At 75.3% G+C, this 98,448-nt stretch carries 94 protein-coding genes and 1 rRNA gene; 51 read left to right on the top strand and 44 right to left on the bottom strand.

Annotation, left to right across the window (positions count from 1 at the left end; genetic code table 11):
* Positions 1–21: 21 nt before the first annotated feature.
* Positions 22–903, bottom strand: a complete 882-nt coding sequence (locus tag TEK04_RS14800; protein ID WP_336405117.1) for a haloalkane dehalogenase — start codon at positions 901–903, stop codon at positions 22–24.
* 98 nt (positions 904–1,001) lie between these two features.
* On the opposite strand from TEK04_RS14800, the gene TEK04_RS14795 reads away from it, so the two are divergent.
* Both TEK04_RS14795 and TEK04_RS14790 read left to right on the top strand, forming a co-directional pair.
* Complete coding sequence (locus TEK04_RS14795; protein WP_336405116.1) at positions 1,002–1,760, top strand: MerR family transcriptional regulator; 759 nt, start codon at positions 1,002–1,004, stop codon at positions 1,758–1,760.
* 69 nt (positions 1,761–1,829) lie between these two features.
* The gene (locus TEK04_RS14790; protein WP_336405115.1) at positions 1,830–2,156 is read left to right on the top strand and encodes a TfoX/Sxy family protein; all 327 of its coding nucleotides are present in this window, start codon (positions 1,830–1,832) and stop codon (positions 2,154–2,156) included.
* 51 nt (positions 2,157–2,207) lie between these two features.
* On the opposite strand, the gene TEK04_RS14785 is transcribed toward TEK04_RS14790, so the two are convergent.
* Entirely contained in the window at positions 2,208–5,264 is a 3,057-nt protein-coding gene (locus TEK04_RS14785) for a glycosyltransferase family 2 protein (RefSeq protein ID WP_336405114.1), read from the bottom strand.
* Positions 5,265–5,488: 224 nt separating this feature from the next.
* On the opposite strand from TEK04_RS14785, the gene TEK04_RS14780 reads away from it, so the two are divergent.
* Both TEK04_RS14780 and TEK04_RS14775 read left to right on the top strand, forming a co-directional pair.
* Positions 5,489–7,087, top strand: a complete 1,599-nt coding sequence (locus TEK04_RS14780) for a chitinase (RefSeq protein ID WP_336405113.1) — start codon at positions 5,489–5,491, stop codon at positions 7,085–7,087.
* Between the two features lie 17 nt (positions 7,088–7,104).
* Positions 7,105–8,202, top strand: a complete 1,098-nt coding sequence (locus TEK04_RS14775; RefSeq protein WP_336405112.1) for an FUSC family protein — start codon at positions 7,105–7,107, stop codon at positions 8,200–8,202.
* A gap of 66 nt (positions 8,203–8,268) precedes the next feature.
* Here the strand turns inward: TEK04_RS14775 and TEK04_RS14770 are convergent, their stop codons facing one another.
* Positions 8,269–9,075 carry a methyltransferase domain-containing protein gene (locus TEK04_RS14770; protein WP_336405111.1) on the bottom strand — a complete coding sequence of 269 codons (807 nt, stop codon included), beginning with the start codon at positions 9,073–9,075 and terminating at the stop codon, positions 8,269–8,271.
* A gap of 117 nt (positions 9,076–9,192) precedes the next feature.
* Here TEK04_RS14770 and TEK04_RS14765 point away from each other — a divergent pair, with 117 nt between their 5' ends.
* The gene (locus TEK04_RS14765; protein ID WP_336405110.1) at positions 9,193–10,422 is read left to right on the top strand and encodes an alanine racemase; all 1,230 of its coding nucleotides are present in this window, start codon (positions 9,193–9,195) and stop codon (positions 10,420–10,422) included.
* On the opposite strand, the gene TEK04_RS14760 is transcribed toward TEK04_RS14765, so the two are convergent.
* On the bottom strand, positions 10,392–11,948 hold the full coding sequence (locus TEK04_RS14760) for a glycerol-3-phosphate dehydrogenase/oxidase (RefSeq protein WP_336405120.1): 1,557 nt from the start codon (positions 11,946–11,948) through the stop codon (positions 10,392–10,394). The genes TEK04_RS14765 and TEK04_RS14760 overlap by 31 nt on opposite strands.
* A gap of 121 nt (positions 11,949–12,069) precedes the next feature.
* On the opposite strand from TEK04_RS14760, the gene TEK04_RS14755 reads away from it, so the two are divergent.
* Positions 12,070–13,758, top strand: a complete 1,689-nt coding sequence (locus tag TEK04_RS14755) for an FAD-binding oxidoreductase (protein WP_336405109.1) — start codon at positions 12,070–12,072, stop codon at positions 13,756–13,758.
* Between the two features lie 51 nt (positions 13,759–13,809).
* Positions 13,810–14,142, top strand: coding sequence for an STAS domain-containing protein (locus TEK04_RS14750; protein ID WP_336405108.1), 333 nt, complete (start codon positions 13,810–13,812; stop codon positions 14,140–14,142).
* 6 nt (positions 14,143–14,148) lie between these two features.
* On the opposite strand, the gene TEK04_RS14745 is transcribed toward TEK04_RS14750, so the two are convergent.
* Positions 14,149–15,378, bottom strand: a complete 1,230-nt coding sequence (locus tag TEK04_RS14745; RefSeq protein ID WP_336405107.1) for an MFS transporter — start codon at positions 15,376–15,378, stop codon at positions 14,149–14,151.
* A 93-nt stretch (positions 15,379–15,471) separates the two neighbouring features.
* Between TEK04_RS14745 and TEK04_RS14740 the strand changes: the two genes are divergently transcribed.
* Positions 15,472–16,386, top strand: coding sequence for a LysR family transcriptional regulator (locus tag TEK04_RS14740; protein ID WP_336405106.1), 915 nt, complete (start codon positions 15,472–15,474; stop codon positions 16,384–16,386).
* Positions 16,387–16,390: 4 nt separating this feature from the next.
* Here TEK04_RS14740 and TEK04_RS14735 read toward each other — a convergent pair whose 3' ends face one another.
* Complete coding sequence (locus TEK04_RS14735) at positions 16,391–17,293, bottom strand: LysR family transcriptional regulator (RefSeq protein ID WP_336405105.1); 903 nt, start codon at positions 17,291–17,293, stop codon at positions 16,391–16,393.
* A 72-nt stretch (positions 17,294–17,365) separates the two neighbouring features.
* Between TEK04_RS14735 and TEK04_RS14730 the strand changes: the two genes are divergently transcribed.
* The 3 genes from TEK04_RS14730 to TEK04_RS14720 all read left to right on the top strand — a co-directional run bounded on the left by TEK04_RS14730 (position 17,366) and on the right by TEK04_RS14720 (position 21,465).
* Positions 17,366–18,358 (top strand): EamA family transporter, encoded by a 993-nt coding sequence (locus TEK04_RS14730; protein WP_336405104.1) that lies wholly within the window; start codon positions 17,366–17,368, stop codon positions 18,356–18,358.
* 106 nt (positions 18,359–18,464) lie between these two features.
* Positions 18,465–19,667, top strand: coding sequence for an arginine deiminase (locus tag TEK04_RS14725; RefSeq protein ID WP_336405103.1), 1,203 nt, complete (start codon positions 18,465–18,467; stop codon positions 19,665–19,667).
* A 163-nt stretch (positions 19,668–19,830) separates the two neighbouring features.
* Entirely contained in the window at positions 19,831–21,465 is a 1,635-nt protein-coding gene (locus TEK04_RS14720; RefSeq protein ID WP_336405102.1) for a methyl-accepting chemotaxis protein, read from the top strand.
* 18 nt (positions 21,466–21,483) lie between these two features.
* Here TEK04_RS14720 and TEK04_RS14715 read toward each other — a convergent pair whose 3' ends face one another.
* Positions 21,484–22,692 (bottom strand): FAD-binding protein, encoded by a 1,209-nt coding sequence (locus TEK04_RS14715; protein ID WP_336405101.1) that lies wholly within the window; start codon positions 22,690–22,692, stop codon positions 21,484–21,486.
* Positions 22,693–22,779: 87 nt separating this feature from the next.
* Between TEK04_RS14715 and TEK04_RS14710 the strand changes: the two genes are divergently transcribed.
* From TEK04_RS14710 to TEK04_RS14700, 3 genes are all read left to right on the top strand, one after another.
* The gene (locus TEK04_RS14710) at positions 22,780–23,109 is read left to right on the top strand and encodes a DMT family transporter (protein ID WP_336405100.1); all 330 of its coding nucleotides are present in this window, start codon (positions 22,780–22,782) and stop codon (positions 23,107–23,109) included.
* Positions 23,106–23,684: a TetR/AcrR family transcriptional regulator gene (locus TEK04_RS14705; protein ID WP_336405099.1), complete on the top strand. Its 579-nt coding sequence runs from the start codon at positions 23,106–23,108 to the stop codon at positions 23,682–23,684. The genes TEK04_RS14710 and TEK04_RS14705 overlap by 4 nt, the downstream gene beginning before the upstream one ends.
* A gap of 90 nt (positions 23,685–23,774) precedes the next feature.
* The gene (locus TEK04_RS14700; RefSeq protein ID WP_336405098.1) at positions 23,775–24,491 is read left to right on the top strand and encodes a DUF4383 domain-containing protein; all 717 of its coding nucleotides are present in this window, start codon (positions 23,775–23,777) and stop codon (positions 24,489–24,491) included.
* Between the two features lie 84 nt (positions 24,492–24,575).
* Here TEK04_RS14700 and araA read toward each other — a convergent pair whose 3' ends face one another.
* From araA to chvE, 7 genes are all read right to left on the bottom strand, one after another.
* Positions 24,576–26,102, bottom strand: coding sequence for an L-arabinose isomerase (gene araA / locus TEK04_RS14695; RefSeq protein WP_336405097.1), 1,527 nt, complete (start codon positions 26,100–26,102; stop codon positions 24,576–24,578).
* A complete protein-coding gene (locus tag TEK04_RS14690) occupies positions 26,099–26,827 on the bottom strand; it encodes an L-ribulose-5-phosphate 4-epimerase (RefSeq protein WP_336405096.1) in 729 nt (242 codons plus the stop codon). The genes araA and TEK04_RS14690 overlap by 4 nt, the downstream gene beginning before the upstream one ends.
* Positions 26,811–28,577: a ribulokinase gene (gene araB, locus TEK04_RS14685; RefSeq protein WP_336405095.1), complete on the bottom strand. Its 1,767-nt coding sequence runs from the start codon at positions 28,575–28,577 to the stop codon at positions 26,811–26,813. Before araB ends, TEK04_RS14690 begins: the two co-directional genes overlap by 17 nt.
* Positions 28,578–28,679: 102 nt before the next feature.
* The gene (locus tag TEK04_RS14680; RefSeq protein ID WP_336405094.1) at positions 28,680–29,717 is read right to left on the bottom strand and encodes a LacI family DNA-binding transcriptional regulator; all 1,038 of its coding nucleotides are present in this window, start codon (positions 29,715–29,717) and stop codon (positions 28,680–28,682) included.
* Positions 29,718–29,742: 25 nt separating this feature from the next.
* Complete coding sequence (gene mmsB / locus TEK04_RS14675) at positions 29,743–31,008, bottom strand: multiple monosaccharide ABC transporter permease (RefSeq protein ID WP_336405093.1); 1,266 nt, start codon at positions 31,006–31,008, stop codon at positions 29,743–29,745.
* Complete coding sequence (mmsA, locus tag TEK04_RS14670; RefSeq protein WP_336405092.1) at positions 31,005–32,543, bottom strand: multiple monosaccharide ABC transporter ATP-binding protein; 1,539 nt, start codon at positions 32,541–32,543, stop codon at positions 31,005–31,007. The genes mmsB and mmsA overlap by 4 nt, the downstream gene beginning before the upstream one ends.
* Before the next feature lie 121 nt (positions 32,544–32,664).
* Positions 32,665–33,819 (bottom strand): multiple monosaccharide ABC transporter substrate-binding protein, encoded by a 1,155-nt coding sequence (gene chvE / locus TEK04_RS14665; protein ID WP_336405091.1) that lies wholly within the window; start codon positions 33,817–33,819, stop codon positions 32,665–32,667.
* 371 nt (positions 33,820–34,190) lie between these two features.
* Between chvE and TEK04_RS14660 the strand changes: the two genes are divergently transcribed.
* Positions 34,191–35,270 carry a GGDEF domain-containing protein gene (locus tag TEK04_RS14660; RefSeq protein ID WP_336405090.1) on the top strand — a complete coding sequence of 360 codons (1,080 nt, stop codon included), beginning with the start codon at positions 34,191–34,193 and terminating at the stop codon, positions 35,268–35,270.
* On the opposite strand, the gene TEK04_RS14655 is transcribed toward TEK04_RS14660, so the two are convergent.
* Positions 35,257–36,195: a DUF5926 family protein gene (locus TEK04_RS14655; protein ID WP_336405089.1), complete on the bottom strand. Its 939-nt coding sequence runs from the start codon at positions 36,193–36,195 to the stop codon at positions 35,257–35,259. The two genes, TEK04_RS14660 and TEK04_RS14655, sit on opposite strands and share 14 nt — an antisense overlap.
* Positions 36,196–36,245: 50 nt before the next feature.
* Between TEK04_RS14655 and TEK04_RS14650 the strand changes: the two genes are divergently transcribed.
* Both TEK04_RS14650 and TEK04_RS14645 read left to right on the top strand, forming a co-directional pair.
* Positions 36,246–37,433, top strand: coding sequence for a cytochrome P450 (locus tag TEK04_RS14650; protein ID WP_336405088.1), 1,188 nt, complete (start codon positions 36,246–36,248; stop codon positions 37,431–37,433).
* Between the two features lie 49 nt (positions 37,434–37,482).
* Complete coding sequence (locus TEK04_RS14645; protein ID WP_336405087.1) at positions 37,483–39,096, top strand: long-chain fatty acid--CoA ligase; 1,614 nt, start codon at positions 37,483–37,485, stop codon at positions 39,094–39,096.
* A gap of 19 nt (positions 39,097–39,115) precedes the next feature.
* Here the strand turns inward: TEK04_RS14645 and TEK04_RS14640 are convergent, their stop codons facing one another.
* Positions 39,116–39,445 carry a rhodanese-like domain-containing protein gene (locus tag TEK04_RS14640; protein ID WP_336405119.1) on the bottom strand — a complete coding sequence of 110 codons (330 nt, stop codon included), beginning with the start codon at positions 39,443–39,445 and terminating at the stop codon, positions 39,116–39,118.
* A gap of 33 nt (positions 39,446–39,478) precedes the next feature.
* On the opposite strand from TEK04_RS14640, the gene TEK04_RS14635 reads away from it, so the two are divergent.
* Genes TEK04_RS14635 through TEK04_RS14625 form a run of 3 tightly spaced genes read left to right on the top strand, consistent with a single transcriptional unit; the run spans position 39,479 to position 42,102 of the window.
* Positions 39,479–39,979 carry a PH domain-containing protein gene (locus tag TEK04_RS14635; protein WP_432277346.1) on the top strand — a complete coding sequence of 167 codons (501 nt, stop codon included), beginning with the start codon at positions 39,479–39,481 and terminating at the stop codon, positions 39,977–39,979.
* A 1-nt stretch (position 39,980) separates the two neighbouring features.
* The gene (locus TEK04_RS14630; protein ID WP_336405085.1) at positions 39,981–41,411 is read left to right on the top strand and encodes a PH domain-containing protein; all 1,431 of its coding nucleotides are present in this window, start codon (positions 39,981–39,983) and stop codon (positions 41,409–41,411) included.
* 55 nt (positions 41,412–41,466) lie between these two features.
* Positions 41,467–42,102, top strand: a complete 636-nt coding sequence (locus TEK04_RS14625; RefSeq protein ID WP_336405084.1) for a pentapeptide repeat-containing protein — start codon at positions 41,467–41,469, stop codon at positions 42,100–42,102.
* Between the two features lie 120 nt (positions 42,103–42,222).
* Here TEK04_RS14625 and TEK04_RS14620 read toward each other — a convergent pair whose 3' ends face one another.
* From TEK04_RS14620 to TEK04_RS14610, 3 genes are read right to left on the bottom strand one after another with little or no spacing between them, the layout of a single operon-like run.
* Positions 42,223–43,470, bottom strand: coding sequence for a glutamate mutase L (locus TEK04_RS14620; RefSeq protein ID WP_336405083.1), 1,248 nt, complete (start codon positions 43,468–43,470; stop codon positions 42,223–42,225).
* A 29-nt stretch (positions 43,471–43,499) separates the two neighbouring features.
* Positions 43,500–45,125: a solute symporter family protein gene (locus TEK04_RS14615; protein ID WP_336405082.1), complete on the bottom strand. Its 1,626-nt coding sequence runs from the start codon at positions 45,123–45,125 to the stop codon at positions 43,500–43,502.
* On the bottom strand, positions 45,122–45,478 hold the full coding sequence (locus TEK04_RS14610; protein ID WP_336405081.1) for a DUF485 domain-containing protein: 357 nt from the start codon (positions 45,476–45,478) through the stop codon (positions 45,122–45,124). Before TEK04_RS14610 ends, TEK04_RS14615 begins: the two co-directional genes overlap by 4 nt.
* 174 nt (positions 45,479–45,652) lie before the next feature.
* On the opposite strand from TEK04_RS14610, the gene TEK04_RS14605 reads away from it, so the two are divergent.
* The 9 genes from TEK04_RS14605 (at position 45,653) to TEK04_RS14565 (ending at position 55,465) form a co-directional block, all read left to right on the top strand.
* Positions 45,653–46,840 (top strand): Rieske 2Fe-2S domain-containing protein, encoded by a 1,188-nt coding sequence (locus TEK04_RS14605; RefSeq protein WP_336405080.1) that lies wholly within the window; start codon positions 45,653–45,655, stop codon positions 46,838–46,840.
* Positions 46,841–47,139: 299 nt separating this feature from the next.
* A complete protein-coding gene (locus tag TEK04_RS14600) occupies positions 47,140–47,832 on the top strand; it encodes an HAD-IA family hydrolase (RefSeq protein ID WP_336405079.1) in 693 nt (230 codons plus the stop codon).
* An 81-nt stretch (positions 47,833–47,913) separates the two neighbouring features.
* On the top strand, positions 47,914–49,101 hold the full coding sequence (locus tag TEK04_RS14595; protein WP_336405118.1) for a sensor histidine kinase: 1,188 nt from the start codon (positions 47,914–47,916) through the stop codon (positions 49,099–49,101).
* Positions 49,098–49,808 (top strand): response regulator, encoded by a 711-nt coding sequence (locus tag TEK04_RS14590; RefSeq protein ID WP_336405078.1) that lies wholly within the window; start codon positions 49,098–49,100, stop codon positions 49,806–49,808. The genes TEK04_RS14595 and TEK04_RS14590 overlap by 4 nt, the downstream gene beginning before the upstream one ends.
* A gap of 100 nt (positions 49,809–49,908) precedes the next feature.
* On the top strand, positions 49,909–50,913 hold the full coding sequence (locus TEK04_RS14585) for a hypothetical protein (RefSeq protein WP_336405077.1): 1,005 nt from the start codon (positions 49,909–49,911) through the stop codon (positions 50,911–50,913).
* 2 nt (positions 50,914–50,915) lie between these two features.
* A complete protein-coding gene (locus tag TEK04_RS14580; protein ID WP_336405076.1) occupies positions 50,916–52,487 on the top strand; it encodes an efflux RND transporter periplasmic adaptor subunit in 1,572 nt (523 codons plus the stop codon).
* Positions 52,484–53,200, top strand: coding sequence for an ABC transporter ATP-binding protein (locus TEK04_RS14575; protein ID WP_336405075.1), 717 nt, complete (start codon positions 52,484–52,486; stop codon positions 53,198–53,200). Before TEK04_RS14580 ends, TEK04_RS14575 begins: the two co-directional genes overlap by 4 nt.
* Before the next feature lie 59 nt (positions 53,201–53,259).
* The gene (locus TEK04_RS14570; protein ID WP_336405074.1) at positions 53,260–54,492 is read left to right on the top strand and encodes an ABC transporter permease; all 1,233 of its coding nucleotides are present in this window, start codon (positions 53,260–53,262) and stop codon (positions 54,490–54,492) included.
* A gap of 109 nt (positions 54,493–54,601) precedes the next feature.
* Positions 54,602–55,465, top strand: coding sequence for a helix-turn-helix transcriptional regulator (locus tag TEK04_RS14565; protein WP_336405073.1), 864 nt, complete (start codon positions 54,602–54,604; stop codon positions 55,463–55,465).
* 9 nt (positions 55,466–55,474) lie between these two features.
* Here the strand turns inward: TEK04_RS14565 and TEK04_RS14560 are convergent, their stop codons facing one another.
* The 11 genes from TEK04_RS14560 to TEK04_RS14510 form a co-directional block, all read right to left on the bottom strand.
* Positions 55,475–56,218 carry an ANTAR domain-containing protein gene (locus TEK04_RS14560; protein WP_336405072.1) on the bottom strand — a complete coding sequence of 248 codons (744 nt, stop codon included), beginning with the start codon at positions 56,216–56,218 and terminating at the stop codon, positions 55,475–55,477.
* Positions 56,218–56,985, bottom strand: a complete 768-nt coding sequence (locus TEK04_RS14555) for a GAF and ANTAR domain-containing protein (protein WP_336405071.1) — start codon at positions 56,983–56,985, stop codon at positions 56,218–56,220. Before TEK04_RS14555 ends, TEK04_RS14560 begins: the two co-directional genes overlap by 1 nt.
* Positions 56,982–57,515, bottom strand: a complete 534-nt coding sequence (locus TEK04_RS14550; RefSeq protein ID WP_336405070.1) for a GAF domain-containing protein — start codon at positions 57,513–57,515, stop codon at positions 56,982–56,984. Before TEK04_RS14550 ends, TEK04_RS14555 begins: the two co-directional genes overlap by 4 nt.
* Positions 57,512–57,976 (bottom strand): STAS domain-containing protein, encoded by a 465-nt coding sequence (locus TEK04_RS14545; protein ID WP_336405069.1) that lies wholly within the window; start codon positions 57,974–57,976, stop codon positions 57,512–57,514. The genes TEK04_RS14550 and TEK04_RS14545 overlap by 4 nt, the downstream gene beginning before the upstream one ends.
* Before the next feature lie 185 nt (positions 57,977–58,161).
* A complete protein-coding gene (locus TEK04_RS14540; protein ID WP_336405068.1) occupies positions 58,162–58,479 on the bottom strand; it encodes a hypothetical protein in 318 nt (105 codons plus the stop codon).
* A 38-nt stretch (positions 58,480–58,517) separates the two neighbouring features.
* Positions 58,518–59,567, bottom strand: coding sequence for a D-alanine--D-alanine ligase family protein (locus TEK04_RS14535; protein WP_336405067.1), 1,050 nt, complete (start codon positions 59,565–59,567; stop codon positions 58,518–58,520).
* Entirely contained in the window at positions 59,567–60,853 is a 1,287-nt protein-coding gene (locus TEK04_RS14530; RefSeq protein WP_336405066.1) for an ATP-grasp domain-containing protein, read from the bottom strand. Before TEK04_RS14530 ends, TEK04_RS14535 begins: the two co-directional genes overlap by 1 nt.
* 83 nt (positions 60,854–60,936) lie before the next feature.
* Positions 60,937–61,743: a TauD/TfdA dioxygenase family protein gene (locus TEK04_RS14525; RefSeq protein WP_336405065.1), complete on the bottom strand. Its 807-nt coding sequence runs from the start codon at positions 61,741–61,743 to the stop codon at positions 60,937–60,939.
* 75 nt (positions 61,744–61,818) lie between these two features.
* Positions 61,819–62,610 carry an O-methyltransferase gene (locus TEK04_RS14520; RefSeq protein WP_336405064.1) on the bottom strand — a complete coding sequence of 264 codons (792 nt, stop codon included), beginning with the start codon at positions 62,608–62,610 and terminating at the stop codon, positions 61,819–61,821.
* Positions 62,607–63,851: a sedoheptulose 7-phosphate cyclase gene (locus tag TEK04_RS14515; protein WP_336405063.1), complete on the bottom strand. Its 1,245-nt coding sequence runs from the start codon at positions 63,849–63,851 to the stop codon at positions 62,607–62,609. The genes TEK04_RS14520 and TEK04_RS14515 overlap by 4 nt, the downstream gene beginning before the upstream one ends.
* 11 nt (positions 63,852–63,862) lie before the next feature.
* The gene (locus TEK04_RS14510) at positions 63,863–64,522 is read right to left on the bottom strand and encodes an HAD-IA family hydrolase (protein ID WP_336405062.1); all 660 of its coding nucleotides are present in this window, start codon (positions 64,520–64,522) and stop codon (positions 63,863–63,865) included.
* A gap of 305 nt (positions 64,523–64,827) precedes the next feature.
* Here TEK04_RS14510 and TEK04_RS14505 point away from each other — a divergent pair, with 305 nt between their 5' ends.
* From TEK04_RS14505 to TEK04_RS14495, 3 genes are all read left to right on the top strand, one after another.
* Positions 64,828–66,417, top strand: coding sequence for a hypothetical protein (locus TEK04_RS14505; RefSeq protein WP_336405061.1), 1,590 nt, complete (start codon positions 64,828–64,830; stop codon positions 66,415–66,417).
* 643 nt (positions 66,418–67,060) lie between these two features.
* On the top strand, positions 67,061–67,828 hold the full coding sequence (locus TEK04_RS14500) for an ABC transporter ATP-binding protein (RefSeq protein WP_336405060.1): 768 nt from the start codon (positions 67,061–67,063) through the stop codon (positions 67,826–67,828).
* 11 nt (positions 67,829–67,839) lie between these two features.
* Positions 67,840–70,284 carry an FtsX-like permease family protein gene (locus tag TEK04_RS14495; RefSeq protein WP_336405059.1) on the top strand — a complete coding sequence of 815 codons (2,445 nt, stop codon included), beginning with the start codon at positions 67,840–67,842 and terminating at the stop codon, positions 70,282–70,284.
* 193 nt (positions 70,285–70,477) lie between these two features.
* Here the strand turns inward: TEK04_RS14495 and TEK04_RS14490 are convergent, their stop codons facing one another.
* Positions 70,478–72,052: a cation:proton antiporter domain-containing protein gene (locus tag TEK04_RS14490; protein WP_336405058.1), complete on the bottom strand. Its 1,575-nt coding sequence runs from the start codon at positions 72,050–72,052 to the stop codon at positions 70,478–70,480.
* 188 nt (positions 72,053–72,240) lie between these two features.
* On the opposite strand from TEK04_RS14490, the gene TEK04_RS14485 reads away from it, so the two are divergent.
* From TEK04_RS14485 to TEK04_RS14475, 3 genes are all read left to right on the top strand, one after another.
* On the top strand, positions 72,241–73,116 hold the full coding sequence (locus TEK04_RS14485) for a hypothetical protein (RefSeq protein ID WP_336405057.1): 876 nt from the start codon (positions 72,241–72,243) through the stop codon (positions 73,114–73,116).
* 38 nt (positions 73,117–73,154) lie between these two features.
* Positions 73,155–74,255, top strand: a complete 1,101-nt coding sequence (locus TEK04_RS14480) for an MBL fold metallo-hydrolase (RefSeq protein ID WP_336405056.1) — start codon at positions 73,155–73,157, stop codon at positions 74,253–74,255.
* Between the two features lie 124 nt (positions 74,256–74,379).
* Entirely contained in the window at positions 74,380–75,270 is an 891-nt protein-coding gene (locus TEK04_RS14475) for a YrzE family protein (protein WP_336405055.1), read from the top strand.
* A gap of 139 nt (positions 75,271–75,409) precedes the next feature.
* Here TEK04_RS14475 and TEK04_RS14470 read toward each other — a convergent pair whose 3' ends face one another.
* Together TEK04_RS14470 and TEK04_RS14465 are read right to left on the bottom strand one after the other, a co-directional pair.
* Positions 75,410–76,267 carry an Fpg/Nei family DNA glycosylase gene (locus tag TEK04_RS14470; protein ID WP_336405054.1) on the bottom strand — a complete coding sequence of 286 codons (858 nt, stop codon included), beginning with the start codon at positions 76,265–76,267 and terminating at the stop codon, positions 75,410–75,412.
* A gap of 54 nt (positions 76,268–76,321) precedes the next feature.
* Positions 76,322–77,296, bottom strand: coding sequence for an ABC transporter substrate-binding protein (locus TEK04_RS14465; protein WP_336405053.1), 975 nt, complete (start codon positions 77,294–77,296; stop codon positions 76,322–76,324).
* Between the two features lie 107 nt (positions 77,297–77,403).
* Here TEK04_RS14465 and TEK04_RS14460 point away from each other — a divergent pair, with 107 nt between their 5' ends.
* Together TEK04_RS14460 and TEK04_RS14455 are read left to right on the top strand one after the other, a co-directional pair.
* Positions 77,404–77,745 carry a PadR family transcriptional regulator gene (locus tag TEK04_RS14460; protein ID WP_336405052.1) on the top strand — a complete coding sequence of 114 codons (342 nt, stop codon included), beginning with the start codon at positions 77,404–77,406 and terminating at the stop codon, positions 77,743–77,745.
* The gene (locus TEK04_RS14455; protein ID WP_336405051.1) at positions 77,742–78,245 is read left to right on the top strand and encodes an HAAS signaling domain-containing protein; all 504 of its coding nucleotides are present in this window, start codon (positions 77,742–77,744) and stop codon (positions 78,243–78,245) included. Before TEK04_RS14460 ends, TEK04_RS14455 begins: the two co-directional genes overlap by 4 nt.
* Positions 78,246–78,273: 28 nt before the next feature.
* On the opposite strand, the gene TEK04_RS14450 is transcribed toward TEK04_RS14455, so the two are convergent.
* A complete protein-coding gene (locus tag TEK04_RS14450; protein WP_336405050.1) occupies positions 78,274–79,056 on the bottom strand; it encodes a TspO-related membrane protein in 783 nt (260 codons plus the stop codon).
* Between the two features lie 75 nt (positions 79,057–79,131).
* Between TEK04_RS14450 and TEK04_RS14445 the strand changes: the two genes are divergently transcribed.
* Together TEK04_RS14445 and TEK04_RS14440 are read left to right on the top strand one after the other, a co-directional pair.
* On the top strand, positions 79,132–79,581 hold the full coding sequence (locus tag TEK04_RS14445) for a MarR family winged helix-turn-helix transcriptional regulator (protein WP_336405049.1): 450 nt from the start codon (positions 79,132–79,134) through the stop codon (positions 79,579–79,581).
* Positions 79,582–79,621: 40 nt separating this feature from the next.
* Positions 79,622–80,248 (top strand): DedA family protein, encoded by a 627-nt coding sequence (locus TEK04_RS14440; RefSeq protein ID WP_336405048.1) that lies wholly within the window; start codon positions 79,622–79,624, stop codon positions 80,246–80,248.
* An 18-nt stretch (positions 80,249–80,266) separates the two neighbouring features.
* Here TEK04_RS14440 and TEK04_RS14435 read toward each other — a convergent pair whose 3' ends face one another.
* Positions 80,267–80,716, bottom strand: a complete 450-nt coding sequence (locus TEK04_RS14435; protein ID WP_336405047.1) for a DUF309 domain-containing protein — start codon at positions 80,714–80,716, stop codon at positions 80,267–80,269.
* A 174-nt stretch (positions 80,717–80,890) separates the two neighbouring features.
* Between TEK04_RS14435 and egtA the strand changes: the two genes are divergently transcribed.
* The 9 genes from egtA (at position 80,891) to egtE (ending at position 89,262) form a co-directional block, all read left to right on the top strand.
* Positions 80,891–82,141 (top strand): ergothioneine biosynthesis glutamate--cysteine ligase EgtA, encoded by a 1,251-nt coding sequence (egtA, locus tag TEK04_RS14430; RefSeq protein ID WP_336405046.1) that lies wholly within the window; start codon positions 80,891–80,893, stop codon positions 82,139–82,141.
* Positions 82,138–83,400: an ergothioneine biosynthesis protein EgtB gene (gene egtB, locus TEK04_RS14425; RefSeq protein ID WP_336405045.1), complete on the top strand. Its 1,263-nt coding sequence runs from the start codon at positions 82,138–82,140 to the stop codon at positions 83,398–83,400. Before egtA ends, egtB begins: the two co-directional genes overlap by 4 nt.
* Before the next feature lie 5 nt (positions 83,401–83,405).
* The gene (gene egtC / locus TEK04_RS14420) at positions 83,406–84,095 is read left to right on the top strand and encodes an ergothioneine biosynthesis protein EgtC (protein WP_336405044.1); all 690 of its coding nucleotides are present in this window, start codon (positions 83,406–83,408) and stop codon (positions 84,093–84,095) included.
* Entirely contained in the window at positions 84,092–85,060 is a 969-nt protein-coding gene (gene egtD / locus TEK04_RS14415; protein WP_336405043.1) for an L-histidine N(alpha)-methyltransferase, read from the top strand. The genes egtC and egtD overlap by 4 nt, the downstream gene beginning before the upstream one ends.
* Before the next feature lie 85 nt (positions 85,061–85,145).
* A complete protein-coding gene (locus TEK04_RS14410; protein ID WP_336405042.1) occupies positions 85,146–85,958 on the top strand; it encodes a DUF4397 domain-containing protein in 813 nt (270 codons plus the stop codon).
* 25 nt (positions 85,959–85,983) lie between these two features.
* Entirely contained in the window at positions 85,984–86,688 is a 705-nt protein-coding gene (locus TEK04_RS14405; RefSeq protein ID WP_336405041.1) for a class F sortase, read from the top strand.
* A gap of 37 nt (positions 86,689–86,725) precedes the next feature.
* Positions 86,726–87,316: an RNA polymerase sigma factor gene (locus tag TEK04_RS14400; RefSeq protein ID WP_336405040.1), complete on the top strand. Its 591-nt coding sequence runs from the start codon at positions 86,726–86,728 to the stop codon at positions 87,314–87,316.
* Positions 87,297–88,133 carry an anti-sigma factor gene (locus tag TEK04_RS14395; RefSeq protein ID WP_336405039.1) on the top strand — a complete coding sequence of 279 codons (837 nt, stop codon included), beginning with the start codon at positions 87,297–87,299 and terminating at the stop codon, positions 88,131–88,133. Before TEK04_RS14400 ends, TEK04_RS14395 begins: the two co-directional genes overlap by 20 nt.
* Before the next feature lie 22 nt (positions 88,134–88,155).
* The gene (gene egtE, locus TEK04_RS14390) at positions 88,156–89,262 is read left to right on the top strand and encodes an ergothioneine biosynthesis PLP-dependent enzyme EgtE (RefSeq protein WP_336405038.1); all 1,107 of its coding nucleotides are present in this window, start codon (positions 88,156–88,158) and stop codon (positions 89,260–89,262) included.
* 52 nt (positions 89,263–89,314) lie between these two features.
* Here egtE and alc read toward each other — a convergent pair whose 3' ends face one another.
* Genes alc through TEK04_RS14350 form a run of 8 tightly spaced genes read right to left on the bottom strand, consistent with a single transcriptional unit; the run spans position 89,315 to position 96,122 of the window.
* Positions 89,315–90,328, bottom strand: a complete 1,014-nt coding sequence (alc, locus tag TEK04_RS14385) for an allantoicase (RefSeq protein ID WP_336405037.1) — start codon at positions 90,326–90,328, stop codon at positions 89,315–89,317.
* Entirely contained in the window at positions 90,325–91,674 is a 1,350-nt protein-coding gene (gene allB, locus TEK04_RS14380) for an allantoinase AllB (protein ID WP_336405036.1), read from the bottom strand. The genes alc and allB overlap by 4 nt, the downstream gene beginning before the upstream one ends.
* Entirely contained in the window at positions 91,671–92,381 is a 711-nt protein-coding gene (locus TEK04_RS14375; protein WP_336405035.1) for an urease accessory protein UreD, read from the bottom strand. The genes allB and TEK04_RS14375 overlap by 4 nt, the downstream gene beginning before the upstream one ends.
* Positions 92,378–93,064 (bottom strand): urease accessory protein UreG, encoded by a 687-nt coding sequence (gene ureG, locus TEK04_RS14370; RefSeq protein WP_336405034.1) that lies wholly within the window; start codon positions 93,062–93,064, stop codon positions 92,378–92,380. The genes TEK04_RS14375 and ureG overlap by 4 nt, the downstream gene beginning before the upstream one ends.
* 31 nt (positions 93,065–93,095) lie before the next feature.
* Positions 93,096–93,791, bottom strand: coding sequence for an urease accessory protein UreF (locus TEK04_RS14365; protein WP_336405033.1), 696 nt, complete (start codon positions 93,789–93,791; stop codon positions 93,096–93,098).
* Between the two features lie 2 nt (positions 93,792–93,793).
* A complete protein-coding gene (locus TEK04_RS14360) occupies positions 93,794–95,515 on the bottom strand; it encodes an urease subunit alpha (RefSeq protein WP_336405032.1) in 1,722 nt (573 codons plus the stop codon).
* Entirely contained in the window at positions 95,515–95,823 is a 309-nt protein-coding gene (locus TEK04_RS14355; RefSeq protein ID WP_336405031.1) for an urease subunit beta, read from the bottom strand. Before TEK04_RS14355 ends, TEK04_RS14360 begins: the two co-directional genes overlap by 1 nt.
* On the bottom strand, positions 95,820–96,122 hold the full coding sequence (locus TEK04_RS14350) for an urease subunit gamma (RefSeq protein ID WP_336405030.1): 303 nt from the start codon (positions 96,120–96,122) through the stop codon (positions 95,820–95,822). The genes TEK04_RS14355 and TEK04_RS14350 overlap by 4 nt, the downstream gene beginning before the upstream one ends.
* A gap of 155 nt (positions 96,123–96,277) precedes the next feature.
* Here TEK04_RS14350 and TEK04_RS14345 point away from each other — a divergent pair, with 155 nt between their 5' ends.
* Genes TEK04_RS14345 through TEK04_RS14335 form a run of 3 tightly spaced genes read left to right on the top strand, consistent with a single transcriptional unit; the run spans position 96,278 to position 98,219 of the window.
* Positions 96,278–96,640 carry a GntR family transcriptional regulator gene (locus tag TEK04_RS14345; protein WP_336405029.1) on the top strand — a complete coding sequence of 121 codons (363 nt, stop codon included), beginning with the start codon at positions 96,278–96,280 and terminating at the stop codon, positions 96,638–96,640.
* Positions 96,637–97,527: an ABC transporter ATP-binding protein gene (locus TEK04_RS14340; RefSeq protein ID WP_336405028.1), complete on the top strand. Its 891-nt coding sequence runs from the start codon at positions 96,637–96,639 to the stop codon at positions 97,525–97,527. The genes TEK04_RS14345 and TEK04_RS14340 overlap by 4 nt, the downstream gene beginning before the upstream one ends.
* Positions 97,524–98,219 carry a hypothetical protein gene (locus TEK04_RS14335; RefSeq protein ID WP_336405027.1) on the top strand — a complete coding sequence of 232 codons (696 nt, stop codon included), beginning with the start codon at positions 97,524–97,526 and terminating at the stop codon, positions 98,217–98,219. The genes TEK04_RS14340 and TEK04_RS14335 overlap by 4 nt, the downstream gene beginning before the upstream one ends.
* 122 nt (positions 98,220–98,341) lie before the next feature.
* Here the strand turns inward: TEK04_RS14335 and rrf are convergent.
* Positions 98,342–98,448, bottom strand: a 5S ribosomal RNA gene (gene rrf, locus TEK04_RS14330); the annotation flags it as partial.

Raw genomic sequence — 98,448 nt, 5'->3', positions numbered from 1 at the left:
GGGGCGGGGGCAGGGGGCGGGTCAGGGAATCGTGCGGAGCCAGTCGGCGATCGCGGTGCCCAGCTCGTCGGGGCTGTCCTCGGGGACGAAGTGGTTGCCGGGCACCTGCACCTCGGTCAGGTTCGGCCAGCGGCGCACCAGGTTGCGCTGCCGGCCGACCAGGATCGAGCCGGGGTCGGCGTCGACGAACAGCTTGGGGACGTCGGAGCGGGCCAGCCACTCGCCGTAGGCGTCGACAGCGTCGTGCACGTCCGGCGGCACGTGCTCGATCGGGATGTTGCGCGGCCACTCCAGCGTCGGCCACCGGCTCTCGGGCGTCGGGTAGGGCGCCCGAGAGCGCTCGTGCGCCTCGGGGGTCAGCCCGTGCAGGGTGGAGGCGGGGAGGATCCGCTCGACGAACGTGTTGCGCTCGAGCACCAGCTCCTCGCCGCGGTCGGAGCGCATGCCCTGGAACACGCCCTTGGCCGCGCGCGGCCAGTCGGCCCACAGCAGCGGCGTCACGATGGTCTCGGTGAACGCGATGGCCCGGATCCGCTCCGGGTTCTTGCGGGCCCAGTCGAACCCGAGCGCGCCGCCCCAGTCGTGCAGCACCAGCGTGACCCGCTCCTTCGCCTGCACCTCGTCGAGCAGGTCGGCCAGGAATTCCGCGTGCGCGGAGAAGGAGTAGGTGCCCCGCTGCGGGTCGGGCAGCTTGTCCGACTCGCCCATGCCGATGAGGTCCGGCGCGATGCACCGGCCGAGCCCGGTCAGGTGCGGGATGACGTTGCGCCACAGGTAGGACGACGTCGGGTTGCCGTGCAGCAGCACGACCGGGTCACCCTCGCCGGTGTCGACGTAGGCCATCTCGTGCCCGCGGATGCGCACCCGCGAGCGGGGGAACCGGTCCTCCGGCGACACCGTCATGGCCCCAGCGTGGCCCCGCACCGAGAAGATCGCAGAAGACGCTTGACCCTGACGCGACGTCAGGCAGTTCCATCCACGTCGTCAGAGGAGGCAGAAGGATGAGCCACACGGTGGGGGAACTGGCCGCGATGGCCGGGGTCACGGTGCGCACGCTGCACCACTACGACCGGATCGGGTTGCTGACCCCGTCCGGCCGCACCTCGGCCGGGTACCGCGTCTACGAGCTGCCCGACGTGGACCGGCTGCAGCAGGTGCTGCTCCACCGCGGGCTCGGCTTCGGCCTCGAGGAGATCGGATCGCTGCTGGACGACCCGGACGTCGACGCGGGTGACCACCTGCGCCGGCAGCACCGACTGCTCACCGAGCAGCGGGACCGGACCGACCGGATGGTGGCGGCCGTCGAGAAGGAGATGGAGGCACTGGCCATGGGCAACCCCGTGACCCCGCAGGAGAAGCTCGAGGTGTTCGGCGACTGGCTGCCCGAGGAGTACGCCGACGAGGCCGAGCAGCGGTGGGGGGACACCGAGGCGTGGGCGCAGTCGCAGGCCCGTACCGGCAGCTACACCAAGGCCGACTGGCTGGCGATCAAGGCCGAGACCGACGACCTGGAGCGGCGGGTGGCCACGGCGCTGGCCGAGGGAGCCCCGGCCGACGGCGAGCGGGCGATGGACCTGGCCGAGGAGCACCGGCAGCAGATCAGCCGGCGGTTCTACGACTGTCCGCCGGAGATGCACGCCTGCCTGGGCCGGATGTACGTGGAGGAGGACCGGTTCACCGCGTACTACGAGGGCATCGCGCCCGGTCTCGCGGCGTTCCTGGCGACCGCCTGTCAGGCCAACGCCGCCCGCCGGGGGTGACCCGGCTCGGCGGTCCCGGCACGGGGACGCCCTCTTGCCCCCTCGGCGGGGGCCCGGCACGATGCCCGCGTGCCCCACGACGTGGACCTCGCCGACCGCGTGCGCGAGGCGCTGGCCGCCGTCCCCGACGTCACCGAGAAGCGGATGTTCGGCGGGCTCGCCTTCCTCGTCGGGGGCGCCATGGCGGTCGCGGTGAGCGGCAGCGGTGGGCTGATGGTGCGCTGCGACCCCGCCGTGGCCGACGATCTCGTCGCGCGCGACGGCGTCGCGCGGATGGTCATGCAGGGGCGGCAGCTGGCCGGGTGGGTCCTCGTCGACCCGGGGCTGCTGCCGACCGTGCCGGCCGTGGCGGAGTACGTGGCGACCGGCCGGACGGCGGCCCTGGCCGCCCGCTGAGGCGACGGCGGGCCCGCTCCCGGTGGGGAGCGGACCCGGCCAGCCGCACAGTCAGCCCAGAGCGGCGCGGGCGGCGCTCGGGGCCGGGGCCGGGGCCGGCAGGCCGAGGAAGAAGCCCTGACCCAGCCGCACCCCGCACGACTGCAGGGCGGCCAGCTCGGCTGCGGTCTCCACGCCGCTGGCGACGACCTCGCACTCCCGGGCCGCCGCGAAGGGCACGAGGGCGGCCAGCAGGGCGCGCCGCGCGGGGTCGTGCTCCAGGCCGGCCGTGGTCTCGCGGCCGAGCTTCAGGAACGCCGGCCGCTGCTGCTCGACCCGGCTGAAGCTGTCGTAGCCCACCAGCGGGTCCTCCAGCGCCACCCGCACGCCGAGGGGGACGTCGGCCGGGTCCAGGTCCCGCCCGCCGACCAGCCCGCCGGACTCCAGCACGACCGGGCTGGTGGCCCGCCCGACGATCGAGGCCAGCTCGCGGCGGGCGTCCCACATGCCGGCGGACACGTTGACCGAGACCCAGGCACCCGCCGGCAGGCCTGCGGCGGCGGCCAGCGACGCCCGCAGCATGGCGCCGTCGAGGTCGACGCCCAGCCCCCGGTCGCGGGCGGCGGCCAACCGCTCCTCGGGCGGCCGCCCGTCGGCGAACCGGCAGAGGGCCTCGTAGCCCACCGGTTCCTGGGTCGTCAGGTCGACCACCGGCTGGAAGACGGTGAAGAAGATGAAGTCGCGGAACGCGGCCACGACGGCGGCCTCGCCGTCCGGCTCGGCCGCGGTGACCGGACGCGGCGGCAGCGGCCGCTCCTCACCGCCCGGCACGGCGGACGCCACCGACGGCAGGCCGTAGTGCAGCACCGACGCCCAGTCGGGCACGGCGGTCGGCTCGACCACGCCGACCGCGCGGGTGGGTCGCGGCCGCCGGTCCGGCGCCGGGGCGGCGCCGACCCCGCGGGCCGGGGCGGTCGGGACCGGCCGGTACAGCCAGTCCCGCAGGTGCACCCACAGGTCGGTGGCGGTGTGGCCGAGCCCGACGAAGGCCACCATGGCGTAGGTCGCCAGCACCGCGTTCAGGGTCGCGAAGCCCAGGTTGACCCACTGGCCCAGCCGGACGTCGACCACGATCGTGGCCACGCACCAGGCGATGAGGGCCATCGGCGCGAGCAGGTACACGGCCCCGGCGGTCGTGCGGTCCCGCACCTTCGGGGTCCGCTTGAACGCGCTCTTCTCCCCGGTGATCAGCTGCAGCAGCGAGGCGAAGGTGCCCGACAGGTTCACCGGCAGCAGGATCAGGTTGAAGCCGTAGATGCGCAGCACGTCGGTGCGCCGGTAGCCGACCGAGCGCAGGTCGCCGGCCATCATCAGGAAGTAGGGCACCGACACCAGCAGCAGCAGCGGGTTGAGCAGCTCGTCGTTGAACGGGTAGAGCAGCATGCCGAGCAGGCAGATCGAGCTCCAGCAGATCGAGGCCATGTAGTTGACCCGCAGGAACAGCTCGCCGAACCGGTTGCGCTCGCCGCGGGCCCGCCGGGCGCGCACCTGCTGGCGCAGCTTGCTCAGGATGAGCAGCCCGCCGTTGGCCCACCGCTGGCGCTGGATGCACAACGAGCCGAAGTCCGGCGGGGTGGCCGAGTAGGCCAGCCGCTCGGGGTAGTTGACCAGCGACCAGCCGTGCACGCCGAGGTCGATGGTCGACTCGGTGTCCTCGATGACCGTGCGGTCCTGGATGTAGCGGCGGATCTCGAAGTCGCCGTCGAAGTCGACCTCGACGATGGCGTCGAGGGCCTTCTTCCGCAGGACGGCGTTGGCCCCGACCCAGAAGGTGGCGTCGTACTGGGTCATGCCCTGGTGGACGATGTGCTGCAGGTCGGTGGAGGCCCCCGAGATGCGCTCGAGGCGGGTGGCGGCCCCCGGGAACGAGCTGTAGGGCGTCTGCGCCACCGCGACCCGCGCGTGCGAGTTCTGGCTGAGCAGGTGCACCATGCGCGCGGCGTACTCGGGCAGCAGCATGCTGTCGGCGTCCAGGGTGAGCACGAAGTCGGGCTCGTCGACGACCAGGTCGGCGGCGCGGGCCGAGCAGGGCACGAGCGCCAGCCCCACCGGGGTGTCCACCTCCTGGTAGCTGCCGCCCATGAGGCCGATGTAGCTGTTGAGGTTCATCGCCTTGTTGGGCTCGTGCGACAGGGACCGGTACCGCTTGCGCTCGAAGCTGGTCACGCGGGCGGTGAAGGTCGACACCAGTCGGCGGTGGAGCTGGCGCAGCCGCTCGACCGGCAGCACGACCTCCTCCGCGGCGGCGTCGGCGAGCGCGGCGGCGACGGTGGCCAGGTCGCGGGCCAGCCCGCCGAGCACGTGGTCGACGAAGAACTGGTCGGTGTGGTCGAGCACGGGGTGCTCGGCGCCGAGCTCGGTGAGCCAGTCGACGGCGAAGGTGTAGTGCTCGGCCAGCGCCGACACGTCGGCGGTGGCCGACACCCGGCCCTCGGACAGCTCGCGCTCCAGCAGGGCCTGCGCGGCCTGGAAACGGCTGGCCGGCACGGCCAGCTGGGTCTCGATGACCTCGGGTTGGGCCCGGGCGTCGGCCAGCAGCCGGCGCGCGCGGGCCGTCGTCGGGCGCTGCGGGTCGTCCAGCAGCAGGACGACCTGCAGGCCGGGGTACTCCTGCAGCGCGGCCGACAGCAGCGTGGTGCGGATGGTCCGCTCGTCCTCCTGGTAGGAGGGCACCAGCACGGTCACCGGCGCCGCGGCCGGGGTGTCGAAGAAGGCGTCGAGCACCGCCCGGGAGGCACGCTGGTGGGCCCGGGCGCGGTAGAAGAAGCCGATGCGGGTGATCAGGTAGGCCATCGCCGAGGTGGCCAGACCGGTGACCATGAGCAGGTAGACCACGGCCTCGATGACCAACCGGGCGCTGTCGGCCTTGCCCTCGATGAACTGCTGCTCGACGGTGTAGGCGACGTACACCGCCCACGCCGAGACGGTGAGCACGATGGCCAGGCGCCCGATGGCCATCCGGCCCTCGGACACCTTCGCCGGCACGAGCGGATGCGGGGCGGTGCGGCGGTCACTGCCCCACTGGCGGCGGACCGCCGGCGGTCCGGGGTCCGGGTGCTGCTGGGTCACGGTGGTCTGCTCTCGTCGTCCGTCGCACGGGTCCGTGCCCGCGTCCTGCGCCGTCCATCGGCGCCGGGCGGCCCGGTGTTGAGCCGCACCCCCCGGGGGGATGAGGTCGGAGGACCGGTGCGGTCCCCCGGCTCCAGGGACGCCCCCGTCGTGCCGACACACCTGGGAGAGCAGGCCCTCCCCTGGGGAGCGGACACCCGAGCAGGACGAGACGGAGCACCCGCATGACCCCGAGCACCCCGCCGGTCGGAGACCAGGACGGCGACCTCGACGCCGACCTCGACGGCGACCAGCCCGTCGCCCGCCGGCTGTCGTGGTCCCGGCTGACCCTGCTCGTGGCGGCCGTGGGCTCGCTGACCGCCGCGGCCGTCGTCCAGGTCGACGACGTCCGGTCCCCCGAGGCTGTCCCGGCGCCCTCCTGGCACGTGCCCTACGTCGACGTCACCCTCACCCCGACCTTCCAGTTCCAGGACCCCGCGGCCAACCCGGCCCGGACCGTGGCGCTGGCCTTCGTCGTCGCCGACCCCGACGAGGACTGCGCGCCCAGCTGGGGCGGCTACTACTCCCTCGACGAGGCCGGGCAGGACCTCGACCTGGACCGGCGCATCACCCAGCTGCGGTCGGCCGGCGGCGACGTCGTGGTCAGCTTCGGCGGGCTCACCAACGACGAGCTGGCCGTCGCCTGCGCCGACGAGCAGGACCTCACCGACGCCTACCGCGACGTCGTCGAGCGCTACGACCTCTCCTCGGTCGACCTGGACGTCGAGGGCACCGCCGTGGCCGACCGGGCGGCCACCGAGCGCCGCGCCCGGGCGCTGGCCACGGTGCAGGCCGAGCGGCGCGCCGAGGACCGGCCGCTGTCGGTCTGGCTGACCCTGCCGGTGACCCCCGACGGCCTGACCGCCGACGCGGTCGACCTGGTCGGCGCCACACTGGACGGCGGGGTCGAGCTCACCGGGGTCAACGTCATGACCATGGACTACGGCGGCTCCAAGCCCGCCGGCACCGGCATGCTGGCCGCTGCGGAGGACGCGCTCACCGCGACCGCCGGGCAACTGGCCGACCTCCACGAGCGGCGCGGCGAGCCGCTCGGGGACGCCGCCCTGTGGGCCGGGCTGGGGGCCACGCCGATGATCGGCCAGAACGACGTCGACGGCGAGGTCTTCACCGTCGAGGACGCCGCCGGCCTGACCGCCTTCGCCCGCGACCGCGGCCTGGGCCGGCTGTCGATGTGGTCGATCAACCGCGACCAGCCCTGCGGCGCCAGCTTCACCGACGTCGCCGTGCACTCGAACACCTGCAGCGGCGTGGCGCAGGAGCCGTTGGCCTTCACCACGGCGTTCAACCGGATCGGCGCAGCCGGGGCGGCCCGCCCCGTCACCGAGGTGGTGCGCACCGACTCCCGCCAGCCCGTGGTCGACGACCCGGCGACGAGCCCGTACCCCGTGTGGCGCGCCGAGGCCCAGTACCCCGCCGGCTACAAGGTCGTCTGGCGTGGCCAGGTGTACGAGGCGCGCTGGTACGCCACCGGCGTCGACCCCACGACACCGGCGACGAGCAGCTCGCCCTCGCCGTGGTCGCTGCTGGGCGCGGTGGGCCCCGCCGAGGCCGCCCCCGAGCCGGTGCCCACCGTCACCGACGTCACCGACGCCTGGGACCCGACCACCCTGTACACGCGCGGGGCACGGGTGCTCTTCGAGGGCCTGCCCTACGAGGCGCGGTGGACGGTGCAGGCCACGTCACCGGGCGTGCTGTTCCCGATCGGGCCCGACGAGGCGTGGGCGCCGCTGTTCACCATCCCGGGGGAGCCCGCCGGCCGGTGAGGGGGCACCCTGCAGGGGTGAGGGAGCTCGTCGTCGTCCTGCGCCGGCCCTGGGTGCAACGGGGCATCCGGGCCTCGCTGGCCGCGGCCCTGGCCTGGCAGATCGCCCTGCTGCTGCCGGCCACGCTCTCGGACTACGCCTACTACGCGCCGCTGGGCGCCGTGATCGCGGTGCACCCGACGGTCGCCGACTCGGCGGGTGCGGCCTGGCGCACGGTGGCCGCGATGTTCCTGGGCTTCGGCCTGGCCGTCGTGGTGTACGAGCTGACCCGCGACGTGCCCAACGCGTTCACGATCGGGCTCATCGTCGCGCTGGCGATCGTGGTGGAGCAGTGGCGGTTGCTGCGCGAGCAGGCCAGCTGGGTGAGCTTCGCCGCCGTCCTCATGCTCACCATCGGCACCGACGACCCGGGCGCCTACGTGCTGCGCTACGGCGGGTTGACCCTGCTGGGCGCCGCGGTCGGCGTCGCGGTCACCACCGTCCTGTTCCCGCCGATGATGCTGTCGGTCGCCGTCGAGCGGATCGCGGCCACCCGCGGCCTGGTCGCGGCGCACCTGCTGGACATGGCCGACGCCGTCCGCAGCGGCACCGTGCCCGACCCCCAGGACTGGTCCCGGCGCGGGGAGCAGCTGGGCACCGCGCTGGACCGGATGCGCACCGCCGAGACCCAGGTCGAGCGGGCCCGGCGGGCCAACCCGCGGGCCGCCCGCTGGCAGGGGACGGCGCTGCGGGTGCGCGAGCAGTCCCGAGCGCTGGACCGCGTCGCCGTCCTCATCGACGACCTGACCGACCTGGTCGCGGAGTTCCAGCCGCACCGGCGCGGGCTGGACCGGGTGGACGACGGCACCGGGTGGGTGCTGGCCGACGCGCTCACCGGCCTGGCCGGGGTGGTGCGGATCCCCTACCACGACGGACCGGGGCACGACGCCCGCGACGACGCGATCGGCGCGGCGGTGGGTGCGCTGGACCGGCTGACCCAGCTGCTGCGCAGCTCCGCGGTGCCCGACGAGGAGGGCTTCTTCGCCCTGGGCGCGGTCACCGTCGGCGTCCGCCGCTCCCTGCGCGCCCTCGACGCCGAGGTCCGACCCGAGACGGTCCGTGCCCCGCACAGCTGAGCCGGCCGGTACCGGGCTCAGACGTGCGGGGCGCCCGTCGCAGGTGGTGATCGGCACCGACCCCGCTCAGCTTGAGGACGGGACCCGCGCGAGCAGCTCGCCGTGCAGCATGCCCAGCCAGCCGTCGTCGGCCGCGGCCCACCGCTGCCAGGCCGCCGCGACCTCGGCGAGGTCCTCCGCGGTGGCCACCCCGTACGCGACGGCCTGCTCGGCGAAGGCCGAGGCGGTGGCCCGGCCGGCCCACGAGTCGCCCCACCAGCGGCGCTCGGCGTCGGAGGCGTAGCAGTAGGTGGACGCCGACGCGGTCAGGTCGCGCAGCCCGGCGGCGTGCGCCCAGGCCCGCAGCCGGCGACCGGCGTCGGGCTCGGCGGTGTTGTGCCGGGCCACGCGGTGGTAGAGGTCCAGCCAGCGGGCCAGGCCGTCGTCGGCGGGGAACCAGGTGGTGGCGGCGTAGTCGACGTCCCGGACGGCGACCAGCCCGCCGGGCCGGCACACCCGGGCCATCTCGCGCAGCGCGGCGACCGGGTCGGTCAGGTGCTGCAGCACCTGGTGGGCGTGCACGACGTCGAACGAGTCGTCGGGCAGGTCCAGGGCGTAGACGTCGCCGACCGCGAACTCGACCGGCACGCCCTCGCGGTCGGCCACGGCGCGGGCCTCCCCCAGCGGCGCCTCGACCACGTCCAGGCCCAGCACCCGCCCCGGGGCCACCCGGCGGGCCAGGTCGACGGTGATCGTGCCCGGCCCGCACCCCACGTCGAGCACGTCGAGCCCGGCCCGCAGGTGCGGCAGCAGGTACCCGGCGGAGTTCCCCGCCGTGCGCCAGCGGTGGGACTGCAGGACGGCGTCGGCGTGCCCGTGCGTGTAGGTGTCCATGCCGGCATCGTGCGCCTCACGTTCCCACGATGTGAACCTGTGTCCCGACCAGTGGGACAGTTGCCCCGAGCAGGTGACCCGTGGTGCGCCGGCTCGCCCGCGTGCGACGATCCCGGCATGTCGCCCGCCACCCGGGCCGTCGTGGGCACCGACCGGCTCGCCGCCCTCCGCGCGGCCACGGCGGGGCTGCAGCCCCCCTTCGCCGTCGTCGACCTCGACGCCTTCGACGCCAACGCCGCGGCGCTGACCGCCCGCGCGGCCCCCGGCACCACCATCCGGCTGGCCAGCAAGTCGGTCCGCTGCCGGGCGCTGACCGACCGGGCGCTGGCCCGGCCCGGGTTCGCCGGGGTGCTGGCCCTCACGCTGCCCGAGGCCACGTGGCTCGCCGCCGACCCCTCCTCCGGCATCGACGACGTCGTCGTCGGCTACCCCAGCGTCGACACCACCGCGATCGCTGCCCTGGCCGCCGACCCGGCGCTGGCCGCGCGGGTGACGCTGATGGTCGACTCGGTCGAGTCCCTCGACGTCGTCGAGGCCGCCGCGGGCCGCTCCCCCGCCGCCCCGGTGAAGGTCTGCCTCGACCTGGACGCCGCGCTCGAGCTGCTGGGCGGGCGGGTGCACCTGGGCCCGCTGCGCTCCCCGGTGCGCACCCCCGCGCAGGCGGTGGCGCTGGCCCGCGCGGTGCTGGCCCGGCCGTGGCTGCACCTCGACGGGCTGATGGCCTACGAGGGCCAGATCGCCGGCACCGCCGACGCCGCCGGGCCCCGCCTGCGCCAGGCCGCCGTGCGGGCGATGCAGCGGGCCTCGGCCCGGGAGCTGGCCGAGCGCCGGGCCGCCGTGGTCGAGGCGGTGTCCGCGCTCGCCCCGCTGCGGTTCGTCAACGGCGGCGGCACCGGCTCGGTCGAGCAGACCTCCGCCGAACCCGCCGTCACCGAGGTGGCCGCCGGCTCGGGGCTCTACGCACCGGCGCTCTTCGACTCCTACCGCCGCTTCCGGGCGCGCCCGGCCGCGTACTTCGTGCAACCCGTGGTGCGCCGGCCCGCCGCCCGGGTGGTGACCGCACTCGGCGGGGGCTGGGTCGCCTCCGGGCCACCCGGACCCGACCGGCAACCGGTCGTGGCGTGGCCGCCCGGGCTCCGGTTCAGCCCGTGGGAGGGCGCCGGCGAGGCCCAGACCCCCCTGCTGGGCAGCCCGGCCGCGCAGGTGCGGCTGGGCCAGCACATCTGGTTCCGGCACGCCAAGGCCGGCGAGCTGTGCGAGCGGGTGGGCGAACTGCACCTCGTGGCCGGCGAGGACCTGGTCGGCGCGGTGCCCACCTACCGCGGCGAGGGGCGAGCGTTCCTCTGACCCGCACCCTCCCCCGGGTCCCTGCGTGGTGCGGCCTCCAGGGTCAGCGCGGCCTCGGCGGCCGGGACGGCGGCGGCGCGGTCGGCGGGCACCAGGCCGATCCGCGTGCGGCGGTCCAGCAGGTCGGCGACCGACCGGGCGCCCTCGGCCCGGACGGCGAACCGCAGCTCCCCCACGGTCTCCGGCCGGCCAGCGACCACCGGGTCGGCGCCCAGGGCGTGCACCTGCGGGGCCTCGGTGCCGTAGCGGGCGACCAGCCGCGGCGGGGCGTCGATGCGGTCGAGCACCCGGCGGGGGGCCGCGCCGACCAGCGGCAGCCGGGCGGTCACCGAGCGCCGCGCGCCCCGGCCCAGCACCCCGACCGCGGCGTCGACGGTCTCCTCGGCCATCGCCCGGTAGGTGGTGAGCTTGCCGCCGACCACGGTGAGCACGGACCCCGACCGGTGCAGCAGGTGCTTGCGCGACAGGTCGGCGGTGGCGTCGCCCGGCCCGGTCCCGGCCGCGGCCGGCAGCACGAGCGGGCGCAGGCCGGCGTAGGCGCCCACCACGTCGGCGCTGCTCAGCGGGTCGGCGAGCACCCGGTTCACCGTGGTCAGCAGCTGCTCGACCTCGGCCGGCGAGGGCTGCGGGTCGTCGTCGGGCACCGGGCCCCCGACCGGTTCGTCCGTGATGCCGAGGAACACCAGACCGGTGTCCTGCGGCAGCGCGAAGACGTACCGCGACCGCGACCCGGGCAGCGGCACGGTGAGCGCGGCGGCCGGGTGGCCCAGCCGCTCGGCCCGGACCACCAGGTGCGAGCCCCGCGACGGCACGAGCCGGATGCCGTCGTCCAGGGCGGCCGACCAGACACCCGCGGCGTTCACCACCACCCCGGCCTCCACCGCCACCCGCCGTCCCCCGACGTCCACGTGCACGGTGCGCCCGTCGACCCCCACCACCGAGGCCCCGGTGAGCACCGAGGCGCCGTACCCGGCCGCGGTGCGGGCCAGGGCGACCACCAGCCGCGCGTCGTCGGCGAGCTGGCCGTCCCAGAACGCGACCCCTCCGCCGCCGGGGGGTACCGCCGGCAGCCATGCGGCCACCTCCGCGGCCGACACCCGCCGCGCCCGCGGGAGCGACCCGCGGCCGCCGCGCACCGACGTCCGCACCCCGTCGCCGAGCACGCCGCCGAGGCCGGCGACGGCGGCGACGTCCCACCCGGCGACCGCCGGCACGCAGAACGGCAGCGGGCGCACCAGGTGCGGCGCCGTCACCCCCATGAGAACGGCGCGCTCGCGGGCCGACTCGCGGGCCAGGCCGATCTCCCCGTGGGCCAGGTAGCGCAGCCCGCCGTGCACCAGCTTCGAGGACCACCGGCTGGTGCCCGCGGCGAGGTCGGCGCGCTCGCACAGCAGCACCGACAAGCCGCGGGCCGCGGCGTCGAGGGCCACGCCCGCGCCGGTCACCCCGCCCCCGACCACGAGGACGTCGACGGCGGCGCCGAGCCGGTCGAGGTCGCGGTCGCGTCGCGCGGCGTCCAGCCGCATCCCGTCCACGGGGCCCACCCTGCCCCAGGCATGGGAGCCCATGCACCCGGCCACGGCGCCCATCACCAGGTGCACGGGCTCCCATGCCCGGGACGGAGGGACGCACGGGCAGACTGGGGCGGTGGCCGAGCAACCCGAACTCACCGTCCAGGGCTGGGGTCCCCCCGGCACCCGCGTGGCGCACGTGGCCGAGGGCGGCTCGCTCGAGCTGACCGCCGACGCGGCGCTCAAGCGGACGCTGCCCAAGCCCGCCCGCAAGCACCTGGCCCGCGAGCTGGGCTGGACCCCGCGGCACACCCCGCCGGTGCCGGTCGAGCAGATCGAGCTGCCCCCGGGCCGCTTGCCGGGGCCGGTCCGCGCGGAACTGGTCGCCCTGCTGGGGGTCGAGAACGTGCGCGACGACCGGGAGTCGCGGCTGCGGCGCACCGGCGGCAAGAGCTACCTGGACCTGGTGCGACGCCGCTCGGGCGACGCCTCCGACGCCCCCGACGCGGTGCTGACCCCGGCCGACACCGCGCAGACCGCGGCGCTGCTGGAGCTGTGCAGCCGGCACGGGGTGGTCGTGGTCCCGTTCGGCGGCGGCACCAGCGCCGTCGGCGGGCTGTCGGGCACCGACGTCGACGACCGCCCGGTCGTGGTGGTCGACCTGTCCCGGATGGCCGGGCTGGTGTCGGTCGACGTCCCCAGCTCGCTGGTCACCGCCGGACCGGGCATGCGCGGCCCGGCCCTGGAGGACGCCCTCGCCGAGCACGACCTCACGCTGGGCCACCTGCCGCAGAGCTGGGAGTTCGCCACCCTCGGCGGCTACGCGGCCACCCGCAGCGCCGGGCAGGCCTCCACCGGGGTGGGGCGGTTCGACGACCTGGTCGAGGGCCTGACCCTGGCCACCCCGACCGGGGTGCTGCAGCTGGGGCACGCCCCGGCGTCGGCCGCCGGCCCCGACCTGCTCGGCCTGGCGGTCGGTTCCGAGGGCACCCTCGGCGTCATCACCGAGGTCACCCTCCGGGTGCGACCCCGGCCGCGCACCGAGCAGTACGAGGGCTGGTCGTTCCGGAGCTGGGCGGCGGGCCTGGCCGCGCTGCAGCGGCTGGCCCGGCACGACCTGCTGCCCGACGTCGTGCGGCTCAGCGACCCCGACGAGACCCGGGCGAACCTGCTGCTCTCCGGCGGTGCGGGGGCCCGGGCGCTGCGCGGTGCGCTGCGCAGCCGGGGCCACGGGGCGGGCTGCCTGCTCGTGGTGGGCTGGCAGGGCCTGCCCACGATCGTGCGGGCCCGCCAGCGGGCGGCCACCTCGCTGCTGCGGGAGGACGGCGGCAAGCGGGCCGGCACCCGGGTGGGCGAGGCGTGGGAGCGGCACCGGTTCGCCGGCCCCTACCTGCGCGACCGGCTGCTCGACCACGGCCTGCTGGTGGAGACCCTGGAGACCGCGGCGACCTGGTCGGCGCTGCCGGCGGTGTACGACGCCACCCGTCGCGCCCTGCGCGAGGCGCTCGCGACGCCGGGGAGGAAGCCGCTGGTCATGACGCACGTGTCGCACGGCTACGCCACCGGCGCCTCGCTGTACCTCACCGTGCTCGCCGACCGGGACGACGACCTGCCGCTGCAGCAGTGGCTCACCGCGAAGCGGGCGGCCACCGACGCCCTGCTCGCGGCCGGGGGCACCCTGACCCACCACCACGCGGTGGGGGCCGACCACCGGCCGTGGCTGGACCGCGAGGTCGGCGCGCGGGGGGTCGACGTGCTGCGCGCGGTCAAGGCGACCCTGGACCCCGAGGGCATCTGCAACCCGGGCGTGCTGCTGCCCTCCTGAACACCGGCGTGTCGGGTTTGCCGCCCCGGCACCGGGGACATCCAGCCAGGCATGACCGAGGCCGTTGAACCCACAGCGCTCGACCACGGCTCCATCACCCTCGCCGAGGGCGGCGCACTGCTCGTCCTGGACGGGGAGATCGACAAGGACGTCGTGCGGCACTTCCGGGTGACCGTGCGGCCGGCGGACTGGCCGGCCCGGGTCGACGCCCGCGGGGTGACGTTCATGAGCTCGGCCGGTCTGGAGCTGATGGTGCACCTGGCCCGCAAGCAGAAGCGGGCCGGCGGCGAGCTCGAACTGGTCGAGCCGCCGACCTCGCTGCGGCTGCTGCTCAACCAGACGGGGCTCAGCCGGGTGTTCCGCTCGGTGCCGGCCCCCGCCTGACCGGTCTCAGGGCCGCCGGGAGCCACGCAGCCCTGCCCCGGCGGCACCGCGCACCCGCGAGGTCGCCCACCAGACCACGAGCGCGAGGCCCACGGCGGCGGCCGCCACCGCGAACACCACCTGCGCGCCCCCGGCACCGGCGCCGGCCAGGAGCACGCCCGCCCCCCACGCCCCCACCACCAGCCCGAGGTTGCGGGCCAGCAGGAGCACCGCCGACAGCTGCCCGCGATCCTGTGCCGCCGCGTCGAGCAGCACCGCCGTGGTGCACCCCGCCTGCACCAGCGCGTACCCCGGGGTGAGGACCAGCAGCGCCCCCGCGTAGCCCGCCGGGCCCCAGGCGACCGGCACCACCGCGAGCCCGGTCGCCCCGGCGAGGGCCAGCACGAGCCCGAGCGATGCGGACCGCACCGGCCCGACCCGGTCCACCAGCCGGCCCGCCGGCACCCCGGACAGCATCGAGCCCACCGGGCCGAGGGACATGACCAGGCCGGTGGCCGCGCTGCCCAGGCCGAGTGCGCCGAGCTGGTAGGGCCCCGCCACGAGCGTCGTCATCATGACCGCGCCGATCAGCAGGACCACGGCGCTGCCCCCGAGGACGGCGGGGGCAGGCAGCTGGGTCGCCGGCCGCGACCGTGCCCGCCTCGGCGGGTCCCCGCCGGGTGCCGACCGGACCGGGCGCAGCAGCAGGAGGACCAGCACCCCGAGGGGGAGGCCGACGGCGAGGGCCGCCCGCCACCCCGCCGCCTGCGTCGCCAGCCCCCCGAGCGAGGGCCCGACAGCGGTGCCGATCGCCGAGGCCGACCCCAGCAGACCCATGGTGCGCCCGACCCCGGACGCTGCTGCGAGGTCCCGGCCCAGGGCCACGGCCAGCACCATCATCGCCGCCGCTCCGGCCCCCTGGGCGGAGCGCGCCGCGACCAGGGCGCCCCACGAGGGCGCCACGACGCAGGCCACCGTCCCGACGAGGTGGACGACGGTCCCGAGCCGCACGACCCGGAGCCGGCCCCAGCGGTCACCGGCCCACCCCGCCGGGAGCACCAGCACGAAGACGGCCACCAGGTAGGCGGTCAGCACCCACTGCGCCCGGTCCGTCCCCACCCCGAGCGCGGGCCCGATCGACGGGACCGCCACCGTGACGCTGCTCGTGCCCAGGGATGCGGTGACGACCGCGAGCACCAGGCCCACCACGGCTCGGGTGCTCCGCCGCCGCGACCTCCGACCGGTTCCCGTCTCCATGCCGGCCACCGTGGCCGGTGGCGCGCACGTGCGGAAGGCGCATCGTCGTCAACGGACCTGTGCACCGGACGCACACACGGCCATGCTCGAGCCGTGACCCTCCCCGACCTCAACCTGCTGCCGGTGCTGCACGCCCTGCTGGAGGAGCGCAACGTGACCCGCGCCGGGCGGCGCCTGCACTTGAGCCCCAGCGCGACCAGTCGCGCCCTGGCGCGGCTGCGGCGGACCACCGGGGACCCCCTGCTGGTCCCGGAGGGGCGGACGATGGTCCTCACCCCGCACGCCGCCCTGCTGCGGGCCCGGGTGGCCGACGCGCTCCCCGACGTCCTGGGGCTGCTGCGTCCAGCTCCGCAGCTGGACCTGGCGAGCCTCGAGCGCACCTTCGTGCTGCGGTGCGGCGACGGCTTCGTCGAGACGTTCGGGGCGGACCTCGTGGCGCTGCTCGGCCGGGACGCGCCCGCGGTGCGGCTGCGCTTCCTGGCCAGGACCGGCCGGGACCTCACCGCACTCCGGGACGAGGTGGACCTCGAGACCTGCGTGTTCGACGGCCCGCCGCCACCGGGGGTGCGCCACGAGCCGCTGTTCGGCGACCGTTTCGTCGTGGCGCTCCGCGAGCAGCACCCCCTGGCGTCCGCGCCCGGCCCCCTGACCGCCGAGCAGTACGCCGGCGCCGGGCACGTGCACGTCGCGCGCCACGGACCCCGGCACGGCGTGGTCGACGACGCGTTGCTCGCCGCCGGGCTCCGGCGCCGCGTCGTGACCGCCGTCGAGGGCTTCGGCGCCGGACTGGCCCTGGCCCGCAGCACCGACCTGGTCGTCACCGTGCCCGACCGGCACACCGCTGGGCTGCGTGCCGGGCTGCGCACGCTGGAGGTGCCGGTGGACCTGCCCGCGCTCACCGTGAGCCTGGCCTGGCACCTGCGCCAGGACGCCGACCCGGCGCACCGCTGGTTGCGCTCGTGCGTGTCGGCGGTCGCCGGCGGGCCGCCGGCCGCGGCGGCCCCGTGACCGGTCACCCCCGGGCGACGTCCTCCGCGAGCGCCACCAGGTCGCCGAGCACCACCGCGACCACCCGCCGCTGGGCGACGTCGGGGCGCACGAGCGCGTCCACCTGCCGGCCGGCGCGCACCCCGGTCAGGGGCACCAGCCGCACGCCGGGGTGACCGCCGGAGCTGTAGCGGGGCAGCAGCGCGACGCCGTGGCCCGCGGCCACGAGGGCCTCCACCACGTGGAAGTCGTTGATCCGCTGCACCACCCGGGGGGTCGCACCCGACCGTGCGGCGACATCGGCGAGCACGCGCGCCACCGGGAAGCCCTCCCGGACCGCGATCCAGTCGGCGCCGGCCAGGTCCCCGGGGTCGAGCGCGGCCCGGCCGGCCAGCGGGGAGGACGCCGGGACCGCGACGTCCAACGGCTCGCGCAGCAGGGGGACGACGGCGACGCCCTCACCCCAACCCGGCCCGCCCTCGGCCGGCCGGTGCGCCACCACCACGTCGTGCCGGTCGGTGAGCGCGGCGAAGGCGTCCTGGGCGACGTCCTCGTCGGCGCACTCCACCGTGATCCCGCCGATGGCCCCGACCCGGGTGAGCAGGTCGGGCAGCAGCATCCAGGCCGCGCTCTGGAAGGCCGAGACCCGCACCGTGCCGGTGGGTGAGCCGGCCCAGGCCGCGCACGCCGCGCGGGCCCGCTCGAGGGCGACCGCGACGTCGACGGCGGCGTCGGCCAGCGCCTGGCCGGCCGCGGTGAGCCGCAGCCCGCGGCCCACCCGCTCGGTGAGCGGCACCCCGGCGTCGCGGGCGAGCGCGGCCAGCTGCTGGGACACCGCCGACGGGGTGAGGTGCAGGACGGCGGCGGCAGCGGTCACCCCGCCCTGGCTGCGCACCGCCCGCAGCGTCTCCAGCGCCCGCACATCCATGAAGCGAAGCTACAACGATGGTCCACCAATCGGAGATGGTGCTGAACGGTGGCGCGCCGCAGGGTGGAGCCCGTGAGCACCCGTGACCGTCTGCTGGCCTGCCTCGTCGCCGTCTGCTGGGGGCTCAACTTCGTCGCCATCCACCTGGCGCTGGAGCAGTTCCCGCCGTTCTTCCTGGTGGCGCTGCGGTTCGCGGTGATCGCCGTCCCGACGGTCCTGCTGGTGCCGCGGCCGGGCGTGCCGTGGCGGTGGGTCCTCGGCTACGGGGTGGGGTTCGGCATCCTGCAGTTCGTCTTCCTCTACCTGGCGATGGCCGTGGGGATGCCGACCGGGCTGGCCTCGCTGGTGCTGCAGTCCTCGGCGCCGTTCACGGTGCTGCTGGCCGGGGTGCTGCTGCGCGAGCGGTTGACCGCCCGCCAGGGCCTGGGCACGGCGGTGGCCATCACGGGGTTGGCCGGCATCGCCGTGCACCGCGCCGACGTGGACGGCGGGGCCCTGCTGCTGCCGGTGCTGCTCACGATGTGCGGCGGCCTGGGCTGGGCGCTGGGCAACCTGGCCACCCGGCAGGCACGTGCCCCGCACCCGTTGCGCCTCACGCTGTGGATGTCGGTGGTGCCGCCCCTGCCGATGCTGGGGGTCTCGCTGCTGGTCGAGGGGCCTGCGCGGATCGGGGAGGCGTTCACCGACCTCGGCTCGACGACCGGGCTGCTGGCCCTGGCCGGGCTGGCCTACACCGTGCTGGTCGGCACCCTGCTCGGCTCCGGGCTGTGGGCGGCGCTCATGAGCCGCAACCCCTCGTCGTCGGTGGCCCCGTTCTCGATGCTCGTGCCCGTGGCCGGCATCGCGGCCGCCTGGGTGCTGCTGGCCGAGCCCCCCTCGACGACGGAGCTGGCCTGGGGCGCACTCGTGGTCGCCGGGGTGCTGGTGGGGTCAGCGCGGCCGGCGGCCCACCGGCGGCAGCCTCGCGGCCACGCTGCGGGCCAGGAACCCGCCGATGACCGCCGCGAGGACGCCGACGAGCACCACGAAGCCGACCCCGACCTGCTCGGCGCCCAGCGCGGCTAGGGCGAACAGGCACAGCGCGGCGACGAGCGCGGCCAGCCCCAGACCGAGGACCACCACGAACCAGGCTGGCTGTCGCTGCTCGTCCACCACAGGGCACAGTCTGCCCATGAGCTCCCCCCTGGTCACCAGCGAGGTCGGCCGGTTGCGCACCGTGGTGCTGCACCGGCCGGGCGCCGAGCTGCGCCGGTTGACCCCGCGCAACAACGACGAGCTGCTCTTCGACGGCGTGCCCTGGGTCGCCCGGGCCCAGGAGGAGCACGACGCCTTCGCCGAGGCGCTGACCGGTCGCGGGGTCGAGGTGCTGTACGTCGACCGGCTGCTCACCGAGGTGCTCGAGGTGCCGGCGGCCCGCGAGCAGCTGGTCGCGGCCGCGGTCGACGACCCGCGCATCGGGGAGACCCTGCAGCGGGCCTGCGTGGACCACCTGGGCGGCCTGGCGTCGGCCGACCTGGCGGCCGCGCTCATCGGCGGGGTGGCCCACGACGAGCTGCCCGGGGCCCGCGGGCTGGCCTACGAGTTGATGGACACCGGCGACTTCGTGGTGCGCCCGCTGCCGAACCTGCTGTTCACCCGCGACTCCAGCGTGTGGGTGGGCGACCAGGTCGCGGTCACCTCGCTGGCGATGCCGGCCCGGCACCGGGAGTCCACCATCACCGGGGCGGTCTACGACCACCACCCGCGGTTCGGCGGTCCACAACGCCTGTACGACCCCACGCTGGAGCACCTGGAGGGCGGCGACGTGCTCGCCCTGGCGCCCGGGGTGCTCGCGGTCGGCGTCGGCGAGCGCACCACGGCCGGCGGGGCCGAGCGGCTGGCCCGGCGGGTGTTCGCCCGCGGGCTGGCGCACACGGTGCTCGTGGTGCCGATCACGCAGGAGCGGGCGACCATGCACCTGGACACCATCGCCACGATGGTCGACGTCGACGCGATGGTCATGTACCCGGCGGTGGCCGGCAGCCTGGCGGCGTGGACGGTGCGCTCGGGGGACGACCCGGACCAGGGCGACCTGCGCATCACCGGACCGCACCCCTTCCTCACCGCCGCTGCGGCGGCCATGGGCATCGACCGACTGCGGTTGATCGACACCGGCCTGGACCCGGTGACCGCCGAGCGGGAGCAGTGGGACGACGGCAACAACACCCTGTGCATCGGCCCCCGGCTGGCCGTGGCCTACGAGCGCAACACGGTGACGAACAAGGCGCTGGAGGCAGCCGGGATCGAGGTGGTGGCGATCGCCGGTGATCAGCTGGGCAGCGGCCGGGGTGGACCACGGTGCATGAGCTGCCCCGTGGTGCGTGACCCTGCGTAGGGGTCGACAGGTCGATCTGTCGAGGAATCTGCCCGGTTCAGCGGTCATGTTGGTTTCCGGAACCATTTCGACCATTCGACTGGAGTGACGCTCCGTGACGGTCGAAGCCGTGGTCGCGTCCGGACACCCCGGCCGCCACCCGCTCTCGACCCTCGGAGGACCCATGTCCGGATCGACCCCCACCGCGCCGCTCAGCGACCGCCGGCCCCTGCAGTGGTGGTACGACCGGCCGGTCCGCGTCAAGGTGCTCGCGGTGGTCTGCCTCGGCGCCCTGGTGTCCGTCGTCGTCGGCGTCCTGGGGCTGCTCGCGGCCGGCCGCAGCGCCGAGGACACCCAGACGCTGTACCGCGAGAACCTGCTCCGCGTGGCCGCGGCCGGGGACATGCGCGCCGCGCTGACCGACGTCCGCATCGCCACCCGCGACGCCCTCATCGCCGCCACCCCGGCCGACGGGCAGACCGTGCTCGACGGCATCGCCGACCTGCAGACCGACTTCGACACCGCGGTCACCGACTACACCGGCGCCGGCCTGGCGGACGAGCGCGCCGACCTGCTCACCGACGCCCACGACTCCTTCGACGCCTACGTGTCGGCCGTGCAGACCACCTTGGGCCCGCTCGCGCTCGCCGGGGACGACGCCGGCTGGCGCGCGGCCAACGACGCCGTGGCCAAGCCGCTCGTGACCCGGGCCGAGGGCGACATCGACGCCCTGCGCGAGCTGGAGCGCGCCTCCGGCGCCCAGGCCGCGACCACCGCCCAGGAGGCCTACCGCACCGACCGCCTGCTGGTCATCGGCGTGATCGCGGCGGGCGCCGTGCTCGCCCTCGCCGCCGGGGCATGGGTGGCCGCGGGCCTCAACCGCGGCGTCCGCTGCGTGCAGGACGTGGCCGAGGCCCTGGCCGCCGGCGACCTCACCCGGGCGAGCGCCTTCGGCACCCGGTGCGAGCTCGGCAAGATGAGCGCGGCCCTCGACGGCGCCGTCGTGAGCATCCGCGAGGTGATGACGGCGGTGGCCGGCTCGGCCGACGCGGTCGCCGCCTCCTCGGAGGAGCTGTCGGCGTCCAGCGCGCAGATCTCGGCCGCGGCCGGCGAGACCTCGAGCCAGACGTCCCTGGTCGCCTCGGCCGCCGACGAGGTGTCCCGGTCGGTGGCCACGGTGTCCGCCGGTGCCGAGGAGATGAGCGCCGCCATCCGGGAGATCGCCCAGTCCTCGGCCGAGGCCGCGCGGGTGGCGGCCGAGGCGGTGGGCGAGGCCGAGGCCACCAACGCCACGATCACCAAGCTGGGCGTCTCCTCGAAGGAGATCGGCGACGTCGTCAAGGTCATCACCAGCATCGCCGAGCAGACCAACCTGCTCGCCCTCAACGCGACCATCGAGGCGGCCCGAGCGGGTGAGGCCGGCAAGGGCTTCGCCGTGGTGGCCAACGAGGTCAAGGAGCTGGCCCAGGAGACCGCCCGGGCCACCGAGGACATCGCCCGCCGGGTGGAGGCCATCCAGGCCGACACCAGCGGCGCCACCGAGGCCATCGGACGGATCAGCACCGTGATCGCCGAGATCAACGACCACCAGCTGACCATCGCCTCGGCCGTCGAGGAGCAGACCGCCACCACCAACGAGATGTCCCGCTCGGTCGCCGAGGCCGCCGGTGGCACCACCGAGATCGCCGCCAACATCGGTGGGGTCTCGGCCGCGGCAGCCTCCACCACCCAGGCGCTGGCGCAGACCGGGCTGGCCGTCGACGAGCTGGCCCGCATGGCCAGCGAGATGCGCGCGGCGGTCAGCCGCTTCACCCGCTGACACCCCGGGGGTCCGCTCTCAGCGGGCGGAGCGGACCCCCCGGGCCACCAGCGCGGGCGAGCTGAACACCCCGTCGGGGTCCAGCTCGTCGAACAGCGCCCGGGCCTCGGCCAGCCGGGGGACGACGCCGCCCAGGTCGCGCACCGTGTGCGCCTTGCCCCAGTGCGGCCGGGCCCCGAAGGGCGCCAGCACCTGCTCCAGCACCGGGATGGCGGCCCGGGCCCCGGCCGTGCGCCGCCAGGTGGTGTGGACGGCGAGGGAGTCCCGGCCGTGCGCCATGGACAGCCACAGGTCGTCGGCGGCCACCGTGCGCAGCTCCCCGACCACGAAGTGGTCGCGGATCCGGTCGCCGATGCCGGTCACGGCCGCCACCACCGCCGCCGCGTCGGCCAGGTCCACGAAGAACTCCGACTGGATCTCGTCGCCGTTGCTGGGGACCGAGTCGAGGCGGAAGTGCGGCAGCCGCTCGTGCCACGGCCCGGGGAGTCCGCCCTGCGGGGTCACGTTGCCCACGATCTCGTCGGTGATCCGGTCCCGGCTGACCGGGTCGCGGGGCACGCCGGCCACCTCGTCGGGGACGTCGGCCGGCAGCCGCGTCTTCACCCAGACGTCGGCCCGCCCGTCCCACCGGGTGAACCCGCTCACGCTGGTGCCCGCACCGAGCGCCGCGGGCAGGTCGGCCACGGCGACCCCGCGGTAGACGTCCTGCCGGACCTCGTACGCCGGCTCGGTCGCCAGCACCAGCTCGGTGACCACGCCGACGGCGCCCAGCGACACCGCCTGCGCATCGACGTCGGCGCCCGAGACCGTGCGCAGCTCGCCGTCGGGACCGACCACCGTCACGGCCCGGACGGCGGTGGCCAGCGCGCCGAGCCGGTGACCGGACCCGTGGGTACCCGTGGCCACCGCACCGCCGACCGAGATGTGCGGCAGCGAGCCCAGGTTGTGCAGCGCACGCCCGTTCCGGTGCAGCTCGCGGGCCAGCTCGCCGAACCGCGTGCCCGCGGTGACCGCCACGGTGCCGTCGGCCCGGACCTCGACCCGGTCGGGCAGGGCGGTGAGGTCGAGCAGCACGCCGGGCGAGTCGGCCAGCCCGTTGAACGTGTGCCGGGTACCCAGCGCGCGCACCGCGCGCGCGTCGTGCACCACCTTCTGCACGTGCGCAACGTCGCGGGGGCGGACCACGGGTGCGGTGTAGGTGTACGTCCCGGCCCAGTCCTGCTCCACGCCACCACCGTAGTCATCCCCCGCTCCCGGTACGCACGTACCGTTTTTCCGGTACGGTCGTACCGATTCGAACGAGAGGGGGCCGTCGTGGCCTGGGTGCTGGTGGTCGTCGCCGGTCTGTTCGAGACCGCGTTCGCGGTGTCGCTGAAGAACTCGGAGGGGTTCAGCCGGCACTGGTGGACGGCGTCCTTCCTCGTCTGCGCCGGTGTCAGCTTCACCCTGCTGAACACCGCGCTGCGCGACCTGCCGGTGGGCACCGCCTACGCCGTGTGGACCGGCATCGGGGCCGCGGGCACCGCGATCATCGGCATGTGGCTGCTCGGCGACCCGGTCGGCACGGTGCGCATCCTCTCGATCGTGCTCATCGTGGCCGGGGTCATCGGGCTCAACCTGGCGCCCTCGTCGGCCCACGGGTGACCACCCCGAAGGGCGAGGCCCGCCGCGCCGCGCTCGTGGCGGCCGCGGCCGCCCTGCTCGCCGCGCACGGCCCCGACGCCGTCTCCCACCGCGCGGTGGCCGCGGCCGCCGGCCTCCCGCTGGCGGCCACCACCTACTACTTCCGCGACCTGGCCGAGCTGCTCGTGGCTGCGGTCGACCGCGTCGGCGAGGAGGAGACGGCGGCCGCCCGCGCCGCCGTCGACGCCGCGCCCCCGGGCCGGCGCAGCACCCGGGAGACCGCTGCCCTGCTGGCCGACGTGCTGCTCGGGGCCGACCGCCGCAGCGATGCGCAGGTGCAGGCGTTCTACGAGCGGTGGCTGGCCGGTGGGCGGCACCCTGCGCTGCGCCCGGTGCTGCGGCGCACGCGGGCCCGCCTCGACGAGCTGGTCGACGAGGTGGTCGAGCGGGGTGGCCACCGCGCGGTGCCGGCGGCCCGTCTCGTCGCCCTGGCCGACGGCAGCGCGCTGGCGGCCCTGGTCGAGGGCGGCGGTGGCGCCCGGGGCGCGCTGGAGGACGCCGTCGCCGACCTGCTGAGCCGGCGCCGTCGGTGGTGATCCGCACCGCCGCGTAAACGGTGGTTACGCGGTCGGGTGCGGGGGTAGGTCGTGCGCTGTCGTTCAGCCCAGAGCGCCAGGAGGCACGCCATGACCACGGCACCCACCCGCCCGAGCAGCACCGCCGCGCACTCGCGGCCACGCCTGCACGAGGACGTCGCCGAGACCCCCACCGCCCGCCGGGTGAAGCACGTGCACCGGCTCGGTGCGCTGACCGTCGCGGCCGTCCTGGCCGTGTTCGGCCTGCTGGGCTTCGTCGGCGGGTTGGACTACTTCTCCACCGACGGTGGCCAGGTGGCGGGGTTGTCCTCCAACGGGCTGCTGTCCACCGTCTCGCTGCTCACCGCGGCCGTGCTCGTGGCCGGTGCGGCGAAGGGCGGCCGGGTCGCCGGCATCGTGATGACCGGTGTGGGCACGGCCTTCCTGCTGTCGGCCTTCTGGCACCTGTTCGTGCTCAACACCCAGCTCAACGTGCTGGCCTTCGCGATGGCCAACGTCGTCTTCTCCATCGTCGTCGGGCTGCTGCTGCTCACCTTGGGCCTCTACGGCCGGGTGAGCGGCAACCTGCCCGAGGACAACCCCTACCGGGCCAACCTGGAGGCGGGCCTGCAGCCGCCGCAGGAGGAGCCGGACCTCCCCGCCCGCACCCCGCAGGAGCGCATGGCCGAGGCCGCCATCCGGGAGGCCGAGATCGCCGTGGCCGAGCACCGCGCCACGGCAGCTCAGCTGGCCGGTGTCGAGGCGATGCGTGGCGAGCGCACCAAGACCGGCCGCCGCCGCATCTGGATGGAGCTCACCACGCACTGACCTCCGTCCCGATGATCACGGACCTGGGTCGTCCAGCACCCGGCGCGTCGCGCGCACAGGTCCGTGATCATCGGAGGGTGGCGGCTACAGGCCCTGTGCCAGGCGGTGGTAGGCCGCCGACCAGCGCAGCTCCTTGGCCAGGCTGCGCCGGGTCGTGTCGGCGTCGATGACCACCAGCTCGACGCCGAACACGTCGGCCAGGTCGGTCAGCTCGGCTGCGGCCAGCTGGGTGGTCAGCACGGTGTGGTGCGGCCCGCCGGCGGTCAGCCAGCCCTCGGTGGAGGTGGCGAAGTCCGGCCGGGGCTCCCAGACCGCGCGCGCGACGGGCAGGTTGGGCAGCGGCTCCGACGGCGGCACGACGTCCACCTCGTTGGCCACCCAGCGGAACCGCTCGCCCAGGTCGGCCCAGCCGACGACGACGCCCTCGGCCGGGGCTGCGGAGAAGACCAGGCGGGCCGGGTCCTCCTTGCCGCCGATGCCGAGCGGGTGGACCTCGAGCGAGGGCTGCTCGCCGGCGATGGTGGGGCAGACCTCGAGCATGTGGGCGCCGAGGATCTTGGGCGTCTCGCTGGCGAGGTCGTAGGTGTAGTCCTCCATGAACGAGGTGCCACCCGGCAGGCCACGGCCGGCGGTCTTGAGCACCCGCAGCAGGGCCGAGGTCTTCCAGTCGCCCTCGCCGCCGAAGCCGTAGCCGTCGGCCATGAGCCGCTGGACGGCGAGGCCCGGCAGCTGGCGCAGGGCGCCGAGGTCCTCGAAGTTGGTGGTGAAGGCGCCGAAGCCGCCCTCGGTGAGGAACCGGCGGAGAGCGACCTCGAGGCGGGCCTGGTAGCGCACCGACCCGTGCCGGTCACCGCCCGGGCGCAGGTCGTCGGCGACGGCGTAGAGGTCGAGGTACTCGGCGACCACCGCGTCGACCTCGGCGTCGGCGACGTCGTCGACCACGGCGACCAGGTCGTTCACGCCGTAGGTGTTGACCGACACCCCGAAGCGCAGCTGCGCCTCGACCTTGTCGCCCTCGGTGACCGCGACGTTGCGCATGTTGTCGCCGAACCGGGCCAGGTGCAGCGAACGCGCCTCGGCGGCGGCCACGGCCGCCCGGGCCCAGCCGCCGACCCGCGCCTGCACGGCCGGGTTGCTCGCGTGCCCGGCCACGGTGGTGCGGGGCACCCGCAGCCGGGTGAGGGCGTAGCCGTACTCGCGGTCGCCGTGGGCGGCCTGGTTGAGGTTCATGAAGTCCATGTCGATCGTCGCCCACGGCAGGGCGGCGTCGGCCTGGGTGTGCAGGTGCAGCAGCGGCTTGCGCAGCGCGTCGAGCCCGGCGATCCACATCTTGGCCGGGCTGAAGGTGTGCATCCAGGTGATGACGCCGACGCAAGCGTCGGTCTCGTTGGCCTCGCCCATCGCCCGGCGGATCGCGGCGGGCTCCTTGAGCACGGGCTTCCAGACCACCCGGACCGGCACCGCAGCCGCCCCGTCGAGGGTCTCGGCGACCCGCTGCGACTGCTCGGCGACCTGCTGCAGGGTCTCCGGCCCGTAGAGGTCCTGGCTGCCGGTGAGGAACCAGATCTCCTGGCCGGGGAACGGGGACTCGCTGGTCATCTCGGTGCTCACTTCTGTCCGTAGACGTTCTGGTAGCGCTCGTACAGCGCGTCGATGTCGGCCTGGGCGATCGGCACGGGCTCGCCCAGCTGTCGGGAGATGTGCACGGTGCGGGCGACGTCCTCGGCCATGACGGCGGCCTTGACCGCGGCCCGGGCGCTCTTCCCGATGGTGAAGACGCCGTGGTTCTGCATGAACACCGCCGGGGAACGGTGGCCGGACAGCGTCTCGACGATGCCGCGGCCGATCGAGTCGTCGCCGATCAGGGCGAACGGCCCGATGGGGATGGGGCCGCCGAACTCGTCGGCCATCGCGGTGAGCACGCACGGCACGGGCTCGGCCCGGGCGGCCCAGGCGGCGGCGTAGGTGCTGTGCGTGTGCACCTGGCCGTTGACATCGGGCATGTTCCGGTAGACGTAGGCGTGCGCGTCGGTGTCGCTGGAGGGTGCCCGGACCCCGTCGACGGCGGTGCCGTCGAGGGTGCAGACCGTGATGCCCTCCCAGGTCAGCCCGTTGTAGTCCACGCCACTGCCCTTGATGACGAAGAGGTCCTCGCCCGGCACCCGCTCGCTGACGTTGCCGGCGGTCCAGGTGACCAGGGCGTTGCTGACCAGCAGGCCGTGCAGCGCGGCGACGTGCTCGCGCTGCTCGCGGTGGGTGCCCCGCTCCTCGGACGCGGCCTGCCGCACGGTCAACCGCGCGGACGTGGGGGCGGGGGTGTCACACGCCGAGCACATCGGACTGCTCCTCGATCGCGGGGGCCTCGACCTCGGGGGCGACCGGGGTCGAGGTGGTGGGGGCGCCGCCGGCCCGGCGGGCGGCGACGTCGCGGCGCAGCGCGCGCAGCCGGTGCAGGACGTCGTTGCCCCCGCCCGGCTGGTCCTCGCCGCGGCCGAAGAAGTCGTGCAACCGCCGGTACTCGGCGAACAGCACGTCGTAGCGGTCGGCCCGCTCGTCGTCGGGGGTGTAGACCCCGCGCAGCACCTTGCCCATGGCCCGCGAGGCGGCCGGGACGTCGGGGTGCGCGCCGGCGGCGACGGCCGCGTGGATGGCCGAGCCCAGCGCCGGGCCCTGCTCGGAGTCGATGGTCGACAGCGGACGGCGGCAGACGTCGGCGTAGAGCTGCATGAGGAAGGTGTTCTTCAGCAGCCCGCCGGCCACCACCAGCTCGGTGACCGGCACGCCCGACCCCTCGAAGGCCTCGATGATCGTGCGGGTGCCGAAGGCGGTGGCCTCCAGCAGCGCCCGGTAGGTGTCCTCGGGGCGGGTGGCGAGCGTCTGGCCCAGCACCACGCCGGACAGCTCGGCGTCGACCAGCACCGACCGGTTGCCGTTGTGCCAGTCCAGCGCCACGAGGCCGTGCTCGCCGACCTCTTGCCCTGCTGCGAGCTCGGTGAGCAGCTGGTGCACGCTGATGCCGCGCTCGCCGGCGGCCTGCACGTAGGCCGGGGGCACGGAGGTGTCGACGAACCAGCCGAAGATGTCGCCGACGCCGCTCTGCCCGGCCTCGTAGCCGTAGCGCCCGGCGGTGATGCCGCCCTCGACCACCCCGCACATGCCGGGGACGTCGGCGAGGGTCTCGCCGTTCATCACGTGGCACGTCGAGGTGCCCATGATCGCGACCATCTGGCCGGGCTCGATGGCCTGCGCGGCCGGGGCGGTGACGTGGGCGTCGACGTTGCCGACGGCGACCGCGATGCCCTCGGGCAGGCCGGTCCACTGCGCCGCCTGCCGGGTCAGCCCGCCGGCCCGCTCCCCCAGCTCGCCGATGCGGTGGTCGAGCTTGTCCTCGACGAAGCCGGCGAAGTCGGGGTTCAACGCGGCCAGGTACTCCCGCGACGGGTAGGCGCCGTCCTGCCGGATGCCCTTGTAGCCGGCCGTGCAGGCGTTGCGCACGTACTCCCCGCACAGCTGCCACACGATCCAGTCGGCGGCCTCGACCCAGTGGTCCATGGCCGCGTAGACCTCGGGGTCCTCCTCCAGCAGCTGCAGGCCCTTGGCGAACTCCCACTCGCTGGAGATCAGCCCGCCGTAGCGCGGCAGCCACGACTCGCCCCGCTCGGCGGCCAGGGCGTTGATCCGGTCGGCGTGCGGCTGGGCGGCGTGGTGCTTCCACAGCTTGACGTAGGCGTGCTTGCGGTCGGCGAACTCCGGGAGCTCGCACAGCGGCGTGCCGTCGGCGGTCGTGGGCACCATCGTGCAGGCGGTGAAGTCGGTGGCGATGCCCACCACGTCGGCGGGGTCGACACCCGACGCCCGCACCGCCGCGGGCACCGCGGTGCGCAGCACGGCGACGTAGTCGGCCGGCACCTGCAGCGCCCAGTCCGGCGGGAGGAGCTCACCGGTGCCGGGCAGCTCCCGGTCGACCACGGCGTGCGGGTACGGGTGCGTGGCGCTGGCCAGCTCGGCACCGTCGGAGACCCGGACGACGACCGCCCGGCCCGACAGGGTGCCGTAGTCGACGCCGACCACGTACTGCTCGCTCATGCCATCCTCCAGGACCGTCCCGCACCGGCCGGTTGACCGGCCGGGATCGATACATGTTAGCGCTAACAACAGTGGTTGGGAACACAGCGGACCCCGGCGGTCTCAGCCGCGGGGCGGCGCCGTGGATGCCCGGACGAGCAGCTGCGGCTCGACCAGGTCGGGGCAGGCGTCGGCGCCGGCCAACCGGGCCAGCACGAGCTCCACCCCCCGCCGACCCAGCTCGGCGAAGTCCTGCCGCACCGTGGTGAGCGGCGGGCTGAAGTAGGGCGCCTCGGGCACGTCGTCGAAGCCGACGACGCTGACGTCGCCGGGCACGGCGAGACCCCGCTCGCGCAGCGCCACCATCAACCCGAGCGCCATCTGGTCGTTGGCCACGAACACCGCCGTCACCGGCTCGCCGGACCGGATGCGGTCGGCCAGCAGCAGTCCGACCTCGTACCCGGAAGCCGGCCACCAGTCGCCGTGCCACAGGTCCCCGTGCGGGGCGCCGGCCTCGGTCAGCGCCTGCCGCCACCCGCTCACCCGGCGCACCGACTCCACCGAGTTCACCGGGCCCGACAGGTGGTGCACCGTGGTGTGCCCCAGCTCGAGCAGGTGCCGCACCGCCAGGCGGGCGCCGGCCTCCTGACCGACGGTGACCGTGGGTCCCAGCCCCTCGCCACCCATCTGCACGGCCACCACGGGCACCTGGGGTTCGAGCACCTCGAGGGCCTCGACGGCCCGCAGGTCGGCGATGTGCATGACCACGGCGTCGACCGCCTGGGCGACGAACCGGTCGACGGCCTCCTGGATCGCGGCCGTGTCGGCCGAGTCCAGGATGGTGACCACCAAGGAGTAGCCGGCCGCCCGCGCGGCCTGCTCGAGGCCGATCATCGTCTGGGCCGGCCCGTACTGGTTGACGTCGACCGTGACCAGCCCGATGGTGCGCGACGAGCCGGTCACCAGTGCTCGCGCCGCGGCGTTGGGCCGGTAGCCCAGCTCCTCGATGGCCCGCTGCACACGGGCGCGGGTGGAGGGCGCCACGTTGGGGTGCTCGTTCACCACCCGGGACACCGTCTGGTGCGACACCCCCGCCCGGGCGGCGACGTCGCTCATCACCAGCGGGCGGGCCGGGGCGACTCCGGTCGTGTCGGTCGACACCGTCGGCTCCTCCCCGGCCCCCGCCTCAGCGGCCGGAGCCGGCCCGCCGCTTGTTGTAGACGTCGAAGGCGACGGCCAGCAGCAGCACCAGGCCCTTGACCACCGACTGGAGCGACTGGTCGACGCCGATGATCGTCATGCCGTTGGTCATGACGGCCATGATCAGGCCGCCGACCATGGCGCCCACGACCGTGCCGACGCCACCGGTCACCGCCGCGCCGCCGATGAAGGCGGCAGCGATGGCGTCGAGCTCGAACATCTGGCCCGCGCTGGGCTGGGCACCGTTGGACCGCGAGGAGTAGACGATGCCGGCGATCGCGGAGAGGAAGCCCATGTTGACGAAGATCCAGAAGTTGACCGCCTTGACCTTGACGCCCGAGAGCGTGGCCGCGGCCAGGTTGCCGCCGATGGCGTAGACCTGGCGACCGAAGACGGTCCGCTTGGTGACCACGCCGTAGACCATGATCAGGACGGCGACGATCACCAGCACGTAGGGCAGGCCGCGCGAGGTGGCCAGCTGCCACGCGAAGGCCATGACCACGAGTGCGACCGCGACGATCTTGGCGATGAACAGGGGGAACGACTCGACCGACTGCTTGTACTTCTGCCGGGTCAGCCGGGTGCGGAACTGGCCGTAGGCGTAGGCGACCACCGCGGCCGCGAAGACGAGGACGGTGAACAGGTCGAAACCGGCCCCGCCCAGCAGTCCGTTGCTGAACCCGGAGGCGATGCGGCCGTACTCGGAGGGGAACGGCGAGAGCGAGACGTTGTTCAGCACCTGCAGGGTCAGGCCGCGGAAGAGCAGCATGCCGGCGAGGGTGACGATGAACGCCGGGATGCCGACGTAGGCGACCCAGAAGCCCTGCCACGCACCGATCAGCAGCCCGACGACCAGGGCGGCGAGCACGCCGACCCACCACGGCATGCCCTGCTTGATCACGAGGACGGCGGACACCGCCCCGGTGATGGCCACCACCGACCCCACCGACAGGTCGATGTGCCCGGCGATGATCACGATGACCATGCCGATGGCCAGGATGAGGATGTAGGAGTACTGCAGGACGATGCTGGTGACGTTGCCCGGCGACAGCAGCCGGCCATCGGTGAGGAAGGCGAACAGCAGCACGATCACCACGAAGGCGATGTAGATGCCGCTGGTCCGCAGGTTGCGGGTGAACAGCCCACGGACGTCACCGGTGCCGGTGCCCTTGGCCACGGCGGGGGCGACGTCCTTCTGGGCGGTGGCGTCCTCCGCCTGGGGCTCCGAGGTGGGGCCGACGCTGCGCGTCATCCGACGAGCTCCTTCTCCTGGGTCATGAGGGTCATGAGGCGTTCCTGGGTGGCGTCGGCGACCGGCACCTGACCGGTGATCCGGCCGGCCGAGAGGGTGTAGACGCGGTCGCAGATGCCGAGCAGCTCGGGCAGCTCGGAGCTGATCACGACGACGGCCTTCCCGGCCGCGACCAGCTTGTTGATGATCGTGTAGATCTCGTACTTGGCGCCGACGTCGATGCCGCGGGTGGGCTCGTCGAGGATCAGCACGTCGGGGTCGGTGAGCAGCCACTTGCTCAGCACGACCTTCTGCTGGTTGCCACCGGAGAGCTTGCCGACGATGGACTTCACGGTCGGCGCCTTGATGTTCATCGAGCGGCGGGCGTCCTCGGCCTCGCGCGCCTCCTCGTTCGCGTCCACGAACCCGCGGCTGGACAGCTTGCCGAGGGCGGCTGCGGAGACGTTGCGCGAGATGTCGTCGATGAGGTTGAGGCCGTACTTCTTGCGGTCCTCGGTGGCGTAGGCGATGCCGGCGTCGATGGCCTCGGCGACGCTGCGCGCCCTGGTCTCCTTGCCGTGGAGGAAGATGCGGCCCTCGACGTACGTGCCGTAGGAGCGGCCGAAGATGCTCATGGCCAGCTCGGTGCGCCCGGCGCCCATGAGCCCTGCGATGCCCACGACCTCCCCGGCCCGGACGTCGAAGCTGGCGTGGTCGACGACGAGGCGGTCCTGGGTGGGGTGCTGCACGGTCCAGTCCTCGACCCGCAGGACCTCCTCGCCCGGGTGCGACTCGCGCTCGGGGTAGTAGGAGTCCAGCGTGCGGCCGACCATGCCGCGGATGATCCGGTCGACGGTCACCGACTCGTCGGCCATGTCGAGGGTCTCGACCGACTGGCCGTCCCGGATGATCGTGGTGTGGTCGGCGATGGCGTCGATCTCGTTCAGCTTGTGCGAGATGATGATCGAGGTCATCCCCTGCGTCTTCAGGCCTCGAATGAGGCCGAGCAGGTGTGCCGAGTCGGTGTCGTTGAGCGCCGCTGTCGGCTCGTCGAGGATGAGCAGCTTGACGTCCTTGGACAGCGCCTTGGCGATCTCGACCAGCTGCTGCTTGCCGACGCCGAGCTGGCCGACCGGCGTGGTCGGGTTCTCGGCCAGCCCGACCTGCCGCAGCAGGTCGGCGGCCTGGGCGTTGGCCAGGTTCCAGTCGATGAGACCGAACCGGCCGCGCTTCTCGCTGCCCAGGAAGATGTTCTCGGCGATCGAGAGGTAGGGCACCAGGGCGAGCTCCTGGTGGATGATCACGATGCCGGCGTGCTCGGAGTCCCGGATGCCGCCGAAGGAGACGACCTGGCCGTCGAAGAGGATCTCGCCCTCGTAGTCACCGGCCGGGTAGACCCCGGACAGCACCTTCATGAGGGTGGACTTGCCGGCGCCGTTCTCCCCGCAGATCGCGTGCACCTCGCCGCGCTCGACCGAGAGCGTCACGTCGGAGAGCGCCTTGACCCCGGGGAAGGTCTTGGTGATGGAGCGCATCTCGAGGATGTGGTCGGCCATGGGACTCCGTCGTCTCGTCTCGATCAGTGGTGCCGTGCGGGTGGTGCCGTGCGGGTGGTGCCGTGGAGCCGGCCGGGCCCGGCAGCGTGCGCTGCCGGACCCGGCCGGGTTCAGGGGTGGGTCAGTCGGCCTGGCCGGACTGGACCTCGGACTCGGTGTAGTAACCGGAGTCCACGAGCACCGACTGGATGTCGTCGGCGAAGACCGTCTCGACCGGGAGCAGGTAGGACGGGACGACCTTCACGCCGTTGTCGTAGGTCTCGGTGTCGTTGGCCTCGGGCTCCTCGTCGTTCAGGATCGCCGTGGCGGCCGCGACGGCCTGCTCGGCCAGCAGGCGGGTGTCCTTGAAGATCGTGGAGCTCTGGACACCCTGGTCGATCAGGGCGACCGAGGCGATCTCGGCGTCCTGGCCGGTGACCACGGGCAGCGGCTGCGGGGTGCTGTCGAGGTTCGGCCCGTAGCCGGCGTTCTGCAGGGCGGTGATGATGCCGCGCGAGATGCCGTCGTAGGGCGAGAGCACGCCGTTGAGCACGGTGCCGCCGCCGTAGTTCGAGGTCAGCAGCGTCTCCATGCGCGACTGCGCGGTCTCCTGCTGCCAGCGCAGCGTGGCGGCCTGCGTGATGTCGGTCTGGCCCGAGGGGACGACGAGCGTGCCGTCGTCGATCAGCGGCTGCAGGACCGACATCGCGCCGTCGAAGAAGAAGAACGCGTTGTTGTCGTCGAGCGAGCCGGCGAACAGCTCGACGTTGAACGGACCGGTGGCCGAGCCGGCCGAACCGTCCTCGTTCTGCAGGCCGAGGCCCACGAGCAGGGCGTTGGCCTGCGCGACACCGACCTCGAAGTTGTCGAACGTGACGTAGAAGTCGACGTTCTCGCTGTCGCGGATGAGGCGGTCGTAGGAGATGACCTCGATGCCCTGCTCCGCGGCGGCCTCGAGCTGCGGGGCCAGCGCGGTGCCGTCGATCGCGGCGATGATGAGGACGTCGACGCCGTCGTTGATCATCTGGTCGACCTGGCGGGACTGGGTCGGGATGTCGTCGCCGGCGAACTGGAGCTCGACGCTGTAGCCGGCGTCCTCGAGCTGCGACTTGACGTTGTCGCCGTCGGCGATCCAACGCTCCGAGGTCTCGGTCGGCATCGCCACGCCGATGCTGAGGTCACTGGGGTCCTGACCGGCCGTGTCGTTGCCGCCCCCACCGGCACCGCTACCGCCGCAGGCGGTCAGACCGATCGCGGCCACCGCGCCGATGGCGCCAAACCTGAGCTTGCTGCTCACTGGAACTCCTTCACGAGACGACTGCCCGCCGGACACATCTCGGCGCTCAGGCCCGCAGCTGTGCGAGCGCTCACATTGTGAACGCTAACAAGTGGGTCTCGTCAAGCCGTTCCCGGCAGCCGGCGGTCACGTTCTCGTAACGAAGCCGACACCTCGTCATGTCTGCCCTTCGGCCCGGATGCGCCCGTTCTGCCGTCCCGATCCCGCTCCACCTGCGGACTCGCTTCCGGCGGGCGAGATCACGGGCCGAACCGGGCGGGTGTCCCCGGGGTCAGCGGCACCTCACCCGAAGGGGGCGGACGAGGGCGGGACGGGTGTACCCGGGACACCCACGCGCCGAAGGGACAGCACCCGCCCGGACCCGAGGACACGTGAACACCCACCCCACAGCCACCGCTCCCGACGGCCTGCCTCGCCCGGCGCGCCGTCGGCAGCGGTGGTTCGGCGCCCGCGACCCGCGCTCGGCCGCCCGGCTGGCGATCTGGGTGATGGTGTCGGCCGCCGGGGTGCAGGTGGCGTTCGCCCTGTTCGGCACGCAGTCCCTGATCGCCGACGTCGGGTCCTGGCTCGCGGCGGCGCTGCTGCTGGTCGTCAGCGGGCTCCTGGCCCGCACCGACCCGCGCAGCCCCGACGAGCACGGCCTGCTCGCCCTGCTCCCCCTCGGCGGCGCGGTCGTGCTGTTCGGGTTGAACTGGCTGACCAGCGACACGTCGGCGGCCGCGCAGGTGTTCGCCGTCCTGCCCACGCTGTGGGCGGCCTCCCAGCTGCGGCCGGTCGGCGCGTGGTGCACCGCTGCCTTCTCGGCGTGCTCGAACACCGCGCTGGTGCTCCACCTGGAGGCATGGGAACGCGCCATCCCCGACGCCGCCTTCGTGGCCGCCACCCTCGCCATGGCCACCGCGCTGCTGACCGCCGCCGGGAACCGGCACGAGCGGCTGGTGCACCGGCTGCGCGAGCAGGCCACGGTCGACCCGCTGACCGGCCTGGTGACCCGGCACGTGCTGGACGCAGCGCTGGCCGGCGCCGTCGGCGGCGGCCAGCGCCACGGCACCGCGCTGGTGCTGGTCGACGTCGACCTGTTCAAGACGATCAACGACCGCCACGGCCACCCGGTGGGCGACGACGCGCTCCGCCACCTCGGGGAGGTGCTGCGGCAGGCGGTGCGCGGCACCGACGCGGTCGTCAGCCGGATGGGCGGCGACGAGCTGGCCGTGCTGCTGACCGGCTGCCCGCCGGACGTGGCCGAGCGCCGCGCGCAGGAGATGGTCGCCGCCGTCCGGGCGCACCCCCTGCCCCTGGCCGGCGGCGACTGCCTGCCGCTGACCGTGAGCGTGGGGGTGGCCCAGTCACCCACCCACGCGGGCGACGTCCGGACCCTCTACACCGCCGCAGACGCGGCGCTCTACCGGGCCAAGGAGGCCGGCCGCGACCGCGCGGTCAGCGCAGGGTGACCTGGCGCGAGAGCAGCCCCGCCCGCGCCCGGCGCTCGTCGGCGGTCAACGGGTCGGTCACGGCCAGCGCGGCGATGAGCCGCTGGTCCAGCTCGCGCGAGGGGCCGGTCCAGTCGGCCGCGGGCACGTCGGCCGGGACGTCCCACACCGGGACGACGAGGCCGTGCGCGCGGAAGGCGCCGGCGTACTTGGTGCCCGCCCCCAGGGTCAGCTGCTCGGCCGCCCCCAGCCGGGCCAGCGCGTCGAGCAGCTGCTCCTCCGGCTCGGGGCGCACCCAGCGCACGTGCGCCCGGTCGGTGGCCGGGCGGCACCAGTAGGCCGCGCCGAGGCCCTCGAGCCGCACGGTCGGGATGATCGCCTCGTTGGCCTGCTCGAGCCCCGCCATCGCGGCCGGGCCGGCGCCGGTGCCCTCGAGCCAGAAGCCGAAGTCGTCGTGCACCGTGACCTCGAGGTCGGCGGCCGGGTCCAGCAGGTCCTGCAGGCGCGGTCCGGCCGAGCCCTCGGCGCCGATGGGGCCCGGGTCGACGGGCGCGCCGGCCGGGGCCTCGAGCGCGGCGGCCAGGGCAGTGCCCAGGTCGCGGCTGACGTCGTCGGAGGAGGTGGCCAGCTGCACCCCGAGCAGGATCTCCCCCGACGCCCGCACCAGCGCCGGGGCACCGCCGGGCAGCACGCTGGCCAGCGTCGCGGTGCGGCCGTCGGTCGTGGTCAGGGTGGCGGTGGCCGCCGGGACGAGTTCGCGCAGGGCCACCCAGTGGGTCTCGCCGGGCAGGCCCTCGAAGGGTCGGGTGACCACCGGCGCGTACGCCGAGCCGTGGCAGTGCTTGTACTTGCGCCCCGAACCGCAGGCGCACGGCGCCTTGGGGTTCTGCTCGCCCGCCGCGGCGGCGGGAGGTGCGGGACGGCGCTTGGTCTGCGTGCGGGCCATGCGTCCGAGACTATGCGGGCGCCCGGCGGGCCACGGTGCACACTCTCCCGGTGCTGGACCTGACCGACCCCGCCGTCGTCGAGAACCCCTACCCCGCCTTCGCCGCGGCCCGCGCCCAGGCGCCGGTGCAGTGGGACGAGGGCCTGGGCATGTGGCTGGCGTACGGGCACGCCGAGGCCAACGCGGTGCTGCGCACCCGGGCGCTGGGCCGGATCTGGACCGACCGCGCCCCGGCCGAGCGGTTCGGGCAGTTCAACCTCATCCACCGCAACGCGATCCTGGAGATGGAGCCACCGGACCACACCCGGCTCCGTCGGCTGATCAGCGCCGCCTTCGCGCGCGGGCACGTCGAGCGGCTGCGCCCGTGGGTCGAGCAACTGGCCGGTGAGCTGGTCGACGGCATGGTCGAGCGCTCGACCGCCGGCCAGCCGGTCGACCTGTTCACCGGGATGGCCGAGCAGCTGCCGGTCGAGGTGATCGCCGAGCTGCTGGGCGTGCCGCAGGCCGACCGGCCGCTGCTGCGGCCGTGGTCCAACGCGATCGTGAAGATGTACGAGTACGGCCGTACGACGGAGACCGAGGACGCCGCCGAGACCGCGGCCGCGGAGTTCGTCGGCTACCTGCGCGACCTGGCCGCGCAGCGCCGGCAGGCACCCGGCGAGGACCTGCTCACCCACCTGGTCACCGCGCGGGACGCAGACGGCGACCGGCTCACCGAGGACGAGCTGGTCACCACCTGCATCCTGCTGCTCAACGCCGGCCACGAGGCCACCGTCAACGTCACCGGCAACGGCCTGCTGGCACTGCTGCAGCGCCCCGACCAGCTGGCCCGGCTGCGCGCCGACCCGTCGCTGCTGCCGACCGCGATCGAGGAGCTCATGCGCTTCGACTCCCCGCTGCAGCTGTTCGAGCGCACCGCCACCGCCGACGTCGAGCTGGGCGGGGTGACCGTCGAGCAGGGGCAGAAGGTCGCCGCACTGCTGGGCGCCGGCAACCACGACCCCGCGGTGTTCGAGGCCCCCGACACCCTCGACGTCGGCCGCACCGACAACCCGCACATCTCCTTCGGCGCCGGGGTGCACTTCTGCATCGGTGCGCCGCTGGCCCGGGTCGAGCTGCAGGCCTCCTTCGGCGCGCTGCTGGCCCGCACGTCGGTGCTCGAGCTGGCCGGTGAGGCGCGTCGTCGTCCCGAGTTCGTCATCCGCGGCCTGGCCGAGCTGCCCCTGACGTTGCGGTGATCGTCACCCATCGGTAGAAGGTGTCACCGCTCACTGGTTTGATGCCGCCATGCGCGGCCTCATGCAGCAGACGCCCCTGACGATCGACTCGATCTTCCGCTACGTGGAGCGACACCACGGCGACAAGACGATCGTGACCAACTCGCCGACCGGCCCGGTGCGCACCACCTACGCCGAGTGGGCCGTGCGCACCCGCAAGCTGGGCGGGGTCCTGGACACCCTCGGCATCTCCGCCGACGGCCGGGTGGGCACCTTCGCGTGGAACTCCGCCCGCCACCTCGAGCTGTACTTCGCCGTCCCGAGCACCGGGCGCGTGCTGCACACGCTCAACATCCGGTTGTTCCCCGAGCAGCTGACCTACATCGCCAACCACGCCGAGGACGAGGCGGTCTTCGTCGACCGCACCGTGCTCCCGCTGCTGTGGCCGCTGATCGACACGATGACCACCGTGCGGCACGTCGTCGTGATGGACGACGGGGGCGACAACCCGATCCCCGACGACCCGCGCATCAGCGACTACGAGGAGCTGCTGGCCGCCGCCGAGCCCGTCGACTTCCGGGTCGAGGACGAGAACCTCGCCGCCTCCATGTGCTACACGTCGGGCACCACCGGCAACCCCAAGGGCGTGCTCTACAGCCACCGCTCGACCGTGCTGCACACCATGGCCGTGGTGCAGCCCAACGTGTTCGGCATGGGCGAGACCGACGTCGTCATGCCGGTCGTGCCGATGTTCCACGCCAACGCGTGGGGCCTGGCCCAGGCCGGCCCGTCGGTCGGCGCGTCGATGGTCTTCCCCGGCCCGATGATGCAGCCCAAGGCGCTGGCCGACCTGATCGTCGACGAGGGCGTCACCTTCACCGCCGGCGTGCCCACCATCTGGCAGGGCGTGCTGCCCGAGCTGGCCGGCCGCGAGCACCGGCTGCGCGACATCGGCTGCGGCGGCTCCGCCGTCCCCAAGGCCCTGAGCGAGGCCTACCGCGAGCAGGTCGGGCTGCCGATCCTGCAGGCCTGGGGCATGACCGAGACCCACCCGGTGGCCACCTCGGCCCGGCTGCCCCGCCGCCTGTTCGACGGCTCGGACGACGACCAGGCCAGCTCCCGCGCCCGCGCCGGCGTCCCGTTCATGGGGGTCGAGGTGCGCATCGTCGAGGCCGGCACGACCGACGAACTGCCCTGGGACGACGTCGCCACCGGTGAGCTGCAGGTGCGCGGCTCGACCACCGCGCTCGACTACTACAACCCCGACGCCGGCGTCGAGCTCGCCACCCCCGACGGCTGGATGAAGACCGGCGACGTCGCCGCGATCGACCCGCACGGCTCGGTGCGGATCGCCGACCGCACCAAGGACCTCATCAAGTCCGGCGGTGAGTGGATCAGCTCGGTCGACCTGGAGAACGCGATCATGAGCCACCCCAAGGTCAAGGAGGCCGCGGTCATCGGCATCCCCGACCCGAAGTGGGACGAGCGGCCGCTCGCCTGCGTCGTGGTGGCCGAGGGCGAGCAGCTCACCGCCGACGAGGTGATCTCCCACATCACCCCGATGGTGGCCAAGTGGTGGCTGCCCGAGGCGGTCGAGTTCATCGACGAGGTGCCCAAGACCAGCGTCGGCAAGTTCTCCAAGAAGGACCTGCGCACCCGCTTCGCCGACTACCAGCGGTCCTGAGGCGGCCGCCCGCCCGCCGTCAGACGACGGTGGGCGGGTTGCCGGTCTCGCTGACCATCGGGCGGCCGGCGGCCTGCCACTCGCCCATGCCGCCGCCGACGTTGACCGCGTCGTAGCCGTTGGCGTTCAACCAGGCGGCGACGCGGGCCGAGCGGCCGCCGCCGCGGCAGGTCACGTAGAGCGGGTCGCCCTCGGGGAGGTCGTCGAGCCGGGCCGGCACCTCGCCCATCGGGATGTGGGTGGCGCCCTCGACGTGGCCGGCCACCCACTCGTCGTCCTCGCGGACGTCGAGCACGACGGCACCCTCGGGCACGTCGGCGGCGGGCACGGTGGGGACCTGCTGCGGCATCGTCACGCACCCCATGGTGGCCTACCCGGGAGGATGGGGCCCGTGCACCCCGAACCCGCCCGCACCCCCGCGTGGTCGCCGTCCCGCAACGCGATCGGGTTGTGGACCGTCGAGGGGGTCCTCGGCACGCTGGTGCTGGCTGCCCTCGTGGTCGGCGCCTCGGTGGTCCTGCCCCTGCCCACGTGGGTCACCGTGCTGCTGGCGGTGCTGGTCGTGGTCGAGGGCGTGGTGGCCATCGGGGTACGGCCGCGACTGCGCCACCGGGTGCACCGCTGGGAGGTCACCGCCGACGCCGTCTACACCCTCACCGGCTGGCTGTCGCGCACCTGGACCCTGGTGCCGGTCTCGCGCATCCAGACCGTCGACGTCACCCGCGGCGCCGTGCAGCAGCTGTTCGGGCTGGCCAGCGTCGCGGTGCTGACCGCGTCGTCGCAGGGCACCGTGCGCATCCCCCACCTGGACGCCGAGGTCGCCGCCCGGGTGGCCGACGACCTGGCCCGGCGGGCCGAGCTGGTGCGGGACGAGGCGACCTGACGTGCGCACCTCCTGGCGGATCGTGCTGGTGCACACGATCACGTTCAAGCAGGCCCGGCAATGGGTGCCGGTGGTGCTGGCCATCGGGGCCGTGCGCGGGTTGAGCGACGGCCCGTGGGCGGTGGTCGCGCTCGTCGGAGCGGTCACGGCGGTCTCGCTGGTCAGCGCCGTCCTGGTCTGGTGGCGGTTCCGCTACTCCCCCGGCGAGGCCGCGGTGGTGGTGACCCGGGGACTGCTGTCCCGCTCGGTGCGCACCGTGCCGCTGGACCGGGTGCGCGGGGTGGAGGTCGAGGCACCGCTGCTGCACCGCGCGCTCGGGCTGGTGCGGGTGCGCATCGACGCCGCGGCCGGGGCGGTGCAGGCCGACGAGGAGGAGCTGGTCGTCGACGGCCTGCCGCCGGCAGAGGCCGACCGGCTGCGCACGCACCTGCTCGCCCGGCGAGCCCCCGACGTGCCCGCCGAGGCCTTCGCGGCCGACCCGCCGGAGGAGGAGTTCGCCCGGCTCGACGACCGGTGGTTGCTCTACGCCCCGCTGGTCGGCAGCTACCTGGCCGTGCCGCTGGCCGCCGTCGGCGCCCTGTTCCGGCTGGTCGACGAGCTGCCCCGGCGATGGCGCCCCGACCTGGACCGGCCCGACCTGACCGACACCGCCGTCGTCGGGCTGGTGCTGCTCGCGGTGGCCGTGCTGCTGGTGGTCGGGTCGATCGTGGGCAGCGCGCTGGTCAACTGGCGGTTCCGGCTGGTGCGGCGCGGCGGGTCGCTGGTCGCCGTCCGCGGGTTGCTCACCCGGCGGCACACGGAGCTGGAGGTCGACCGGATCCGCGGGTGCACCGTGTCCGAGGGCCTGGGCATGCGGTGGGTCCGCGCGGCCCGGGCGACGGCGCTGGTCACCGGCCTGGGCGACGCCGCGCGGCGCGGCCAGCTGCTGCCGCTGGGGCCGCGCGCCGAGGCCTGGGCGGTCACTCGACGGTTGGTCGAGGACCCCGGTCCGCTGCGCGCCCACCCCCCGGCGGCCCGGCGGCGCCGGTTGGTGCGGGCGGTGGCACCCGGGGGCGTCGTCCTGGTGGTCGGGGTGGTGCTCACCGCGGGCCTCGGGCTGTGGTGGGTGCTGCTGACCGGCGCGGTGCTGACCGCGCTCGGCGTGCCGCTGGGGCTGGGCCGCTACGCCGCGCTCGGGCACGTCGCCGGCGCCCGCACGTTCTCGGTGCGGTCGGGGTGGCTGGTGCGCGAGCAGGCGGTGCTGCAGCGCCGGGCCGTGGTCGGCTGGCAGGTGCAGCAGACGTTCGTCCAGCGCCGCCAGGGCCTCGCGACGGTGCTGGCCGCGGTCGGGGCGGGGGCGGGCGGCTACCAGGCCCTCGACGTGGCGGCCGAGGACGCCGTCCCGTTCGCGGTGGCCGCCTCCGGACGGTGGGCCGAGACCCTGGCCCCCTGACCCGGCTGGCACCCTGACCCGGCTGGCACCCTGACCCGGCTGCGAGGGTGGGCGGGTGGACGTCGCCGCGCTGCTCGCACCCCTGCCCCCGCTGACCGACGCCGGCCCGCACGACCTCGCCGGCGGGACGGCGGACGGCCTGCGGTTCGCCGAGCTGGAGCTGACCGGGGACGCCGGGGCCGCCCAGCTGCTGGAGTGCCTGCTCGAGGACTGCGCGCTGGACGGCCTGGCGCTCTCCCGGGCGCGGCTGTCGACGACGGGCCTGCTGCGCTGCCGGGCCACCGAGCTGGTCGCGCACGACGGCACGTGGCTCGACGCGGTCGTCGAGGGCGGTCGCTACGGGGCGCTCACCGCGCACGGAGCGAGCTGGACCCGGGTCACCCTGACCGGGGTGCGGGCCGACTACGTCAACCTCCGGGGGGCGACGCTGGTGGAGGTCGAGCTGGTCGACTGCGTCCTGGGCGAGCTCGACCTCGGCGGCGCCGACCTGCGCCGGGTGACCGTGACCGGCGGCGAGGTGGGCACGCTGCACGTGAGCGGTGCCCGCTGCCGTGACGTCGACCTGACCGGCGCCGGCCTGCCCGACCTCGACGGCGTGACCGGCCTGCGCGGGGCGACGATCAGCGCGGCCCAGCTGGCCGGCTGGGCGGGGGCGCTGGCCGCCGAGCTGGGCATCCGCGTCGCCCGCTGACCCCGCGGCCCCCCGGCGTGGATCAGCTGGGTGCACGAGCGGCCGTCCTGGCTCACCGGCGTCGGTGAGCCAGGACGGAGTTCGATCAGCCGGGCTGATCCATGCCAGAGCCGACGGGCGTCAGGGCAGCAGGGTGGCGGCGAGGGCGCAGGCGGCGTCGGGGTGGTCGCGGGCGAGCAGGCCCACCGCGGCGAGCACGTAGGCGGCGTCCACCACGACCTCGGCGCCGGTGAGCACCCCGCCGGCCCCGCCACGGTCGCCGGCCAGCCGGGCCACCACGGCGTCGCGGTCGGCCGCTGCGGCGTGCCGGAACACCCCGCCGGACAGCACCACGAGACCCACTCCGCGGGCCGACGAGCCACCCGGGCCGTAGGCCGCCTCGGCGCGCAGGTGCCGGCGCAGCGCCACGGTGGCCGCGGCCTCGCCGGGGGCCAGCGGGTCGTCGGCGAGCGGGGGCAGGTTCTCCGCGGCCGCGGCGGCCCGCAGGTCCTCGACCGCGTGGTGGACCCCCAGGTCGCCCTCGACGGTGCGCCGGTGCGCGGGGACGCCGACCGCCTCCCGGCGCAGCGCGGCCTGCTCGGCGTCGAGGTCGGGGACGCAGTAGACGTCGGTGGTCGCCCCGCCCACGTCGAGCACGACCACCCCGGGGACGTCGCCCGCGGCCCGCAACCCGGCCAGCACGACGACCCCGTCGAGCACCGCGTCGGGGGTGACCGCGCGCACCCACTGCCGCAGCCGGGGGTCGGTGGAGAGCGTGTCGCCGCCGATCACGTGCTCGAGGAACACCGCCCGGATCGCCGCACGGGCGGGCTCGGGGGCCAGCTCGCCGATGTCGGGCAGCACGTTGGCGCAGGCGGTGACCGGCAGGCCGCCGTCCCGCAGCACGCCGGCGACCTCGTCGGCGACCTGGGCGTTGCCGGCGAGCACGACCGGGACGGACCGGTCCCACCCCGCCAGCGCGGCGGCGTTGTGCCGCAGCACCGCGGCGTCGCCCCCGTCGGTACCGCCGACCAGCAGGACGACGTCGGGCCGGGCACCGGCCAGCGCAGCCAGCCCGGCCGCGTCCAGTCGCCCGGCCGCCACGTGCACCACCCGCGCGCCGGCCGACAGCGCGGCGCGGTGCCCGGCCTCGGCGCTGATCAGCTGCTCGTAGCCGACGACGGCCAGCCGCAGCCCGCCGCCGGCCGAGGAGCAGGCCAGTACCGGGACGTCGTCGCCGAACCCGGCGGTCGCCTCGAGCACCCCGCGGACGACGTCGTCGAGGGTGGTGGGCGCCTGCGCGGTGGCCAGCAGCTCGCCTGCGGGCACCGAGACCAGGGCCGCCTTCGTGAACGTCGAGCCGATGTCCACGCAGGCGACCAGGTCCACCCCGGCACGGTAGCCAGCCGTGCCCGCCCCTAGTGCTGGACGGCCTTCTCCGCGCCGATGCCGGTCAGCGAGCGGACCTCCAGCTCGGCGTACTTGGCGGCGTCGGCCTTCGTGCGGTCGAGCACCGTGCCCAGCCAGCCCAGGAAGAAGGCCAGCGGGATCGAGACCAGACCCGGGTTGTTGAGCGGGAACCAGGAGAAGTCGACGTCCTGGATGAGCGACGTGGACTTGCCTGTGGTCGCGTTCACCGGCGCCCCGGAGACCACCGGGGAGAACACGATGAGCACCAGGCAGGAGATGAGCCCGCCGTAGATCGACCACAGCGCACCCTGGGTGGTGAAACGCTTCCAGAACAGCGTGTAGAGGATCGTGGGCAGGTTCGCCGAGGCGGCCACGGCGAACGCCAGCGCCACCAGGAAGGCGATGTTCAGTCCGGCCTGCAGGGCCAGGATGCCCAGCCCGATGGCCACCGCGCCGATGACGCAGGAGGTGGTGCGGGCGACCCGCACCTCCTGGGTGCCCGTGGCCGACCCCTTCTTGATCACCGAGTTGTAGATGTCGTGCGCGAAGGACGCCGACGCGGTGATGGTGAGCCCGGCGACCACCGCGAGGATGGTGGCGAAGGCGACGCCGGCGATGATGCCCAGCAGCACGGTGCCGCCGAGCTCGAAGGCCAGCAGCGGTGCCGCGGAGTTCACCGCCCCCGGGGCGGCCAGGATGCGGTCGGCCCCGACGAGGGCGCCGGCGCCGTAGCCGATGACCAGGCTGAACAGGTAGAAGAAGCCGATCAGCCAGATCGCCCAGACGACGGACTTCCGGGCGTCCTTGGCGGTGGGCACCGTGTAGAAGCGCATGAGCACGTGCGGGAGGCCCGCCGTCCCGAGCACGAGCGCCAGGCCGAGGGAGACGAAGTCGAGCTTGGAGGTGCCGGTGGCGCCGTACTGGCCCATCGGCGAGAGCACGTCGCGGGCGGTGCTCTGCTGCGCCGCGGTGTCGGCCGCACCGCCCAGCAGCGAGGACAGGTTGAACCCGTACTTCCCGAGCACCCAGACGGTCATGACCAGGGCCCCGGCGATGAGCAGGGTCGCCTTGATCAGCTGCACGTAGGTGGTGCCGCGCATGCCGCCGACCAGCACGTAGAAGATCATCAGCGCCCCGACGACGACGACCGTGGCCGCCTGCGCCCCGGCGCCCTCGATGCCCAGCAGGAGGGTGACCAGCCCACCGGCACCGGCCATCTGGGCCAGCAGGTAGAACAGCGAGACCGCCAGGGTGGACAGCGCCGCCGCCGTGCGCACCGGGCCCTGCCGCATGCGGAAGGCCAGGACGTCGGCCATGGTGAACCGGGCGGTGTTGCGCAGCAGCTCGGCCACCAGCAGCAGCGCGACCAGCCAGGCGACCAGGAACCCGATCGAGTAGAGGAAGCCGTCGTAGCCGTAGACGGCGATGGCGCCGGCGATGCCCAGGAACGACGCGGCCGACAGGTAGTCCCCGGCGATGGCCAGGCCGTTCTGGGTGCCGGAGATGTTGCGGCCGGCGGCGTAGTAGTCGGCGGCGCTCTTGTTGTTGCGGCTGGCGCGGAACGTGATGACCAGCGTGATGAGGACGAAGACGCCGAAGATGGAGATGTTGACGGCGGGGTTGCCGATGGTCACTGCTGGCCCTCCGTGCGGTACTCGTGGGCCTCGAGGCGGCCGCGCATCTCGTCGGCGATGGGGTCGGTGTTGCGCGCCGAGTAGGCGACGTAGAGCTGCGTGATGAGGAACGTGGTGACGAACTGGCCCAGCCCGAGCAGCACGCCGAGGTTGACGTCGCCGAACACGCGGGTGCTCATCAGGTCGACGGCGTAGGTGGAGAGCAGCACGTAGAGCAGGTACCAGGCCAGGAAGGCCACGGTCATGGGGACGGCGAAGCGCCGGAAGCGGCGCCTGAGCTCGGTGAACTCCGGGGAGTCCTGGGCCTGCCGGTACTCCTCGGGGGTGAGCAGCCGGCGTTCGGGGTCGGTCACGGTCAGGCACCTCACTGTGGGTCCGCTGTGTGACCGCTGACACTAGACGTCCACCTCGACATCGCGTCCGACGCCGCCCGTTCCGCTCCGGTTCGGTCGCCCCACGCGGCCCACCGAGCACAACACGTCACACGCGGGCAACGTGGTGGGAACGCGCGGGCGGTGCACTGGTGCATGGCCTCCTCGCGGTCCGTCCCCGCCCCCGGTTGGTTCCCCGTGGCCCGCGCGGCCGACGTCGGCACGACCCCCGTCCCGGTGGGCGCCGGCGGTCAGGCCTGGGTCGTCCTCCGGCTGCGGCCCGGCGGCGAGGTCACGGCCTTCTCGCCGCGCTGCCCGCACCGCCTGACCACCCTGACCGCCGCCACGGTGGTGGGCGGGCAGCTGCGGTGCGCCGGGCACGGCTGGCGGTTCGCCGCCGACGGCCGGTGCACCGAGGTCCCCGCCCTCGGCCCGCACGCCGTCCCGCCGCCGCGGGCCGACCTCACCACCCCGTGGGCCGTCGAGGAGCGCGACGGCTGGGTCTGGCTGGCCCCCGACCGCACCGCGCAGCAGCGTCCCCCGCGCGCCGGTGCGGACACCGTCGCCGAACCCGTGCCCGCGCTGCCGCCCCCCGGCGGCCCGGTCCTGGACAACCTGGCGCCCGCGTTGGCGCACGCCTGGCACCCGGTCGCCGCGGCCGACCAGCTCGCCCCCGGGGGGTGGCTGTCGGTCCGGCTGCTCGGCCGCACCTGGACCCTCGAGCGCCGCGACGACGGGATCGCGGTCGCACCGGCGGCGTGGGGGGTGCGCGAGCGCGAGGGGATGGTGTGGGTCGCCCCGGGGCGGCCGGTGGCCACCGACCTGGGTGCCACCGGCGTCGGGCGGGCCCAGTGGTTGCCCCCGCTGCGCACCGCCACCCCGGCGGCGGTGCTGCTCGACGCCCTCCTCGGCCCGGGTCGGCAGGTGCACACGCTGTCCGGTGGCTTCACCGGCACCTGGGAGACCGACGACCTCCGGGTGCGCACCGAGGTCGCCGCCCCCTTCCAGCTGCTGCGCCGGGTCGAGCCGGCCGGCGGGCCCGTGCGGTGGGAGCTGGTCCTGCTGCAGCCCGAGGACGGCGATTGCACCCGCGTCCACGCCCGGGTGTCGGTCGAGGGCCGGGTCACCCGCCCCGACCTGACCGCCGCGGCACTGCGCCTGCAGGCCGCGGTCAGCCGCCTGGACCCGGCCGACCGCGGCCGGGGCCTGCCGCTGACCCCGCGCGACGAGGTGCACGTGGCCACCGACGCCCTCGGCGCGGCCCTGCGCACCACCCTGGCCGACCTCGTGGTCGCCGCCCGCAGGACCGACCAGGAGGAGGACGACGATGTGGCCGCTGCCTGAACCCACCCGCCCCGCGGACGCCGAGCGGTGGGACCCGCCGGTGATGGTCCGCCTGGCCCTGGACCACGGCTGCGACGAGCAGCGGGAGCAGGCCCAGCCACGCCCGGCCCCCTGGGGGACGCGGGCTGCCTCCACGGGGTCGTCGAGGAGGCCGTAGCGGTCCTCGGGGTCGGCAGCCAGCGCTCGGCGCACGACGTCGCCGACGACGAAACGGACTGCCCCGTTTCGTCGACCATTGGTCACCCCCACGCCGCCCTCGGGCCGTTCCCCTGCACACTGGTGGTGGCACCCTGGGTGGCGTGCAACGGACCTCCGCGCCGACGGGCGCCTTCCTCGACCTCGACGCCCTGACCGGTCGGGCGTTCGACGGCGTGCTGTTCGACATGGACGGCACGCTCATCGACTCGATGCGCGGCTCGCTCGCCGCCTGGCACACCTGGGCCGACGAGTGCGGCGTGGACCCGGCGGCCCTCGGTGCGCTCGGTGGCCTGCCCGCCCGCCGCATCGTGGCCGAGCTCCTCCCCGAGGACCGCCGCGCCGCGGCGCTGGAGCGCATCCACACCCTCGAGGTCGAGGTCGCCGGCCACGGCATCGACGTGTTGCCCGGGGTGGTCGCCGCGCTGACCGCCCTGCCGGCCAACCGGGTCGCGGTCGTCACCTCGTGCACCCGCCCGCTGCTGCGGGCCCGGCTCGACGGCTCGGGCCTGCGCCCGCCGCGCGAGGTGGTCTGCGTGGACGACATCGTCAACGGCAAGCCCTCCCCCGACCCGTTCCTGCTCGCCGCGCACCGGCTCGGGGTCGACCCGCACCGCTGCCTGGTGGTCGAGGACGCCCCGGCCGGCCTGGCCGCCGGTCGGGCCGCCGGCTGCGCCACGCTGGCGGTCGGCGACACCCACCACCACAGCGAGCTGGAGGCCGACGGCTACGCCCCCGACCTGTCGCACGTGCGGTTCGCCGCTGGACCGGCCGGGATCACCGTCTCGCTGGCGTGAGCCCCGGGGCGGACGCCGGTCTCATCCCCCAGGACGACGACACCGGGCGGTGCACTGCCTAGCGTCGCGGTGGTGGAACCGATGACCTTCGCCGACCGGGTGCGCGGGCACCCGTTCGCGGTCGACGTCGTCCTCGCGCTGGCCGTGCTGCTGGTCGGCGTCGCCTTCACCGGCAGCGGCACCGCCACCCCGGTCGACGTGGCCCTGGGCATCGGCCTGGTCGCCCCGCTGGCGTGGCGCCGGGTGGCCACCGTGCCGGCCGCGGCGGTGGTGGTCGTCGTCGGACTGGCACAGGTCGCGCTGACCAGCCAGTTCCTGCCGGCGAACATCGCCGTCCCGATGATGGTCTACGCCCTGGCCGCCTACGGGCCGCGGTGGGCCGAGCGGGCCGGCCTGGTGCTCGGACTCGTCGGGGCGTTGCTGGCCGCGCTGCGCTACTTCGGCGGCTACTCCTACTCCGGCGGCCCGCCGTCCTACGGCGGCCTGTTCGAGTTCGCCGTCACCGCCGGGGCGATCGGCGTGCTCGTGGTGGCCTGCTGGGCGATGGGGCTGGTCAAGCGCGGCCGGCTGCAGCGCGAGGCCGCCGCGCGCGAGCGGACGCAGCTGCTGGAGCTCGAGCGCGACCAGGAGCTGCGGCTGGCCGCCTCCACCGAGCGGGCCCGCATCGCCCGCGAGATGCACGACGTCGTCGCCCACTCCCTCTCGGTCGTCATCGCGCAGGCCGACGGCGGCCGGTACGCCGGACGCACCGACCCCGAGGTCGCTGTCGGGGCGCTGGAGCAGATCTCGGCGACCGGCCGGCAGGCACTGGCCGACATGCGCTCGCTGCTGGGGGTGCTGCGGGAGGGCGATGCTCAGGAGTTCGCCCCCCAGCCCGACGTCGCCACCATCCCCGCCCTGGTCGAGGACGTGCGGCGCAGCGGGCTGGACGTCGACCTGCTCACCGAGGGCGAACCGATGGAGATGGCCGGCGGCGCCCAGCTGGCCGCCTACCGCATCGTGCAGGAGTCGCTCACCAACGTGCTCAAGCACGCCGGCCCGGCCAGCCGCGCGTGGGTGCGGCTGCAGTGGCGCCCCGACGCGTTGGAGGTCTCGGTGCTCGACGACGGCCGCGGCGCCGCGGCGATGCTGGCCCCCGACGGCGACGGCCAGGGGCTGATCGGCATGCGGGAGCGGGCCGTGCTGCACGGCGGCCGGCTGGAGACCGGGCCACGGCACGGCGGCGGCTACGGCGTCCACGCCGTCCTCCCCTACCGTCGACGCCGATGACGAGCCCCCGCCCGACGACCCGCGTGGTGCTGGTGGACGACCAGCAGATGGTGCGCGCCGGGTTCCGCATGGTGATCGACTCCCAGCCCGACCTGGAGGTCGTCGGCGAGGCCGGGGACGGCGGCGCGGCGGTCGAGCTGCTGCGGCGCACGGCCGCGGACGTCGTCCTGATGGACATCCGCATGCCCGGCACCGACGGCATCGAGGCCACCCGGCAGGTCACGGCGCTGCCCGAGCCACCGCGGGTCGTCGTCCTCACGACGTTCGACCTCGACGAGTACGTCGTGGCCGCGATCGGGGCCGGCGCCAGCGGGTTCCTGCTCAAGGACGCCGCCCCCGAGGAGATGCTCGCCGCGGTGCGCACGGTGCACGCCGGTGACTCGGTGATCGCGGCCAGCTCCACCCGGCGGCTGCTGCAGCACGTGGCGCCCATGCTGCGCGGCGGCGCCGCGGCCGCGCCCGGGCGGCCCGAGCCGGCGCTGGCCGAGCTGACCCCGCGCGAGACCGAGGTGCTGGTGCAGATGGCCTACGGGGCCTCCAACACCGAGATCGCCCGGGGCCTGTTCGTCAGCGAGGCGACCGTGAAGACGCACGTCGGCCGGGTGCTGGCCAAGACCGGCAGCCGCGACCGGGTGCAGGCGGTGGTGCTGGCCTTCCGCTCGGGTCTCGTGCACCCGGGAGACCTGCTGCGCGACGCCGCCCACTGAGCCCTGGGGTGGATCCGTGGATCCGACCCCGGGATGACTCCGAAGTGCCCGGGATTGTCCTACTGTCCTCCCACGACCGCCACTCGGAGGGGACACCCCAATGCGCACTCGACGTCTGACCGCCTGCCTGGCCGCGTTCGGCGCCTCCGCCGTCGTTCTCGCCGGGTGCTCCTCGTCCCCGGAGGGGAGCGGTGACGCCGCCGAGCAGACCTCCCCGCTCAGCGAGTACATGAGCGCGGTCTACGGCGGCGACCTCTCCCCCGAGGAGCAGCAGGCCCAGTACGACGAGCAGAACCGGCAGATCGAGGAGATGGTCGCCGACTGCATGGTCGAGCAGGGGTTCGAGTACATCCCGAACACCTCGAACGGGACCGTGGTCTCCAGCGGCGACGACGTGGTCTGGGAGCCCGACGACCGCGAGTGGGTCCAGCAGTGGGGCTACGGCGCGGTGAACTCCCCGTGGAACGACCAGCCCGTCGACGACTCCCAGGAGTACGTCGACCCCAACGAGGACTACGTCGCGAGCCTGTCGGAGTCCGAGCAGACCGCCTTCTACGAGGCCCTCAACGGTCCGTCGCCGACCGAGGAGGAGATGGCGGCGATGGAGGACGGCGAGTACGAGTACGACTGGACGACGGCCGGCTGCTACGGCGCGGCCCAGCACGAGGTGTACGAGACCCAGGACCCGACGCAGTCCGAGGAGTTCGCGCCCCTCATGGACGCGATGGACGAGCTGTGGGAGACCACCCAGCGCGACCCGCGGACGGCCGAGCTGGACGCCGCCTGGTCGGCCTGCATGGACGCCGCCGGCCACGGCGGGTTCGCCACCCAGGCCGATGCCCAGAACTCCGTCTACGAGAAGCAGAACGAGCTCTACGACGCCGCGGCCCCCGCCGAGGGCGAGGAGTACGTCGGGCCCGACCAGGCCGCCATGGACGCCCTCGGCGAGGAGGAGGTCGAGCTGGCGCTGGCCGACCTCGACTGCCGCGAGGAGACCGACTACCGGCAGACGGCGCAGGACATCCAGTTCGAGCTGGAGGAGCAGTTCATCGCCGACCACAAGACCGAGCTGGAGGCCCTCAAGGCCGCGTCCGAGCAGGACTGAGCATGACCCGACCCGACGACCCCGGCACCGCCCCCCTGCACGCGGCCGACCCCGAGGAGCCCTCAGCGGACGGCTCGGCCGCCCCGGGCCGGTTCGCCGCCTGGACCAGCCTGGCCCGGCGCAACCGGGCGCTGTGGACCACCGCCGCGGTCGCGGTGGTCGCCCTGGTCGCCGGGCTCGTGCTGGGCCGGTACGTGCTGGCCCCGGACGACGCCGCGGCGCAGACCCCCGAACCCGGTCTGGTCACCGCCCCCGTCGAGCTGGGGCAGCTCAGCAACGACGTCACCATCCGCGGCGAGGTGGGCTACGCCGACCCGGTCGAGGTCACCATCGACACCTCCGGGCTGCCCGGCCCCGCGGTGGTCACCGGGCAGGTGCCCGAGGTGGGCGCCGAGCTGGGCCCGCTGTCGGTGGCCCTGGAGCTGGCCGGGCGCCCGGTCGTCGTCCTGCCCGGTGAGCTGCCGGCCTACCGCACGCTGCGCTTCGGGGTGTCCGGTCCCGACGTCGTCCAGTTCAAGGAGGCCATGCGGGCCGTCGGGCTCGACGCCGGCGACCCGGCGAACGACGTGTTCGACCGCACCGCGGCCGACGCCGTGTCCTCGCTGTACGCCCAGGCCGGCTACCCCGCGCCCGCCGCCGAGGAGGGCGCCGCCGAGGCCGTGACCGCCGCGCAGGACGGCGTCCGGTCGGCCCAGCAGGCGCTCGCCGCCGCGCAGGCCGAGCTGACGGCCAAGCGCGCCGGCCCCTCGGCCGTCGACGTCCGGACGGCGGACAACGCCGTCGCCAGCGCCCAGCGGGCCCTGGACCAGGCGTTGGCCACCACCCCCGACGACGGCGCCACCATCGGCGACCTGCGCGACGCCCTCGCCCTGGCCCAGCTGCAGCGCCAACAGCTGGGCGCCGCACCGAACACCTCGGCCGAGCAGGCCGCGGTCAGCAACGCGCAGGACGCGGTCGCCGGCGCCCAGGACGCCCTGGCCGTCGCCCAGCAGCAGGCGCTGCCCGCGCTGCCGGCCGGCGAGATCCTCTACCTGACCCAGCTGCCGCGCCGCGTCGACGCGACCGAGCTCAAGCGGGGCACGGTGCTCGAGGGGACCGCGATGACCGTCTCGGGCGCCACCCTGGGCCTGTCGGGCACCGTGGCCGCCGCCGACGCGCGGCTGCTGACCCCCGGCATGGCCGCGGCCTTCGACCTGCCCGACGGCGGCGAGTCCACCGCCACGATCGCGGCCGTCACCCCCGGTGACGACGCCGAGGCCCGGGCCACCGTCGAGCTGACGCCGGGCGACCTGACCCCCGAGCAGGTCACCGCGCTGCAGGGCAGCAACGTGCGGGTGGTCATCCCGGTGGGCGCGACCGAGGGCGACGTCCTGTCGGTGCCGCTGGCGGCGCTGACCGCCGGCCCGGGCGGTGAGTCCCGGGTCGAGGTCGTCGACGGCGACCCCCGCGACGGCGACCGGGCGCGGACCCACCTGGTCACCGTCGAGACCGGGCTGGCCGCCGACGGCGCGGTGGAGGTCCGGCCGAGCGGGGGCGACCTCGACGAGGGCGACCTGGTCGTGGTCGGCGGATGACCGCGCCCGCACCGGCGGTCGACCCGGTGGGCAGCGAGGAGGCCTGCCCGGCCATCGAGCTGCGCGACGTGACCCGCTCGTTCCCGGGACCGCCCGAGGTGCAGGCGCTCAAGGGCGTCAACCTGACGGTGCCCGACGGCGACTACCTGTCGATCATCGGCCCCAGCGGGTCGGGCAAGTCCACGATGCTCAACCTGCTGGGCCTGCTCGACCGGCCCACCGTCGGGGAGTACCGGCTGGGTGGGGTGCTGACCAGCACGCTCACCGAGGACGAGCGGGCGGCGCTGCGGGCCCGTCAGCTGGGGTTCGTCTTCCAGGCCTTCCACCTCATGTCCCGGCGCTCGGTGCTGGACAACGTGATGCTCCCGATGCTCTACGCCGGCACCCCCAGGGCCGAGCGGGAGCCCCGGGCCCGCGCGGCCCTCGAGCGGGTCGGCCTGGGGCACCGCATGGACTTCCTGCCCGGGCGGTTGTCCGGCGGCGAGCGCCAGCGGGTCGCCGTCGCGCGGGCCGTGGCCACCCGGCCGCGGGTGCTGCTGGCCGACGAGCCCACCGGCAACCTCGACCAGACCACCACCGGCGAGATCATGGCGCTGTTCGAGGAGCTGCACGCCGACGGCCTCACCCTGGTGCTCATCACCCACGACGGCGGGGTGGCCCGGCGCGCCCACCGCCGCATCCGGCTCACCGACGGCCGCGCGGAGGAGGTGTGAGGCTGCCTGTGCGGGCTGGCCGTACCCCCGCGGCGCCGTGCCCCGAGGTGGTCGGGAAGGTGCCCGCCGCCGACCGGTTCACCCTCGCCGACCTGCTCGGCGAGGCCACCGCCGACATCGGCTCCCGCCCCGGCCGGCTCGTCACCACCGTCGTCGGCACCGTGCTGGGGGTGGCCGCGCTCATCGCCACCATCGGCTTCGCGCAGACCGCCGCCGGCCAGATCGCCCGGCAGTTCGACGCCGCGGCGGCCACCTCGCTGGTGGTCACGCCGGGGACCGCGGAGACCGGCGGCTCGGGTGGGTCGACCGTGGCCACCGGGGTGCTCCCGTGGGACGCCGTCGACCGCATGGAACGGCTGGCCGGGGTGCAGTCCGCGGCCCTGCTGGCCGAGCTGTCGCTGCCCGAGGCGACCGTCACCGCCGTCGCGGTCAACGACCCCTCCCAGGCGCCGGTCGCGCCCCCCGCGCTCTACGCCGCCTCGGCCGAGCTGCTGGACACCGTCGGCGGGCACGTCGCCACCGGCCGGTTCTTCGACACCGGGCACGACGCCCGCGGTGACCGGGTGGTGGTGCTCGGCAGCCGGGCGGCCACGCGGCTGGGCGTCGAGCGGGTGGACAACCAGCCCTCGATCTTCGTCGACGGCATCGCCTACGCAGTGCTGGGCATCGTCGACCGCACCGACGTGCGCGGCGAGCTGCTGGACGCAGTGATCATGCCGACCGGCACCGCCCGCGGCGACGTCGGGCTGCGCACCCCCGGGGACCTGCAGGCCCGCATCGCCGTGGGCACCGGGCCGCAGCTGGCCGAGCAGGCCCCGCTGGCGCTGGCGCCCGACGAGCCCGGCACCCTCGACGTCCAGGCGCCGTCGGCGCGGTCGCAGCTGGGCCAGTCGGTGCAGGCCGACGTCAACGGCGTGTTCGTCATCCTGTCGGTCATCGTGCTGCTGGCCGGCGGCGTGGGCATCGCCAGCGTGACCATGCTGTCGGTGGTGGAGCGCACCGGGGAGATCGGGCTGCGCCGGGCGGTGGGTGCCACGTCCCGGCAGATCGCCGGCCAGTTCGTGGCCGAGTCGGTGGTCATCGGCCTGCTGGGCGGGCTGATCGGGGCCGCGGTGGGCGTGCTGGCCGTCGTCGGCATCTCGGCGGCCCGCGGCTGGGCGCCCGTCGTGGACCCGTGGGTGGCGCTGGGCGGCACGCTGCTGGGCGCCGTCCTGGGGTTGGTCGCCGGTGGGGTGCCCGCCCGCCGGGCCGCCCGCATCGAGCCGGTGGAGGCCCTGCGCGGCGGCACCTGACCGCGCGTCGGTTTGCCCTCCTCGGCCGGCACGAGGAGGGTGGGGACTCCCAGTTCCGACACCGAGGCGTCCGTGGCGGGGCACCGACGCCGCCCAGCAGGTGATGAGCATGCGCTCCCCCGTCCCCTCCGCCGTCACCTCCACCGGGCGCCCTCCGGGTCCCCCGCAGGACGGCATCGACCTGGGCCCGGTCCGGCTGCACCGCGTCCACCACGACGCGCCCGCCGGGTACGCGCTGACCCCGACCACCGACCTCGTCGTCCTGCACGTGCGCGCCGGGCACGTGCAGACCACCGACGCCGGGGTCCGACGACGGCTGGGGCCCGGTGACGTCGCGCTGGCCGCCCGGCCCGACGCCGAGCTGACCGTCGCCGTGCCCGCCGGCACCACCGTCGACGTGACGACCGTGCACCTCCCCCTGCTGGTCGACCTCGACCCCCAGGACGGCGCGCGGCGCACCGCGCGCCTCCGACCGCACACGCTGGACCACCGGTCGGCCGCCGTCTGGCGGCACACCACGGCCTACGTGCGCTCGACCCTCGACGGCGGCACCGGGCCGGACCCCGGCGCACTGCTGCTGCACGCCCACGGCCGGCTCGTGGCCGCCACGCTCCTGGAGCTGTTCGACCCGCCGCCGGCAACCCGGCCCGACCCGCAGCCGGCCTCCCTGCGCCGCGCGGTCGCCCACATCGAGGCCCACCCCGACGTCGACCTCGACGACCTCGCCCGGGTCGCCGGCGTCGGGGTCCGGGCCCTGCAGCTGGCCTTCCGCAAGCACCTGGGCACCACACCCCTGGCCCACCTGCGCCGGGTCCGGCTGGAGGGGGTGCACGCCGACCTGCTGGCCGCCGACCCCGAGCGCGCCACCATCGCACGCATCGCCGGCGACTGGGGGTTCGCCGATCCCAGCCGGTTCACCGCCCAGTACAAGCAGGCCTACGGGCGCCTGCCCAGCCACACCCTGCACACCTGAGCGGGCCGGTCAGAGGCGGGGCACCGGACGCCGGGCGCGTGGCCGCGGGAGGACCTGCGGCACCTCCCCGGTGAGCAGGATCTGCTCGGCGAGGTCGGCCAGCCGGGTGTTGGTGTGGTTGCTCACCGTGCGCAGCAGCTCGGCGGCCGTGTCGTAGGGGAGCTTGTGCGCGGACATGGCCACCCCGATGGCGGCGCCGATGACCCGGTTGCTGGCCAGGGCCCGCTGCAGGTCCACCACCTCCAACCGCGCCTGGACGACGGCCACCCCGGCGGCGAGGTCGGGCAGGGCCACCTCGACCTGCTCGACGACCGACGGGTCCGCCAGGTCCGGCCCCGTGCCGTGCACCACGAGCACCGCCCGCGCCCGGGCCGTCCCGGGCAGCGCGGTCGCGACGACCGACCGGACCGGGGGCGTGGGGCCGTCAGCGGCGAGGTCCCACCGCGGGTCGGCCCAGACGTCGCCGGTCACCACGAGCTGGTCGGGGTCGGCCGCGGCGGTCACCGCGGGTCCACCGCCCGCCGCGGCCTGGACCGTGTCGAGGTCCAGGCCGGCCGGCCCGCTGCTCGCCCACGGCCGCAGCCGCGAGCCCTGGGTCACCGTCACCACGGTCGCCGAGACCGCCGCCGGCAGCGCGTCGACGAGGTCGACGAGCGCGGCGTGGGCCACCTGCGCGAGCTCCTCCGGCGAGCACACCGCGGCGCGGGTGGCCGTCCGCTCCGGGGTGCCCGCCGCCCGGGCCGGGGCGCTCATCACTGCTCACCGGGCAGCAGCCCGGAGGTGGTCAGGGCGCGGGCCACGTCGCCGATCGGGCGGCGGGCGGTGCGCGCGGCCGACCGCAGCCGGGCGAACGCCTCGTGCTGGGCCAGGCCGTCACGGGCCATCAGGTAGCCCACGCCGCGCTCGATCGGCGCCCGGTGGCTGATGGCGTACTCCAGCTGCGCGGCCAACCGGCCCGTCTCGTGGGCCTGCACGCCGACGGTGAGCATGGTCTCGGCCACCCGCCCGAAGCGGACCAGCGCCCGCACCTGGTCGGCCGACCACCGCACGGGCGAGGAGTGGTGCACGTCCAGGCTGCCCACGACGGTCCCCTGCAGGCTGAGCGGGGTGCCCAGCACCGCCCCGACCACCTGCACCTCCGCGGCCTCCCCGGCCCGCCCGAGGGCGGCGGAGAAGCCCGGCCAGCGGGGGTCGGCGCAGGCGTCCTCGGTGGTGGTCGTCGCCCCCTGCAGGTAGGCGTCGACGCACGGGCCCTCGCCGGCCTCCAACTGGGCGTCCTCGAGGGCCCAGCTGGTGGTGTCGGTGGCCACCACGTAGCGCAGGTGCCCGTGCTCGTCGGCGAGCATCAACCCGCAGCCGGCGATGTCGAACAGTCCGGCGCAGGCCTCGACCACCCGCTGCAGGGCCGCGTTGAGCAGGTCCTCGCCCGCGGGGGGCTCGGCGGTCCCCAGGTCGCGCAGGGTGCGGGCCAGGGTGTGCGCGTCGACCGGGTGCACGGTGTTCACGGCGTCGCTGTTCACGGCATCGCTCCGTCGAGGTCGTCGAGGTCGTCGAGGTCGGCCAGGTCGTCGGTGAGGTGGGCGACGTCCTCGCCGCGACTGGCGGCCGACAGGACGAGCACGTCGGCGACCAGGGCGGCGAAGGTCTGCAGGGCGGCCTGCTGGCGGTCGGTCCACGGGTGCGGGGCCGGGTCGACGCCGTTCAGGTTGCCGACCACGACGTCACCGGCCAGCACCGGCGCCGACATGACCGCGCGCACCCCGCTGCCCCGCAGCAGCGGGGCCAGGTCGGCGTAGTCGGGCACCGCGAGCACGTCGGCGACCGCGATCGGGATGCCCGCCCGGTGGACGTCGGGGCCGGGACCCGCGCCGGTGGTCTCCTGGGCCCGTTCCAGCTGGTCGGCAGCCGACCCGCTGCTGCTGACGGTGCGCAGCCGGTCGGCCGAGTCGCGCAGCAGCAGCCCCGCGCACTCCACGGCCAGCAGCTCCGCCACCGACACCACCAGGTCGTCGAGCCGGGCCGCGACCTGCGTGATCGAGTCCGGCGTCATGCCGGCACCTCCGGCGCCCCGCCGTCGCCGGCGCCGCCGTCGGGCACCAGGGTCAACCGGCCCGGCAGCGTGGCGCAGAGGACGCGCAGCGTGCGCGGCGGGTCGAGCACCAGCAACCGGCCCGCGTGCAGCACGACCTGGTCCTGCACCAGCAGCAGGGCGCGGAACCCGCGGGCGTTGACGAAGTCGCACCCGCCCAGGTGCACCACCACCACCTGGTGCAGCCGCAGCCCGCGCCCGCCGTGCACGTGCTCGGTCAGCTGGGCAGCACCCAGGTCGTCCAGTGCGCCCCGGACGCGGACGACGAGCTGGCCGTCCTCCACGACGACGTCGTCCCCGGTCCGCGGCAGCAACCGCCGCCACCACCGCGGGGGCGGCGGCGCGGCGGCCGGGTCGGGTTCGTCGGCGGCGTGCCGGCCGCGCGCGCTCGGCGGACGTGCCGTGTTCGGGTACGTGGACAACACAGCGCGCTCCATCCGTCGTCGACCATCAGGTCACCGCGGACACAGGGCGGTGGTGGTGCTCCCCGGCCGGTCGTCCCGGCCGGGTACCGACCCTTTCGCGCCTGAGCGGTTCGGTCAACCGCGCGGAACGAAGCGGCCTGGGCGCTGGGCGAAGCAGCGCGGGGCGGGGCCGACGGAGCGCGTCAGGCGCCGGGCAGCAGGCCCGTGCGCGCGGCCGCGGTGCGCAGGGCCGCCAGCTGCGGCGGGGTGGCCCGCAGCCCCCGGGTGATCACCGCGTCGTCGATGTCGGACCACTCGATCTCGGCCCACAGACCGCCACCCAGGTCGTCGACGTCGGGCTGCACGCGCAGCAGACCGGCGCTGAGCAGTGCGAACATGCCCGGACCCTCGTCGATCACCAGCTGCAGAGCCGGCTCGAGGTCGGGGTCGCCGCACGCCGTGCGGATGAGGGCGACCTCGAGCTCGTCGGCGGTCCAGACACCGAGCAGCGACGGCCTCACCGGCGACTCGCCGAGCACGCGACGATCATCCGCAGACCCTACGAGCGCCCCCGTCCGCGCGCGAGCGCAGCCGCCACCGCGTCGGCGAACAGCTCGGGCAGCTCGGTGCCGGCCGCCCGGGCCATCGTGGGGATGACGCTCTGCCGGGCGAACGAGTTGTACAGCCCGGCCTCCAGGAACCACGGCACGCCGTCGGGGTCGACCCGGAAGTCGAACAGCGAGTAGTCCCGGCACCCCAGCGCCGTGTGGCAGGCCAGCGCGGACTCGTGGACCGGTGCCGTCACCGGGTCCGCCGGGTCCACGGTCCACACGGTGGGGGTGTCCTTGGCCATCAGGCCCAGGGTGCCGTCGTCGGCCCGCACGATCTTGTCCTCCGCCGTCCGGACCGGGTGGTCGACCGACAGGCCGTACTCCTCCAGCGGCAGCGCGACCAGCGCGCCGTCCCGGACGACGACCCCGCAGCGCACCTCGCGGCCCAGCGGCACGAACTCCTCGACCAGCACCCCGCCCTGCCCCCGGACCCCGCCCCTCGCGTGCGTCGACTCCGCCCACGCGGCGGCCAGCGCAGCGGGCAGGTCGGCGGCGTCGGTGACGAGCGTGATGCCGTGGGAGTTGTCGGCGTCCACCGGCTTGACGACCAACGGCGGGGCGAGCGTCGGGCGCTCGCCCGGCGCGAGCACCTCACCGGCCGGCACCCGCACCCCGGCGACGGCGACCACCGCGCGGGCCCGGGCCTTGTGCGCGCCCAGCGCCATGACGTCGGCGGTGTTGCCGACGAACGGGATGCCCAGGACGTCGAGCAGCGCGCGGTAGGAGGTCATGCCCGGGATGCAGAACATCTGCGGCAGCGCGACGTCGACGTCCAGGGCGGCGAGCCTCGTGAGCGCCTCCCCCAGCGGCACCGGCAGGGCGGCGTCCAGCTCCCCGAGCGACGCCGGGAACCGCCACGACCCGTCCGGGGAGACGTGGGCGACGACGTGCTCGTGCTCCCCGCCCACGTGGGCCAGGCAGTCGGCGGCGTAGAGCCGCGACAGGTCGTCCATGAACGCGCTGGTCGGCGAGCCGACCAGGTGCAGCACCCGGCTCATCAGTCCCCCGCCGGTTGCACGAGCTTGCCGATGTTGAAGTCGATGCGGTTCCAGGCGCCCCGGGTCCGCAGGTTCGCCAGCAGCAGCAGCGGGATCTGCACGTGGTGCAGCACCAGGTAGGGCAGCGGGTCGGCCCGGTCGAACACGGCGTCCGTGCCCTCGCGGACCACCCGCCAGCGTTCCCGCGCCGTGCCCGGCCGGCTGAGCGCGCGCCACAGCTCGTGGTACAGCCAGTAGGTCGGCCGGCTGGTGGGCAGCGGCTCCAGCGGGGTGTCCCGGGCGTGCAGGTAGGCGTCGGCCAACCCGGGGTGGGCCGGGTGGTCGTGGAACATGGTGATGGCCGAGTGCGTGCGCGGGTTGCACTCGATGGCGAACGGGGTCCCGTCGTCGTCGACCAGGAAGTCGAACGAGACCTGGCCGGAGAGCCCCAGCTCGCGCACGAACGTGGTCACCCACTCGCGCACCCGCGGCCGCTCGACCTGGGCGTAGTTGACCTGGAACGCCGACGACGGGCAGCAGCACCAGACGGTGACGACGCCGTCGCGGGCCGTGGAGTGCGTGCAGATCTCCTCGCCGGTGACGAACTCCTGCAGGATCCACGGGTTCGCGGGGCTGATCGGCTTGCCGGCCAGGAACGCCTCGGTGGCCGCGCGGGTGGGCAGCGGCAGGTGCGTCAGGTCGAGGCGGTGCACCGGGTCGTAGGCGATCGACTTGAGCACGTAGGGACGGGTGGCGCCGGTGAAGTCGTGGTCGAGCACCTGCTGGGGGTCGGTGACCAGGTGGGTGTCGGGCACGGGGAGACCCAGCGAGGCGGCCAGCTGGGTGAACCGGTGCTTGTCGTCGAGGGTGCGCACCATCTCCGGCTCCAGGCTCAGCACCTCGCAGTGCCCGGCGAGCACGTCGGCGGCCGCGGCGTCGAACTCCGACGCCACCGGCGAGCAGACCGGCACGTAGAGGTCGACACCCTCGGCCCGCACGACGTCGAGCAGGGCCTGGGCGTACCCGGGGTCGCGGGGGTCGGGCGCCACGTGGAACGCGTCGACCGCCCGGGAGAACCGGTGCCCGGTGAACCGGTAGGTGGCCTTCTCCACCAGGACGACGCGGTGCCCGGCCGCGTGGAACGAGCGGGCCAGCTGCAGCGCCTTGGTCATCTTGCCGCCGCTGATGAGCACGGTGCGGGGTGCCGCGGCCGGCGTCGGACGACGGCGTCGCGTGGTGGCCAGCGCGACGACGGTGACCGCGAGGTCGACCGGCAGGGTCGCGGCCAGCCCGGCCAGCACGGCCACCGACCGCCACGGCGTGGGCCGCGGACCGGGGACGACGTCGGTGCGCTGCCGACGCGACCGCCCACGGACGGCGGAGCCGGCGGTCAGCGGGGCACCCCGTCGGTGGCGTGCGGGCCGTGGTCGCGCACCATGCCGCGGTGCATCACCCGGTCGCCGACCACCACCGAGTGGTCACCCCGGTGCAGCACGCACGCGTTGTCCCACATCACGACGTCGCCGGGCGTCCAGGCGTGGGCCAGGCTGTTCTCCTCCGTGGTCGAGTGCGCGTAGAGCTCGGCGACCAGCTCGGCCGACGCGGCGTCGTCCAGCCCGCTGACCGAGGCGCACCGCTTCGGGGTGGTCAGGAACAGGGCCGGCCGCTCGGTGAGCGGGTGCGGCCGGACGACCGGGTGCTGGGCCTCGGTCTCGTCGTCCGGGCTGAGCAGGGCGGGGTCGATGCCGGTGACCACGTGGCGGATGCGGCGGTCGCGCACCCGGTCGGCCAGCTCGGCGGGCAGGGTCGCGAGCGCCCAGTACTGGTCGGTGAACACCGTCTCGCCGCCCTGCGAGGGGATCTCCACCGCCCGCAGCGCCGTGTAGGCCGGTGGGGTCGACAGGTACGAGCTGTCGACGTGGAAGGTGCTGCGCGGCGGCTCGGCGCGACCCACGTTGCTGATCACGTTGAGGTCGGGGAACCCGTCGACCGGGGTCTCGCCCGCGGTGAAGGTGAGCGGGCCGAACGACTGCAGGAAACCGAGGAAGGCGGTGTCGTCGACGTGCTGGTCGCGCAGCACCACGACGCCGTGCTCGGCCAGCGCGGCCCGCAGGCCCTCCACGAGGTCCGGCGGCAGCGGACCGACGTCGACCCCGGACACCACCGCGCCGAGCGGTTCGAGCGGCTGGATCTGCATCAGTGCGACCTCTTCAGAGTCGATCACGGACCCCAGGTCGTCGCGGACCGGCGTGGCGCGCACGCAGCTCCGTGATCATCGGGGAGGGGGTGGGGTGGGGGTGCGGCGGACCAGGGTGATGCCGTCGCGCAGCGGGACGAGCACCTGCTCGACCCGCGCGTCGGCGGTCAGGCGGGCGTTGAACGCGGCGATCGCCTCGCCGTTGGGGGTGCGCTCTCCGGCCCAGGGCTGGCCCTGCATCAGGGTGTTGTCCACCGCGACCAGGGCGCCCTCGGCGAGCAGACCGGTGTCGAGCAGGGCGTCGAGGTAGCCGGTGTACCCGGCCTTGTCGGCGTCCACGAAGACCAGGTCGAACACCCGCCCCTCGGCGGCCAGCCCGGCCAGGGTGTCGGCCGCCGGGCCCACCCGGACGTCGATCGGCGCGCCGGCCGGGAAGCACCCCTGCGCGAAGGCGGCCACCTCGGGGTCGAGCTCGCAGGCCACCAGCTCGCCGTCCGCGGGCAGCGCCTCGGCCATCGCCAGCGCGCCGTAGCCGGTGAACATGCCGATCTCGAGCACCCGGCGGGCCCGGGTCAGGTGCACCAGGAAGGCCAGGAAGCGGCCCTCGACGTGGCCGCTGAGCATCTCGGCCTCCAGCGTCCCCGACCAGGGCGCGGTGCGGGTGCGCTCGGCCAGCGCCGCCAGCGCCGGGGACTCCGGCGAGGTGTGCTCCTCCAGGTAGGGCTGGAACCCGACCGCCAGGTCCCGGACGGCGGCCAGCTCCGCGGCGACGTCCGGGGGCAGGTCGGCCCGGGCGCAGACCGCGTCCAGCCGCGCCGCCAGGATGCCCAGCGGCGTGACCGGACGCAGTCCGACGTCCGACGTCACGGGGCCGACACGACCTCGCTGACGACGGGGCTGGTGCGCGGCACCATGAAGGCGTCGACGCCCTCGCCGCCGCGCGGCAGCCCCGCGGCGACCTCGCGGTGCAGGTCGAGCGTGCGCACCAGCTCGTCGTCGGAGACGTCGTTCATGAACGTGCACTCGCCGATCGGCTTGGGCGCGGCGGCCCGCAGCAGTCCGTCCCGGGTCTGCAGGATCGACCTCGTGGAGTCGCGCAGCAGGTCGGCGGTGAGGTACGGGCTGTCGACCGTGAGGCCCAGCCGGCTCATCAGCGCGAGGATGCGGTCGCGGTCGTCGGTGGTGATGTACCCCCGCTCGGCGGCCAGGGTCGCCGAGTAGGCCATGTCCACCGAGATCGCGTGCCCGTGGAAGTAGGGGATCTCCGGGGTGAGCTCGAGCGTGGGGCTCCAGGTGTGGCCGTAGGCGATCACCCGGTCGAGGTCGAGCTCGGCCAGGTTGGGCACCTCGAGCTGCAGCATGGTCTCGATGGCCTCGTCGGTGACCTGGTCGGCCACCTTGCGGATCTCGGGGGTGCCGTCGAGGTGGCCGAAGCGGGTGCGCAGCAGCTCCTCGCCGTGCTCGTCGAGCAGGTCGAACACGGTGCGGTTGGCGACCACGGCGATCTTGATCAGCTCGGCCATGCCGTTGCGCACCTGGTCCTCGGCGAGCGAGGCCAGGAACGAGAAGTCCAGGAACACGGTCGAGGACGCGTGGTAGGCGCCCAGCCGGTTCTTCGCCTTGCCGTGGTTGACCGCCACCTTGATCGAGACGCTGGCGTCGATGAGCCCGATCAGCGTGGTGGGGATGCGGATGTAGGGGGTCGACCGCTTGTAGGCCGCGCAGGCGAACCCGGCGACGTCGGTGACCAGCCCGCCGCCGACCACCAGCGGGGCCTCGGTGCGCAGCAGGCCGTAGGCGCCGAAGGCGTCGACCAGCCGCTCGAGGGTGGACATCGTCTTGTCGGTCTCGGCGATGGCCACCGGGATGACGGTGAGCTCGACGCCGGCCGCGGCGAAGTAGGCCTCCATGGCCTCGCGGTGCAGGGCGAGCACGTTCTCGTCGACGACGGCCAGGCAGCGCCCGGCCTCGCGGTAGCAGTCGGCGAGCTGGGGGTTGTGCGGGGCGAACACGCCGTCGACCGGCACCAGGCGGTACTCGGTGCGGTGCACGGCCTCGACGGCGAAGCCGCCGTCGGTGCGGGTGACGCTGGAGCTGACCGTGGTCATCGCCGTCCCCCTCAGCCCTGGAGCCCGGCGGGCAGGTCGGAGGTGGCGAGCTGGTCGACCACCCGGGCCGAGCCGAAGTCGTGCCCGGCGGTGTTCGTGTTCGGGAACGCCAGCACCTCGACGCCGGCGGCCTGCGCGGCCTGCACGCCGCCGACGTTGTCCTCGACGGCGACCGCGTCGCCGGCCTGCTCACCGAGGGTGCGCAGCGCGTACTCGTAGGACGCCGGGTCGGGCTTGGGCTCGCCGACCTGCTCGCTGTCGACCAGCAGGTCGAAGTCGGCGGGCTCGAGGCCCTCGGTGGCCTGCAGGACGGCGGCGACGTTGGCCGGCGACGTGGTGGTGACCAGGGCGACCTTGCCGCCGGCCTGCTTGGCGCTGCGCAGGGCGTCGAGCACCCCCGGGCGCGCGCTGAGGCCCCCGGCGAGGGCCTTCTGCTGGAACAGCTCGGACTTGGTGGCGTGGACGGCGGCGGCGTCGACGTCCTGCCCGCGCTCGCTCGCGTAGGCGGCGATGCGGTCGGCACCGCCGTTGCTGCGGAGCAGGTCGCGGTACTCCTCGGCCTCCCACCGCCAGTCGAGACCGTGGTGGGCGAACGCCTCGTTGAAGGCCTCGCGCTGGAGCTCGGAGGTGTCGGCGATCGTGCTGATGGACCCGAAGAGGAGAGCGGACACGCAGTGACCTCGCTTCTGGGGCCGCGGCGCGCTGCTGGCCACGGCGGTGCGAGGACTCTAACTCCGTAAGCAACCTTTACGCAGGCTGGGGCGGTGAACACCGGCCGAACAGGCCATTTCCTGACCACAGTCCACCACCCCGGCCCCCCTCGCGCGCGCCGAGCACCCGCCGGTGGGACCGCTCGCCGGAGGTGGCCCGACGTCCATGACGGTCGCCGGCCGGTTCATCCGCCGGCCACCGTCGGCGATGTCCGGCCACCCCCGGTGCCCTCGCCGCCCGGCGGCCACCGGCGCACCATCGTGGGGTGGACGTCGGGGCGGTCGTGCGCCGGCACCGCGACCCCCTGCTCGCCGTGGCGCACCTGCTCGAGCCCGCCGGGCGGACCGCCGAGGACCGCGTCGACCGGGCCCTCGCCCACCTCTCCCCCGCCGCCGACCACGGCACCGCCGTGCGTGCACTGCTGAGCACCCGGCTGGCCCGAGGTGGGCTGGCCGACCAGGACGGGGACCCGTGGTGGCTCTCGCCCGCCGACCTCGCCGCGGCCGACCGCACCGCTGCCGCCCTGGCCGAGCTGGACGCCGACGCCCGGGCGGCACTGGTGCTCGACCACGAAGGTCTGCCCGCCGACCCGGTGGCGTTGGCCCGGGCGCGGATCGGGGCGCCCGAGGCAGACCTCGGCGCCCTCGCCGCGGTCCGCCGACCCCCGGTGCTCGACCACGACGCCGCAGTGGCCCGGGTGCGGACCCTCCGCGCGTGGCGCTGGCGACGGCCGGCCGCGGTGGTGGCCGCGGTGGCCGTGCTCGTGGCGCTGGCCGTGGTCTCCCTGCGGACCCCGAACGCACCCGCCCCGGCTGCCGGGCGCTTGGACGCACCGACCCGGGGGTCCCTGGCCGCCGACACCGCGTTCGTCGAGGCGGCGCGCGCAGCCGACTGGGACGACGACGACGCCCCCGCCGTGCCCGACCGGCACGTGCTCCTCGCCGGGGACCTGCTGGACCGGCGCTGGGTCCTCGTCACCGGTCCGACCGACCGGGGCACCGAGGGCCAGTGGTCCACCGCCCCGCAGGGCGCCCCCGCCGCGGACCTCGTCCCCGCGGGACGACCGGTGGTCCTGCGCCCGGACGTCCCGCCCGCGCTCCTGCTGGACACCGCACTGGTCGTCATGGCCGGCCCGGGCGAGGGGGTCGAGGTGTCCAGCGGGTTGGTCGTCGGCCCCTCGGGCGGGGTGCAGCGGGTGTACCGGACCCTCGATGCGCGCGACGGCGTCACCGCCATGTCGCTGGCCGCCCCCGACCCCGGGCTGGCCGCCCTGCGGGTGCGGGTCGTGCGGGTCGGGGAGTTCTCGGGCCGGACTCTCGCCGACGTCCCGGTGACCACCGCGGGGTCGGCCGACGCGCAGGCCCGGGCACCGGCCCTGACGCCGCTGCGGGGGTCGACCCCCGACCTCGGCGACCGGCAGGCCGCCGTCGACGACGCCCTGGCCGCGGTCGCCGTCCCCACCGGGCTGGACCCGCGGACCCTCGCACCCGTGCTGCTGTGGGCCGGGCAGCTGCCGGCTCCGGTCGGCGGGCCGGTCGACGCGGTGGTGCTGGCCGTCCCGCTGCCCGGGGGCGCGGTGGTGGTGAGCACCGCCTGGGCCGACCGGCGTCCCGACGGCTCCCTCCGGACGGGCGGGTGCGGCTCGCGGGCGTTCCCCGCCGGCACCGGCCCGGCCGACCTCGCCTCCGCGGCCCGCTGCGTGGTGGCCGACCGCGGCACCGGCACCGCCCGGGTCACCGTCGTCGTGACGGGCCCGGGCGGCAGCGCCCTGGTCCCCGACGACACCCGCACGCTGGGGCAGGTCGATGGCGTCCCGGTCACCGCCGCGGGCCCGGACGACCTCTTCGCCGACTGATCCGGCGCCGGACATCCGGCCACCCCGGTCCCTAGGGCTGGTACACGACCTGGGCAGCGATCTGCAGCACCTGCTCCCGTATCAGCAGGTCGGGAGCCTGGAAGAAGGCCAGCACGCCGTCCGGGAGGAGGTACTGCAGGTTCCAGGTCCAGCCACCGCGGCAGCGGGGTCGGGCAGCGGCACGTGGGCGTAGGCCGCGGCCAGCCGGGCGCCCAACCGCTCGGCCCGTGCCGAGCTGCGCCCGATGTCGGCGAGGCACCGGCGTGCGATGCCCAAGAGCCAGGGCCGCACCTCGTCGGGGTCGCCTGGGGTGTCCGACCGCCGGCGCCACGCGACCGTGAAGGTCTCGGCCACCGCGTCCAGGGCGTCCTCACGGCCGGCTCGTCGTGATCGTTACAGGTCCCGGGCCGGGGTGGCCGCACATCTCGCACGGTCGCCGATCGCTCCATCAGCCGGCCACCGTCAGGGATGTCCGGCCACCCCCACCCCGCCGTCCGGCTGGCCGAGTCCACCCCAGGGATGAGGGCGGTCCGCCCTGGGGTGCAGCACAGGGTCCCGACAGTCGGGACCCAGCTCCGACGCGGGCGGACCCCGCCCACCGCGAGGCTGGGTGCGGTCCGAGAACCCCGTCCGAGGAGTTGCCATGTCCGTACCCGTGATGACCGTCCCCGGGGAGGCGCCGCCGACCACGGCCGCCGTCCGCGCCGCCGACCTGCGCAAGACCTACGGCACGGGCGAGACCGCCGTGCACGCCCTCGCCGGGGTCGACGTCGCCTTCGACCGCGGCCGCTTCACCGCGATCATGGGCCCGTCGGGCTCGGGCAAGTCGACGCTGATGCACTGCCTCGCCGGCCTGGACACCGCCACCACCGGGCAGGTCTGGCTGGGTGACACCGAGCTCACCCGGCTGCGCGACGACCAGCTGACGAAGCTGCGCCGCGAGCGGATCGGGTTCGTCTTCCAGGCGTTCAACCTGCTGCCGGTGCTCACGGCCGCCGAGAACATGACCCTGCCCCTGCAGCTGGCCGGCCAGCGCCCCGACCGGGCCTGGATGGACGACGTCGTGGCCCGGCTCGGGCTGCGCGACCGGCTGGGCCACCGGCCCCACGAGCTCTCCGGCGGCCAGCAGCAGCGCGTCGCCGTGGCCCGCGCCCTCCTCCCCCGCCCCGACGTCGTGTTCGCCGACGAGCCGACCGGCAACCTGGACAGCCGCGCCGGCGCCGAGGTGCTGGGGCTGCTGCGCTCCAGCGTCCGCGAGACCGGCCAGACCGTCGTCATGGTCACGCACGACCCGGTCGCCGCCGCCTACGCCGACCGCGTGGTGCTGCTGGCCGACGGCCGGCTGGCCGGCGAGGTCCACCACCCGACCGCCGACGCCGTCATCGACGCACTGCGCGGCCTGGGCGGCTGACGGTGAACCACGTGCTCCTGGCCCAGGTGCGGGCCAACGCCGGCCGGCTGGTCGCCTCCATGACCGCGATCGTCATCGCCGTCGCGTTCGTCGTCGCCACCCTGGTGCTCAACCAGACCGCCAAGTCCACCGTGCTCGACGCCGTCGGCGCCGAGTACACCGGCACCGACTACGTGCTGTCCTCCACCGACGGCGAGCCCCTGGCCGGCCTGGCCGACGCCGTCGCCGCCGTCCCCGGCGTCACCGCCGTCGCCCCGCAGTGGGACACCTCGTTGCAGACCGTCCTGCCCGGTGCGACCGGCGCCCGCTACGTGTCGATCGGCGCCGTGGCCGAGGCGCCCGCGCTCCGCTGGCAGCAGCTGACCGCCGGCACCTTCCCGACCGGACCCGGCCAGATCGCGCTGTCCACGGGCTCGGACGTCGCGGTGGGCGACGTCCTGCCGTTCACCACCTACGACGCCGCGGGCACCGAGATCACCGGCGACCTGACCGTCACCGGCCTGGTCGACCTCTCGGGGTCGATCACCGGCGGGCTGTTCTCGCAGGGCTTCGTCACCCCCGACCAGGCCGAGCAGTGGGGCGCGACCTCCACCGAGCTGCTGATCGCCGGCGACCCGGACCCGACCGCCCTCCAGATGGCGTACGAGACCCGCATGACCCGGTTGACCACCGGCACCGAGCGGGCCGAGGAGGAGGCCGCCGCCCTCACCGGGGGTTCCGACGCCCTGACCGTCGTCCTGCTGGTCTTCGCCACCGTCGCCGTCCTGGTCGCCGGGCTGGTCATCGCCAACACCTTCGCCGTCCTGCTGGCCCAGCGGACCCGCGAGCTCGCGCTGCTGCGCTGCGTCGGCGCCACGTCCGCCCAGCTCCGGCGCAGCGTGCTCGGGGAGGCCGCGCTCACCGGGCTGGCGGCCTCGGTGCTCGGCGTGCTCGGCGGCATCGGGTTGGCCGCCGGGGTCTCCGCGCTGGCCGCCAGCCTGGACTCGCCCATCCCGCTCTCGGGGGTCTCGGTGCCCTGGGTCGCCGTCGCCGCCGGCGTCGTCGTCGGCCTGGTGACCACGGTGGTCGCCGCGCTGGCCCCGGCCCGGGCGGCCACCCGGGTCGCCCCGCTCGCCGCGCTGCGGCCCACCGACCCCGCGCCGCTGCGCTCGCGACCGGGTGTGGTGCGCCTCGTCGTCGGGCTGCTCATGTTCGGCCCCGGTGTCGCGCTGCTGCTGTGGGGGGCCTCGGCCGGGGAGGTGCTCGCGGCGCTGCCCGGTGGCGCGCTGAGCTTCCTGGGCGCGGTGCTGCTCGCCCAGCGCGCCGTCCCCCCGGTGGTCGCCGCCGCCGGCCGGTTGCTCGGTCGGGTGGGCGGTGTGCCCGGCCGCCTGGCGGCCGGCAACGCCACCCGCAACCCGCGCCGGACGGCGGCCACCGCGACCGCCCTGGTCATCGGCGTGACGCTGACGACGGCCATGGTGGTCGGCGCCGCATCCACCCGGGCCACCGCCGCCGCCGGCCTGGACGCCGCCTACCCCACCGACGTCGTCGTGCAGGAGGCGAACGCGGGGCTGCCGGCCTCGCTGCTGGCCCAGCTGGAAGCCGTCGACGGCGTGCAGCAGGGTGTCGAGATCACGGCCGGTCAGGTGACCTTCCCCGGCGGTGAGGCGTGGCAGGCCGAGGGCTACGACGTCCCCGCCACCCTGCCGGTGCTGCGCTCGGCCACCGACCAGCCGCTGCCCGCCCTGGGCGAGGTCGTGCTGCCGCCGTTCCTGGCCGACCAGTTCGGCCTGGCCGCCGGGGACCGGGTGGAGCTGACCGCCGGCGACCGGGCACTGACGCTGACCGCCGTGCTGGGCAGTGACGACGTCGACACCCCACGGCTGACCGGCGTCGAGCTGACCGCCCTGGACCCCGAGGCCGTCGTCGGCTCCATCTGGTTGCGGCTGGCCGACACCGCCGAACCCACCACCGTCGTCGAGGAGATCACCGAGGTCGCCGGCACCGCCGTCCCGACGGCGTACGTCAGCGGCATCGCCAGCGAGCGGGCCGCCCTGGACGACGTGGTGGACACCCTGCTGCTCGTGGTGACCGGCCTGCTGGGCGTCGCCGTCCTCATCGCGCTGATCGGGGTGGGCAACACGTTGGCCCTGTCGGTGGTCGAGCGGCGCCAGGAGAGCGGCCTGCTGCGGGCGCTGGGCCTGACCCGCGGGCAGCTGCGCGGGCTGCTGGCCTGGGAGGCGGTGCTGGTCGCCGGGGTGGCCGCGGTCATCGGGGTGCTGCTCGGCGGCGGCTACGGCCTGGTGGGGGCCGCGTCGGTGCTCGGTTCGCTGTCGGCCGACGGCACCGTGGTGTCGATCCCGTGGCTGCAGGTGGGCGCCATCGTGGTCGTCGCCACGGCAGCCGGACTGCTGGCCAGCGTGCTGCCCGCCCGCCGGGCCGCCCGCACACCCCCGGTGGCCGCCATCGCGGGGTGACCCCACCCCGGCCCCCGGCCCCGGCCCCGGCCGCGGCCCCGGCCCTGCCCCGGCCGCGCCCCCCGGCCCCGGCCCGGCCCCGGCCCGGCCCCGGCCCCGGCCCCGGCATGGGAGCCCATGCACCCGGAGACGAGCCCCGTCACCGGGTGCATGGGCTCCCATGCCCCCCGGGGGGTGACGGACGGCGGACGGGCTACCCGGCCGGACGGCGGCGGACGGCGCGGTCGGCCAGCTCGGCCCCGGCGCCCTCGTACAGCTGCAGCCCGAGGTCGGCCCCCTCGGCGAGCACCTCGGCCAGGTCGTCGTCGAACTGGGTGACCGCAGCGACGGTGCCGGTGAACCCGTGGGCGCGCAGCCGGGTGAGCGTGGCCAGGTTGTTGTCGTGGGCGGGCATGGCCAGCAGCACGAGCTCGACGCGGTGCAGCTCGAGCTCCCCCCACAGCCGCGGGTCGGTGGCGTCGCCCTCGATGAGGTGCACGCCCTCGGCCCGCAACGCCGCCACCCGGTCGGCGTCGGCCTCGATGCCGATGGTCGGCAGGCCGTACTCCTCGGTCAGCCGACGGTGCGCCGCCGACCCCACCCGCCCCATGCCCAGGACGACGGCCTGCGCGTCGCCGAGGTCCAGCGGGCGGTCGTCGGGGTGCAGCCGGTCGTCGGGCCGGTCGGGCAGCCAGCGCCGCAGCACGTCCACCAGGCGGTCGGGCCGGTCGCCGACCAGCGAGGGCAGCACGAAGGACGCCGCCACCGCCGCGGCCAGCGGCGCCGCCCAGCCGGGGTCGAGCAGGTCTTCGGGCAGGGCCACGACCACGATCAGCCCGAACTCGGAGAAGTTGGTGAGCACCGTCGCGGTGAACACGGCGGTGCGCCGCCGCAGCCGGGCCAGGTAGAACAGGACGACGAACGCGAACGCCTGCACCGGGAGCAGCAGCAGGAGCGCCGCGGCGATGAGCAGCTCCCCGCCCGTGGGCAGCCCGGCCAGGCCGATCGAGACGAAGAACCCGACGAGCAGCAGGTCCTTGATGCTGAACAGCGACTTGGCCAGCTCGGCCGAGCGCGGGTGCCCGGCCAGCAGCATGCCCAGCAGGAGCGCCCCCAGGTCGCCCTTCACGTCCAGGGCGGAGAAGAGCGCGTAGCCGGGCACCAGGGCCAGCACGATGCCGTAGAGCGGCAACAGCTCGTCGTGGCCCAGCCGGCCCAGCAGCCGCCGCAGCAGCGGGGCGGCGGGGACCAGCAGCACGAGCAGGACGGCCCAGGGGCTGGGCACCGTGCCCTCGGCGACGGCGAGGAAGACCACGGCGAGCAGGTCCTGGACGACGAGGACGCCGATCGCCAGCCGGCCGGTGAGCGTCTGGGTCGCCCCGCGCTCCTCGAGCACCTTGACCACGAAGACGGTGCTGGAGAACGAGAGCGCGAACCCGATGAGCAGCCAGGCCCGGGGCCCGCCGTCGACGGCCAGCCCCACCCCGAGGACGGCGAGCAGACTCAGCAGCCCGGCGGTGACCGCCGTGCTGATGAGCGCGTGCAGGCTGGAGGTCAGCCAGACCTCCTTGCGCACCAGGGAGCGGAGGTCGATCTTCAGGCCGACGCCGAACAGCAGGATGGTGACGCCGAGGTCGGCGACGGTGCCGAGCTCCGGTGGGGCCTGCACGCCGAGGGGGTGGAGCACGAACCCGGCGGCCAGGAAGCCCAGCAGCGGGGGGAGCCGCAGCAGGCCGGCGGCCACCCCGCCGAGCAGGACGGCCAGCAGGATGGCCGAGACGTCGTCCACGGGTGCCCTCTCGCTCGCGGGTGGTGGGGGTGATCATCGCCCACCGCGGGCCGCGGTCAGGGGAGCGCCGCGCGGACCGGAGCGTGACCGCGTCGGGACGGGGAGCCATGAACCTGCTGGTCAGAGGTGCGCGGAGCGGCCACCTGTGGTCCCATGGTGGGGGTGTCCGCGACGGGGGGTCACAGACAATGGGTGCGCACGACGACGCCGACCGGCAGCCCTGGCTCGACCCCGACGCCGACGTCTACGGCCGGCATGCCGACACCAACCCCCTGCCGCTGATCACCCCGGCCACCGAGATCCCGCCCGCGCCGCCGGTGCGCGTCGTGCGCCGCCCGCGGACCCGCCGCCTGCGCCGGCGCGCGGCCCCGGTCGCCGCCGTCGGCCTGGGTGCGGTCGCCGTCGGCGGGTTGACCCTGCTGGCCGCCGCCTCGCCGGCCCAGCGGGACGACGCCGCCGGCCAGGCACCCAGCTCGGTGGCCGCACCGACGACGAGCCCCGCCCCCACCACGCTGTCCCTCGACGTCTCGACGGCGACCGCCATGACGACCACCCCGACGACGGCCCCCACGACGGCCCCGGCCACGACCGCCGAGCCCCCGCGGCCCGGCGCGGTCGACCCCGCGACGCCCCTGCCGACGGGCAGCGCCGTGCCCGTCACCCGACCACCGGGCACCGGCGCGCCCGGCGTCGTCCCCGGCACGTCGACCGCCCGCACCGCCGGACCGACCCCCGTGGACGCCGGCAGCCCCGCCCCGCCGCCGACCACCGCCCCGGCCACCTCACAGCCGTCGAGCTCACAGCCGTCGACTTCCTCGCCGTCGACCTCCCCGCCGTCCACGAGACCGACCACCACCACCGAGCCCACCGCCCCGGCCAGCTCGGCACCGACCACCACCGGGTACACCAGCACACCGCCCACCAGCACACCGCCGCCCGCCGATCCGGCCGGCGAGCCGCCTGCGGCCTCCACCACCGACGACGCAGCACCGGCGACCTCCGCGCCCCGGACCACCACGGACGGGGCGCCCGCCGGGTCGACCAGCACCGCGGCCGAGGGCTGACCCGGGCGGCGTCCGGCCACTCCGGGGATGCTGGAGGGGTGCCGTCCCTGCGCTCCGCCGTCCTGACCGCCGTCCTCGCCGTCCCCGCCGCCGCGCTGGCCCGCGCCGCCTGGGGGGTACCCGTCGCCATGGGCGCCGGCCGCCGAGCCCTGCAGCCCCTGGTCGCGGGGTCCGAGCACTTCTCCGAGGGCCGCTTCCGCAACACCGTGCCCACCACCTCGATCGCCCCCGGCAGCCGCGGCGAGCTGCTGCGCGAGGCGCGCAAGGGCCGCAAGGCCGGTGTGCCGTCGCGGGCGGTGCCCCTGGTGCGACCCGAGCTGCCCGCCGCGGCCGCCGAGCTGGCGGTCACCTGGTTCGGCCACGCCAGCGCGCTGCTGGAGGTCGACGGCCACCGCGTGCTCGTCGACCCGGTGTGGGGCGAGCGCGTCTCACCCTCGGCCGTCGTCGGCCCCAAGCGGTTGCACCCCGTACCCGGCCCGCTGGAGGAGCTCCCGCAGGTCGACGCGGTGCTCATCAGCCACGACCACTACGACCACCTCGACCTGCCCACCGTGCGGCGGCTGGTGCGCGAGCAGACCGCGCCCTTCGTCGTGCCGCTCGGCATCGGCGCCCACCTGCGCGGCTGGGGCGTCCCGGCCGACCGGGTCGTCGAGCTCGACTGGGACGGCGTGCACCGGATCGGCGAGCTGACCCTGGTCTGCGCCGAGGCCCGGCACTTCTCCGGCCGGGGCCTGACCCGCGACGACACGCTGTGGTCGTCGTGGGTGGTCGCCGGCCCCCGGCACCGGGTGTTCTTCGGCGGCGACACCGGCTACCACCCGGCCTTCGCCGCGATCGGCGCCCAGCACGGCCCGTTCGACCTCACCCTGCTGCCGGTCGGCGCCTACAACGCGCAGTGGGCGGCCATCCACATGAACCCGGAGGAGGCGGTGCGGGCGCACGGCGACCTCGGTGGCCACGTGTTCCTGCCGATCCACTGGGCCACCTTCAACCTGGCGTTCCACGCCTGGGCCGAGCCGGTCGAGCGGCTGCTGACCGCGGCCGGCGACGTCCCGGTCGTCGTCCCCCGGCCCGGCGAGCGGGTCGACCTCACCGCCGGCGTCCCGGCGACGCCGGACTGGTGGTCGGCCGTCGCCTGACCGGGGCGTCCGGGCGCGGGTCCCCACCCGCGTCCGGACGGTTGGCCGCGCCCTCCTCGGGGCATCCCGCAGCGACGATCCGGGGCCGACGTGGTCCCGGCGACGCCCACCTGGAGGTCGCACGATGGCCGACGACACCCGAGGCACCACGCCCCCCGCCACCGGTTCGAGCGCGGCCCCGCTGGACCCCGCCGCGGGCCGGCACGACCCCGACCGCCTCGACCGGACCCACCACGACCACGACCGCGACCGGGTCGACGACCACGGCCGACAGGACACCGTCGTCGCCCCGCCGGTCACCCACGACCCCGGCTACGACCCCGACCACGACCACGGCTACGACCACGACCGCCACCGCACGCAGCAGGTGCCCGCGGCCGCGCCGGTCGCGCACCCGGTCGACCGCGACGGGGACGGCATCGACGACCGCACCGGGGCGGCCGTCCCCGCGACCGCCAAGGAGATGGCCGCCGTCCAGCGCGCCCGCTACGGCGGCCTGCACATGGGGTCGGCGTTCTTCGGCTGGATGAGCGCCGTCGGCATCGCGGTCATCCTGCTGGCGGTGCTGTCCGCCGCAGGCCTGGCCTTCGGTCTCTACTCCACCCTCGGCAGCGCCCAGGACGCCGCCGACCAGGCGAACACGGGCATCGGTCTGGGCGCGGCCATCGCGCTGCTCGTGGTGCTGTTCATCGCCTACCTCGCCGGCGGCTACGTGGCCGGGCGGATGGCCCGGTTCAACGGCACCAAGCAGGGGCTGGGCGTGTGGCTGTGGGGGGTCATCGTCACCGTGCTGGCCGCCCTCGCCGGGCTGGTGCTGGGCACGCAGTACAACGTGTTCGACCAGCTCAACCTGCCGGCGCTGCCCGTGGAGTCGGGCACCGCCACCACGGCCGGGTTCATCGCCCTCGGGGCGGTGCTCGTCGTGACGCTGCTGGGCGCGATGCTCGGCGGCAAGCTCGGCTCGCGCTACCACCGCAAGGTCGACCGCGCCGGCTTCGAGGCCGTCGCGCTCTGACGCCCCCGGCATGGGAGCCCATGCACCCGCCCCCGGACCCCGGAGGTGGGTGCGTGGGCTCCCATGCCTGGAGCCTCGGGTTGCGGGTTGCGGGTTGCGCGGGCGCCGGGGCGTGACTCGGGCGCGCGGCGCCGCGCGGTCAGCGGAGAAGCTTGGACATCCGGCGGTCGGCCAGGGGCTTGCCGCCGGTCTGGCAGGTGGGGCAGTACTGCAGCGAGGTGTCGGCGAACGACACCTCCCGGACCGTGTCGCCGCACACCGGGCAGGGCAGGCCGGTGCGGGCGTGCACCCGCAGGTTGGCCCGCTTCTCGCCCTTGAGCTTCGCGGCCTGCTGCCCCACCTGTCGCTCCAGGGCATCGGTGAGCGTCGTCCGCACGGCGTCGTAGAGCCGCAGGGTCTCGTCGTCGGTGAGCTTGTCGGCGCCCTTGAACGGCGACAGCTTGGCCACGTGCAGGATCTCGTCGGAGTAGGCGTTGCCGATGCCCGACACCAGCGTCTGGTCGGTCAGGGCGCCCTTGAGCTGGCCCTTGCGGCCCCGCATGAGCGACGCGAAGGCCTCGGCGTCGACGGCCAGCGCGTCGGGGCCCAGCCGGGCGATGCCCGGCACCTCCGAGGACGGCGACCGGACGACGTACACCGCCAAGCCCTTGCGGGTGCCCTGCTCGGTGAGGTCGAAGCCGGCGCCGTCGTCGAGGTGCACCCGCACGGCCAGCGGCCCCTTGCCCGGCTTGGGCGGCGCGGTGGGCAGCTCGGCCCGCCAGTGCAGCCAGCCCGCCCGGGCCAGGTGGACGACGAGGTGGATGCCCGACACGTCGAGGTCGAGGAACTTGCCGGTGCGCGAGGCTCCGGTGACCTCCAGCCCGGCCAGCGACGACAGCGGCGGGTCGAACGTCTTCAGCGTCTGGATCCCGGCCAGGTCCACCCGCGTGACGACCTTGCCCACCGCGTTCTCCCGCAGGAACGCGGCCAGGGCCTCCACCTCGGGCAGTTCCGGCATGGGTTCATCGTGACCCGCGCCGGCGAGTGCCACCACCCACCGCCCTCGATGGGGTCAGCGGGCGGCGGCGATCCCGGTCAGGTCGTCCAGCACGAGGTCGGCACCCGACGGGCCCAGGCCGAGGAACCAGCGGGCGTCGTCCACCTCGTGCACGTCACCGGAGGCGACGGCCGGCAGGGAGCTCCACAGCCCGCCGGTCTGCAGCGAGGCCGCCTCGCCGCTGCCCTCGTCGGTGAAGCCCGGTGACCAGAAGACGACGTCGGCGGTGACCTGGTCGAGGGTCTCGGGTCCCAGCTCGACGCGGTTCTCGGTGGTGTCCAGCGCCGCCGGCCAGGTGAACCCGACGTCCTCCAGCACGCTGCCGATGAACGACCCCCGGGCGTAGGCGCGGATCTGCCCGCCGCCCATGAACCGCAGCACCGACACCTCGGTGGTCGCCGGGTCCCCCCAGGCCGCCGCGATCTCGCCCACCCGCTGCTCGTAGTCGGCCAGGATCCGCCCGGCCTCGTCGGTCATGCCCATCGCCTCGGCCGACAGCCGGAAGTTCCCCTGCCAGACCGCGCCCAGGTCGGCCGACATCACGGTGGGGGCCAGCCCGGACAGCTGCTCGTACAGCGCAGCGTGCCGGACGGCGTTGGTGAGGATCAGGTCCGGCTGCAGGGCGGCGACGGCCTCGAGGTCGGGCTCGGTGATGCTGCCCACCACCGCCACGTCGTCGGCGTCGAAGCCGTGCGCGCCGGCCAGCTCCTCGAGCAGCCCCTCGGTCTCGACCGTGCCGACCGGGACGACGCCCAGCGAGGCGACCGCGTCGAGCTCCCCGGAGTCCAGCACGACCACACGCTCGGGGGTGCCGGTGACCTCGGTGGTGCCCAGCGCGTGCACCACCGAGCGGGTCTGCGCGGTCGCCGCGCCGGGGGACTCCCCGACCTCCGTCCCGCACGCGGTCAGCCCGAGGGCGAGGACGACGGCAGGGACGACGGCGGGAACGACGGCAGGGACGCGAGCGGGCAGCGCGCAGCGACGGAGCACGAAGGACCTCCTCTGGATTAGGTGAGCCTAACCTTAACCACCCACCTTGATCGCCCGGACGTCCCGACTAGTTGACGAGCCTGACTAGTGGTCGCTACGGTCTACTCGTGGACGGCGACATCCCGACCGAGTGGCTGCGGGCGGTGCTGCCCCTGGCCGTGCTCGCCGCGGTCGCCGAGCACGAGACCTACGGCTACGCGGTGGCCCAGCGGCTGCAGGCCGGCGGCTTGGGCACGGTGAAGGGCGGCACGCTCTACCCGGTGCTCAACCGGCTGGAGGCCGACGGGCTGCTCACGTCCTCCTGGCGCGAGGGGGTCGGTGGTCCCGGCCGCAAGTTCTTCGCCGTCACCCCGGCGGGCCGCGAGCACCTGGCCCGCCGCAGCGCCGCCTGGCACACCTTCACCGAGCAGGCGCACGGCCTGCTCCCCGACCCGAGGAGCACCCGATGACCGGCCCCGCCACCACCGACTACCAGCAGCGCCTCGTGGCCGCCCTGCGGCTGCGCCGGGTCCCGGCCGAGCGCATCGGCGAGGTCGTCGCCGAGGTCGACAGCCACGTCGCCGAGACCGGCGAGGACCCCGCCGAGGTGTTCGGCACGCCCCGGGCCTACGCCGCGTCGCTCACCCACGAGCACCGGCGCGACAGCCGGGCGGGCACTGCCCTCGAACTGGTCAGCGGCGCCCTGGCCGGCTGGTTCCTGGCGGTGGGCGCGGTCGACCTGTTCGAGGGCGGCAGCCACCTCGGCCTGCCGTGGTGGGGGTCCGTGCTGGTCGGGCTGCTGCTCGGGGTGCCCGGTGGGCGGCGCGTCGCGGCCCGGGCGCGGCAGGTGCGCGACCCCCGCGACGGCCGGGCCCTGACCCCCACCGCGCGGACCGCCGTCCTCACCGTGGTCGGCGTCCTGCTCCTGTTCGCCGCGCTGGTCGCCGGGCTGGCCGTCGCCCTCACCTGAGGTCTGGCGCGGGCCGCCGCCGGAGGAGTCAGCCGACGAGCAGGGCGCGGGCGCTGACCCGCGGCGCCGCGGCCCGCACGCCGAGGGCGACCACCACCACGGCGGCCGCCCCGACGGCGGCCACGGTCACCGGCAGCGGACCGCCGGTCGCCGCGATCGCGAGCACGCCCCAGACGACGGCCGCGGCGAACGGGCCGGCCGCCACCTGGGCGTTCAGGACGACGAAGGCCCCGATCAGCGCCACCGCCACCAGCGCGGCCACCGCGGCGACCGTCGAGTACGTCGCCGCCGGGTCGGCCCCCAGCGCGACGCCGGTGTTGCCCACGTTGGCCACCGGCGCGACGGTCACCCAGCCCAGCAGCAGGCCCGCCGTGGCGGCCGGGAGCACCCGGGCGGCGCCGGTGAGGTCGTGCTGCACCTCGCTGCGCTGCAACCGGGCGAAGCCCACGGCTGCGGCGGCGGTGATCCCGAAGATCAGCACCTGGGCGACGTACTGCCAGGCCCCGCCGAGGGGGTAGACGACCTCCCAGACCGTGTTGCCGAGGAACGCCAGCGCCAGCGGCCACCCGGTCACCCGGTGCACCAGCCGGCTGCGCTGCGCGGGCAGCGCCTGGTAGACCGCCCAGGCCAGCGACCCGAGGAAGACCACCCCCCAGATGGAGAACGCGTAGCCGGCCGGGGTCACCAGCGAGCGGGCACCGTCGCTGACGTCGCCGACGCTGCGGCCCGAGATCAGGGTGCCCAGCGGGCTGCCGACGATCTGGGCGACGGCGGCCACCACGACCGCCGCGACCCTGGTGGTGTCCTTCATGGTTCGCTCCTCGCACGCTGCTCGACGACGAGATGTCTCTACCGTGGAGAGACCTGGCCCAAACCGGAGGTGACGATGGACCCCGCCCACCGCGAGGTGGTCCTCCTCCTCCGCCAGGTCGCGGTCGAGAGCAACCGCACGGCCGCCGTCTTCGGCGACGCGCACGACCTGCACCGCACCGACCTCGACGCCCTCGCCGTGGTGGTCGGCGCCGCGGTGGCGGGGCGCGCCATGACCCCGGGACGGCTGGCCACCGAGCTCCGGCTGTCCTCACCGGCCACCACGGCGCTCGTCGACCGGCTCGAGCGCAGCGGCCACCTCGTGCGCGAGCGCAGCAGCACCGACCGCCGTCAGGTGGTGCTGCGGGTGCAGGACACCGCCCGCGAGCTCGCCCGGGAGTTCTTCACCCCCATGGCCGACCGGGTCGGCGCGGTCCTGGCGGACATGACCGACGACGAGGTGCAGGTGGTGGGCGCGTTCCTGCACCGCGCGGTCGAGGCACTGCGCCCCCCGGTGCGCGACTGAGGCATGTTCGGCGGCCGGCCCGGCGGGGCACCACCCGACGGTGGACGACCTGCTGCGCTCCCTCCTGCACACCCCGCGCGGCACGGGGCTCGTGGTGATCGCCGCCGTCCTGGTCGTCGAGGCCGGTTTCCTGGCCGGCATGCTGCTGCCCGGCAGCACCGCCGCGCTCGCGGCCGGGTGGCTGTCTGTCAACCGGGGGTTGCCCCTCGCCCTGGTCATCGCCGTCGTCACCGCGTCCACCGTCGTCGGGGCCCACCTGTCGTGGTGGCGGGGTCGGCACACCGCGGCCCCGGCGAAGGTGAAGGGACGGCTGCGCCGCCTGCTCGGCCGGGTCTTCGCCGGCCTGCGGCAGCACCCCCTCGTCGTGGTCGCCGTCGCGCAGTGCGTCGCCGGCACCCGCACCCTCACCCCGCGCGCGGCGGCCGCGGCCGGGGTGTCCTACCGCCGGTTCACCGTCGCCCAGCTGGCCGGCGCCACCGCCTGGGCCTCGGTGATGGTGGTGAGCGGTACCACCGCCGCCTCGCTGGTGCCGCCGCTGGACCCCGACCTCTACGCCGTCGTACCACTGGTCGTCGGCCTGCTGGTGGCCGCCGTGCTCGCCGTCAAGCTGGTCCGCCGCCGCCGGGCCGCCCTCGCCACGCCCGCCCCCGTGGCCGCCGGGGCCTGACCCCGGCCGGACCGCCGGTCAGGTCCGCAACCGGGGCGGGTCACCCACGGCGGCGACGTCCAGCGCCCGCGCCCACGCCGCGAGCCCGGGCCCGTCCACGCCCAGGGCCGCGGCCGCCTCGGCGGCCGCGGCCACGTGCCCGGCGCCGCGGTCGAGGAGGGTGCGCGCCCCGGTGGCGTTGCCGCGCGCCGCGTGGGTCAGCCCGACGGCCAGCTGGGCCAGCCCGCGCCAGAGCTCGCGCTGCTCGGGCGGCCCGGTCTTCCAGGCGTCCTCCAGCACCTCGTGGGCGTGGAAGGGGCGCCCGGCGTCGAGCAGCTCCTGCGCCTCGGCGAGGGTCTGCGCCGCCGAGCGGACGACGCCTTCCGGCGCCCGCGGCTCCCCCGGCACCCCGTAGGGCAGCGGCCGGCCGAGCCCGTCGCGTGGGCGGGCGTTGCGGGCCCGGCCCTCCTCGTCGCGGTCGCGCACCATGCCCCCACCCCACCACCAGGTGTCCACCAGGTGGACGGGCACCCCCTGGGTTGCCCCGGCGCGAGCACGGGGGGCACCCTGGGGAGCGAGGACGGTCCGCCCCGCGCAGACCGCCCCCGCACCGACCCGCGGTCGTCGTCGACCGGTCCGGACCTGGAGGGGGTGGCCACGCCCGTGCACGGCACCGATCAGCACCTGGTCCCGCTGGCCGACGTCGCGGCCGCCCGCGAGCACGTGCACGCGACCGCCCTGACCCCGGCCCCACCCGGCCCCGTGGGGCTGGAGCTCGAGGCGCACCTGGTGGACCTCGCCGACCCGGGCGCGCGCGTGCCGTGGTCCCGGATCACCGCAGCCGTCGCCGCGCTGCCGCCGCTGACCGGCCGCAGCCGGGTGACCCTGGAGCCCGGCGGCCAGGTCGAGCTCTCCGGCCCGCCGGAGCCGGACGTCGTCGCGGCCGTGGCCGGGTTGCGGGCCGACGTCGCGGTGGTCCGCGGGGCGCTGCGCGCCGACGGGCTGGGCCTGGCCCCGCTGGGCACCGACCCGCTGCGGCCCACGGGCCGGGTCAGCCCCGGCCCGCGGTACCGGGCCATGGAGCGGCACTTCGCCGCCGTCGGCTGCCCGCGGGCGGGCGCGGCCATGATGACGTCGACGGCGTCGCTGCAGCTCAACCTCGAGGCCGGGGTGGGTGCCGAGCAGCGCGACCGGGTGGCCCTGGCGCACGCCCTGGGCCCGGTGCTGGTGGCCGTCTCCGCGAGCTCACCCCTGCTGGCCGGCCGCGAGACCGGCTGGGCCTCGACCCGGCAGCAGGTGTGGGGCGACCTCGACCAGGCCCGCTGCGGGCCGCTCCTGGGCCGTCGCGAGCCGGCCGACGAGTGGGCCGACTACGCCCTGGCCGCCCCGGTGATGCTGGTGCGCTGGACCGACGACGGCGGCGCCGAACCGGTGACCAGCAGGGTGCCGTTCGCCGACTGGGCGGCCGGGCGGGTCCTGCTGGGCGGCCGCCGTCCCTCGGCCGGCGACCTCGACTACCACCTGACCACGCTGTTCCCGCCGATCCGGTTGCGCGGGTTCCTGGAGGTCCGCTACCTCGACGCCGGCCCGGCCTGGCCGGCGCTGGCCGCCCTGGTCGCCACCCTGCTCGACGACCCGGTGGCCGCCGACCGGGCCGCCGAGGCCTGCCTGCCCGTCGTCGGTCGCTGGACCGACGCCGCCCACCACAGCCTGGCCGACCCCGCCCTGCACGCCGCCGCCCGGGCCTGCCTGGCGGCCGCGGCCGACCGGGTCCCCGCCGGCCTGCGCCCCGACCTGCACGCCCTGGCCGAGCTGGTCGAGGCCGGCCGCAGCCCGGGGGACGCCGTCCTGACCACCGCCCGCACCGCGGGACCCGAGGCCGCGTTGCTGGCGGCCACCGAGGAGGACCAGTGACCGACATCGACACGGTGGTGCGCGACCTCGCCGCGGCGCGGGAGCGCACCCTGCACCTCACCGACCTCGACGAGCCCGAGCTGCTGCGCCAGCACGACCCGCTGATGAGCCCGCTGGTCTGGGACCTCGCGCACATCGGCCAGCAGGAGGACCTGTGGCTGCTGCGCGGCGGCGAGGCCGGGCGCTGCGGCATCCTGCGCCCCGACGTCGAGCAGCTCTACGACGCGTTCACCCACCCCCGCGCGGTCCGCGCCCAGCTCCCCCTGCTGCCCCCGGTCGAGGCCCGCGGCTACGTCGCCGAGGTCCGCGGCCGGGTGCTGGACCGCATCGCCGACGCCGACGCCTTCGAGGTCGCGATGGTCGTCAGCCACGAGCAGCAGCACGACGAGACGATGCTGCAGACCCTGCAGCTGCGCTCGGGCCCGGCGCTGCTGGGCACGGGCACCCCCCTGCCGCCCGGGCGCACCGGCGTGGTCGGCACCCGTGTCCTGGTGCCCGGCGGCCCCGTGCAGATCGGCGTCGACGGCACGAGCGAGCCGTTCAGCCTGGACAACGAGCGGGGTGCGCACACCGTCGACGTCCCGGCGTTCGAGATCGGCCGGGTGCCGGTCACCAACGCTGAGTACGAGCAGTTCATCGGGGACGGCGGCTACGCCCGCCCCGAGCTGTGGACCGACCGCGGCTGGCAAGTGCGCACCGACATGGGCCTGCAGCACCCGATGACCTGGCACGGCGACGGCACCCGCACCCGCTTCGGCACCCGGGAGGAGGTACCCGGTGACGAACCGGTCCAGCACATCACCTGGTTCGAGGCCGACGCCTGCGCCCGCTGGGCCGGCGGCCGGCTGCCCACCGAGGTCGAGTGGGAGAAGGCCGCTGCCTGGGACCCCGGCGCCGGCCGGCGCCCCCGGTTCCCCTGGGGATCCACCGAGCCGACCCCGGAGCTGGCCAACCTCGGCGGCACGGCGCTGCGCCCGGCCCCGGTCGGCGCCTACCCCGCCGGCGCCTCGGCCTACGGCGTCGAGCAGCTCATGGGCGACGTCTGGGAGTGGACGTCGTCGGACTTCACCGCGTGGCCCGGTTTCACCCCGATGCTCTACGCCGACTACTCCGCCCCGTTCTTCGGCGGCGACTACAAGGTGCTGCGCGGCGGCGCCTGGTCGGTGGGCGCGTCGATCCTGCGGCCGAGCTTCCGCAACTGGGACCACCCGCAGCGCCGGCAGGTGTTCAGCGGGGTGCGGCTGGCCTGGGATGTGTAGGCACCGTGTGTAGGCACATCGCGTACCTGGGGAGGCCCCGCAGCCTCGCGTCGCTGGTGCTGGAACCGCCGTCCGCGCTGCTGGTGCAGTCCTACGCCCCCCGGCGGCAGCGGCACGGCACGGTCAACGCCGACGGCTGGGGCGTGGGCTGGTGGGCACCCGACCGCGCCGAGCCCGCCCGCTGGCGCGCGGCCACCCCGCTGTGGGGCTCGGCTTCGTTCGCGTCGGTGGCACCGGCGGTGACGTCGTCGTGCGTGCTGGCCGCCGTGCGGTCGGCCACCGTCGGCATGCCGGTCGACGAGACCGCCGCGGCGCCGTTCACCGACGGCCGCTGGCTGATCTCGCACAACGGCCGCGTCGACCGCGCCGTCCTCACGCCCGCGCCGGGCGCGGAGTCGGTGTGCGACAGCGCGCAGCTCGCGGCGCTCGTGCTCGACCGCGGCGTCGACGCGCTCGGCGACGTCGTCGTCGAGGTCGGGACGGCGGACCCCGCGGCGCGGCTGAACCTGCTGGCCGCCGACGGCACCCGGCTGCTGGCCACCACCTGGGGCGACACCCTGTCGGTGCTCGAGCTCGACGAGGGCACCGTGCTGGCCAGCGAGCCCTACGACGACGACCCGCGCTGGACCGACGTCCCCGACCGGCACCTGGTCACGGTCACCCCCGACGGCACCACCCTGGAGGCCCTGCAGTGAGCTTCACCCTGACCGACCACCTCGGCCCGGTCGACGCCGGCGCCGCGCTGCGCGCCGACGTGCGGGCCGGCCTGACCGCGACGCCGAAGACCCTGCCGCCCACCTGGTTCTACGACGCCCGCGGCAGCGAGCTGTTCGACGAGATCACCCGGCTGCCCGAGTACTACCCGACCCGGGCCGAGCGTTCGATCCTGGCCGCGCACGCCGACGAGGTCGCGGTGCTCTCCGGGGCCGACACCCTGGTCGAGCTGGGCAGCGGGACGTCGGAGAAGACCCAGCTGCTGCTCGAGTCGCTGACCACCGCCGGCACCCTGCGCCGGTTCGTGCCCTTCGACGTCGACGCGTCGGTGCTGCGGCACGCCGGCCAGGTGATCGGCGAGCGGTTCCCCGACCTCGCGGTGGACGCCGTCGTCGGTGACTTCACCGAGCACTTGGGCAAGCTCCCCCACGAGGGCACCCGGTTGGTGGCCTTCCTCGGCTCGACCATCGGCAACCTCGAGCCCGGGCCGAGAGCGGCGTTCCTGGCCGACGTGGGCGCGATGCTCGACCCCGGCGACTGGTTCCTGCTGGGCACCGACCTGGTCAAGGACACCGGCCGGCTGGTCACCGCCTACGACGACGCGGCCGGGGTGACCGCGACGTTCAACAAGAACGTGCTCGCGGTGGTCGACCGGGAGCTCGACGCCGACGCCGACCTGGACGCCTTCGAGCACGTGGCGCTGTGGGACCCGGAGAACTCCTGGATCGAGATGCGGCTGCGCTCGGTGCGCGACCAGGTGGTGCACATCGGCGCGCTGGACCTCGACGTCCCGTTCGCCGCGGGCGAGGACCTGCGCACCGAGGTGTCCACCAAGTTCACCGTCGAGGGCGTCGAGGCCGAGCTGGCGGCCGCCGGGCTGCGGGTCGCCGAGTGCTGGACCGACCCGGACGGGGACTTCGCGCTGACCCTCGCGACGCCTTCCTGATTTTCTTCGCGCGCGCTGCATCCGGGGCGGGGGGTTCGGCGGAAGTGGGGGTGAGAGCACCACCCACTCCACGGAAGGACACTCGATGACCCCGCTCCGCAGGACCCTCGTCGTCGGCGCCACCGGCGCCCTCGCCCTCGGCGCCTTCGCCGCCCCGGCCTTCGCCGCGGAGGACACCGCAACCGTCTCCGTCCTGCACGCCGTCCCCGGCGTCCCGGTCGACGTCTACGCCAACGGCGAGGAGCTGATCCCGGACTTCCAGCCCGGCACCCTGACCGACCCGCTGCAGCTGCCCGCCGGCACCTACGACCTGGCCATCTACCCGGCCGGCTCCGACCCGGCGAGCACCCAGCCGGCCGCCTCCGCGGACGACGTCAGCGTCCCGGCTGGCGCAAACGCCACGATCTCCGCGCACCTGACCGCCGACGGCACCCCGGTGCTGACCCCCTACGTCAACGACACCTCGGCGGTCCCGGCCGGCCAGGCCCGGGTGACCGTCCGCCACAACGCCGCGGCCCCCGCCGTCGACGTCCGCGCCGGCGGCCAGGTGATCGTGCCCGACCTGTCCAACCCGGACGAGGCCAGCCTGGTGACCGCGGCGGGCACCGTCTCCGCCGACGTCGTGCTGGCCGGCACCGACACCGTCGCCATCGGCCCGGCCGACCTGACCCTGGCCGAGGGCACCTCGACCGTCGTCTACGCCTGGGGCTCGGAGGACGCGGGCTACCAGCTCGCCGTCCAGACCATCGAGGGCACGCACTCCAGCCCGTCCGGCGTCCCCGGCGGCTCGGCGGGGCTGCTGGACAGCAGCGTGCCGCTGCCGGTCGTCGGTGCCGCACTGCTCGGCATGGTTGCCCTCGGCCTCGGTGCCCGGCGGCTCACCGCCGAGCGCGGCTGACCCGGGGCCACCCGTGCGCCCGGGGGTGCGCGTCCCCGTCCTGCTGGTCGTGCTGGGCGTGCTGCTCGCGGTCGGCGTGCCGACCGCCTGGCTGCTCACCCGGCCGGGGACGTCGGACGGCCCGCCGGTCGCCGAGGTGGTCGCCAGCGCGTCCGGTCCGGCGGCGTCCCCCTCCCCGGGGTTGGGTGCAGCCGGACCGGACCCGGCCGGGTCGGGTGGGTCGTCGGGGGTTCCCCTGCCCCCGGTGACCGCCCGCCCGGCCACCCCTCAGGTCGCCCCGGCCCTACCCGCACCCACCCGGCTGGTGGTGCCCGCGCTGGGCATCGACGCCCCGGTCGACGCCGTCGGGGTCGAGCCGGACGGGAACATGACGATCCCCGAGGACGTGTCCCGGGTCGGCTGGTACCGGTTCGGCCCCGCCCCCGGCGCGCCGGAGGGCTCGGCGGTCCTGGCCGGGCACGTCGACGACGCCGAGCAGGGCCTGGGCGCGATGTCCCCGCTGGCCAGGACGTCGGTCGGGGACCAGGTGCAGGTCACCGACGCCGCCGGCGGCTCGACCACCTGGCAGGTGGTGGCCCGCGAAGAGTTCAGCAAGCAGTCGGTGCCGCTGGCTGACCTGTTCGCCCGCAGCGGTCCGCCGCGGCTGGTGCTGATCACCTGCGGCGGCCCGTTCCTCGCTGACATCCGCTCCTACGAGGACAACGTCGTCGTGGTCGCAGAACCGGTCTGAGATGCCGTTTCCGCTGCTCAACCCTAGGGTCGACGGCATGGTCGCCATGGACGCGTCGCCCCCGCCGGCCACCGACGACCCCTCGGACGACGAGGTCGGACGCCGGTTCGCCGCCGGCGACGAGCAGGCCCTCGCGTGGGCCTACGAGCGGTGGGCAGCCCGCCTGCACGGCATGGCGGTGCGGGCGGTGGGCCCGGGCCCCGAGGCCGAGGACGTCGTGCAGCAGACCTTCGTCTCCGCCTGGACCGGCCGGCACCGGTACCGCCCCGACACCGGTCCGCTGCCGGCCTGGTTGACCGGGATCTGCCGGCACCGCATCGCCGACGCCTGGGCCCGCCGCGAGCGGGACCGCCGCGCCACGACCGCTGCCGGCGCCGCCGGCGCGCCGCCGTCCGACGAGCCGCTGGACCGCGCGGTCACCGACCGGGTGCTCGTCCTCGGCGCGCTGGAGCAGCTCGGCCAGCCCCAGCGCGGCATCATCGAGCTCGCGTTCTTCGCCGACCTGACCCACGGCGAGATTGCCGACCGCACGGGCCTGCCGCTGGGCACGGTGAAGAGCCACATCCGGCGGACGTTGGAGCGGTTACGGACCAGGTTGGAGGTGCCCGGTGACCCACTGCGCGCCTGAGGACCTCGCCGTCGCCGCGCTCGGCGAACAGCTGCCGGCGGCCGACGCCCGCCACCTCACCACCTGCCCGACCTGCACCGCCGAGGTCCGTTCGCTGCGCCGGGCGGTCGAGGCCGTCGCCCCCGCCGACGTGCCCGAGGACGGCCCGCCGATCCCCGTGTCCGACCGCGTCTGGGCCGCGGTCGCCGCGCAGACCGGGGTCACCGCCACCCCGCGGTCGGCCGGCCCCGCCCTCGTCGGCCTCCCCAGCCCCGTCGACGCCTCCACCCCGGCACCGGCGGACGACACGACCGCGGCCGCACCGGCGCTGCGGGCGGTGCCGGCGTCCCCGGCCGGTGCGGAGGAGGCCGGCACTTCGGTCGGGCCGGCCCGCCGGTCGACCCGCCGGCGCTGGGTGGTGACGAGCGCGGTCGCGGCCGGTCTGCTCGTCGGGGTGGCCGTCGGCGCCGCCCTCACCCGCGACGCCGGCACCCCGGTCCCCATCCCGGGGACCGCCGTCGCCTCCGCCCAGCTCGACCCGTTCGGCGACTGGGACAGCTCCGGCGAGGCCACCCTGACCGAGACCGACGGCCGGTGGGACCTGCAGGTGCAGCTGACCGCACCGCCGCCGGCCACGGACGGGTTCTACGAGGTGTGGCTGCTGTCCGCCGACCGCGGAGCGCTGTCGCTGGGGAACCTGGAGGGCGCCTCCGGCAGCTACGTCGTGCCCGAGGGCGTCGACCTGGCCGACTACGACACCGTCGACGTGTCGCTGGAGCCCTACGACGGCGACCCGGAGCACTCCAGCGACTCGGTCGCCCGGGGCACGCTCCGCTGAACGTGCAGGGCACGATGACCCGGTGACGATCCCCCACCCCGACCTCGGGGCCGCCTGGCGCGCCGCCCGTCCCCGACCGGCCGGGGTGCACCTGGACTCCGCGGCCTGCAGCCGGCAGTCGGCGAAGGTGCTCGACGCGGTCGCCCACCACGCCCGGCACGAGGCCGAGGTCGGCGGGTACGTGGCCCAGGAGTCGGCGGAGATGCTGCTGCAGCAGGGCCGCTCGGTGCTGGCCGGCCTGGTCGGGATGGCCGCGGCCGACGTCTCGTTCACCGAGAGCGCGTCGTCCTCCATCCGGATCCTGCTCGACGCCTGGCGGTTGCCGGCCGGGTCGCGGGTCGCCGTCCTGCCCGGTGAGTACCACGGCAACCTGGCCGCGCTGACCCACCACGGCCTGCAGCCCCAGGTGCTCGCCGCCGACGACCTGGGGCGGGTCGACGTCGACGCGCTGGCCCGGCTGCTGCGCTCGCAGCCGCCGGCGGCGGTGCACCTGACCGTCGTGGCCAGCCACCGCGCCGTCGTCCAGCCCTGGGTCGAGGTGTCCCGGCTGTGCCGGGCGACCGGGGTGCCGCTGGTGGTGGACGTCGCGCAGGCGCTCGGCCAGGTGGACTGCGACGTCCCCGCCGACGTCGTCTACGGGACCTCGCGCAAGTGGCTGGCCGGGCCGCGCGGGGTCGGCTTCCTGGTCACCCGACCCGGCGTCCGGGCCGGCCTGAGCCCGGTGCAGGGCGACCCGGCCGACGCGCTGTCCTACGAGACCCACGACGCGCACCTGGCCGGCCGGGTCGGGCTCACCCTGGCCGTCGGCGAGCACCTGGCCGCCGGACCGGTCGCGGTCCGCGAGCGGCTGGCCGGCATCGGGCGGGCCGTGCGGGAGGCGCTGGCCGAGGTCCCGGAGTGGCAGGTCGTGGAGCCGGTCGACGAGCCGACCGCGGCCACCACCCTGACCGGGCCCGACGTCGTGACCGCGCACGCCCGGCTGCGCGCCGAGCACGGCATCGTGACCACGCTGTGCCTGCCGTCCCGGGCACCGGGCGAGCTGACCGAGCCGGTCCTGCGGGTCTCGCCGCACCTCGACGTCACCGAGGCCGAGGTGGAGACCCTCGCCGCGGCCCTGCCGCTGCGCTGACCCCGGTCGGCGCGCGGTGTCGACGCGCTCCGCGGCCGGCGGGTCGTACTCGCTACCCGGGTCGACCGGGTTCGGCCCGGCCGTCGAAGGCCGCCTGCAGCTGCGCTCGGCCGGCCTCGGTGGCCCGGCCCCACAGCCGCAGCCGCGCCATGCCGCCGTCGGGGAAGACGTCGAGCCGCACCGCGACCACGCCCGGGGCGTCGGTCAGCAGGAAGCGGTGCCGGGTGTCGGGCTGCAGGCCGGTGCGGGGCAGCAGCTCCACCTCGGCACCGTCGGCGGTGCGGCCGGTCAGCGCGGCCGCGCCCGGGGCGTTGCCCAGGAAGTACGAGGTGTCCAGCTCGGCGAGGGCCACGACACCCTCGCAGGCCAGCTGCACGTCGACCCAGTCGTTGCCGCCACCCCGCCGGCGCGCGTTCTCCCAGCCGCCGCCCATGTTCGCGGCGTCGCCCCGGCCCAGCAGCTGGTGCGGGCTGCCGTAGAAGGCGTTGCTCACCGCCGTCACCCGGCCACCGTTCTCCAGCGCCGCCAGGTCGAAGGGGCCGGCGTCGAGGTACCGGGGGTCGGGGACGGCGGTGCCGTGCACCCGGAAGCGGGCCACCCCGCCGTCGGGGTGGATGGTCAACCGCACGTGGGTCACCCGGGGGCCAGGGGCGACGTCGAAGGCGTTGGCGGTGCCGCCGGCGAGGTCGACGCGGGGCAGCAGCGGCTGCCAGTCGGCGGCGACCAGCTCCTCGACCGACGGGTGACCCTCGACGGCGAGGGCCTGCACCGAGGCCTGCGGCGGGTAGTTGCCCAGGAAGAACGCGGTGTCCACGACCACGCCGGCCACCACGCCCGGGGTGCCCAGGCGCACGATCGCCCAGTCCTCCCCGGGCTCCCGGCGGCGGCGGGTCTCCCAGCCGTCGTACTCCTTGCCCTTGTGCCCGAAGTCGGGCCGGGCCACGGCCGGCCCGGGCAGCACGAGGTTCTCCCGCGCAGCGAAGAACTCGTCGTTGGCGGCGACCACCGCGCCGCCCTGGGCGCGGTCGGCGAGGTCGGGCAGCGCGGTCCAGGCAGGTGCGGTCACGGCGTCACTCTGGCAGAGCCACCGCGGTCCAGGAGCCGGCCCCGCGGGGGGCCGCCGTCGAGGTAGGTGCCGCGCAGCCAGACCCGCCGCACGACGCCCACGAGCTCGCGGCCGGCGTAGGGCGTGACCGGGTTGCGGTGGTGCAGCTCGCCGACGGTCGACCGTGCGTCGGGGGCGAAGGCGACGAGGTCGGCGTCCTTCCCGACGGCGATGCCGCCCTTGGTCGGCAGGCCGGCGAGCGCGGCCGGCGCAGCCGACATCAGCTCCACCACCCGGGTCAGGGGCACCCCGCGCGCCCGGGCGCCGGTCCAGACCGCGGGCAGGGTGACCTGCAGGCCCGCGATGCCGCCCCAGGCCAGCCCGAAGTCGCCGACGTCGAGCCGCTTGAGCTCGGGGGTGCACGGCGAGTGGTCGCTGACCACCATGTCGATGACCGGGTCGACCGCGCCGTCGGCCAGGGCGGTCCACAGCTCCTCCCGGTGCGCGGCCTCCCGGATCGGCGGGCAGCACTTGAAGGCGGTGTCGCCGTCGGGCACCTCGTCGGCGGCGAAGGTGAGGTAGTGCGGGCAGGTCTCGACGGTGATGCGGACGCCGTCGGCACGGGCCCGGCGCAGCAGCGGCAGCGCGCCGGCGTCGGCCAGGTGGACGACGTGCACCCGCGCTCCGGTGACCGCCGCGGCGGCGACCAGCCGGGCGATGGCGGTCTCCTCGGCGGCCGGCGGCCGGGAGGCGAGGAAGCCCGCGTACCTGCGGCCCGCGGGGTCGGGTGCGGCCGCGATGGTGTCCTCGTCCTCGCAGTGCGCGATGAGCAGGCCGTCGACGGCGGCGAGCTCGGTGAGCGCAGCCAGCAGGCCGGCGTCGTCCAGCGGCGGGAACTCGGGGACGCCGCTGTCGAGCAGGAAGCACTTGAAGCCGACCACCCCGGCGTCCAGCATCGGCCGCAGCTGGCCGACGTTGCCGGGCACCGCGCCGCCCCAGAAGGCGACGTCGACCGACACCTGGCCCAGCGCGGCCGCGCGCTTGACCGCCAGCCCCTCGACCGTCGTGGTGGGCGGGATCGAGTTGAGCGGCATGTCCACGACGGTGGTGATGCCGCCGGCCGCGGCGGCGCGGGTGGCGCTGGCGAACCCCTCCCACTCGGTGCGGCCGGGTTCGTTGACGTGCACGTGGCTGTCGACCAGCCCGGGCAGCAGCACCTCGTCGTCGTCCAGCGTGGTGACCTCAGCGTCCCCTCCGCCGCCGAGGTCGTCGAACCCGGTGACGGCCACGACCCGCCCGTCGGCGACGTGCACGGCAGCGGGCCGCTCCCCGTCGGGCAGCACCACGCGGCGGGCTCGGACGATCACAGGGCCTCCTCGGCGGGTGCGGCGCCCTCGAGCAGGGCGAGCCGGCGCAGGGTGGGCGCGAGCCGCTCGCCCCAGGCGGTGGCCACCCAACCACGGTCCAGCGGCAGCCGGACGGCGTCGGTGTCGGTGGCCCGGTCCCGTGACCGGCCCAGGTGGACGGTGCTGGCGTACGCGCGCGGCGCCACCGGCGGCGACCAGGCCGCCGCCCCGGGGCCGAGGCCGACCGTGGTGTGCAGGACGGGGACCCCGCCCCGCTCGACCCGGGTGGTGCCGGTCCAGCGGCCGGGCTCCTCCCCGACCCGGCCGAGCTGCACCTGCTCGGTGGCGGTGAGCTCGGCGCCGTCGTCGAGCTGGGCGTGCAGCAGGGCGCGGTGCCGGGCACCGCGGGTGACGACGGTCGGCTCGAACCGCAGGTCGAGGGCACCGCCCACCTCCGCGTGCACCCGCTGCGCCGAGGGCGGTGAGTCGCCCCGGGCGGGGAGCACGACGGCGGCCGCGACCGTGCGGACGGCGAGCCGGGCGCCGGGCTCGACCACGAGACGGAGCTCGGCGTCGTCGCCGCCGAGCGGCCCGAACGCCGTGGCGACGAGGTGCACGGTGGTCGGACCGGTGCGGCGGACCGCCAGCTGGCCCGAGGACCGCACGACCGGCAGCACGGTGCGCCCGCCCGGACCGGCCCGGGCGACCACCTCGACCAGCGTCCTCACGCGTGCTGGGCGGCCCGGCTGCGCAGCTGCTGGCGCACCCAGGCGGCCACCTCGGTGGCGGCCGGGTCCTCGCGCAGCGAGATGAGCAGGGTCGGCTTGTCGGCCCGCACCGCGGCCGAGTCGCGCCGCATGACGTCGAGGTCGGCCCCCACCAGCGGGGCCAGGTCGGTCTTGTTCACCACGAGCAGGTCCGAGGCGGTGACCCCCGGCCCGCCCTTGCGGGGCACCTTGTCCCCGCCGGCGACGTCGACCACGAAGATCTGGACGTCGACCAGGCCGTAGCTGAACGACGCGGTGAGGTTGTCCCCGCCGGACTCCACCAGCACCAGCTCCAACCCCGGGTGCCGGGACTCCAGCAGCTCGACCGCGTCGAGGTTGGCGGTGATGTCGTCGCGGATGGCGGTGTGCGGGCAGCAGCCGGTCTGCACCGCCTCGATGCGGTCGTCGAGCAGGACGGCGTGGCGGCGCAGGAAGTCGGCGTCCTCGGTCGTGTAGATGTCGTTGGTGACGACGGCGAGGTCGAGCTCGGCGCCCAGGGTGCGGCACAGGGCTGCGGCCAGCGCGGTCTTGCCCGAGCCGACGGGGCCGCCCAGGCCCACCCGCAGCGGGCCGTGCCGGTGGCCGCGCGCGGCGGGGTCGTCGTAGGGGTCGACGTAGTCGTCGAGCAGGTGGTCCGGCGGCATGGTCGCTCCCGGGGGTCAGGGGGTGGGCGGGTCAGGAGGCGAAGTAGCGGTCGCCGCGGTCGGCATGCACCTCGGCGAGCAGGTCGAGCAGGGGGTCGGTGTCGGCCGGCAGCCAGCTCGGGTCCGGGTCGGCCCCGTCGGCGACCCGGGCCGCGACGTCGTCGACCTCCGCGGTCAGCCGGGCGGTGACGGTGGCGACGGTGATCGGGTCCATGGCCAGCAACCGCTGCGCGGCGGTGGCCGAGCCGGTGATCGACAGGTAGGCGGCGGCCTGCGCGGCGTCGGCGGGATCCAGCCCGCCGGCCGCGGCGGCCACGCCCAGCGCGAGCGGGTGGTGGGGGTGGGCGGGCAGTTCGTCCCAGAGCGGGCCCGGCCAGGCTCGCCGGCCCACCCGGACCAGGCCACGGCCCTGCTGGCGGGACGCCTGCCGCAGCGCCGGCGACGGGGTGCGCGCGTCGGCCTCGGCGTCGAGCCGGGCCAGCGCGTCCGCCAGGCCGGTGGCCCTGCCGGTGACCCCGCCGGTGGCCCCGCCGGCTGCCCGGCACGCGGCGGCCGCCAGACCCGCGGCCGTGGCTCCGGCCGTCGTCAGGCGGCGGCGGAGGAACACCTCCAGGCTGCGGGGGTCGTGCACGACCCCCGCAGCGATGGCCTGCTCGACGCCCCCGGAGTGCGTGTGCCCCCCGGCGGGCAGCCGGGAGTCGGCGAGGGTCAGCAGCGCAGCGGTCACGGTCAGAACAGGAAGTAGCGCTGAGCCATGGGCAGCTCGGCGACCGGCTCGGGCTCCCAGACCTCGCCGTCGACGGACACGGTGAAGGTGTGCGGGTCGACCCGGATGTCGGGCAGCGCGGTGTTCTCGGGCATGTCGGCCTTGGCGAGTCGGCTGGTGTCGGTGACCGCGGCCAGCCGTCGGCCGACCGCGAGCCGGTCGGCCAGGCCCGCGTCGAGGGCGGCCTGCGCGACGAAGTGCAGCGACGTCTGCGCCGGCACCGCGCCGTACGCGCCGAACATCGGCCGGGGGTACACCGGCTGGGGGGTGGGGATCGAGGCGTTGGCGTCGCCCATCTGGCCCCAGGCGATCATGCCCCCCTTGAGCACCACGTGCGGCCGCACGCCGAACAGCTTGGGGTCCCAGAGCACCAGGTCGGCGAGCTTGCCCGGTTCCACCGAGCCGACCTCGCCGTCGATGCCGTGCGCCACGGCCGGGCAGATCGTGTACTTGGCGACGTAGCGGCGGGCCCGGGCGTTGTCGGCCGCGCCGTCGCCGGGCAGCGCCCCGCGGCGCCGCTTCATGACGTGGGCGGTCTGCCAGGTGCGCATGACCACCTCTCCGACCCGGCCCATCGCCTGGGCGTCGGAGCCGATCATGGAGATGGCGCCGATGTCGTGCAGCAGGTCCTCCGCGGCGATGGTGGTCGGCCGGATGCGGCTCTCGGCGAAGGCGAGGTCCTCGGGCACGGAGCTGTCCAGGTGGTGGCAGACCATGAGCATGTCGAGGTGCTCGTCGAGGGTGTTGACGGTGTGCGGCCGGGTCGGGTTGGTGCTGCTGGGCAGCACGTTCGCCGCACCCGCGACCGTGATGATGTCGGGCGCGTGCCCGCCCCCGGCGCCTTCGGTGTGGTAGGCGTGGATGCTCCGCCCGGCGATGGCGGCGAGGGTGTCCTCGACGAACCCGGCCTCGTTCAGGGTGTCGGAGTGCAACGCCACCGGGACGCCGTACCGACCGGCGACGGTGAGCGCGGCATCGATGGCCGCGGGCGTGGAGCCCCAGTCCTCGTGCAGCTTGAAGCCGCTGGCGCCGGCCCGGAGCTGCTCCTCCAGGGAGGCGTGCGAGACGGTGTTGCCCTTCCCCAGGAGCGCCACGTTGACCGGCCACACGTCCATCGACTCGAGCATGCGGGCCAGGTACCAGTCGCCCGGGGTGATCGTCGTGGCCTTCGAGCCCTCGGCCGGACCGGTGCCGCCCCCGATGAGGGTGGTCACGCCGGACCCCAGCGCCGTGGGCACGATCTGCGGGCAGATGAAGTGCACGTGGCAGTCGATGCCGCCGGCGGTGAGGACCTTGCCGTTGCCGGCGAGCACCTCGGTCGCCGGCCCGATGACCAGGTCGGGGTGCACGCCGTCCATGGTGTCGGGGTTGCCGGCCTTGCCCAGGGCCACGATGCGACCGTCGCGGATGCCGACGTCGGCTTTCACGACGCCCCAGTGGTCGAGCACCACGGCCCCGGTGATGACCAGGTCGGGGGCGCCCTCGGCGCGGGTGGCGCGCCCCTGGCCCATGGACTCACGGATTACCTTGCCCCCGCCGAACACCGCTTCCTCGCCGGCCAGGCCGGGGCCACCGGAGCGGTCCTCGGTGACCTCGAGGAGCAGGTCGGTGTCGGCCAGCCGGATGCGGTCCCCGGTGGTGGGGCCGTACAGCTGGGCGTAGCGCTCGCGGGACAGCTGGACCATCAGCCCAGACCTCCTTCGGCGGTGAGCCCGGGGACGACCCGGGCGCCGGCCAGGGGTACGAGCAGGACGGTCTGCTCGATGCCGGGCTCGAACCGCACGGCGGTGCCGGCGGCGATGTCGAGGCGGTGACCGTGGGCCGCGACGCGGTCGAAGAGCAGCGCCGCGTTGGTCTGCGCGAAGTGGAAGTGCGAGCCGACCTGGACCGGCCGGTCACCGCTGTTGACGACCTCGAGCTCGACGCGGGGTGCACCGGGCAGCGTCTCGATGACGCCGTCGGCCGGGATCACCTCGCCAGGGACCACGCTCACGGGATCGGGTGGTGGACGGTCACGAGCTTGGTGCCGTCGGGGAACGTCGCCTCCACCTGCACCTCCTCCAGCAGCTCGGGGACGCCGTCCATCACGTCGTCACGGGTGAGCACGGTGCGACCGGTCTGCATGAGGTCGGTGACCAGGACGCCGTCGCGGGCCCCCTCGAGGACGTGGTCGGCGACGAGCGCGGTGGCCTCGGGGAGGTTCAGCCTCAGGCCTCGGGCGCGCCGGCGGCGGGCGAGCTCGGCGGCGTAGCTGAGCAGCAACCGTTCCTGCTCGTGCGGGGTGAGGTGCACACGTCCTCCGTCTCGGGTCCCCCGGACGCTAACCCGTGGGTGTGACGGTCGTGTTGCCACGGGTCTTGCCCACCAGCCGCGGTGAGTTCTATGGTTCATTACATGAGTAATGAACCAGGGAGCCTCGGCACCTCCCGCGACCGCCCCCGGCCGGCGTGAACGACGACGCCGGCCCGATCTTCCTGCAGATCGCGGCCCAGGTGGAGAACGCGATCGTCGACGGCTCCCTCCCCGAGGACAGCCAGGCCCCCTCGACCAACGAGCTGGCCGCCTTCCACCGCATCAACCCCGCCACCGCGGCCAAGGGCCTGCACCGCCTGGTCGACGACGGGGTCCTCCACAAGAGACGAGGAGTCGGGATGTTCGTGTCCCCCGGCGCACGCGAGCAGCTGCTCGCACGCCGCCGCACCGAGTTCGCCACCCAGTACGTCGTGCCCCTGCTGACCGAGGCGGCCAAGCTGGGTATCTCCGCCACCCAGTTGGCGGCCATGATCGACCAGCACCGGGATCAGGCATGAGCGCCGCCACGCTGGACGACGTCACGGTGCGCTTCCGCGGGCAGACCGCCGTCGACGGCGTCAGCACCGAGCTGCGCACCGACTGCATCACCGGGTTGCTGGGCCGCAACGGGGCCGGGAAGACGACCCTCATGCAGCTGCTCACCGGCCACCGCGTCCCGACCGCCGGCCGGGTCCGCGTGTTCGGGGCCGATCCCTACGAGAACGACGCCGTGCTCAGCCGCGTCTGCTTCGTGAAGGAGAGCCAGCGCTACCCGGACCACTTCCGGGTCTGCGACGTGCTGTCCAGCGCGGCGATGCTGTTCCCGGACTGGGACGAGGACGTCGCCCGCAGCGTGGTGGCCGACTTCGACCTCCCCCGCCGGCGTGCGGTCAAGAAGCTGTCACGGGGGATGACGTCGATGGTCGGCATCGCCGTGGGCCTCGCGTCCCGGGCGCCTCTGACCTTCTTCGACGAGCCCTACCTGGGGCTCGACGCCGTCGCCCGCCAGCTGTTCTACGACCGCCTGATCGCCGACTACGCCGAGCAGCCCCGGACGGTCGTGCTGAGCACGCACCTGATCGAGGAGATCGGCGACCTGCTCGAGCACGTCCTGCTGGTCGATCGCGGTCGGGTGCTCCTGGACGAGGACGCCGAGGCGCTGCGCGGCCGGGCGCTCACCGTGTCCGGGCCGACGGCTCCGGTCGACACCTTCGCCACCGGGCGCCGCGTCCTCCGCTCGGAGGCCGTGGGGGCCTACACCCGCGCGGTCGTGGAGACGCCCAGCGCCGACGCCCGGGCCACCGCCGTCGCAGCCGGGCTCTCGTGCGAGCGCACGTCCCTGCAGCAGTTGGTCGTCGCCCTCAGCCAGCCCGCCACCCCCGACCTGCAGGAGACCCTCCGATGAACCGCACCCTCGCTGCGGCACGGCTGCACGCCGTGCACGCCCTCGTGGCCATCGGCGTGCCCTGGCTCGTCGTCGGTTCGAGCTTCGCGATCAACCTGGCGATCTGGGCAGCCATGCCTGCCGACGCACGCAACCAGGGCGGCACCGGCGGCCTCGTCTCGATGTACATCGCGGTCGCCATCGTGTTCCTGCAGTCGGTCACGCAGCTGTTCCCCATGGCGATAGGTCTGAGCCTGACCCGGCGGACCTTCTACCTGGGGACGCTGGTGGCGGCGGGGCTCCAGGCCCTCGTCTACGGGGTGGCGCTGACCGTCCTGGCGCTGGCCGAGCAGGCGACGTCCGGCTGGGGTGTGGACCTGCGCTTCTGGGCGCCAGGTCCGGTCGACGTCGGCAACCCGGCTCTGCAGGTCCTCGTCTTCGGGGTGCCGATGTTCCTCGCGGCGTCGGTGGGCATCGGCCTCGGCGTCGTCATCAAGCGCTGGGGGCCGGCGGGCATGTGGACCCTGACCATCGGACTGCTCCTGGCCACCGGCAGCGCCGCGGCACTCATCACGTGGCGGAGCGGGTGGCCGGCCGTTGGGGCGTTCTTCACCGACACGTCGATGATCGCCCTGCTGCTGGCCGGCCCCGCCGTCGTGGCCGCAGCCGTCGCCGCTGCCGGGTTCTGGGGGCTACGGCGGGCTGTTCCCTGACCCGTGTTCGCCGGGGGTCCGCGCCCGGCGGGCCGGACGCCCGGCCGGACACGAGCACATTGCGTCAGGAACGCATCAAGGGGGTCACAGCGTGTGTGCTGCGACCCCCTTGATGGAATGGTGTCCGGCGGCGTCCTACTCTCCCACCCAGTCCCCCGGGCAGTACCATCGGCGCTGAGAGGCTTAGCTTCCGGGTTCGGAATGAGACCGGGCGTTTCCCTCTCGCCAT

The sequence above is a fragment of the Klenkia sesuvii genome, from assembly GCF_037083825.1.
GTDB lineage: Bacteria > Actinomycetota > Actinomycetes > Mycobacteriales > Geodermatophilaceae > Klenkia > Klenkia sesuvii.
The sequence above is the reverse complement of the archived record's forward strand: the minus strand, read 5'-3'. Positions and strand labels throughout refer to the sequence as shown.

Excerpts from the sequence above, each read along its gene's own strand:
- TEK04_RS14800 (WP_336405117.1), bottom strand. The coding sequence starts at position 903 with ATGACGGTGTCGCCGGAGGACCGGTTCCCCCGCTCGCGGGTGCGCATC.
- TEK04_RS14795 (WP_336405116.1), top strand. The coding sequence starts at position 1,002 with ATGAGCCACACGGTGGGGGAACTGGCCGCGATGGCCGGGGTCACGGTG.
- TEK04_RS14780 (WP_336405113.1), top strand. The coding sequence starts at position 5,489 with ATGACCCCGAGCACCCCGCCGGTCGGAGACCAGGACGGCGACCTCGAC.
- TEK04_RS14770 (WP_336405111.1), bottom strand. The coding sequence starts at position 9,075 with ATGGACACCTACACGCACGGGCACGCCGACGCCGTCCTGCAGTCCCAC.
- TEK04_RS14765 (WP_336405110.1), top strand. The coding sequence starts at position 9,193 with ATGTCGCCCGCCACCCGGGCCGTCGTGGGCACCGACCGGCTCGCCGCC.
- TEK04_RS14760 (WP_336405120.1), bottom strand. The coding sequence starts at position 11,948 with ATGCGGCTGGACGCCGCGCGACGCGACCGCGACCTCGACCGGCTCGGC.
- TEK04_RS14750 (WP_336405108.1), top strand. The coding sequence starts at position 13,810 with ATGACCGAGGCCGTTGAACCCACAGCGCTCGACCACGGCTCCATCACC.
- TEK04_RS14745 (WP_336405107.1), bottom strand. The coding sequence starts at position 15,378 with ATGGAGACGGGAACCGGTCGGAGGTCGCGGCGGCGGAGCACCCGAGCC.
- TEK04_RS14735 (WP_336405105.1), bottom strand. The coding sequence starts at position 17,293 with ATGGATGTGCGGGCGCTGGAGACGCTGCGGGCGGTGCGCAGCCAGGGC.
- TEK04_RS14725 (WP_336405103.1), top strand. The coding sequence starts at position 18,465 with ATGAGCTCCCCCCTGGTCACCAGCGAGGTCGGCCGGTTGCGCACCGTG.
- TEK04_RS14720 (WP_336405102.1), top strand. The coding sequence starts at position 19,831 with ATGTCCGGATCGACCCCCACCGCGCCGCTCAGCGACCGCCGGCCCCTG.
- TEK04_RS14700 (WP_336405098.1), top strand. The coding sequence starts at position 23,775 with ATGACCACGGCACCCACCCGCCCGAGCAGCACCGCCGCGCACTCGCGG.
- TEK04_RS14690 (WP_336405096.1), bottom strand. The coding sequence starts at position 26,827 with ATGTGCTCGGCGTGTGACACCCCCGCCCCCACGTCCGCGCGGTTGACC.
- araB (WP_336405095.1), bottom strand. The coding sequence starts at position 28,577 with ATGAGCGAGCAGTACGTGGTCGGCGTCGACTACGGCACCCTGTCGGGC.
- mmsB (WP_336405093.1), bottom strand. The coding sequence starts at position 31,008 with ATGACGCGCAGCGTCGGCCCCACCTCGGAGCCCCAGGCGGAGGACGCC.
- mmsA (WP_336405092.1), bottom strand. The coding sequence starts at position 32,543 with ATGGCCGACCACATCCTCGAGATGCGCTCCATCACCAAGACCTTCCCC.
- TEK04_RS14655 (WP_336405089.1), bottom strand. The coding sequence starts at position 36,195 with ATGGCCCGCACGCAGACCAAGCGCCGTCCCGCACCTCCCGCCGCCGCG.
- TEK04_RS14645 (WP_336405087.1), top strand. The coding sequence starts at position 37,483 with ATGCGCGGCCTCATGCAGCAGACGCCCCTGACGATCGACTCGATCTTC.
- TEK04_RS14640 (WP_336405119.1), bottom strand. The coding sequence starts at position 39,445 with ATGCCGCAGCAGGTCCCCACCGTGCCCGCCGCCGACGTGCCCGAGGGT.
- TEK04_RS14635 (WP_432277346.1), top strand. The coding sequence starts at position 39,479 with ATGGGGCCCGTGCACCCCGAACCCGCCCGCACCCCCGCGTGGTCGCCG.
- TEK04_RS14605 (WP_336405080.1), top strand. The coding sequence starts at position 45,653 with ATGGCCTCCTCGCGGTCCGTCCCCGCCCCCGGTTGGTTCCCCGTGGCC.
- TEK04_RS14595 (WP_336405118.1), top strand. The coding sequence starts at position 47,914 with ATGACCTTCGCCGACCGGGTGCGCGGGCACCCGTTCGCGGTCGACGTC.
- TEK04_RS14590 (WP_336405078.1), top strand. The coding sequence starts at position 49,098 with ATGACGAGCCCCCGCCCGACGACCCGCGTGGTGCTGGTGGACGACCAG.
- TEK04_RS14585 (WP_336405077.1), top strand. The coding sequence starts at position 49,909 with ATGCGCACTCGACGTCTGACCGCCTGCCTGGCCGCGTTCGGCGCCTCC.
- TEK04_RS14580 (WP_336405076.1), top strand. The coding sequence starts at position 50,916 with ATGACCCGACCCGACGACCCCGGCACCGCCCCCCTGCACGCGGCCGAC.
- TEK04_RS14575 (WP_336405075.1), top strand. The coding sequence starts at position 52,484 with ATGACCGCGCCCGCACCGGCGGTCGACCCGGTGGGCAGCGAGGAGGCC.
- TEK04_RS14565 (WP_336405073.1), top strand. The coding sequence starts at position 54,602 with ATGCGCTCCCCCGTCCCCTCCGCCGTCACCTCCACCGGGCGCCCTCCG.
- TEK04_RS14560 (WP_336405072.1), bottom strand. The coding sequence starts at position 56,218 with ATGAGCGCCCCGGCCCGGGCGGCGGGCACCCCGGAGCGGACGGCCACC.
- TEK04_RS14550 (WP_336405070.1), bottom strand. The coding sequence starts at position 57,515 with ATGACGCCGGACTCGATCACGCAGGTCGCGGCCCGGCTCGACGACCTG.
- TEK04_RS14535 (WP_336405067.1), bottom strand. The coding sequence starts at position 59,567 with ATGAGCCGGGTGCTGCACCTGGTCGGCTCGCCGACCAGCGCGTTCATG.
- TEK04_RS14525 (WP_336405065.1), bottom strand. The coding sequence starts at position 61,743 with ATGCAGATCCAGCCGCTCGAACCGCTCGGCGCGGTGGTGTCCGGGGTC.
- TEK04_RS14515 (WP_336405063.1), bottom strand. The coding sequence starts at position 63,851 with ATGACCACGGTCAGCTCCAGCGTCACCCGCACCGACGGCGGCTTCGCC.
- TEK04_RS14500 (WP_336405060.1), top strand. The coding sequence starts at position 67,061 with ATGTCCGTACCCGTGATGACCGTCCCCGGGGAGGCGCCGCCGACCACG.
- TEK04_RS14485 (WP_336405057.1), top strand. The coding sequence starts at position 72,241 with ATGGGTGCGCACGACGACGCCGACCGGCAGCCCTGGCTCGACCCCGAC.
- TEK04_RS14475 (WP_336405055.1), top strand. The coding sequence starts at position 74,380 with ATGGCCGACGACACCCGAGGCACCACGCCCCCCGCCACCGGTTCGAGC.
- TEK04_RS14470 (WP_336405054.1), bottom strand. The coding sequence starts at position 76,267 with ATGCCGGAACTGCCCGAGGTGGAGGCCCTGGCCGCGTTCCTGCGGGAG.
- TEK04_RS14455 (WP_336405051.1), top strand. The coding sequence starts at position 77,742 with ATGACCGGCCCCGCCACCACCGACTACCAGCAGCGCCTCGTGGCCGCC.
- TEK04_RS14450 (WP_336405050.1), bottom strand. The coding sequence starts at position 79,056 with ATGAAGGACACCACCAGGGTCGCGGCGGTCGTGGTGGCCGCCGTCGCC.
- TEK04_RS14445 (WP_336405049.1), top strand. The coding sequence starts at position 79,132 with ATGGACCCCGCCCACCGCGAGGTGGTCCTCCTCCTCCGCCAGGTCGCG.
- TEK04_RS14435 (WP_336405047.1), bottom strand. The coding sequence starts at position 80,716 with ATGGTGCGCGACCGCGACGAGGAGGGCCGGGCCCGCAACGCCCGCCCA.
- TEK04_RS14410 (WP_336405042.1), top strand. The coding sequence starts at position 85,146 with ATGACCCCGCTCCGCAGGACCCTCGTCGTCGGCGCCACCGGCGCCCTC.
- TEK04_RS14400 (WP_336405040.1), top strand. The coding sequence starts at position 86,726 with ATGGTCGCCATGGACGCGTCGCCCCCGCCGGCCACCGACGACCCCTCG.
- ureG (WP_336405034.1), bottom strand. The coding sequence starts at position 93,064 with ATGCCGCCGGACCACCTGCTCGACGACTACGTCGACCCCTACGACGAC.
- TEK04_RS14360 (WP_336405032.1), bottom strand. The coding sequence starts at position 95,515 with ATGGTCCAGCTGTCCCGCGAGCGCTACGCCCAGCTGTACGGCCCCACC.
- TEK04_RS14340 (WP_336405028.1), top strand. The coding sequence starts at position 96,637 with ATGAGCGCCGCCACGCTGGACGACGTCACGGTGCGCTTCCGCGGGCAG.
- TEK04_RS14335 (WP_336405027.1), top strand. The coding sequence starts at position 97,524 with ATGAACCGCACCCTCGCTGCGGCACGGCTGCACGCCGTGCACGCCCTC.